Source organism: Streptomyces sp. NPDC090022 (assembly GCF_044748145.1).
GTDB lineage: Bacteria > Actinomycetota > Actinomycetes > Streptomycetales > Streptomycetaceae > Streptomyces.
On the sequence record NZ_JBIVFN010000003.1, the window covers coordinates 1 to 107,525 of the forward strand.

Annotated in this window: 116 protein-coding genes and 5 pseudogenes; 38 read left to right on the top strand and 83 right to left on the bottom strand. The window is 72.0% G+C overall.

What is annotated here, in order from left to right:
• Window positions 1–227: 227 nt before the first annotated feature.
• Window positions 228–1,100 carry a potassium channel family protein gene (locus tag ACIPXB_RS07660; RefSeq protein WP_401445855.1) on the top strand — a complete coding sequence of 291 codons (873 nt, stop codon included), beginning with the start codon at window positions 228–230 and terminating at the stop codon, window positions 1,098–1,100.
• A 14-nt stretch (window positions 1,101–1,114) separates the two neighbouring features.
• Here ACIPXB_RS07660 and ACIPXB_RS07665 read toward each other — a convergent pair whose 3' ends face one another.
• From ACIPXB_RS07665 to ACIPXB_RS07675, 3 genes are read right to left on the bottom strand one after another with little or no spacing between them, the layout of a single operon-like run.
• Window positions 1,115–2,152 carry an iron-containing redox enzyme family protein gene (locus ACIPXB_RS07665; protein WP_401445858.1) on the bottom strand — a complete coding sequence of 346 codons (1,038 nt, stop codon included), beginning with the start codon at window positions 2,150–2,152 and terminating at the stop codon, window positions 1,115–1,117.
• The gene (locus tag ACIPXB_RS07670) at window positions 2,149–2,448 is read right to left on the bottom strand and encodes a CDGSH iron-sulfur domain-containing protein (RefSeq protein ID WP_401445860.1); all 300 of its coding nucleotides are present in this window, start codon (window positions 2,446–2,448) and stop codon (window positions 2,149–2,151) included. The genes ACIPXB_RS07665 and ACIPXB_RS07670 overlap by 4 nt, the downstream gene beginning before the upstream one ends.
• A complete protein-coding gene (locus ACIPXB_RS07675) occupies window positions 2,432–3,085 on the bottom strand; it encodes a HemK2/MTQ2 family protein methyltransferase (protein WP_401447133.1) in 654 nt (217 codons plus the stop codon). The genes ACIPXB_RS07670 and ACIPXB_RS07675 overlap by 17 nt, the downstream gene beginning before the upstream one ends.
• Window positions 3,086–3,774: 689 nt before the next feature.
• Between ACIPXB_RS07675 and ACIPXB_RS07680 the strand changes: the two genes are divergently transcribed.
• Entirely contained in the window at window positions 3,775–4,158 is a 384-nt protein-coding gene (locus ACIPXB_RS07680) for a hypothetical protein (protein ID WP_401447185.1), read from the top strand.
• On the opposite strand, the pseudogene ACIPXB_RS07685 reads toward ACIPXB_RS07680, so the two are convergent.
• The 3 genes and pseudogenes from ACIPXB_RS07685 to ACIPXB_RS07695 form a co-directional block, all read right to left on the bottom strand.
• Window positions 4,092–4,232 (bottom strand): annotated as a pseudogene (locus ACIPXB_RS07685) (hypothetical protein); the annotation flags it as partial. The gene ACIPXB_RS07680 and the pseudogene ACIPXB_RS07685 overlap by 67 nt on opposite strands.
• A gap of 19 nt (window positions 4,233–4,251) precedes the next feature.
• Window positions 4,252–4,569, bottom strand: a pseudogene (locus tag ACIPXB_RS07690) (winged helix-turn-helix domain-containing protein); the annotation flags it as partial.
• Between the two features lie 48 nt (window positions 4,570–4,617).
• Window positions 4,618–5,250 (bottom strand): HD domain-containing protein, encoded by a 633-nt coding sequence (locus ACIPXB_RS07695; RefSeq protein WP_401445862.1) that lies wholly within the window; start codon window positions 5,248–5,250, stop codon window positions 4,618–4,620.
• A gap of 71 nt (window positions 5,251–5,321) precedes the next feature.
• Between ACIPXB_RS07695 and ACIPXB_RS07700 the strand changes: the two genes are divergently transcribed.
• Complete coding sequence (locus ACIPXB_RS07700; protein ID WP_401445865.1) at window positions 5,322–6,299, top strand: GlxA family transcriptional regulator; 978 nt, start codon at window positions 5,322–5,324, stop codon at window positions 6,297–6,299.
• On the opposite strand, the gene ACIPXB_RS07705 is transcribed toward ACIPXB_RS07700, so the two are convergent.
• Window positions 6,300–6,494 (bottom strand): hypothetical protein, encoded by a 195-nt coding sequence (locus tag ACIPXB_RS07705; protein ID WP_401445868.1) that lies wholly within the window; start codon window positions 6,492–6,494, stop codon window positions 6,300–6,302.
• 263 nt (window positions 6,495–6,757) lie between these two features.
• On the opposite strand from ACIPXB_RS07705, the gene ACIPXB_RS07710 reads away from it, so the two are divergent.
• Together ACIPXB_RS07710 and ACIPXB_RS07715 are read left to right on the top strand one after the other, a co-directional pair.
• Window positions 6,758–7,864, top strand: coding sequence for a hypothetical protein (locus tag ACIPXB_RS07710; protein WP_401445870.1), 1,107 nt, complete (start codon window positions 6,758–6,760; stop codon window positions 7,862–7,864).
• A 471-nt stretch (window positions 7,865–8,335) separates the two neighbouring features.
• On the top strand, window positions 8,336–9,697 hold the full coding sequence (locus ACIPXB_RS07715) for a hypothetical protein (protein WP_401445873.1): 1,362 nt from the start codon (window positions 8,336–8,338) through the stop codon (window positions 9,695–9,697).
• 143 nt (window positions 9,698–9,840) lie between these two features.
• Here ACIPXB_RS07715 and ACIPXB_RS07720 read toward each other — a convergent pair whose 3' ends face one another.
• The 5 genes and pseudogenes from ACIPXB_RS07720 to ACIPXB_RS07740 all read right to left on the bottom strand — a co-directional run bounded on the left by ACIPXB_RS07720 (window position 9,841) and on the right by ACIPXB_RS07740 (window position 11,725).
• A complete protein-coding gene (locus ACIPXB_RS07720) occupies window positions 9,841–10,059 on the bottom strand; it encodes a hypothetical protein (RefSeq protein WP_401447188.1) in 219 nt (72 codons plus the stop codon).
• 115 nt (window positions 10,060–10,174) lie between these two features.
• Window positions 10,175–10,564: pseudogene (locus tag ACIPXB_RS07725) on the bottom strand (dipeptidase); the annotation flags it as partial.
• Window positions 10,561–11,064: an NUDIX domain-containing protein gene (locus ACIPXB_RS07730; RefSeq protein WP_401445876.1), complete on the bottom strand. Its 504-nt coding sequence runs from the start codon at window positions 11,062–11,064 to the stop codon at window positions 10,561–10,563. The pseudogene ACIPXB_RS07725 and the gene ACIPXB_RS07730, both read right to left, overlap by 4 nt.
• Window positions 11,061–11,534 carry a GNAT family N-acetyltransferase gene (locus ACIPXB_RS07735; RefSeq protein WP_401445878.1) on the bottom strand — a complete coding sequence of 158 codons (474 nt, stop codon included), beginning with the start codon at window positions 11,532–11,534 and terminating at the stop codon, window positions 11,061–11,063. Before ACIPXB_RS07735 ends, ACIPXB_RS07730 begins: the two co-directional genes overlap by 4 nt.
• Before the next feature lie 23 nt (window positions 11,535–11,557).
• On the bottom strand, window positions 11,558–11,725 hold the full coding sequence (locus ACIPXB_RS07740) for a hypothetical protein (RefSeq protein ID WP_401445880.1): 168 nt from the start codon (window positions 11,723–11,725) through the stop codon (window positions 11,558–11,560).
• Window positions 11,726–12,371: 646 nt separating this feature from the next.
• On the opposite strand from ACIPXB_RS07740, the gene ACIPXB_RS07745 reads away from it, so the two are divergent.
• The 4 genes from ACIPXB_RS07745 (at window position 12,372) to ACIPXB_RS07760 (ending at window position 14,796) form a co-directional block, all read left to right on the top strand.
• Window positions 12,372–12,797 (top strand): nuclear transport factor 2 family protein, encoded by a 426-nt coding sequence (locus tag ACIPXB_RS07745; RefSeq protein ID WP_401445882.1) that lies wholly within the window; start codon window positions 12,372–12,374, stop codon window positions 12,795–12,797.
• Window positions 12,794–13,633, top strand: coding sequence for an NAD(P)H-binding protein (locus tag ACIPXB_RS07750; RefSeq protein ID WP_401445884.1), 840 nt, complete (start codon window positions 12,794–12,796; stop codon window positions 13,631–13,633). The genes ACIPXB_RS07745 and ACIPXB_RS07750 overlap by 4 nt, the downstream gene beginning before the upstream one ends.
• 256 nt (window positions 13,634–13,889) lie before the next feature.
• Window positions 13,890–14,132 carry a hypothetical protein gene (locus ACIPXB_RS07755; RefSeq protein WP_401445886.1) on the top strand — a complete coding sequence of 81 codons (243 nt, stop codon included), beginning with the start codon at window positions 13,890–13,892 and terminating at the stop codon, window positions 14,130–14,132.
• A gap of 46 nt (window positions 14,133–14,178) precedes the next feature.
• On the top strand, window positions 14,179–14,796 hold the full coding sequence (locus tag ACIPXB_RS07760; protein WP_401445888.1) for a TetR/AcrR family transcriptional regulator: 618 nt from the start codon (window positions 14,179–14,181) through the stop codon (window positions 14,794–14,796).
• Between the two features lie 3 nt (window positions 14,797–14,799).
• On the opposite strand, the gene ACIPXB_RS07765 is transcribed toward ACIPXB_RS07760, so the two are convergent.
• Both ACIPXB_RS07765 and ACIPXB_RS07770 read right to left on the bottom strand, forming a co-directional pair.
• Window positions 14,800–15,042, bottom strand: coding sequence for a helix-turn-helix domain-containing protein (locus ACIPXB_RS07765; protein ID WP_401445890.1), 243 nt, complete (start codon window positions 15,040–15,042; stop codon window positions 14,800–14,802).
• Between the two features lie 157 nt (window positions 15,043–15,199).
• The gene (locus ACIPXB_RS07770; RefSeq protein ID WP_401445892.1) at window positions 15,200–17,569 is read right to left on the bottom strand and encodes a phosphoketolase; all 2,370 of its coding nucleotides are present in this window, start codon (window positions 17,567–17,569) and stop codon (window positions 15,200–15,202) included.
• Between the two features lie 246 nt (window positions 17,570–17,815).
• Here ACIPXB_RS07770 and ACIPXB_RS07775 point away from each other — a divergent pair, with 246 nt between their 5' ends.
• On the top strand, window positions 17,816–18,691 hold the full coding sequence (locus tag ACIPXB_RS07775) for a universal stress protein (RefSeq protein WP_401445894.1): 876 nt from the start codon (window positions 17,816–17,818) through the stop codon (window positions 18,689–18,691).
• A 96-nt stretch (window positions 18,692–18,787) separates the two neighbouring features.
• On the opposite strand, the gene ACIPXB_RS07780 is transcribed toward ACIPXB_RS07775, so the two are convergent.
• A complete protein-coding gene (locus tag ACIPXB_RS07780) occupies window positions 18,788–19,474 on the bottom strand; it encodes a response regulator (protein ID WP_401445896.1) in 687 nt (228 codons plus the stop codon).
• A 264-nt stretch (window positions 19,475–19,738) separates the two neighbouring features.
• Here ACIPXB_RS07780 and ACIPXB_RS07785 point away from each other — a divergent pair, with 264 nt between their 5' ends.
• A complete protein-coding gene (locus ACIPXB_RS07785; protein ID WP_401445898.1) occupies window positions 19,739–20,065 on the top strand; it encodes an STAS domain-containing protein in 327 nt (108 codons plus the stop codon).
• A gap of 164 nt (window positions 20,066–20,229) precedes the next feature.
• Here the strand turns inward: ACIPXB_RS07785 and ACIPXB_RS07790 are convergent, their stop codons facing one another.
• Window positions 20,230–21,936 carry a GAF domain-containing protein gene (locus ACIPXB_RS07790; protein ID WP_401445900.1) on the bottom strand — a complete coding sequence of 569 codons (1,707 nt, stop codon included), beginning with the start codon at window positions 21,934–21,936 and terminating at the stop codon, window positions 20,230–20,232.
• Between the two features lie 179 nt (window positions 21,937–22,115).
• Here ACIPXB_RS07790 and ppk2 point away from each other — a divergent pair, with 179 nt between their 5' ends.
• Complete coding sequence (ppk2, locus tag ACIPXB_RS07795; RefSeq protein WP_401447136.1) at window positions 22,116–22,910, top strand: polyphosphate kinase 2; 795 nt, start codon at window positions 22,116–22,118, stop codon at window positions 22,908–22,910.
• Between the two features lie 39 nt (window positions 22,911–22,949).
• Here ppk2 and ACIPXB_RS07800 read toward each other — a convergent pair whose 3' ends face one another.
• Window positions 22,950–23,381 (bottom strand): hypothetical protein, encoded by a 432-nt coding sequence (locus tag ACIPXB_RS07800; protein ID WP_401447138.1) that lies wholly within the window; start codon window positions 23,379–23,381, stop codon window positions 22,950–22,952.
• Between ACIPXB_RS07800 and ACIPXB_RS07805 the strand changes: the two are divergent.
• Window positions 23,305–23,529 (top strand): annotated as a pseudogene (locus ACIPXB_RS07805) (SulP family inorganic anion transporter); the annotation flags it as partial. The gene ACIPXB_RS07800 and the pseudogene ACIPXB_RS07805 overlap by 77 nt on opposite strands.
• Window positions 23,530–23,658: 129 nt before the next feature.
• Here the strand turns inward: ACIPXB_RS07805 and ACIPXB_RS07810 are convergent.
• Both ACIPXB_RS07810 and ACIPXB_RS07815 read right to left on the bottom strand, forming a co-directional pair.
• Window positions 23,659–25,182: an aldehyde dehydrogenase family protein gene (locus ACIPXB_RS07810; protein WP_401445902.1), complete on the bottom strand. Its 1,524-nt coding sequence runs from the start codon at window positions 25,180–25,182 to the stop codon at window positions 23,659–23,661.
• A 249-nt stretch (window positions 25,183–25,431) separates the two neighbouring features.
• Window positions 25,432–26,712, bottom strand: a complete 1,281-nt coding sequence (locus tag ACIPXB_RS07815; RefSeq protein WP_401445905.1) for a GAF domain-containing protein — start codon at window positions 26,710–26,712, stop codon at window positions 25,432–25,434.
• 237 nt (window positions 26,713–26,949) lie between these two features.
• Here ACIPXB_RS07815 and ACIPXB_RS07820 point away from each other — a divergent pair, with 237 nt between their 5' ends.
• Together ACIPXB_RS07820 and ACIPXB_RS07825 are read left to right on the top strand one after the other, a co-directional pair.
• The gene (locus ACIPXB_RS07820) at window positions 26,950–27,132 is read left to right on the top strand and encodes a hypothetical protein (protein ID WP_382638313.1); all 183 of its coding nucleotides are present in this window, start codon (window positions 26,950–26,952) and stop codon (window positions 27,130–27,132) included.
• 20 nt (window positions 27,133–27,152) lie between these two features.
• Window positions 27,153–27,710, top strand: a complete 558-nt coding sequence (locus ACIPXB_RS07825) for an MOSC domain-containing protein (RefSeq protein WP_401445907.1) — start codon at window positions 27,153–27,155, stop codon at window positions 27,708–27,710.
• 150 nt (window positions 27,711–27,860) lie between these two features.
• Here ACIPXB_RS07825 and ACIPXB_RS07830 read toward each other — a convergent pair whose 3' ends face one another.
• The gene (locus tag ACIPXB_RS07830; RefSeq protein ID WP_401445909.1) at window positions 27,861–28,637 is read right to left on the bottom strand and encodes a hypothetical protein; all 777 of its coding nucleotides are present in this window, start codon (window positions 28,635–28,637) and stop codon (window positions 27,861–27,863) included.
• A gap of 136 nt (window positions 28,638–28,773) precedes the next feature.
• Here ACIPXB_RS07830 and ACIPXB_RS07835 point away from each other — a divergent pair, with 136 nt between their 5' ends.
• The gene (locus ACIPXB_RS07835; RefSeq protein WP_401445912.1) at window positions 28,774–29,682 is read left to right on the top strand and encodes an oxygenase MpaB family protein; all 909 of its coding nucleotides are present in this window, start codon (window positions 28,774–28,776) and stop codon (window positions 29,680–29,682) included.
• Window positions 29,683–29,739: 57 nt separating this feature from the next.
• On the opposite strand, the gene ACIPXB_RS07840 is transcribed toward ACIPXB_RS07835, so the two are convergent.
• Window positions 29,740–30,339, bottom strand: a complete 600-nt coding sequence (locus ACIPXB_RS07840) for a class I SAM-dependent methyltransferase (protein ID WP_401445914.1) — start codon at window positions 30,337–30,339, stop codon at window positions 29,740–29,742.
• 160 nt (window positions 30,340–30,499) lie between these two features.
• On the opposite strand from ACIPXB_RS07840, the gene ACIPXB_RS07845 reads away from it, so the two are divergent.
• The 5 genes from ACIPXB_RS07845 (at window position 30,500) to ACIPXB_RS07865 (ending at window position 35,822) form a co-directional block, all read left to right on the top strand.
• Window positions 30,500–31,276 carry an MHYT domain-containing protein gene (locus ACIPXB_RS07845; RefSeq protein WP_401445917.1) on the top strand — a complete coding sequence of 259 codons (777 nt, stop codon included), beginning with the start codon at window positions 30,500–30,502 and terminating at the stop codon, window positions 31,274–31,276.
• 205 nt (window positions 31,277–31,481) lie between these two features.
• Window positions 31,482–34,301, top strand: a complete 2,820-nt coding sequence (locus ACIPXB_RS07850; RefSeq protein ID WP_401445919.1) for a nitrate- and nitrite sensing domain-containing protein — start codon at window positions 31,482–31,484, stop codon at window positions 34,299–34,301.
• The gene (locus ACIPXB_RS07855; protein ID WP_401445922.1) at window positions 34,298–34,741 is read left to right on the top strand and encodes a roadblock/LC7 domain-containing protein; all 444 of its coding nucleotides are present in this window, start codon (window positions 34,298–34,300) and stop codon (window positions 34,739–34,741) included. Before ACIPXB_RS07850 ends, ACIPXB_RS07855 begins: the two co-directional genes overlap by 4 nt.
• A 14-nt stretch (window positions 34,742–34,755) precedes the next feature.
• Window positions 34,756–35,139 (top strand): DUF742 domain-containing protein, encoded by a 384-nt coding sequence (locus tag ACIPXB_RS07860; protein WP_401445924.1) that lies wholly within the window; start codon window positions 34,756–34,758, stop codon window positions 35,137–35,139.
• Complete coding sequence (locus ACIPXB_RS07865; protein WP_401445927.1) at window positions 35,139–35,822, top strand: GTP-binding protein; 684 nt, start codon at window positions 35,139–35,141, stop codon at window positions 35,820–35,822. The genes ACIPXB_RS07860 and ACIPXB_RS07865 overlap by 1 nt, the downstream gene beginning before the upstream one ends.
• A gap of 92 nt (window positions 35,823–35,914) precedes the next feature.
• Here the strand turns inward: ACIPXB_RS07865 and ACIPXB_RS07870 are convergent, their stop codons facing one another.
• On the bottom strand, window positions 35,915–36,343 hold the full coding sequence (locus ACIPXB_RS07870) for a PPOX class F420-dependent oxidoreductase (RefSeq protein WP_401445930.1): 429 nt from the start codon (window positions 36,341–36,343) through the stop codon (window positions 35,915–35,917).
• 83 nt (window positions 36,344–36,426) lie between these two features.
• Between ACIPXB_RS07870 and ACIPXB_RS07875 the strand changes: the two genes are divergently transcribed.
• Together ACIPXB_RS07875 and ACIPXB_RS07880 are read left to right on the top strand one after the other, a co-directional pair.
• Window positions 36,427–36,825: a roadblock/LC7 domain-containing protein gene (locus ACIPXB_RS07875; RefSeq protein WP_401445932.1), complete on the top strand. Its 399-nt coding sequence runs from the start codon at window positions 36,427–36,429 to the stop codon at window positions 36,823–36,825.
• A gap of 100 nt (window positions 36,826–36,925) precedes the next feature.
• Window positions 36,926–37,708, top strand: a complete 783-nt coding sequence (locus ACIPXB_RS07880) for a DUF6397 family protein (RefSeq protein WP_401445934.1) — start codon at window positions 36,926–36,928, stop codon at window positions 37,706–37,708.
• Here the strand turns inward: ACIPXB_RS07880 and ACIPXB_RS07885 are convergent.
• The 3 genes from ACIPXB_RS07885 to ACIPXB_RS07895 form a co-directional block, all read right to left on the bottom strand.
• Complete coding sequence (locus ACIPXB_RS07885; RefSeq protein ID WP_401445937.1) at window positions 37,672–38,073, bottom strand: YchJ family protein; 402 nt, start codon at window positions 38,071–38,073, stop codon at window positions 37,672–37,674. The genes ACIPXB_RS07880 and ACIPXB_RS07885 overlap by 37 nt on opposite strands.
• Window positions 38,074–38,081: 8 nt before the next feature.
• Window positions 38,082–38,993 carry an acyl-CoA thioesterase gene (locus ACIPXB_RS07890; RefSeq protein ID WP_401445939.1) on the bottom strand — a complete coding sequence of 304 codons (912 nt, stop codon included), beginning with the start codon at window positions 38,991–38,993 and terminating at the stop codon, window positions 38,082–38,084.
• A 67-nt stretch (window positions 38,994–39,060) separates the two neighbouring features.
• The gene (locus ACIPXB_RS07895; RefSeq protein WP_401445941.1) at window positions 39,061–41,574 is read right to left on the bottom strand and encodes a DEAD/DEAH box helicase; all 2,514 of its coding nucleotides are present in this window, start codon (window positions 41,572–41,574) and stop codon (window positions 39,061–39,063) included.
• Between the two features lie 112 nt (window positions 41,575–41,686).
• Between ACIPXB_RS07895 and ACIPXB_RS07900 the strand changes: the two genes are divergently transcribed.
• Window positions 41,687–42,478, top strand: coding sequence for a metal-dependent hydrolase (locus tag ACIPXB_RS07900; RefSeq protein WP_401445944.1), 792 nt, complete (start codon window positions 41,687–41,689; stop codon window positions 42,476–42,478).
• 103 nt (window positions 42,479–42,581) lie between these two features.
• On the opposite strand, the gene ACIPXB_RS07905 is transcribed toward ACIPXB_RS07900, so the two are convergent.
• From ACIPXB_RS07905 to ACIPXB_RS07920, 4 genes are all read right to left on the bottom strand, one after another.
• The gene (locus ACIPXB_RS07905; RefSeq protein WP_401445946.1) at window positions 42,582–44,363 is read right to left on the bottom strand and encodes an ABC transporter ATP-binding protein; all 1,782 of its coding nucleotides are present in this window, start codon (window positions 44,361–44,363) and stop codon (window positions 42,582–42,584) included.
• Window positions 44,360–46,255: an ABC transporter transmembrane domain-containing protein gene (locus ACIPXB_RS07910; RefSeq protein ID WP_401445948.1), complete on the bottom strand. Its 1,896-nt coding sequence runs from the start codon at window positions 46,253–46,255 to the stop codon at window positions 44,360–44,362. Before ACIPXB_RS07910 ends, ACIPXB_RS07905 begins: the two co-directional genes overlap by 4 nt.
• Before the next feature lie 114 nt (window positions 46,256–46,369).
• Entirely contained in the window at window positions 46,370–49,312 is a 2,943-nt protein-coding gene (locus ACIPXB_RS07915; RefSeq protein ID WP_401445949.1) for an FAD-binding and (Fe-S)-binding domain-containing protein, read from the bottom strand.
• A gap of 22 nt (window positions 49,313–49,334) precedes the next feature.
• Window positions 49,335–49,895 carry a MarR family winged helix-turn-helix transcriptional regulator gene (locus ACIPXB_RS07920; RefSeq protein WP_401445952.1) on the bottom strand — a complete coding sequence of 187 codons (561 nt, stop codon included), beginning with the start codon at window positions 49,893–49,895 and terminating at the stop codon, window positions 49,335–49,337.
• A gap of 94 nt (window positions 49,896–49,989) precedes the next feature.
• Here ACIPXB_RS07920 and ACIPXB_RS07925 point away from each other — a divergent pair, with 94 nt between their 5' ends.
• Both ACIPXB_RS07925 and mltG read left to right on the top strand, forming a co-directional pair.
• Window positions 49,990–51,816 (top strand): ABC transporter ATP-binding protein, encoded by a 1,827-nt coding sequence (locus ACIPXB_RS07925; RefSeq protein ID WP_401445955.1) that lies wholly within the window; start codon window positions 49,990–49,992, stop codon window positions 51,814–51,816.
• Between the two features lie 63 nt (window positions 51,817–51,879).
• Complete coding sequence (gene mltG, locus ACIPXB_RS07930; protein WP_401445957.1) at window positions 51,880–52,719, top strand: endolytic transglycosylase MltG; 840 nt, start codon at window positions 51,880–51,882, stop codon at window positions 52,717–52,719.
• On the opposite strand, the gene ACIPXB_RS07935 is transcribed toward mltG, so the two are convergent.
• From ACIPXB_RS07935 to ACIPXB_RS07955, 5 genes are all read right to left on the bottom strand, one after another.
• Window positions 52,716–53,810 carry an NAD(P)-binding domain-containing protein gene (locus ACIPXB_RS07935; RefSeq protein ID WP_401445960.1) on the bottom strand — a complete coding sequence of 365 codons (1,095 nt, stop codon included), beginning with the start codon at window positions 53,808–53,810 and terminating at the stop codon, window positions 52,716–52,718. The two genes, mltG and ACIPXB_RS07935, sit on opposite strands and share 4 nt — an antisense overlap.
• 100 nt (window positions 53,811–53,910) lie before the next feature.
• Entirely contained in the window at window positions 53,911–54,588 is a 678-nt protein-coding gene (locus ACIPXB_RS07940; RefSeq protein ID WP_401445962.1) for an HAD family hydrolase, read from the bottom strand.
• Between the two features lie 47 nt (window positions 54,589–54,635).
• A complete protein-coding gene (locus ACIPXB_RS07945; RefSeq protein ID WP_401447141.1) occupies window positions 54,636–55,115 on the bottom strand; it encodes an Lrp/AsnC family transcriptional regulator in 480 nt (159 codons plus the stop codon).
• A gap of 39 nt (window positions 55,116–55,154) precedes the next feature.
• Window positions 55,155–56,168 carry a PHP domain-containing protein gene (locus ACIPXB_RS07950; protein ID WP_401445964.1) on the bottom strand — a complete coding sequence of 338 codons (1,014 nt, stop codon included), beginning with the start codon at window positions 56,166–56,168 and terminating at the stop codon, window positions 55,155–55,157.
• A gap of 12 nt (window positions 56,169–56,180) precedes the next feature.
• On the bottom strand, window positions 56,181–56,840 hold the full coding sequence (locus ACIPXB_RS07955; RefSeq protein WP_401445966.1) for an SH3 domain-containing protein: 660 nt from the start codon (window positions 56,838–56,840) through the stop codon (window positions 56,181–56,183).
• A gap of 461 nt (window positions 56,841–57,301) precedes the next feature.
• On the opposite strand from ACIPXB_RS07955, the gene ACIPXB_RS07960 reads away from it, so the two are divergent.
• The 3 genes from ACIPXB_RS07960 to ACIPXB_RS07970 all read left to right on the top strand — a co-directional run bounded on the left by ACIPXB_RS07960 (window position 57,302) and on the right by ACIPXB_RS07970 (window position 61,406).
• Entirely contained in the window at window positions 57,302–58,795 is a 1,494-nt protein-coding gene (locus ACIPXB_RS07960) for an FUSC family protein (RefSeq protein ID WP_401445969.1), read from the top strand.
• Window positions 58,796–59,139: 344 nt separating this feature from the next.
• Entirely contained in the window at window positions 59,140–60,276 is a 1,137-nt protein-coding gene (locus tag ACIPXB_RS07965) for a nitric oxide synthase oxygenase (protein WP_401445971.1), read from the top strand.
• A gap of 62 nt (window positions 60,277–60,338) precedes the next feature.
• Window positions 60,339–61,406 carry a lactonase family protein gene (locus ACIPXB_RS07970; RefSeq protein ID WP_401445973.1) on the top strand — a complete coding sequence of 356 codons (1,068 nt, stop codon included), beginning with the start codon at window positions 60,339–60,341 and terminating at the stop codon, window positions 61,404–61,406.
• An 85-nt stretch (window positions 61,407–61,491) separates the two neighbouring features.
• Here the strand turns inward: ACIPXB_RS07970 and ACIPXB_RS07975 are convergent, their stop codons facing one another.
• The 3 genes from ACIPXB_RS07975 to ACIPXB_RS07985 all read right to left on the bottom strand — a co-directional run bounded on the left by ACIPXB_RS07975 (window position 61,492) and on the right by ACIPXB_RS07985 (window position 64,307).
• Complete coding sequence (locus ACIPXB_RS07975; protein WP_401445976.1) at window positions 61,492–62,421, bottom strand: sirohydrochlorin chelatase; 930 nt, start codon at window positions 62,419–62,421, stop codon at window positions 61,492–61,494.
• A gap of 96 nt (window positions 62,422–62,517) precedes the next feature.
• Entirely contained in the window at window positions 62,518–63,204 is a 687-nt protein-coding gene (locus ACIPXB_RS07980) for a uracil-DNA glycosylase (protein WP_401445978.1), read from the bottom strand.
• Between the two features lie 11 nt (window positions 63,205–63,215).
• Complete coding sequence (locus ACIPXB_RS07985; RefSeq protein WP_401445981.1) at window positions 63,216–64,307, bottom strand: WD40/YVTN/BNR-like repeat-containing protein; 1,092 nt, start codon at window positions 64,305–64,307, stop codon at window positions 63,216–63,218.
• Window positions 64,308–64,501: 194 nt separating this feature from the next.
• Here ACIPXB_RS07985 and ACIPXB_RS07990 point away from each other — a divergent pair, with 194 nt between their 5' ends.
• The gene (locus tag ACIPXB_RS07990) at window positions 64,502–65,581 is read left to right on the top strand and encodes an NADH:flavin oxidoreductase/NADH oxidase (protein WP_401445984.1); all 1,080 of its coding nucleotides are present in this window, start codon (window positions 64,502–64,504) and stop codon (window positions 65,579–65,581) included.
• A 79-nt stretch (window positions 65,582–65,660) separates the two neighbouring features.
• Complete coding sequence (locus ACIPXB_RS07995) at window positions 65,661–66,026, top strand: ArsR/SmtB family transcription factor (protein ID WP_401445987.1); 366 nt, start codon at window positions 65,661–65,663, stop codon at window positions 66,024–66,026.
• Window positions 66,027–66,105: 79 nt separating this feature from the next.
• Here the strand turns inward: ACIPXB_RS07995 and ACIPXB_RS08000 are convergent, their stop codons facing one another.
• Window positions 66,106–67,479, bottom strand: coding sequence for an FAD-dependent oxidoreductase (locus tag ACIPXB_RS08000; protein WP_401445989.1), 1,374 nt, complete (start codon window positions 67,477–67,479; stop codon window positions 66,106–66,108).
• A gap of 54 nt (window positions 67,480–67,533) precedes the next feature.
• On the bottom strand, window positions 67,534–68,190 hold the full coding sequence (locus tag ACIPXB_RS08005) for a DUF305 domain-containing protein (protein WP_401445991.1): 657 nt from the start codon (window positions 68,188–68,190) through the stop codon (window positions 67,534–67,536).
• A 59-nt stretch (window positions 68,191–68,249) separates the two neighbouring features.
• Here ACIPXB_RS08005 and ACIPXB_RS08010 point away from each other — a divergent pair, with 59 nt between their 5' ends.
• Entirely contained in the window at window positions 68,250–69,701 is a 1,452-nt protein-coding gene (locus ACIPXB_RS08010; RefSeq protein WP_401445992.1) for an LVIVD repeat-containing protein, read from the top strand.
• 39 nt (window positions 69,702–69,740) lie between these two features.
• On the opposite strand, the gene ACIPXB_RS08015 is transcribed toward ACIPXB_RS08010, so the two are convergent.
• From ACIPXB_RS08015 to ACIPXB_RS08035, 5 genes are all read right to left on the bottom strand, one after another.
• Entirely contained in the window at window positions 69,741–70,367 is a 627-nt protein-coding gene (locus tag ACIPXB_RS08015; protein ID WP_401445995.1) for a TetR/AcrR family transcriptional regulator, read from the bottom strand.
• 120 nt (window positions 70,368–70,487) lie between these two features.
• Complete coding sequence (locus ACIPXB_RS08020; protein ID WP_401445997.1) at window positions 70,488–71,354, bottom strand: nuclease; 867 nt, start codon at window positions 71,352–71,354, stop codon at window positions 70,488–70,490.
• A gap of 58 nt (window positions 71,355–71,412) precedes the next feature.
• Entirely contained in the window at window positions 71,413–72,174 is a 762-nt protein-coding gene (locus tag ACIPXB_RS08025) for a phosphatase PAP2 family protein (protein WP_401445999.1), read from the bottom strand.
• An 85-nt stretch (window positions 72,175–72,259) separates the two neighbouring features.
• A complete protein-coding gene (locus ACIPXB_RS08030) occupies window positions 72,260–73,192 on the bottom strand; it encodes a M56 family metallopeptidase (RefSeq protein ID WP_401446001.1) in 933 nt (310 codons plus the stop codon).
• Window positions 73,193–73,305: 113 nt separating this feature from the next.
• The gene (locus tag ACIPXB_RS08035) at window positions 73,306–73,848 is read right to left on the bottom strand and encodes a DUF5134 domain-containing protein (protein WP_401446003.1); all 543 of its coding nucleotides are present in this window, start codon (window positions 73,846–73,848) and stop codon (window positions 73,306–73,308) included.
• Between the two features lie 90 nt (window positions 73,849–73,938).
• Between ACIPXB_RS08035 and ACIPXB_RS08040 the strand changes: the two genes are divergently transcribed.
• A complete protein-coding gene (locus tag ACIPXB_RS08040) occupies window positions 73,939–74,484 on the top strand; it encodes a GNAT family N-acetyltransferase (RefSeq protein WP_401446005.1) in 546 nt (181 codons plus the stop codon).
• Between the two features lie 29 nt (window positions 74,485–74,513).
• On the opposite strand, the gene ACIPXB_RS08045 is transcribed toward ACIPXB_RS08040, so the two are convergent.
• The gene (locus tag ACIPXB_RS08045) at window positions 74,514–75,197 is read right to left on the bottom strand and encodes a glycerophosphodiester phosphodiesterase (protein WP_401446008.1); all 684 of its coding nucleotides are present in this window, start codon (window positions 75,195–75,197) and stop codon (window positions 74,514–74,516) included.
• 181 nt (window positions 75,198–75,378) lie between these two features.
• Window positions 75,379–76,023, bottom strand: coding sequence for a PadR family transcriptional regulator (locus ACIPXB_RS08050; protein WP_401446011.1), 645 nt, complete (start codon window positions 76,021–76,023; stop codon window positions 75,379–75,381).
• Window positions 76,024–76,073: 50 nt separating this feature from the next.
• Here ACIPXB_RS08050 and ACIPXB_RS08055 point away from each other — a divergent pair.
• Window positions 76,074–76,298, top strand: a pseudogene (locus tag ACIPXB_RS08055) (LLM class flavin-dependent oxidoreductase); the annotation flags it as partial.
• 262 nt (window positions 76,299–76,560) lie between these two features.
• Here the strand turns inward: ACIPXB_RS08055 and ACIPXB_RS08060 are convergent.
• A complete protein-coding gene (locus ACIPXB_RS08060; protein WP_401446013.1) occupies window positions 76,561–76,767 on the bottom strand; it encodes a hypothetical protein in 207 nt (68 codons plus the stop codon).
• A gap of 163 nt (window positions 76,768–76,930) precedes the next feature.
• On the opposite strand from ACIPXB_RS08060, the gene ACIPXB_RS08065 reads away from it, so the two are divergent.
• A complete protein-coding gene (locus ACIPXB_RS08065; RefSeq protein ID WP_401446016.1) occupies window positions 76,931–77,167 on the top strand; it encodes a helix-turn-helix transcriptional regulator in 237 nt (78 codons plus the stop codon).
• A 49-nt stretch (window positions 77,168–77,216) separates the two neighbouring features.
• Here ACIPXB_RS08065 and ACIPXB_RS08070 read toward each other — a convergent pair whose 3' ends face one another.
• The 3 genes from ACIPXB_RS08070 to ACIPXB_RS08080 all read right to left on the bottom strand — a co-directional run bounded on the left by ACIPXB_RS08070 (window position 77,217) and on the right by ACIPXB_RS08080 (window position 78,034).
• Window positions 77,217–77,531: a hypothetical protein gene (locus tag ACIPXB_RS08070; protein WP_401447143.1), complete on the bottom strand. Its 315-nt coding sequence runs from the start codon at window positions 77,529–77,531 to the stop codon at window positions 77,217–77,219.
• Window positions 77,532–77,666: 135 nt separating this feature from the next.
• On the bottom strand, window positions 77,667–77,834 hold the full coding sequence (locus ACIPXB_RS08075; protein WP_401446018.1) for a hypothetical protein: 168 nt from the start codon (window positions 77,832–77,834) through the stop codon (window positions 77,667–77,669).
• Window positions 77,831–78,034 carry a hypothetical protein gene (locus ACIPXB_RS08080; RefSeq protein WP_401446021.1) on the bottom strand — a complete coding sequence of 68 codons (204 nt, stop codon included), beginning with the start codon at window positions 78,032–78,034 and terminating at the stop codon, window positions 77,831–77,833. The genes ACIPXB_RS08075 and ACIPXB_RS08080 overlap by 4 nt, the downstream gene beginning before the upstream one ends.
• 102 nt (window positions 78,035–78,136) lie before the next feature.
• On the opposite strand from ACIPXB_RS08080, the gene ACIPXB_RS08085 reads away from it, so the two are divergent.
• Window positions 78,137–79,186, top strand: a complete 1,050-nt coding sequence (locus ACIPXB_RS08085; RefSeq protein WP_401446022.1) for a helix-turn-helix domain-containing protein — start codon at window positions 78,137–78,139, stop codon at window positions 79,184–79,186.
• On the opposite strand, the gene ACIPXB_RS08090 is transcribed toward ACIPXB_RS08085, so the two are convergent.
• The 28 genes from ACIPXB_RS08090 to ACIPXB_RS08225 form a co-directional block, all read right to left on the bottom strand.
• The gene (locus ACIPXB_RS08090) at window positions 79,183–79,377 is read right to left on the bottom strand and encodes a hypothetical protein (RefSeq protein WP_401446025.1); all 195 of its coding nucleotides are present in this window, start codon (window positions 79,375–79,377) and stop codon (window positions 79,183–79,185) included. The genes ACIPXB_RS08085 and ACIPXB_RS08090 overlap by 4 nt on opposite strands.
• A 132-nt stretch (window positions 79,378–79,509) precedes the next feature.
• Complete coding sequence (locus ACIPXB_RS08095; protein ID WP_401446027.1) at window positions 79,510–79,869, bottom strand: hypothetical protein; 360 nt, start codon at window positions 79,867–79,869, stop codon at window positions 79,510–79,512.
• A complete protein-coding gene (locus ACIPXB_RS08100; protein WP_401446030.1) occupies window positions 79,866–80,306 on the bottom strand; it encodes a hypothetical protein in 441 nt (146 codons plus the stop codon). Before ACIPXB_RS08100 ends, ACIPXB_RS08095 begins: the two co-directional genes overlap by 4 nt.
• Window positions 80,307–80,627 carry a hypothetical protein gene (locus tag ACIPXB_RS08105; RefSeq protein ID WP_401446032.1) on the bottom strand — a complete coding sequence of 107 codons (321 nt, stop codon included), beginning with the start codon at window positions 80,625–80,627 and terminating at the stop codon, window positions 80,307–80,309. It lies immediately after the preceding gene.
• A gap of 11 nt (window positions 80,628–80,638) precedes the next feature.
• The gene (locus ACIPXB_RS08110) at window positions 80,639–81,484 is read right to left on the bottom strand and encodes an N-acetylmuramoyl-L-alanine amidase (protein ID WP_401446034.1); all 846 of its coding nucleotides are present in this window, start codon (window positions 81,482–81,484) and stop codon (window positions 80,639–80,641) included.
• 48 nt (window positions 81,485–81,532) lie between these two features.
• On the bottom strand, window positions 81,533–81,973 hold the full coding sequence (locus ACIPXB_RS08115) for a hypothetical protein (protein ID WP_401446037.1): 441 nt from the start codon (window positions 81,971–81,973) through the stop codon (window positions 81,533–81,535).
• Window positions 81,974–81,982: 9 nt separating this feature from the next.
• Window positions 81,983–85,384, bottom strand: coding sequence for a hypothetical protein (locus ACIPXB_RS08120; protein WP_401446039.1), 3,402 nt, complete (start codon window positions 85,382–85,384; stop codon window positions 81,983–81,985).
• Window positions 85,384–88,734 carry a hypothetical protein gene (locus tag ACIPXB_RS08125; RefSeq protein WP_401446041.1) on the bottom strand — a complete coding sequence of 1,117 codons (3,351 nt, stop codon included), beginning with the start codon at window positions 88,732–88,734 and terminating at the stop codon, window positions 85,384–85,386. Before ACIPXB_RS08125 ends, ACIPXB_RS08120 begins: the two co-directional genes overlap by 1 nt.
• 129 nt (window positions 88,735–88,863) lie before the next feature.
• Window positions 88,864–89,265, bottom strand: coding sequence for a hypothetical protein (locus ACIPXB_RS08130; protein WP_401446043.1), 402 nt, complete (start codon window positions 89,263–89,265; stop codon window positions 88,864–88,866).
• A gap of 24 nt (window positions 89,266–89,289) precedes the next feature.
• Window positions 89,290–89,697 (bottom strand): hypothetical protein, encoded by a 408-nt coding sequence (locus tag ACIPXB_RS08135; protein ID WP_401446045.1) that lies wholly within the window; start codon window positions 89,695–89,697, stop codon window positions 89,290–89,292.
• Between the two features lie 3 nt (window positions 89,698–89,700).
• A complete protein-coding gene (locus tag ACIPXB_RS08140; RefSeq protein ID WP_401446048.1) occupies window positions 89,701–90,138 on the bottom strand; it encodes a hypothetical protein in 438 nt (145 codons plus the stop codon).
• A gap of 11 nt (window positions 90,139–90,149) precedes the next feature.
• Window positions 90,150–90,896, bottom strand: coding sequence for a hypothetical protein (locus tag ACIPXB_RS08145; protein WP_401446050.1), 747 nt, complete (start codon window positions 90,894–90,896; stop codon window positions 90,150–90,152).
• Window positions 90,893–91,348 (bottom strand): hypothetical protein, encoded by a 456-nt coding sequence (locus ACIPXB_RS08150; protein WP_401446053.1) that lies wholly within the window; start codon window positions 91,346–91,348, stop codon window positions 90,893–90,895. Before ACIPXB_RS08150 ends, ACIPXB_RS08145 begins: the two co-directional genes overlap by 4 nt.
• A 3-nt stretch (window positions 91,349–91,351) precedes the next feature.
• Window positions 91,352–91,735, bottom strand: coding sequence for a hypothetical protein (locus ACIPXB_RS08155; protein ID WP_401446055.1), 384 nt, complete (start codon window positions 91,733–91,735; stop codon window positions 91,352–91,354).
• A complete protein-coding gene (locus ACIPXB_RS08160; RefSeq protein ID WP_401446056.1) occupies window positions 91,735–92,793 on the bottom strand; it encodes a hypothetical protein in 1,059 nt (352 codons plus the stop codon). Before ACIPXB_RS08160 ends, ACIPXB_RS08155 begins: the two co-directional genes overlap by 1 nt.
• Window positions 92,793–93,395: a hypothetical protein gene (locus tag ACIPXB_RS08165; protein ID WP_401446059.1), complete on the bottom strand. Its 603-nt coding sequence runs from the start codon at window positions 93,393–93,395 to the stop codon at window positions 92,793–92,795. Before ACIPXB_RS08165 ends, ACIPXB_RS08160 begins: the two co-directional genes overlap by 1 nt.
• Window positions 93,392–95,110, bottom strand: coding sequence for a hypothetical protein (locus ACIPXB_RS08170; protein ID WP_401446061.1), 1,719 nt, complete (start codon window positions 95,108–95,110; stop codon window positions 93,392–93,394). The genes ACIPXB_RS08165 and ACIPXB_RS08170 overlap by 4 nt, the downstream gene beginning before the upstream one ends.
• 474 nt (window positions 95,111–95,584) lie before the next feature.
• Window positions 95,585–96,049 (bottom strand): hypothetical protein, encoded by a 465-nt coding sequence (locus tag ACIPXB_RS08175; protein WP_401446063.1) that lies wholly within the window; start codon window positions 96,047–96,049, stop codon window positions 95,585–95,587.
• Window positions 96,046–96,456, bottom strand: coding sequence for a hypothetical protein (locus ACIPXB_RS08180; protein WP_401446065.1), 411 nt, complete (start codon window positions 96,454–96,456; stop codon window positions 96,046–96,048). Before ACIPXB_RS08180 ends, ACIPXB_RS08175 begins: the two co-directional genes overlap by 4 nt.
• A gap of 85 nt (window positions 96,457–96,541) precedes the next feature.
• Entirely contained in the window at window positions 96,542–97,882 is a 1,341-nt protein-coding gene (locus tag ACIPXB_RS08185) for a phage major capsid protein (protein ID WP_401446067.1), read from the bottom strand.
• An 11-nt stretch (window positions 97,883–97,893) separates the two neighbouring features.
• Entirely contained in the window at window positions 97,894–98,850 is a 957-nt protein-coding gene (locus ACIPXB_RS08190) for a head maturation protease, ClpP-related (protein WP_401446069.1), read from the bottom strand.
• 190 nt (window positions 98,851–99,040) lie between these two features.
• Window positions 99,041–100,741, bottom strand: coding sequence for a phage portal protein (locus ACIPXB_RS08195; RefSeq protein ID WP_401446071.1), 1,701 nt, complete (start codon window positions 100,739–100,741; stop codon window positions 99,041–99,043).
• Window positions 100,742–100,751: 10 nt separating this feature from the next.
• Window positions 100,752–100,880, bottom strand: a complete 129-nt coding sequence (locus ACIPXB_RS08200; protein WP_401446073.1) for a hypothetical protein — start codon at window positions 100,878–100,880, stop codon at window positions 100,752–100,754.
• A 104-nt stretch (window positions 100,881–100,984) separates the two neighbouring features.
• Window positions 100,985–102,310 (bottom strand): phage terminase large subunit, encoded by a 1,326-nt coding sequence (locus ACIPXB_RS08205; RefSeq protein ID WP_401446074.1) that lies wholly within the window; start codon window positions 102,308–102,310, stop codon window positions 100,985–100,987.
• Complete coding sequence (locus ACIPXB_RS08210; RefSeq protein WP_401446077.1) at window positions 102,310–102,801, bottom strand: hypothetical protein; 492 nt, start codon at window positions 102,799–102,801, stop codon at window positions 102,310–102,312. Before ACIPXB_RS08210 ends, ACIPXB_RS08205 begins: the two co-directional genes overlap by 1 nt.
• A 366-nt stretch (window positions 102,802–103,167) precedes the next feature.
• Window positions 103,168–103,296: a hypothetical protein gene (locus ACIPXB_RS08215; protein ID WP_401446079.1), complete on the bottom strand. Its 129-nt coding sequence runs from the start codon at window positions 103,294–103,296 to the stop codon at window positions 103,168–103,170.
• 13 nt (window positions 103,297–103,309) lie between these two features.
• Window positions 103,310–103,639 (bottom strand): hypothetical protein, encoded by a 330-nt coding sequence (locus ACIPXB_RS08220; protein ID WP_401446081.1) that lies wholly within the window; start codon window positions 103,637–103,639, stop codon window positions 103,310–103,312.
• A 26-nt stretch (window positions 103,640–103,665) separates the two neighbouring features.
• A complete protein-coding gene (locus ACIPXB_RS08225; protein ID WP_401446083.1) occupies window positions 103,666–104,052 on the bottom strand; it encodes a WYL domain-containing protein in 387 nt (128 codons plus the stop codon).
• Window positions 104,053–104,389: 337 nt separating this feature from the next.
• Between ACIPXB_RS08225 and ACIPXB_RS08230 the strand changes: the two genes are divergently transcribed.
• Window positions 104,390–104,656, top strand: coding sequence for a hypothetical protein (locus ACIPXB_RS08230; RefSeq protein WP_401446086.1), 267 nt, complete (start codon window positions 104,390–104,392; stop codon window positions 104,654–104,656).
• A complete protein-coding gene (locus ACIPXB_RS08235; protein WP_401446088.1) occupies window positions 104,653–105,090 on the top strand; it encodes a DUF6221 family protein in 438 nt (145 codons plus the stop codon). Before ACIPXB_RS08230 ends, ACIPXB_RS08235 begins: the two co-directional genes overlap by 4 nt.
• A 55-nt stretch (window positions 105,091–105,145) precedes the next feature.
• Here ACIPXB_RS08235 and ACIPXB_RS08240 read toward each other — a convergent pair whose 3' ends face one another.
• The 5 genes from ACIPXB_RS08240 to ACIPXB_RS08260 form a co-directional block, all read right to left on the bottom strand.
• On the bottom strand, window positions 105,146–105,280 hold the full coding sequence (locus tag ACIPXB_RS08240; RefSeq protein WP_401446090.1) for a hypothetical protein: 135 nt from the start codon (window positions 105,278–105,280) through the stop codon (window positions 105,146–105,148).
• A gap of 83 nt (window positions 105,281–105,363) precedes the next feature.
• The gene (locus tag ACIPXB_RS08245) at window positions 105,364–106,026 is read right to left on the bottom strand and encodes a hypothetical protein (RefSeq protein ID WP_401446092.1); all 663 of its coding nucleotides are present in this window, start codon (window positions 106,024–106,026) and stop codon (window positions 105,364–105,366) included.
• On the bottom strand, window positions 106,023–106,295 hold the full coding sequence (locus ACIPXB_RS08250) for a hypothetical protein (protein WP_401446095.1): 273 nt from the start codon (window positions 106,293–106,295) through the stop codon (window positions 106,023–106,025). The genes ACIPXB_RS08245 and ACIPXB_RS08250 overlap by 4 nt, the downstream gene beginning before the upstream one ends.
• An 8-nt stretch (window positions 106,296–106,303) precedes the next feature.
• A complete protein-coding gene (locus tag ACIPXB_RS08255) occupies window positions 106,304–106,462 on the bottom strand; it encodes a hypothetical protein (protein ID WP_401446097.1) in 159 nt (52 codons plus the stop codon).
• Window positions 106,462–107,442: a hypothetical protein gene (locus ACIPXB_RS08260; protein WP_401446099.1), complete on the bottom strand. Its 981-nt coding sequence runs from the start codon at window positions 107,440–107,442 to the stop codon at window positions 106,462–106,464. Before ACIPXB_RS08260 ends, ACIPXB_RS08255 begins: the two co-directional genes overlap by 1 nt.
• Window positions 107,443–107,525 lie beyond the last annotated feature (83 nt).

Genomic DNA, 107,525 nt, shown 5'->3' on the forward strand with positions numbered 1-107,525 from the left:
GGCCTGGTGACGGCCGCCGTTCCGTGCCTCCGGCGAGGGGTGGGCCGGAGCGGAGTTGCGTATTCCTAGCACGTTCTTTACGCAGCCTTTAGTGATGCACGTCACTCGGACTGATCGATTGTCTTGTTTGCCCAGGTTCGGTGATGGGATCGTTATCCGGATCTGAGGTTCTTCTGAGCGAACGCGAGAGGCGCCTCACCGGTCGTCCCTGCCGAGAGGGGAAGCGGATGGTCTGGCCGGCGACCGCGACGGGCGCCGCCCTGGTGCTGATCGTGCTGCGGGACGTGTTCCACACCTTGTGGCACCCGACGCGCCACGGTGGTCTGAGCCGGTTCGTGATGACCGCCGTATGGCGTGGTTCGAAGCTGCTCGGACGCCAACGGGGTGCCGGCCTCGCCGGCCCTCTCGCGATGGCGGTGGTGGTCGCCATGTGGTCGCTGACGGCGGTCGTGGGCTGGGCCCTCGTCTACTGGCCGCACATGCCGCAGGCCTTTACCTACACGGCCGGTCTGCTGCCCGCCGAACACGCCACCTTCCCCGACGCGCTCTACGTGTCCATGGTCCACATCTCCACCCTGGGCCTCGGCGACATCGCGCCCGGCGCAGCGTGGTTGCGGATCGTCGCCCCGCTGGAGTCCCTCGTCGGCTTCGTGCTGCTGACCGCGACCGTGGCGTGGACCCTCGGGATCTTTCCCGCCCTGGCGCGGCGGCGCTCACTCGCCCTGCGGATCTCGCACCTGAGCCGCACCCATCCCACGACGGAGCAGGTCGACACCGACGCGGGCGCCGCGATGCTCGACGGCCTCGCCACCGCCGTGTCCGTGATCTCCGTGGACTACCTGCAGTACGCCGAGTCGTACTACTTCCATGACGGAGACGATCACATCTCGCTCGCCTGCCAGATCGCGGGCGCCATCGATCTGGCGGACCGGGCCTCGGTCGCACGCCACCCCGACGTGCGCTTGTCGGCGGGCGTGCTGCGGGTTGCCCTGGACGACCTGGCCGGCATCCTCGACAACCGCTTCCTGCACACCGGGGCAGGAGCGCGCCAGGTCTTCCACGCCTTCTCACGTGACCACGGCCCCGCGGGGCCCGCCTGACCCCCGGTCGCCCGCTAGGGCCGGCCCAGCGGCGTGCGCAGGACCGATCGCCCCCGGCTCCACCCACGCCGGAGGTGGGCGGCCAGGCGGTCCTCCAGGAGCACGGTCGCGGCGCAGCCGAACGCGACGTCCGCCTCCAGGTCCGGCTCGTCGGCCAGGAGGCCGCCGATGACGTCGTGACGTACGACCTGCTCGTGGACGGCGTCGGCCTCCACGTGCTCGGCGTAGAAGTGCTCCGCCGCCGGGCCCGCGCCGCATCTGCGCATGGCCCTGGCGAGCCTCCGCGAGCCGGGCGACGACGTCACCTCGACGCACGCGAAGTGTCCGACGAGCGCCCCGCGCAGGGCCCGGTGGAGACCCAGGAAGGACATCAGGTTGACGGTGGCGAGCAGGGGAGCCGGGGCCTGTTCCAGGTAGTGGCCGTACGCGGTGTCGAGGCCGAGGTCGCCCATCAGGTCGGCGAAGAGGCGGGCGTGGATCCGCTCGGCGTGTCCGCCGCCGAACTCGTCGTACTCGATGGCGACCATGGCCGCTTTGGCCCGGCCGTGGAGTCTCGGGATCACCCAGGCGTGGGGGTCGGCCTCCTTCAGGTGATAGAGGGAGCGCAGGGCCGCGTACTCGCGCAGCTGCCACAGTTCGCCCTCGGTCTCCAGGAAGTGGCTGAGGCTGCCGCTCAGGTCCACGGGTTCGACGAGGAGGGGACCGAACGCCTCCGCCACGGTCTCGGGGGAACCCGCGGTGGCCGTCCGGAGCGCGTGGCCGAAACGGTCCTCCAGGGCGCGGCGCAGCCGCAGCAGGTCCGGATCCCATTCCAGGGCCTCGTCCACGCCCCTGAAGCCGCGGTAGTGCAGTTCGTAGAGCAGGTAGAGGGCGAGCTGGAGGTCCTCGCCCCACGGATCGGCCCTCAGGACCGCCGCGGTGCTGTGGGCGGGAGGCCGGCCGCCGCGCAGGGCGTCCACGACGGCGCGGGACAGTGGCCCGCGCCCCTCGACCAGCACAGGAGCGGCCGCCGGCGCGGGGGGCGGGTCGGCGGTGTGGTCGGGTGCGGTCATGGTTCGTTCCCGTCCTCGGCTGCCGGGGTCGCGCGCTCGCGGGGTCGGTGGCTGGTGTCGCACCAGGGGTACGTCCGGCTCCGGCGGCAGGTGCACACGGCGACCATGAACCGGTCCGACCGGACGGTCGTCCCGTCGTCCAGGACCATCTCGACCGGGCCCTCGACCAGGACCGGCCCACAGGGGCCCGGGGGCCCGGAGCGGTCCACTGCCACCCGCCGGGCGCGAGGGGCCGGCGCGCCGGGCCCCTGCGGGATCCGGCCGGGTCGAGGGGTGCCTTCAGAGGTGCTGGGCACGGACGATCACCAGCTCCTCACGGTCGTCGCCGTCCTCGGCCAGGCCCTGCTCCTGGAGCCAGTGCCTGCGTGAGCGCAGCACGGGCCCCCAGGGCACCGAGGCCCGTTCGGCGACCTGCGCGGACATTCCGTGCCGGGACAGGAGCCGAAGTGTCTCCTGCGCCCCGCACATCCCCGAGTGGACCATCAGGAGCACACCCCGGGGCCGCAGCAGGGCGGGGGCGGCCGCGCAGATCCGGTCGATGACGGCCCGGCCGTCCCTGCCCGCGTCCCAGGCGCGCCGGTTCCCCCGGGTCGGCAGCCGGGGGTCGGGGCACGGGACGTACGGCGGGTTGGCCAGGACGAGATCGAAGCGCCGCCCCTGGGTCCGGGTGGCGAAGTCGCCGTGGAGGATGCGCAGCCTCAGGCGCTGGCGCCGGCCGTTCAGCCGGGCGGCCAGGACGGCGGGCCACGCGATGTCGACGGCCGTGACCTCGGCGCCCCTGGCCGCCGCGCGCAGGGCGAGCGCGCCGGTGCCCGTACCGATCTCGATGACTTCGGCACCGGGGCGCAGGGGTTCACGGGCGAGCGCGCCGGCGAGCAGCAGGGTGTCGGCCTGGGGCCGGTACACGCCCGGAAGGGCGATGAGGCGCGGCATCGGATCGGTGTACGTCAGGGCTGTACTGGGCACGGGCTGCTCCTGGTCGCTCGAGAAGGATCACGGGCGCTGCCGGGGGTCGGTCCCGGTGGCGGCGTCGTCGGGCGTCCGCCAGGACGCGCGCCGGGCCCGGGCGGCGGGGCCCTGCTCGGACGGAGGGGCTCCGTGGCGGGCATGCGCTGCGCCTACCCGCGATCCCGCGCTTCGCACGTCCCCTCCGGGCCCGGCGGTGAGGGGGCCGCCGCCGCGCCGTTCGAGGAGGAGGACGATCCACCACAGGGCGTGCCCTTCCGCTGTGAGGCGTGAAGCGTGGCGGGCCGGGCAGGCGCCGCTCAGTGGAGGGAGGGGCACACGAGCGAGCTACGGAAGGACGCGCAGTCATGCCGGTACGCATCGGGTACACGATGATGACCGAGCAGTTCCTCGACCTCGTGGCGCGGTTCCTGGCCGAACTGGCCGGGCCGGCAGCACAGCAGCCGTCGGGAAGCTGAGGGGTCCCGTTACGCGGTGTCGGGCGCCGGCCCCAGCCCCGCCAGGGCGGTCCGCGCGGGGCCCGCCCAGTGCGCGGCGTCCCACGCGGCCGCCACCTGCTCGGCCTGGAGGTAGTGGCGCCGGGCCGGTGCGGGGCGGCCCGGGACCGGGCCAGGTCACCGAGGGGCTGCGCGACGGGCCGGAGGACGAGGCTGAGCGTGCTCGCGCCGCCCGCCAACTCCTCCAGGGGCAGCAGCTCCTCGTACACCTCGGCGGCCGCCGCCGTGTCGCGCAGGGCGACGGTGGCCATACCGCGCAGCCCGGCCAGGACGGGGTACGCGACGTCGCGCCGGAGCGGCACGCGCCGGCCGGAACATCTCGCGGGCCTCGTCGGGGCGGCCGGCGGCGAGCAGCGCGAGCGCGACGAGGGCCTCGTCGTACGGCTCGTGCTGCTCCCGCACCGCGAGCAGCACCGCGCGGTGCGGCGCACCTCCTCCAGGCGGGCACGTTCACCGGCGGTCCACGGCTCGTCCGAGAACTCCGCGTACGGCTGTCCGCCCCAGTCGGCGAGCGCCTCGGCCAGGCGCTCGGCGACGGCTTGAGCGGGCAGCTCCGCCACCGAGCAGGCCGCCACCCGCTCCTCGAACACCCAGGCGTCCACGGCGTCCTGCTCCACGGCGAGCGAGTGCGTAGCCGTAGGGTGCGCTGACCAGCAGCCGCGCCGGCGTACGGGGCGGCCGGCCCGGTTCGAGGACGCGTCGCAGACGGGCGACGTACGCGTGGAGCGAAGCCTGTGCGCTCGACGGGGCGCGCGCCGGCCACAACCGCTCGACGATCCGCTCGGTGTGCACCACCGCCCCACGGGCGAGCAGCAGTTGGACCAGAACCATCCGGGCGAGCCGGCCACCGGCATCCACCGCGCGACCGTCGACCTCGACCCGGCCGACTGCGCGATCGCGCCGGGAGCGGACCCGGTGGTCGACCCCACGCGGCCTCCACTCGCGATCCTCCATCAAGGTCACCACCACGGCACACTCCCCGCCATCCGGCGAACAGGTGCGCTACTCGCCCCAGGGGGAGGCGGTGGCGGCGCGTTCCAGGCTGGTCACGCCGTCGGTCCGGCGCTCACGCAGCAGTTCGCCGCCGAGGGAGTAGCGGGGGGCCGCGGCGTCCGAACGGGCGGCTCGCTCCACGATCGCGTCGACGAGCGAGCGGGCCATGGCCAGACGGGGATAGGCCGCGTGGATCTCCTTCTCCCACCCGGCGACGATCTCCGCGCGGCGCCCGAAGTCGATGCCGATTCCCTCACGGGTGAGGTAGCTCAGCAGGCCGCGGCGCTCGGCGATACCGGGGGAGGTGTGCAGGGCGATCGCCTCCCAGACCCGGTCGATGTCCGGCTCGGGTACCTGATGCCGCCGCAGCAGGTCCGCGGCCAGGTCCGCACCCTCCACCTCGAAGCGGGCCTCACCCGGGGCGAGGCTGCCGACGCCCAGGTCGTGGAGCACGGTCGCGGCGAAGAGCAGGTCACGGTCATAGGCGGCATCCTCCAGGCACCCTTCGTGGGCGGCGAGGAGCTCGGCGAAGAGGAAGCTGCGCACGCTGTGATGGGCCAGGGACGGCACCTCGGAGGCGCGTACGGTGGCGAGGACGGCATCGGCCAGAGGGCCGGAAGGCAGTTCGAGGGAGAAGTCCATGGCCGCAGGCTACGAACGGGCCTCCCCACCTCGACAGTGGCACGCGGGCCATGTACCGCTAGGATAGTGCCATGTGGCTCTCCGACTCGGGAAGGCACCGGATCGCGGCGCTGGCGCTCCCGGGGGTCCTCCCGCTCGACTTCGGTATTCCGGTGCAGGCCTTCGGGTCGGACCCGCATTACGAGGTCGTCGTCTGCGCCGATCCGTCAGCCGGCCCGGTCCGCAGCGACGGGTTCACCGTCACCGCGTCCGCCGGGTTGGAAGCGCTGCGGGACGCCGACACCATCGTCGTCCCCGGCTACCGGGCCCCGGACGCGCCACTGCCCGGCGCTGTACTGTCGGCGCTCCGCTCCGCGCACGCCCGCGGAGCACGGCTCATGTCGATCTGTACGGGGGCCTTCGCCCTGGCGGCCGCCGGGCTGCTGGACGGCCGCCCCGCAACGACCCACTGGCAGCGGACCGCTGCCCTCCAGCGCATGTACCCGAAGATCGACGTCCGGCCGAACGAGCTCTACGTCGACGACGGCGACGTCCTCACCTCCGCGGGCGTGACCGCCGGCGTCGACCTGTGCCTGCACGTCGTCCGGCGCGACTACGGGGCCGCGGCGGCCAACGCCCGCGCCCGGGAACTCGTCGCCCCGCCGCAACGCGCGGGCGGCCAGGCCCAGTTCATCGAACGGTTCCGGCCGGCCAGTCACGGTGAGGATCTCGCGGCGATCCGCACCTGGATGCTCGACCACCTCGCCCAGCCGCAGACCCTCGACGAGCTGGCGGACCGCGCACACCTGTCCCGGCGTACCTTCATCCGACGCTTCCGGCAGGAGACGCACACCACGCCGATGGCCTGGCTGGCCGCGGCCCGCATCGACTGGGCCCGCGAACTCCTCGAAACGACCACCAGCCCCGTCGAACAGGTCGCCCGCCTCAGCGGCCTCGGCAGCCCAGCCGCCTTCCGCGCCGCCTTCCACCGCCACGTCGGCACGTCCCCCGCCGACTACCGGTCAACATTCCAGGCCCCCGGACACGGCGAACCGACGCCTGGCCGTTGATCACAGCGGCAAGGACACGACCACCGTCACCCGAACGAGAATGGCCGCGCCGAGAGTGGCGAGAGCGGCGAGAGCGGCGAGGAGCTGCCGGTCGTCGTTGCGGGTGAAGGCTCCCTTGCCGCCGATCTCGGCGAGCGGCCCGCGGTGCCGGTCGCCCGGGTGCGCTTCCCGCTGCCGAAGAGGCCGTTGAGCCACAGGATCACCGCTCGTCGGACCTCCCTTGTGCCGTGCCACCTCCAACGGCGCTGCCGTCGGTGCCGTCACAGCCGGGCCTGCTGACGACCATGCGGCAGTCGCCCTTCTCGACGGCGTTTCCGTCGGGGAGGCAGGAGGCCGGGCGGCCGTGCCGCCGGTCGGGGTTCCGGTGGCCGGAACGCTCCCCGGCGCAGAACCACTCCGTTTACCCGCCCCCAGGTTCTGAGAAGGAGTCGGACGGCCCAAGACCATGAGGAGCATGTGTGAGCGACCTGATCGAAGGCAGTCAGTACCTGATCAAGAACGCGGCGAGCGGTTTGTATCTGACCGGTAAGCCGACCCCGGACCGCGCGGATCACGGAACCGTCGAGATGCAGCCCCTGCGGCAGGGGGAGGAGCGCACATCACAGCTGTGGGAGCTGCGGCAGGGCAACGCCCAGGGCCGCTTCATGCTGCGCAACATGCAGCGGAAGCAGGCGTACTTGCACACCTGGGGGCACCGAGGCAACGCCAGCACCGGGGTGGAAGAGTTCATCTACGAGCACGAACACGCCGCGAGCTACATGTGGGAGCTGGTCAAGGAGACCACCGCGGACGGTGACGCCTGGAAGCTGAAGTGCGCGGAAGGAGGTCGCTGGCTCAACATCGTGGGCCACAGCGACTCACCGGGTGCCGGGGCGGAGATCTTCGACGACCATGACGACACCCACGCATACCGGTTGTGGAAGCTGGAACGGGTGCCCTCGGCGGAGGCCGGGGGCAGGGTCGAGCTGCCGCTGAAGTTCTCCGTCCCCCAGGAGTTCCAGTCCCTCGACCTGGCCGCCTCCGCGGAGGAGAACACCAACCTGCTGCTCGCACGGCTCGGCATGCTCGAGCCCCCGCCGCCGCAGGATCAGATCGCCCACGCCGTCCTGGCGCAGCAGACGATGTACGAGATGCTGACCGCGGCCGGCGCCGTCTATGCAGGCGTCCTGCTGGCGAAGACACCGGAGAACGCCCCTCCGGACAAGCAGCACCTGAGCTCGGTGATCCTCACGGTCGTCGCCCGCCCCAGTGAGCTGTCCAACGAGCACACGGTCGAGCGCCTGGCGCGCACCCTGGGTGCGATCAACCCCGAGGCCGAGGTCGGCGTCTCCAGGCTGCCCTTCGGGCCCGTGGTGCTGTTGACACAGGACAGCAAGGTCGAGAAACCGGCCAATCTCCTCGTGAACGACGACCAGCCCACCCTGGTACGCCAGTTGCACGTCTTCGTGCCGATCCCGGGACGGCTGGCGATGGCGGACTTCTCCATCGCCACCGAGAACCTGGCCGACTGGGACCACTGCGTCGAGATCCTGGCCGGTGTCTGCAGCACCATCGCCTTCACCTGATGTCGCCCGCCGCCACGGACCAAAGGATCTCCTCATGACGGACCCGCTGTACACACCCGAGAGCGAAGCCGACACCCAGCTGGCGCACCTCGGCTACAACGCCTCCGTGCACGACCTGGTCGTGCAGGCCGCGCACAAGGAACTCAACCGGTTCCTCGTGAACGAGGGCGACGCCTTGCAGATGTGGGGCTGGGACCCCAACTCCCTGCACGCCGCGGATCGGTACCGCATCGCCCAGCTCCTGCGCTCCTTCATCTACCAGGAGAAGCGCATCGTCGCCGCTCTGAAGTGGCTGGACGAACAGTACCGCGCCTACGTGGGCTCCTCCCCCAAGAACCGTGAGCGGGCGGAGGCCTTCATCGACTCCCTGAACCGGGCCGCCGCTCTTCGGGCGGTCGATTCCATGGTGGGGTCGGCCGCCTGGCTCACGAAGGACGTCCGTGACCGTTTGGCCAAGGCGGTGGTGGCCAAGTGGAAGCAGAAGGCCCCGAAGCCGACGCCCACGCCCACGCCTCCGGCGCAGGACCCGACGGATACCCGACGGACCCCTTCGGCCGCACGGGCAAGTCGGAGGTGCTGGAGCAGGGCGAACTGCTGGTGGCCGGTGCGATCGCCGACTGCCTGAAGGCCATGCCCCTCATGGCGACGGTGGCCGAGAAGTTCACCAACATACACAAATGGACCGACGGGGCCGGCAACGAGGTGTACGTCGATCCCGAGGCCGACCCCACCGTAGGCACCTATCTGGCGCCTCCCTTCCGGCGCATCCACACCGTGCGCAGCATCGTGGACTTCCACGACCCCGAAATCGCCCGCGAGCTCGGCCGGCGCAGCCATTCGTTCACCTCCAGCCCCTGGGACGAACAAGGCAACAGGAGGCCCGAGGACGCGTCCTTCAAGGGGTCGGGCTTCGACATGGATCTGTGGCGCCTGAAGGACCAGGGCTATCCCAAGGAGCGCATCCCCGACGGCCGGCTCTACGACCTGGTGGACATGGTCCTGGCCGTGCAGGCGGAGTACCAGCTGCAATGCTTCTTCGTGGACCGGGAGTTGGCGAGGATCATCGACACCCGGGGCAAGGAAGAGCAGTGGCTGTATCAGAAGACCGCGGAATGGGCCGCCGAGCGCGCCAGGGCCGAGGCCGAGGCGAAGGCGAAGGCCGCGGGTTTCTGGGGCTTCGTGGGGGACATCCTCGGGCTGGTCAGCGCCGCCGCCGGTGTCCTGGCCCTCATCCCGGTGCTCACCCCGATCATGGCTCCCATCGCCATCGTCAGCGCTGTCGGTTCGCTGGGAGCGCACGCGGCGGCCGCCTCCATCGTGGGTGACTGGGACGCCGCCACGATCGTCGGTCTGGGAGCGGACGCGCTGGCTGCCATCCCGGCCATCGGTGCCGTGGCCAAGGGCGCCAAGGGCGCGTGGGCCGCCGCGCGCATGAACAAGGTCGCCAACGTGATCGTCAGCGACGGCGGGCGGGCGTTCCTCGGGGCCATCGGCATCGGCAGCGCCGGCAAGGGTTCGTCCGATGCCGCGGGCGTCTTCGACTACCTCGGCAGGAAGGGCGCCGAGGCAGTCACGGGCACCGCTGTTCAGAGCAAGATCCCCGGGAAGGTGCTGCAGGGGGCGGTCACCCTGTCGACCCAGGTGCCCACCGTCGTGGACTGGGCCACCGGCGCCGTGGGCCAGTCCGCGAAGGACGCGGCCGCCGGCACGGCGCTCACCGCCAATTTCGGTCAGACCGTCGGTTCGTGGGACGTGGTCGGCAACGCGGCGAAGAGCGCGGGCAAGATCAGCATCGAACGGTTCAGCAACTTCTTCAAGAGCGTCAAGGTGTAGTTGGCGATCTCCCGTTCAGGGTCGCCCCCGAACGGGAGAAGCACACCGGCCGCCGATCCCGAAGAGGGCCGGCGGCCGTACTCCTCCCGCCAAGTCCGGAGCCGGATCAGAAAACCACCGGCGTCCGTGAGGTCCCGGACCACCTACCCGCGGAGCCGGACGGCCGCGGCCGCCTTCGGAGCCTGCTTTTCGCTGTAGGTGACCGGGGTGGTCCTGGGCCCGCACAGCAGCAGGACGGTGGAGTCGCCGGCCTCGATGCGCCCGGCGTGCTGCCAGCCGTCGGCGAGGAGGTCGATCTCGGCGTCGTCCAGACAGATCCCGCGCAGCTCCCGCGGGTGCCGGTCGGCGTGCGGGGTGATCACACACAGCGTGCCGTCCTCGTCGAGCAGGGCAGCGGGTCCGGAGACCGTGCGGGTGCGGTCGGGCAGGCGGGCCAGGGCCCTGCGCAGGGTGATGACCCGGTATCCGGTGCCGGCGGGTCAGGTCGACGGCGGCACCGGCGCTGTGCGGGGCGATCTCCGGCGGGGACACGTACCGGCTCGCCTGAGCCCCCAGCTCCTCCGCGGACCAGCCCGGATGGGCGGCGCGCAGCTGGGCCGCGTACTCCTGGAAGTGCCGCTGCTGCGGCGCGGGCGGCCGGAACCCCTCGACGACCAGCAGGCGCAGGCCCTCGGGCAGCGGCGACTGCGCGTCCAGCAGCCGGTCGAGGACACCGGAGCGGAGGTGGGCGAAGGCGTGCGCGGGATCGGAGCGGCGGTCGTCGAGGCGGAGTCGGCCGCCGGCGCGGATGTCGGCGAGGGGCTGGGCGTTGTCGGCGACGGGGATCGCGGCGACCCGAGGGACGGACATCAGGACGACGCGCATCAGGCCTCCCAGTCCCAGGTGTCGAAGTACGCCGGGATCCCGGTGTGGCGGGCGGCCATCACCGCCTCGAGCCGTGCGTGGTCCCGTCCCGGCATCAGCTCCTGCCACTCGGGCACGGTCAGGGCGCGGACCTGGTCGTGCTCGTCCGGGTCCAGCACGATCCCCGCGAGCTGCCCGGCGGAGAGCCGGCCGCCGTCGAAGACGCACCCGACGGAGGCGAGCGGCCAGTCCTTGCCCGGCAGCCCGAACACCGTGGCCAGGAGCCTCGGCGGCCCCGCCACGTGGAGTCCGGTCTCCTCCCGGCACTCGCGTACGGCGGTCTCCCAGGGCCGCTCGCCCGCCTCGGCGGTGCCGCCGGGCCACTGCCAGGGGTGGGTGCTGGAGTACGTGGCGCGCAGCTGGACGGGCCGGTCGTCCTCGTCGGTGAAGAACACCGCTCCGAACACCGCTGCCTTCGGCAGCAGTGCGGCGAACTCCTCGGGCGGAAGCCACTTCCTGCTCACGAGGTGCCCCCTTCGGCGGGGAAGCGGGTCATGCGCATGAGCGCGGGGTCGGCCGCGAAGCCGAGCCCCTCGTACAGCGGCGCGGACCCGGCGCTGGCGTACAGCTCGTAGAGGGTGACTCCGTCGCGCTCCAGGTGGTCGAGGAGGGCCGCGAGCGCGGCCCGGGCGTGGCCGCGCCGCCGGTGGGCGGGGTCGGTGGCCACCGCGTGGATCCGCACGGCCGGCCCCTTGGGGTATCGCGGGGCCGGCAGGACGGCGTGGACCAGTCCGAGGGCACAGGTCGCGAGCCCGCCGTCGGGCGCGTCGACGACGTACGCGCGGGCGTCGCCGCCGTCCTGGAGACGTAAGGCGAGCTGGTCGGCGCAGGTGGCCAGCCAGGCTGCGTCGAGGGGTTCACCGAGGATGTTCTCCGACCGCAGGCGGGCGATCTCCGCGGCATCCGCGGGGGTGGCCGGGCGGGGTTCGGGCACGGAACTTCCTTTCGTTTCAGCGGTCAGCGGTCGGGGTGGCTGCAGGTGTCGGGGACCTGGGGCAGCCAGGGCACTGCGGCGCCCTCGTGCCGCTCCCAGCCGATGGCGTAGGCGAGCTCGCCGCCGAAGAGGAGCCGCTCGGAATCCGACACCCCCGCGGTGCCGGATCCCGCCGTCGAATCCTTGCTCACGCGGCCCTCCCGGTATCCGGTCGCGCGCCGCGGCCACACGAGGGACGGCCGTCAACACGGCGCCCGGCGGCCAGGCAGCGGCGGGGGCCGGACTGGGAACGTTCGAATGCGGCGAGGGGTGCGGTCTGGTTCGGCGGCGGATTCACGCGGTCCTCCGGATGGGCGCACGGCTGGTACTGGTGCTCTAGGAACGGCTCCCGATCGGGCCGGTCACGGTCGAATCGGGGGCGGATGGTGAACGAATGTTCCAATCCGCCGTGTCGGGCTTGGCGTGCCTGGCGTGGCCGTGTTGAAACTCGCTCGAACAGGGTCCTGTCTCCCTGGCGGGGGATTGCGGGCGTCAGCTCTGTCGCGGGGCATGGGCGTCGGCGGGCGTATCGGGGAGGGTGTTGGCGGGATACGCGGCCCGGGCGATGTCGCGCATGCCGGCGCCCCGATGCCGTACGGGCCCTGGCCGATGCCGCCCACCCTTGCGAAGCGGACTAGCAGTCCGTATGCTCAATGCAAGCGGACCGGTAGTCCGCTTTTGCTCCGGGCCCGTCACGCGCGATCGCCACCACTGGACGCGGCGAGCTTCTCGTGACGGCAGGCCGTCATCCGACGGGCCGGGGTCGCCGTGCCTTCGAGCAGATCGGAAACCTTGATCATGAGCATCCCCACGTCACCCGCAGAGCTGTACCGCCACGGCCTGCGGCTGCTGGTCGAGAAGGACATCCCCGGCTGGGTGGACCTGTGGGACGAGGACGGTGTCCTGGAGTTCCCGTTCGCGCCCGAGGGCTGGCCCGCCCGGCTGGAGGGCAAGGCCGCGGTCGGCGCGTACATGAGCCACTACCCCGACCACGTCGACGTCCACGACTTCCCCGACGTGACGATCCACCAGACCACCGCCCCCGAGACGATCGTGGTGGAGATGCGCGGCGTAGGCCGTCTGGTGGAAACCGACACGCCGTACGACATGACGTACATCGCCGTCGTCACGGTCGAGGACGGGCTCATCACCTCCTACCGCGACTATTGGAACCCCCTCGCCGTCCAGCAGCCCGGCGCCGACTTCGCGGGGGCGAACCGATGACCGACCTCGACACCACCCTCGTCATCGGGGCCACCGGGACCACCGGCCGCCGCGTCACCGCAGGACTCGTCGCCGAGGGCCGCCACGTCAAGGCCGCCGGCCGCAACGCCACCCCGGTGGACGGCGCCCAGGCCGTCCGATTCGACTGGAACGAGCCCGCGACCTGGGACGAGGCCCTGGCGGGCGTCGGCCGCGCCTACCTCGTCCCGCCCATCGGCTCCTCCGACCCGGCCGCCGTCATGCTGCCCTTCCTGCGCAAGGCCCGCGCGGCGGGTATGCGCCGGGCGGTGCTGCTCAGCTCCTCCGCCATCCCCGCCGGCGGCCCGGCGGTGGGACAGGTCCACGAGGAGCTGCCCGGCATGTTCGAGGAGTGGGCGGTGCTGCGGCCCTCCTGGTTCATGCAGAACTTCGCCGGCCAGACGCCCCACGCCCGCAGCATCCGCGAGGACGGCGCGATCCGCACGGCCACGGGCCAGGGCCGCGTCGGGTTCATCGACGCCGAGGACATCGCCGCCGTCGCCGTGCGCGCCCTGACCGACGAGCAGGCCCCCGACACCGATCTGATCCTGACCGGGCCGCAGGCGCTGAGCTACGGCGACGTCGCCGCGGTCATCAGCGAGGTCACCGGCCGGCCCGTGGAGCACCAGCACCTGACCTTCGAGCAGCTCCGCGACCGCTGGGCGGCCGAGATCCCCCTCGAATTCGCCACCATGCTGGCCGGCATGGACCGTACGATCGCGGACGGCGCCGAGGACCGGACCACGGACACCGTCGAACGCCTCACCGGCCGCCCCCCGGGCACGCTCCGCGCCTTCGTCGAACGCGAAATCCCGTGAAGGCGTTGATGTTCCAGGAGGATCCGGCGTTCTGGTTCGAGACCCTGCGCAACCTCGGCCTCGCCGCCTACGGCGGCTCGGATGTCGGCGAGGTCGTCGCGACCGCCTCCCGGTCGCCCCTCGCGCGGCCGCCCACGAGCGTCGCCTGGCGGCCGTCGTCGCCACCTCCACCTCCACCTCCACTGACCGGGAATTCCTTGCGGAGCACGCCCGGTACAGCTTCAGGGACGGCAGCGCCGGGCACATCACCTGCCCCGTGCTGGTGTGCGAGGCGGCCGACGGCCTGTACTACTCCGCCACCAAGGAGGAGGAACCCGATCCAGGCAAGCTCTACCGCCACCTGCCCGCGCCCAGAACGCTCCTGACCTTCACCGAGGAAGCAGGCGCCGACGCCCACTGCCACCCGGGCGCCGTCCGGCTCGCGGCAGCGCGTATCTTCGACTGGCTCGACGACACGATGAGCCCCCGCCCACGCCAGGTCGACCGTCGGGCAGCATGAACCCGGTCAGGGGGCCAGGACAGGCCGAAGACCAAGAGGAGGACCCGTGACCCAGCGCCCGGAGCGCGCCGACGCCGTGCGCAACCGCGAGGCCGTCCTGGCTGCCGCCGACGCACTGTTCGCCGCCAGCACCAGCCCCCAGAACGTGTCCATGGACGACGTCGCCGCAGCCGCGGGCCTGGGCAAGGGCACGCTCTTCCGCCGCTTCGGTGATCGGGCCGGCCTGATCGGCGCTGTGATCGCCTCCCGTATGGAACCCCTCCAGCACGAGGTGCGGGAAGCGATGGCGGCCGCCGGATCCTCGCCGCGGCAGCGGGTGCGGGATCTCCTCGGCGCCGCACTCAGCTTCAAGATCGAGAATCGGAACCTGATGGCGGCGGCCGAGGACGCCGGACTCGGCAGCCTCTACCAGGCCGGGCACTACGGCTGGTGGCACGACATCCTGCGTACGGAACTGGAATCGGTGCCCGGCGTCCAGGCCCCCGACTTCACCGCCCACGCCCTGTTGGCCGCCGTCCGCGCCGACCTCGTCGCCCACCTGATCGACGATCAGAAGATGACGCCGGAAGGCCTGCGCTCCGCGCTCGCGGCCCATCTCGACAACGTCCTCGGCAACAGCCCCGAACAACCCGAACAGCCCGGACGACCCGGACGGGTTGCCTGACGACTACAAGCCGAATGAGGGCGGCCTCCTGGGCGTCGGAGACGGCCTGGAGGAGTACGTCGAAGGAGTCGTGGCCGACCGGTGCGGCGCCGGGCTGCCTGCCAGCAGCTCGTCCCTGCCGCTGAAGTGGCGGTAGGGCGCGGCGGTGCTCACGCCGGCCCGGCGGGCGACCTCGTTGAGGCTGAACTGCTCGTGCCCCCGTTCGGCGAGGATCTGGCGGGCTCCGTCGATCAGCGTCTGCCGCAAGGCGCCGTGATGGTAGGTCGCGCGTGTCACCTGTTTCCTCGGCTCATCGGCCGCAGGTACGTCGGGAGTGTCGGATTTGACTCCTCCCCTCCCTTCAGGGAGGGGAGGAGTCAACGAGTGGCCCATGTTCCCGGGCCCTGCCCGCAGGCGGGCGGGATCAGCAGGGCCAGGACCAGTCCGCGACCTCCGGCAGGTCGACGCCGTGTTCGCGGATCCAGTCGTGGTGGCGGAGGCGCTGGTCCGCCATGGTCCGGCGCAGGCCCTCGGCCCGTCCGGCGAGTCCGGGGACGCGGTCGATGACGTCCATGACCAGCCGGTAGCGGTCGATGTCGTTGCGGACCACCATGTCGAACGGGGTGGTCGTCGTCCCGGACTCCTTGTAGCCGCGGACGTGCAACTCGGCGTGGCCGGCCCGGCGGTAGGCGAGGCGGTGGACGAGCCACGGATAGCCGTGATAGGCGAAGATCACCGGCCGGTCCGTGGTGAAGAGGGCGTCGTACTCGGCGTCCGTCATGCCGTGCGGGTGCTCCTCGTGGGGCATCAGCCGGGCGATGTCGACGACGTTGACGACGCGGACGGCCAGCGACGGGAGGTGCTCGCGGAGCAGGGCCGCGGCGGCCAGCACCTCCATGGTGGGTACGTCCCCGGCGCAGGCCAGTACGACGTCCGGCCCGCCGGAGCCGGCTTCGGTCCCCGCCCACTCCCAGACGCCGGCGCCGCGCGTCACGTGCGCCCGGGCCTCGTCGATCGGCAGCCAGTCGAAGCAGGGCTGCTTCCCGGCGACGATCACGTTGACCTGGTCGCGGCTGCGCAGGGCGTGGTCGGCCACGGCGAGCAGGGTGTTGGCGTCCGGCGGCAGGTAGACCCGTACGACCTCGGGGCTCTTGTTGAGGACGTGGTCGACGAAGCCGGGGTCCTGGTGGGAGAAGCCGTTGTTGTCCTGCCGCCAGACGTGCGAGGTGAGGACGTAGTTGAGGGAGGCGACGGGCTCGCGCCAGGCCAGTTCGCGCGAGGTCTTCAGCCATTTGATGTGCTGGCCGACCATGGAGTCGACGATGTGGGCGAAGGCCTCGTAGGTGGAGAACAGCCCATGGCGGCCGGTGAGGAGGTAGCCCTCCAACCAGCCCTGGCAGAGGTGTTCGGACAGGATCTCCATGACCCGGCCGTCGCGTGACAGGTTCCGGTCGGTGGCCTCCGTGATGCCCTGCCATGCCTTGCCGGTGGCGGAGTACAGGTCGTCCAGGCGGTTGGACGCGGTCTCGTCCGGCCCGACCACCCGGAAGTCCCGCCGCTCGGACGTGTCGCGCATGACCTGGGCGAGGAAGCGCCCCAGGACGCGGGTCGGTTCGTGGAGGGTACGCCCCGGTTTGTCGACGTGGACGGCGTGCGCGTCCAGCGCGGGCAGCGGGAGCGGTCGCAGCAGCCTGCCCCCGTTGGCGTACGGGACGGCGCCCAGCCGGCGCTCACCCCGCGGGAGGCAGGCCAGGACCTGCGCGGTCGGGGCGCCGTCGGCGTCGAACAGCTCCTCCGGCCGGTACGAGCGCAGCCACTCCTCCAGCTGCCGCAGGTGCGCCGGGTTCTCCCGTACCCCGGCGAGGGGTACCTGGTGGGCGCGCCAGGTGCCCTCGACCGGCTCGCCGTCGACGGTCGCCGGCCCGGTCCACCCCTTGGGCGTACGCAGCACGATCATCGGCCAGCGTGGGTACTCCCGACCCGGATCGCCGCCCGCCGTCCTCGCTTCCCGCTGGATGAGGACGATGCGGTCGAGGGCGTGGTCCATCGCGCGGGCCATGGCCTGGTGGACCTGGGCGGGTTCGCTGCCGGTGACGTACAGCGGGTCGTGGCCGTAGCCGCGCAGCAGGGCGTCGAGCTCGGCCTCGGGAAGCCGGGACAGCACGGTCGGGTTGGCGATCTTGTAGCCGTTGAGGTGCAGGATCGGCAGGACCGCGCCGTCGTGGACCGGGTCGAGGAACTTGTTCGAGTGCCAGGACGCGGCCAGCGGGCCCGTCTCGGCCTCGCCGTCGCCGATGACGCAGGCGACCAGCAGGCCGGGGTGGTCGAAGGCGGCCCCGTAGGCATGGGCGAGGGCGTACCCGAGCTCGCCCCCCTCGTGGATGGAGCCGGGTGTCTCGGGCGCCACGTGACTCGGCACTCCCCCGGGGAAGGAGAACTGCCGGAACAGCCTGGCCATGCCCTCGGCGTCGCGCGTCACGTCCGGATAGGTCTCGGTGTACGTCCCTTCCAGCCAGGAGTTGGCCAGGACGGCGGGTCCACCGTGTCCGGGACCCCACACGCACAGGGCCTCCCAGGAGCGCTCCTTGATGACGCGGTTGAGGTGGGTGTGCACCAGATTGAGGCCGGGCGAGGTGCCCCAGTGACCCAGCAGCCGGGGCTTGATGTGCTCCGGCCGCAGCGGTTCGGCCAGCAGGGGATTGTCCATGAGGTAGATCTGGCCGACCGCCAGGTAGTTGGCGGCGCGCCAGTGGGCGTCCAGCTCCGAGATCGCGTACGCGGTCAACGCGGTCATGTCCGCTCCTGCGGGTGAGGGTCCGGGAGGTTCGTCGAATGGGCCGATGCCGACACCCTGCACGAAGCCGGCACCGGGCCGGCAGGGGCACACCGGCCCTCGACGAGGGACTGTCGGCCCTTCTGCGCCCTTGCCCGGCCCGGCGAAGGTGAATCCCGGTGGCGCCCGTTCCTCCCCCGTCGGGCGCCGCCGCCCACCGTTGCCGGCCGACCCGATGCCTCGTGCATCAGTACGGAGGACAGACCTGTGAAGCGCACCCTCGTCGTCGGAGTGGACGGTTCCCCCGAGAGCAGGGCGGCGGCCGACTGGGCTGCCCGGGAAGCCGTGCGCCGCGACATGCACGTCCATGTGGCCCACGCGTGGTTGTGGCAGCCGCTCGCCGTCCCCGTGGTCCAGGACCCGGATGGCGAGGCCCGCCGGGCCCGGCAGATCCTGGAGGAGACGGAGACCGAGCTGGTCCGCCGGCACCCGAAGCTCTCGCTCACCACCGAGCTGGTCCCGGACGTCCCCGTGCCGGCCCTGCTGCGCGCCGCCAAGGGCGCGGAGATGCTGGTCCTCGGCAGCCGCGGGCACGGCGCCCTCGCCGGCTTCCTGCTCGGCTCCTACGGACAGCAGCTGATCGCATCCGCCGACTGCCCCGTCGTCTCCGTCCGCGCCCGGCACGGCAAGCCGGTGACCGGGCCCGATGAGGGGGAGGTGGTCGTGGGCCAGCAGGGCGGCGTGGACGACTCCGCCGACGTCCTGCGCTTTGCCTTCGAGGCGGCCGCCGTACGCCGGGTCCCGCTCCGGGCGGTCCGGGCCTGGGACCTTCCGCTGGTCTATGGCTACAGTCTCGGCTCGGCGTGGATCGCCGATCAGTTCGGTGGGTTCGAGCCGTTCGAGAAGGAGGCTCTGGAGCAGGCGCTGGAGCCGTGGCGACTGCGGCACCCCGAGGTGGAGGTCATCGCTCACGTCGAGCAGGGGAGCGCGGGCCACGTGCTGCTGTCCGCCGCGTCGGACGCCCAGTTGCTCGTCGTCGGTCGGCGGGTCCGTGAATCGGCGCTGGGCACGCGCATCGGATCGGTCGCCCATGCCGCCCTTCACCACGCAGCCTGTCCGGTCGCCGTCGTGCCGCACCACTGAGCCGCCGCCCGGCAGGTGAAACGGCCGGGCAGGCGCGACGTGCGGCCTGCCCGGACCGAACCCGCGGGGGCGGCCGCCGGAAGGCAGCCGCCGGGCCTACCGGCCGGGCGGCGTCAGGGCGTGACTCGCGATCACCGCGGCCTGAACGCGCCGCTCCACCCCGAGTTTGACGAAGAGCCGCGAGATGATGTTCTTGACGGTCTTCTCCGCGAGGTACAGCCGCTTGCCGATCTCCCGGTTGGTGAGCCCCTCGCTGACCAGCAGAAGGACCTCCTTCTCCCGGTCGGAGAAACCGGGAAGCCCCGGTGCCTGGTCCTGCCCGGGCACGTCGCCGCGCATCCGGGCCATCAGCCGCGTGGTGGCGCCCGGGTCGAGCATCGACTGTCCCGAAGCCACCGTCCGTACGGCGCTCACCAGGTCGGTGCCCGTGATCTGCTTCAGGACGTAGCCCGACGCCCCCGCCATCACGGCGTCCAGCAACGCCTCCTCGTCGTCGAACGACGTGAGCATCAGGCAGGCCAGCTCCGTCATCCGCGAGCGCAGCTCCCGGCACACGCTCACCCCGTCGCCGTCCTGGAGCCGTACGTCCAGGATCGCGACCCGGGGGCGCAGCGCCGGGATGCGGACCAGCGACTGTTCCACCGTGCCGGCCTCACCGACGACGGTCAGGTCGGGCTCGGCATCCAGCAGGTCGTGCACTCCTCGGCGTACGACTTCGTGATCGTCGAGCAGGAAGACGCTGATGGGCTCCGCCGCGGGGGAGGGGACACCACTGCCGGTCATGACGCAGCTTCTTCGGCTGGGTCCGCCCTGGACGCACGGACACCGGCATCGTGCCCGTAGGACAGGGCGGAGGGACAGGGCCGATCGCGGCCCTCATCCGCCTGGTGCTCCGGGGTCCGGGTCCGGGCCGCGCGCCCGCAGAGGGACCTTCGGCCCTGTCGGAGGGACCTGCCGGGCCTTCTGGTGCGTGCGCGGGAGGGATGGACTTGTGGTGCACGGGGAACGGCGCGGCCCGACGGAGCCGCAGGCAGCGCGGAGGACGCCATGACGACAACCCCGATCGACCTGAGGACCCTGGCGGGCGACGACCGCGACCTGATGATCGCGCTGGCCGGGGAGCTCGACTTCCACACGGCTGGGCAGGTGGAGCCGCGCCTGCAGGAACTCGCGGAATCCGACTGCCGCACCCTGGTCCTGGACCTGCGTGGCCTCTCGTTCTGCGACAGCGCGGGCATCGACCTCCTCATCCGTCTGAGCCGTCGCTGCAGGCTCGCGGGGACCCGGCTGCTCCTCTGCGACGTGCCTCCCCTGGTGGCGAAGTCCATGCGGGTGCTCGGCGCCGACCGTGACCTGGTGCTCGTCGCCTCGTGATCGCGGTGCCGCCGCGCCGCGAGAGCCGGATGAGCGGGCAGTGCGGCCGGCCCTGCTCCCATGGTGGGCCGAGGGGGAGGGAGACCACGTCACGGGCTTCCGGCCGACTGCCGCACCGTCGCCGGCCGGCCCCGCGACCCCCCGCCGAGTCCCGGCCTTCCTCCTCAGCGGTCGCCGGCGAGCGGCGCCCGCCATACGAGCCTGCTGCCGCCCCCTTCGGGGGTTTCGACGGTGAAGGTTCCACCCACGTCCTGTGCGCGCTCCTCCAGGTTGCGCAGACCGCTCCTGCGTCCCTGCGCCGGAATGCCCGTGCCGTTGTCCGTCACGGTCAGTACGATCTCGCCCTGCCCGACCCTCAGGCTCACGTCGACCCGGGACGCCCGGGCGTGGCGGGCCGCGTTGCTGAGGAGCTCACCCAGCGCGGCGACCGCGTGGTCGGCGGTCCGCGGAGGTACGTCGGTGTCGAGGAGCCCCTCCATGCTCAGGCGGGGCGGATGGCCGAGAGAGGCGGCCGCATCGCCGACGGCACGGGCGGCGCGGGCACGCAGGCCGGGCCCGCTCTCGCGGTCCTTGTTCCGGAGTCCGAAGATGGTCGACCGGATGATCTTGATGGTCTCGTCCAGGTCGTCGACCGCCCGCCCGACCCGCTCGGCAGCGCCCTCGTGCGCCACGAGCCGGGCGGCACTCTGGAGGGTCATGCCGGTGGCGAAGAGCCGCTGGATGGCCAGATCGTGCAGGTCACGGGCGATCCGGTCGCGTTCCTCGAGCAGTGCTATCTGTTCCGCGTCCCGACGTCGCTCCGCCAGCTCCATAGCGATCGCCGCCTGACCCGCGAAGGCGACGAGCGGCTCCAGCTCACCTTCGCCGAAGGCCGGATCGCCGGCCGAACGCGAGAGCAGCAGAACGCCTCGGCCCTGCCCGCCCCCCGTACCCAGCGGGACCGCCACGGCAGGTCCGAGCTCGTCCCGCCCCCGAACCGGAGCCTCGGCCGGGTAGCACCCGTCGTCCCAGGCCCGCAACGCCGTCACGGGCTCGCCCGCCCGGTGCGCGGCTCCCACGAGCGTGCCGTCGCAAGGGACGACCAAGCCCTGCCAGCCGACTGCCTCCGTACCGGCCTCGCCGGCCCCATCGGCCGCGAACTCCACGACCAGGCCGTCGCCACCGTCCACCGGCACGGCGATGTGCGCGAACCGTGCTGCCGTGATCTCCTGGGCGCGGCGGGCGATGAGTTCCAGCACCGCCGGACGCGGACTGCCGGAGAGCAGACTCTCGGTGATCTCCGCAGTGGCCCGGAGCCACAGCTGCTGGCGCTGCGCCCCCTCGTAGAGCCGTGCGTTGTCGATCGCCACACCCGCCGCCACGGAGAGGGTGGAGATCACGGTCTCGTCCTCGGTGTCGAAGTCGACCCCGCCCCGCTTGTCCGTCAGGTAGAGGTTCCCGAACACCTCGTCACGGACCCGGATCGGCACGCCCAGGAAGGTACGCATGGGCGGGTGGTGAGCCGGAAAGCCGTGGGAGGAGGAGTGCGCCCCGAGATCGGTCAGGCGCAGCGGCTCCGGGTGGTGGATGACCTCACCGAGCAGCCCGTGGCCGGCCGGCAGCGGACCGATCGCCGCGATCTCCTCATCGGTGAGCCCCACGGTCAGGAACTGCGCGAGCCTGCGCCCGTCGGGACCGATCACCCCCAGCGCCCCGTACTCGGCGTCCACGAGCAGCGCGGCCGCCTCCACGATCCGCCGGAGCACCTGGGCGAGATCCAGCTCCCGCCCCACCGACACGACGGCCTCCAGCAGGCTGTGCACTCTGTCGCGGGTGCCCCGCACCTCGTCGATGCGCACTTGGAGCTCATCCAGCAGCTCGTCGAGTCGCATGCGCGGCACCCGCGTCACGGGATCCCCCACAACCACGCGTTTCCCCTCCGATCGCCCGGCCCGCCCGTCCGGCCTGCGGCCAGCGTATCGACACGCCGACGCCCGAAGGGCATCGTTGCGTGCGGATGCCCGCCGTGACTGACTTGATCGAAGCGCCCGACGACGGGGAGGAGACGGCCATGGCACTCGGCAAGGCGCTGTACGAGGCGGAGCTGCTGCGGCTCCAGACGGAGCTGATCAAGCTCCAGGAATGGGTGCGCGCGGAAGACGCCCGACTGGTGGTCGTCTTCGAGGGCCGCGACGCGGCGGGCAAAGGAGGGACGATCCAACGGATCGCGGAACACCTCAACCCCCGAGTGGCGCGTATCGCGGCCCTTCCGAAGCCGACGGAACGGGAGCGCACGCAGTGGTACTTCCAGCGCTACGTGGCGCACCTGCCCGCCGCCGGCGAGATCGTCCTGTTCGACCGCAGCTGGTACAACCGGGCAGGAGTCGAGCACGTCATGGGCTTCTGCACGCCCGCGGAGCACCAGCTCTTCCTGCGGCAGTGTCCGGTGTTCGAGCGGATGCTGGTCGAGGACGGGATCCTGCTCCGCAAGTACTGGTTCTCCGTCAGCGACGCGGTCCAGGAGGAGCGCTTCCGCCGCCGCGCGAAGGACCCGCTGCGCCGCTGGAAGCTCTCCCCGATGGACCTGGAGTCCCTGACCCGCTGGGAGGCGTACTCACGGGCCAAGGACGAGATGCTCGTCCACACGGACACGGCGGACGCACCCTGGTACGTGGTCGAGAGCGACGACAAGCGCAGCGCGCGGATCAACATGATCGCCCACCTGCTGTCCTCGCTCCCGTACGAGGACCTCACCCTGCCGCAGCTGGTCCTGCCGGCCCGGCCCCCGTCCACCGGGTACCAGCGGCCGCCCAGGGAGCTCCAGACCGTCGTACCCGATCACGCGGCCACGCTCGGGAAGGGGTGAAGCGACCGCGTCGTGCGTCTCCTTGGTCGTGGGGTGGGATCAGAGGCAGCTGCCGCTGCCGTAGGGCGCGTACAGGTCGAGCAGCCGGATGCGGGCGGCCTGGAGGCGGTGGGCGAGGACCTGACCGACCCAGTGGCCGAGGGCCGGGCCGAAGTCCGGATCGGCGTCCATCAGCCTCCGCACCCGCCACGCCGCGTCGAACTCGTACGCGCGTACGGGCGTCATGGCCTCGGCGCCCAGGCGCCAGGTGTACGGCTTGAACAGCCACGAGCAGCCGACCAGCTCGCCGGAGCCGAGGTTCTCGATGACGGCCGCGCGGCGGCCGGGCACCTGGACGTCCAGGGCCAGGGCCACGGCGGGCGACCCCGCGCGGTACGCGGCGCTCGCCGCGGCCCTGGCCCTTCTCGTCGGAGTGCTCTGCCTGGTCGCGTGGGCGGTCCGGCTGGGCTTCCTCGCCGACCTGCTCTCCAGGCCCGTCCTCGTCGGCTACCTGGCCGGAGTCGCGTTCATCATGATCGTGGACCAGTTGCCCCGACTCACCGGGACCGAGGGCAGCGGTTCCGGGTTCTTCCCGCAGTTGCTCTCCTTCCTCCGCAACCTCGGCGAGGCACAGTGGCCCACGACGGTGTTGTCCGCCGGATGCCTGGTCCTGCTGTTCACCCTGCCCCTTCTGTCGCGCACGTCGAGCGGGGCGCGCCAACGGCGCCTGACGGGCAAAAGTCCAGGCCAGGCGCCGTTCTTCGTGCTCCTAGAAGAAGCCGAGCTTCTTCGGCGAGTACGAGACGAGGAGATTCTTGGTCTGCTGGTAGTGGTCCAGCATCATCTTGTGGGTTTCGCGGCCCACGCCCGACTGCTTGTAGCCACCGAACGCCGCGTGCGCCGGGTAGGCGTGGTAGCAGTTCGTCCAGACCCGGCCGGCCTGGATCGCGCGGCCCGCCCGGTAGGCCGTGTTCATGTCGCGGGTCCATACGCCCGCGCCCAGGCCGTACGCCGTGTCGTTGGCGATCCGTACCGCGTCGTCGAAGTCCTGGAAGGACGTCACCGAGACCACCGGCCCGAAGATCTCCTCCTGGAAGACCCGCATCCGGTTGGTGCCCTCGAAGATGGTCGGCTGGACGTAGTACCCGCCCGCCAGCTCGCCCTCCAGTTCCTGGCGCCCGCCGCCCGTCAGGATCTTCGCGCCCTCCTGCTGGCCGATCTCCAGGTAGGAGAGGATCTTCTCGAGCTGCTCCGACGAGGCCTGCGCGCCGATCATCGTCTCCGTGTCCAGCGGGTGGCCGGGCACGATCAGCTCGGTGCGCGCGATCGCGGCGTCGAGGAAGTCGCCGTACCGGCCCCGCTCGATCAGCGCGCGCGACGGGCAGGTGCACACTTCGCCCTGGTTGAGCGCGAACATCGCGAAGCCTTCCAGAGCCTTGTCGCGCAGGTCGTCGTCGACCGACCAGATGTCGTCGAAGAAGAGGTTCGGGCTCTTGCCACCGAGTTCGAGCGAGACCGGCTTCAGGTTCTGCGCGGCGTACTGCATGATCAGTCGCCCCGTGGACGTCTCCCCGGTGAAGGCGATCTTCGCGACCCGCGGGCTCGACGCCAGCGGCTTGCCGGCCTCCTCGCCGAAGCCGTTGACGATGTTGATCACACCGGGCGGCAGCAGGTCCGCGACCAGGCTCAGCCAGTAGTGCACCGACGCCGGGGTCTGCTCTGCGGGCTTGAGCACCACGGTGTTGCCGGCCGCCAGCGCGGGCGCGAGCTTCCACGTCGCCATCAGGATCGGGAAGTTCCACGGGATGATCTGCGCGACCACACCCAGCGGCTCGTGGAAGTGGTACGCCACGGTGTCGTCGTCGAGCTCGCTCAGTGTGCCCTCCTGGGCCCGCAGCGCCCCCGCGAAGTAGCGGAAGTGGTCGATGGCCAGGGGCAGGTCGGCGGCCAGGGTCTCGCGCACCGGCTTGCCGTTCTCCCAGGTCTCGGCGACCGCGAGGGCCTCCAGATGCTGCTCCATGCGGTCGGCGATGCGCAGCAGGATCGTCGAGCGCTCGGCGGCGGACGTACGGCCCCACGCGGGCGCGGCGGCGTGCGCCGCGTCCAGGGCGCGCTCCACGTCCTCGGCCGTACCACGGGCGAGCTCGGTGAACACCTCGCCGGTGACGGGGGAGGGGTTGGCGAAGTACTGGCCGCGGGCGGGTTCGACGTACTCGCCGCCGATGAAGTGTCCGTAGCGGGACGCGTACGACATCAGCGCACCGTCGGTGCCGGGTGCCGCGTATCGGGTCATGCTGTCCTCCCCATGCCGGTCGGCGCCGTCCACCGTCGGACAGCGCGCGGGGCGAGGCTAGGAGGGGGCGGGTTGCGGGGACGTTGCACGGCTGGGTGCCGGTGCGGCCCGCGGCGCCCCGAGCCGGCTGGCGGGTGCGCCGGGCGTCCGCGCGTACGTCGTCCGGGGCCCGCCCGGGTGCGTCGTCCCGGACCCTGCCGCGTGCGTCTTGGTCCGGGCCGCCGCGTGCGGTGTCGCCGGGTGCTGCGGCTACGTGGTCGGCCCGCCGGGTACGCCGCCCAGTTCGGCGTCCAGCGCGCGCACCCGGCTCAGTGCCGCCGGCCGGGCGCCCGGCGGCAGGGCGGCCGCCAGGGCCCGCCAGGCCGCCGGGTCGTCCTCGCCCCACGGGCTGCACACCCAGTCGGCGAGCAGCCCCGGATCCGCGCGGGCGATCAGGGCGGCACGCGCACCGTCCTCGAGACGGCGCCGCAGCCGTACGATCCCGGGCGCCGTCGAGGCGGGCAGCAGCGGGCCCGCGTACCCGGTCAGCGCGGCCGAGACCGCACCCACCGCGAGGTGGCGGGCGACGGCCGTGAAATCCGCCTCCAGCGGCACGGCCGTGCGGTACGGGCGGGAGAGCAGGACCCGCGGGCCCAGCAGGGCGCGTAGCCGTGACATTTCGGCGCGCAGGGTCACCGGTGACATCGCTTCGTCCTCGTACAGCGTCATGAGGAGTTCCTCGCCGTGCATGCCCTCCGGCCGGTGCGCGAGCAGCACCATGATCTCGCTGTGGCGGCGCCCGAGCCGGACCTGTCGCCCGTCGCCCGGCACCAGCAGCGCCGTGTCCCGGCCGAGCGCGGTCAGCGTGGGCGCGGCGGTGGTCGGCGGGCCGGGATCCAGCAGCGCGAGCTGGGCCTGCGCCGCCCGCGCCACCGCCTGCACGAACGCCAGCGAATGCGGGTGCGCGAGCCCGTCCCCGCCGGTGATGTCGATGGCGCCCAGCAGCCGGCCGGTCCGCGGATCCCGCACCGGCGCCGCCGCGCACGTCCAGGGGTGCGCGCGACGGCTGAAGTGCTCCGCCCCGAACACCTGCACCGGTTCCCCGACCGCCACCGCCGTTCCCGGCGCGTTGGTCCCCATCGCGGACTCCGCCCAGCGCGTCCCCGGTACGAATCCCAGGTCCTGCGCCCGCTCCAGGGTCGCGGTGTCGCCCTCCACCCACAGCAGGCTGCCGCGGGCGTCGCAGACCGCGAGCAGATGCGCCTCGTGGGCGGCGAACGCCCCCACCAGCTCCCGGAACACCGGCATCACCCGGGCCAGCGGATGCTGCGCGCGGTACGCCAGCAGCTCGGCGTCCGCCAGCTCCGGGGCGCTGTGGCACTCGGGGCTGAGCCGGGCCCGCGCGCACCGCCGCCACGACTGGGCGATCACCGGACGCATCCGGCCCAGGAGCCGCCCGTCCGCCGTGAACGCGTCGTGGGCGCGCCGCAGTTCACGGGCCCGCAGGACCGGGTCGGTCCCGCCCGGCAGTGCCACCGACGGTTCGCCCATGCCAGCCTCCCGAAGGCAACGGTTCCCGGAGCGCCCCATCGTCGGCCCGGCGCCTGGGCCCGGCAAGGCCCGCGTCGGCCAGGTCGCGCACGGTTCAGGTCCCGGGTGGAGGGGGGCTTCCGGGATCGCGGATCCCGGAAGCCGGATCCGGCCGGAAGCCGTGGGAACGCTCCGCCGCGGCCCGGCGTTGTAGGAAGTAGTGCCCCCAAGCAGGAGGCAGGAGGAGGTGTCCGTCAGATGTCGACCAGCGGAAAGGTCGCGGTGGCCGGAGTCGTGGCCGCCATCGTGCTGTTCTGGACCGTCGGATTCTGGGCAGGGCTGTTGGTCCTGATCGGAGTGCCGACGGCTGCCTACCTGCTGCTGGACTCGTCCCAGCGGCGCCGCCTGCGGGGCATATCGAGGAAGCAGATCGGCCGCTGAGCGCGGCAGGGGGGACCGGCATGAGCGCGGGGACGGCCGCGGGCCGGGTCACGGCGGTCAGCAGGAACGAGGAGTATGCGTTCACCAAGCCCAATCGCGACAGCATCACGCTGCTCGAGGGGCTCGGTGTCGAGGGCGACGTGCACGCCGGGGTCACGGTCAAGCACCGTTCCCGCGTCGCGCAGGACCCGACCCAGCCGAATCTCCGCCAGGTGCACCTCATCCACGGGGAGCTCTTCGAGGAGGTGGCGGAGGCCGGCTTCACGGTCGAGCCGGGACAGCTGGGTGAGAACGTGACCACGGCCGGCCTGGACCTGCTGGCCCTGCCCGTCGGCACGCTGCTGCGCCTGGGCGAGGAGGCGGTCGTCGAGGTGACGGGTCTGCGCAACCCGTGCCTGCAGATCGACGCCTTCCAGGACGGCCTTCTCAAGCAGGTGGTCGGCCGGGACGACGAGGGCCGGATCGTCCGCAAGGCCGGGATCATGGGTGTCGTGCACGAGGGCGGCACGATCCGCCCGGGCGACCCCATATCCGTGACCCTGCCCCCGCCGCCGCACATCCCGCTCGACCGGGTCTGACGGCCTGACCTGGCCGACCGGGCCGGCCGGCTGCCCGCTTGGGCAGGCGGGTCGGCGGGTGTGGGCTGGGCGCTGGTCGGTGGTAGGCGCGCGGGTGCCGGGCAGGGGCAGTCGTCCCGCGCGTTCAGGCCGGGCGTTCAGATCGTGCGCTCAGGCCGGGCGTACCGCGACGCGGTTCAGGGCCTCCAGCAGCCCCGGCAGGTCCGCCTCGCCGTCCCGGGGGACCGGGATGACCTCGCTGGGCTCCTCGTCCAGCAGGACGAAGGCGATGTCGTCGGTGCGGGCCACCAGTGACCAGCCGGGCCCGTCCACCCGCAGCGTCCGCGCGCCCTCGCCCGCGAACGCGGACCGCACCCGGCCCGGCGGCGGAGGAGTCTGTTCGTACGCCCGGGCTTCCGTCAGCGCACGGGTCAGCCCCGGGTGCGAGACCGTGCGCCCGCCGTCCGACTCGTAGCGCTCCCGCCACTCCGCCCACTGCTGCGCCACCTGGTCCGCGCCCAGCCGGCGCTGCACCGGGCCCCACACATCTGCCGTCGGCGGGCTCAGCGGCACCCGCCCGGTGCCGTCCGCGCCCTGCTCGGGATCGTGCGGCTCCGGGATGCCCGGCGCGGCCACCGACAGGGCCAGGGGCCAGCCCGCCAGCGACACCACGATGCTCCGTTCGTCGGGCGACAGGTCGTAGTCCATCCCGCAGTCCCAGGAGGAGATCGCCAGTGCGACCAGCGACACGTCGTCCACGACGACCGTCCAGCGCGCGCCGTCCTCGTCCTGCCCCAGCACCAGCCCGTAGCCGTCCGCGGCCGGCGGGACGCCGAGCAGCGCGCAGGCTTCCGGGTAGTCGTCGCCGAGCATGCTCGGGAACTGCGCGGGGGTCAGCAGCACGGCGGACAGCACGTACAGCGACCCGCCACCCTCGTCGTCGGACACTGATCCTCCCGGTCGCTCTCTCGTCGGCGCACCCTAACCAGCGAGTAACCCGCGCGTCGAGAGGCCGCGGCGGGCGATTTCCAAGGTCACCACCTGCACGTAGAGTTGGGGACCCGCCACAGAAAGGGACGCCCCGGTGCAGCGTTACGACCGGCTGAAGCAGATCCTCCGGCTCGATCCCGACAAGGATTTCCTGGCCATCTACCGGCTCACCGCCACCTACGAGTTCCCCTGGGACCTCGCCCGTGCGCTGGAACTCGCCCTCTACCGGACCTACGCCGTCCCCAGCATCGGCCGGCTGCTCGGCGACACCGCCGAATTCACCGACCGCACCCAGAAGCGCTACGACGACACCGCGCTGCTGCTGGACGCGGTGGTGGAGCACGGTTTCGACAGCGACACCGGGCGCACCGCCATCCGCCGCATCAACCAGATGCACCGCAGCTACGACATCAGCAACGAGGACATGCGGTACGTCCTGTGCACCTTCGTGGTGATTCCGAAGCGCTGGCTGGATGCCTACGGCTGGCGTCCGCTGAGCCGCCACGAGCAGCATGCCTGCGCCCGCTACTACGAGACCCTCGGCACCTACCTGGGCATCCAGGACGTCCCCGGCTCCTATGAGGAGTTCGAATCCGTCCTCAACGCCTACGAACAGGAGCATTTCGGATGGGACGAGGGGGGCCGCAAGGTCGCCGACGCGACCCTCGATCTGGCGGTCTCCTGGTACCCGGCCCCGCTCGCGCCCCTGGTACGCGGCGGCATCCTCGCCCTGATGGACGCGCCGCTGCTGGCGGCCCTGCGCTACGGGCGGCCGAGCCCGGCGGCGGTGCGGATGGCCCGCGGCGCCCTGCGGCTGCGCGGGCGCGCGGTCCGGCTCCTGCCGCCCCGCGCCACCGCGCACCACGGGCGCCAGAACCGGGAGATCAAGGGCTACCCGGACGGCTACGACGTGGGCGAGCTGGGAACCTTCCCGGTCCCCGGCCGGGGTGGCTGCCCCGTTCCGCACCCCCGCCGCGCCGCGGGCGCCGACGCCCAGCAGTAGCCACGCCGCACGTCCTCAGGCGCACGCCGTACGGCGTCAGCCGCGCGCCGTACGGCGTCAGGCGCGTCGTACGGCCAGCGCCAGGAAGCGGGCTTCCTCGTCGGCGTACGAGGTGAGGTCCCAGCCCGAACCGGCCAGCAGCGGGCCGAGGTTGTGCTCGGCCCGCATGTCCTGCGGAGTCAACTCCCGGCCCTGGCGCGCCGCCAGCGCCGCCCGCCCGATCGGGTGAAACAACGCCATCCGGCCACCGGGGCGTACGACCCGCGCCAGCTCCCGCAGATTCGCGGCCGGTTCGGGCAGGTGGGCGATCAGCCCGGCGGCGAACACTGCGTCCAGACAGCCGTCACGCAGCGGCAGCCGCGCGACATCGGCCTGCAGCAGCGCGCCGTCCCGCGCCCGCCCCGCCCGTACGGCGGTGGCGAGCATCGCCGGGGTCAGGTCGACGCCGAGCACCGTGCCCGCCGGCCCGACCGCCGCCCGCAGCGGCGTCAGCGCGCGCCCGGTGCCGCAGCCCGCGTCGAGCACCCGGTCGCCCGGCCGTAGCCCGAACTCGGCCACGGCGGCCTCGAAGGCGGGCGCGTCGTCGGGGAACTTGCGGTCCCAGGCGGCGGCGCGCGCCCCGAAGAACTCCTGCACGTGTGTGTGGTCCTCGCTCATGCGCCCATGATCCCCCACCGGTCACCGCCTGCGGACCGTGCGCAGGATGACACTCGGCGTGATCGAACCTGAACGTAGCTCTGTCATATTCCAGCAGTTCCAGCGGCTTTCGAAATGCGCCCCTTGTTCGCGCCCTCACTCGCACTAGCGTCCGTTGGCCATGGGACACCTGGACCACGCAGCCTATGGCTGGCTGACACCCGTGCTGTCGTATGTGATGGCATGCATAGGCGCGGCCCTCGGGCTGCGCTGCACCGTCCGCGCGCTCGCCGCCACCGGACACTCCCGCCGCAACTGGCTCATCACCGCGGCCTCCGCCATCGGCACGGGCATCTGGACGATGCACTTCGTCGCGATGCTCGGCTTCCACGTCACCGGCACCGAGATCCACTACAACGTGCCGCTGACCATCCTCAGTCTGATCGTGGCGATGCTGGTCGTCGGCGCCGGGGTGTTCGCCGTCGGCTACGGCAAGAACCGCGGCCGGGCGCTCGTACTCGGCGGGCTCACCACCGGACTCGGCGTGGCCAGCATGCACTACCTCGGCATGGCGGCCCTGCGGTTGCACGGTGTCGTCACGTACGACCCGCTCGCCGTCGGGCTCTCGGTGGCCATCGCCGTGGTCGCCGCCACCGCCGCCCTCTGGGCCGCGCTCAACATCAAGTCACCGCTCGCCGTCGCCGTCGCCTCGCTCGTCATGGGTGCCGCCGTCAGCAGCATGCACTACACGGGCATGATGGCCGTCGCCGTGCGCGTCACCCCCTCCGCCGCGGCCCTGCCGGGTGCCACCGCCATGCAGTTCATCTTCCCCCTCGCGGTCGGCCTCGGCTCGTACCTGTTCATCACCTCCGCGTTCGTCGCCCTCTCCCCGACCGCCGACGAACGTGCCGCCTCCGCCTCGGCCCGCACCCTGGGCGCCACGGCCCCCGCGCCCTGATCCCGACCCTGCCCCGATCATGTCCCGGGGTTTCGGCCCGCCCCCGCCCCTGTACGCCGCCGGGCCCGGTCCGCAAGCCCGTACGCGGCCGTGACCGTACGCCGTTTCCGGGCTCCTCCGTTCCCCAGTCCCCCGTCCCCCCGTCCCCCCGACCCGCCGACCCGCCGACCCCCGACCCGTCCCCCCTCCCCGGAACGAGGAGCTCATGCGCATCCCCCGCAGCACACCGGACGCCACGGCGGCCCGGCTGCCCGCGCCGCCGGCGCGCGGCCGCCGGGCGCACGCCGGGCCACCGGCAGAGGAGGACCCGGCGGACGCCCCGGCACCCGCCGCGGCGCCCGTCCCCGCCACGGGCGGCGGCCCCCGGCTGCGGCTGCGCCCCGCCACCGTCCGGGCGAAGATCGTCTCGCTGCTGATGGTCCCCGTGGTCTCGTTGCTCGCCCTCTGGGCCTTCGCCACCGTCAGCACGGCCCAGGACATCGCCCGCCTCAGCCGGGTGCAGCGGATCGACACGGAGGTGCGCGCCCCGCTCACCCGCACGATCGCCGAGCTCCAGGCCGAACGCCGCGCGGCCGTCCGCTTCCTGGCCGACCCCGGCGCCGAACGGGCCGCCGGGCTGCAGGCCCAGGCCCGCCGCACCGACAGCGCCGTGCGGGAACTGCGCCTGGGCGACCGGCACACCGTCGCCGACGCCGGCGACTACCCCGGTGACGTCGCCGTCCGGCTGGGCGCGTTCGTCAGCGCCACCGAGGCGCTCGGTCCGGCCCGCACCGAGATCACCGACCGTCGCGCGACACCGGACGCGGCCTACGAGACGTACACCAAGATCGTCGACGCCGCCCTCGCGGTCGGTGGTGCGCTCGCCGCAGGGCAGGACACCGGCGCGGCGGACGACCCCCGGGTGCTGCTGGAGTTCGCCCGGGCCGGGGAGCTCCTGGCCCGCGAGGACGCGCTGCTCGCCGTTCCGGGACAGCGCAGCACCGAAACGCTCCGGCGGTTCACCGGCGCCGCCGAGACCCGCCGTACCCTCGTCGAGGCCACCACCCGTGATCTGCCCGGCGCGCAGGAGGCCGCCTGGCGGGCCATCGCCAAGAGCGCCGCGTACGCCGAACTCGTCGCCGCCGAGGACCGTGTGCTCGGCCTCGGCACCGGAAAGGACGCCCGCGGTGCGCCCACCGGCTGGGACGCGGCGTACACCACCGTGGGCGGGGCGATGCGCGACATCGAGAACGCCGGGTACAGCGGGTACACCGGGACCGCGCGCCCCGCCGACCCGCTGGCCGAGGGCCTGCTCGGACCCGCCGGAGCCGCCGTCCTGCTCGGCCTCGCCGCCGTCGCCGCCTCCCTCGTGATCTCCGTCCGCATCGGCCGGGGGCTCGTCGTCGAACTGGTCTCGCTGCGCAACAGCGCGCTCGAGATCGCCCACCGCAAACTCCCGCACGCCATGGACCGGCTGCGGGCAGGCCAGGACATCGACATCGCGGCCGAGGCCCCGCCCGGCCGGGCCGCCGAGGACGAGATCGCACAGGTCGGTGAGGCCCTCTCCACCGTCCACCGGGCTGCCCTCGGCGCCGCCGCGGAGCGCGCCGAACTGGCCAGCGGCATCTCCGGGGTGTTCGTCAACCTCGCCCGCCGCAGTCAGGTCCTGGTCCACCGGCAGCTCACCCTGCTCGATGCCATGGAACGGCGTGCCGACGACCCGGGTGAGCTCGGCGACCTCTTCCGCCTCGACCACCTCACCACCCGCATGCGCCGGCACGCCGAGAGCCTGATCATCCTGTCCGGCGCGGCACCGGGCCGGGCCTGGCGCATGCCGGTGCCGCTGACCAACGTCGTGCGGGCCGCCGTCTCCGAGATCGAGGACTACCCGCGGGTCGAGGTCGGCCGGCTCGCCGAGGCCGCGGTGGTCGGCGCCGCCGTCGCGGACCTCACCCACCTGCTGGCCGAACTCATCGAGAACGCGACCCAGTTCTCCCCGCCGCACACCAAGGTCCGGGTCAGCGGCGAGCCGGTCGGTACGGGGTACGTCCTGGAGGTCGAGGACCGGGGACTGGGCATGGGGAGCGGCACCCTGGCCGACGCCAACCGGCGCATCGAGCAGTCCGAGGCCCTCGACCTCTTCGACAGCGACCGGCTCGGGCTGTTCGTCGTCAGCCGGCTCGCGGCGCGGCACGGTGTGAAGGTGCACCTGCGCACGTCACCGTACGGTGGCACGACGGCCGTGGTGCTGATGCCCAACTCCCTGCTCCAGGGCGCGATCACGGCGGGCACATCGGCCAAGGGCGCACCGGCCGAGGGCGCACCGGCCGAGGGAGGGTCGGCCAAGGATGGATCGGCCAAGGATGGATCGGCCGAGGACGGATCGGTCCATGGCGCGCCGGTCCGGGACGCGCTCGTCCGCGACGGATCGGTCCTGGGCGGGGTGGCTCAGGGCGGGGCGGTCCGGGGGCGCCGGGAAGCGCCGGAGCCGGCCCTGTACCCCCGGGCCGACCGGGCTCCGTACCTGAAGGAGCCCGCCGGCGCCGCGCCGTCCTCCGAGCCGGCACCGGCATGGTCCGGTGAGCCGGGTACGCCCGCCGTGCCGGTCGTACGGCGCGAGCCGCGCCCGGCGCCGGTGGCGACCCTCCGTCCCCGCAGGCCGATCGCCGTACCGGCCCCCGCCCCCGCACCCCCCGCCCCCGCACCCCCCGCCCCCGCATCGCCCGCCCCTGGACCCGCGTCCGCGCCCGGACTCGCCTCGGTCCCCGGTCCCGCCGCGCCTTCCGGGCCGCCCCGGCCCTCCCGACCCGAGCCCGTTCCGGCCGATGTCGCCGAACTGCCGCGCCGGGTCCGCCAGGCCAGCCTCGTCCCGCAGCTGCGCGAGGTTCCCGCGCCCCGGCCGGCGGCCGCGGCAGCGGCCCCGGCGGGGCCGCCGGGGCGCAGTCCGGAGGAGGCCCGGGCCCGGATGGCGGCCTACCGGGCGGGCTGGGTCCGCGGCACGGAAGACGACTCCACCCCCGCAGGCAGCGAAGGAGAACAGAGATGATCGAACACCAGGGATTCGACCTCGACGGAGCACGCCGCTCCGGCGAACTGGACTGGCTGCTCGACGACCTGGTGGTCCGGGTCCGCGAGGTCCGGCACGCGGTCGTGCTCTCCAACGACGGCCTGGCGGTGGGCGCCTCCAGCGCGCTCAGCCGCGAGGACGCCGAGCATCTGGCCGCCGTGGCCTCCGGGTTCCACAGCCTCGCCAAGGGCGCGGGACGGCACTTCCACGCCGGGGGCGTGCGCCAGACCATGGTGGAGATGGACGAGGGCTTCCTCTTCGTCGCCGCCGCCGGCGACGGGTCGGCTCTGGCCGTCCTCAGCTCCGCATCCTGCGACATCGGCCTGATCGCCTACGAGATGGCCCGGCTGGTCAAACGGGTCGGTGAACACCTCCACACCCCGCCCCGGTACGCGGCGCGTCCGCCGGCCGCCGGCTGAGGGTGGTCCGGCACATGGACGGCGGCCAGTGGTACGACGCCGACGCGGGCCCGCTCGTGCGTCCGTACGCCATGACCGGCGGGCGGACCAAGCCGGGTCCCCACGGGGTCCGGTTCGACCTGATAGCGCTGGTCGTGGTGGATCCGGACGGTGCCGAGGCGGCGGCCGAGTCGCTGCTCGGGCCGGAACACCGGTCGCTGCTGGGGCTGTGCAGGGCGGAGACCCAGTCGGTGGCCGAACTCGCCGCCGACGCGGACCTGCCGGTCGGCGTGGTGCGCGTACTGCTGGGAGATCTGCTGGAGGCGGGCCATGTCCGGGTCAGTCGGCCCGTACCCCCCGCCCAGCTGCCGGACGAGCGGATTCTGCGGGAAGTCATCGAGGGATTGCGAGCGCTGTGATGGGACTGAACTCCGAGGGGCCCGGCGGGGCCGTCGGACCGGACGCGGACGCGTGCGCGGACGCGGACGCCGTGGAGCCGGACGACGAGGGCGAGCTGGCCGCGCTCGCGCTGAAGATCCTCGTGGCGGGCGGCTTCGGGGTCGGCAAGACCACGCTGGTCGGCGCGGTGAGCGAGATCCGTCCCCTGCGGACGGAGGAACTCCTCAGCGAGGCGGGCGAACTGGTCGACGACACCGGCGGCGTGGACCAGAAGACGACCACGACCGTGGCCATGGACTTCGGGCGGATCACCATCCGCTCCGGGCTGTCGCTGTACCTCTTCGGGACCCCGGGGCAGGACCGCTTCTGGTTCCTGTGGGACGAGCTGTCGCAAGGCGCGCTGGGCGCGGTCGTCCTTGCCGACACCCGGCGGCTGGAGGACTGCTTCCCGGCGGTGGACTACTTCGAGCACCGGCGGATCCCGTTCGTGGTGGCCGTCAACTGCTTCAGCGGGGCGCGGCGGTACGGGGCGACGGACGTCGCACGGGCGCTGGACCTGGAATCGGGGACGCCGGTGGTGCTGTGCGACGCGCGGGACCGGGATTCGGGGAAGGAAGTACTGATCAGGCTGGTCGAGTATGCCGGGCGGGTGCACACCGCCCGGCTGCTGGACTCGGTGGAACCCCAGGCGGGTTCCGTATGAGGGGCCGGTCCGGGGCGCCCGTACGGCCGGAGCCGGAGCCGGAGCCGGAGCCGGAGCCGGAGTCGGGGGCAGGGGCAGGGGCTACGGCGCGGTCAGTCCGCTACGCCGCTCTCCGAGACGACCTTGTCGATACGGACCCGGACGAGGAGTTCACCGGGGACGGCGTTGCGCAGGCCCATGGCCTCGGCGTGCTCCTCGCCCATGTACCGCCGGCCGAGCCGGGTCGCCCATTCCCGCATCTCCGCAAGGTCCTCGCTGATCTCGGCGCTGCCCTGGAGGATCACATAGGAGAAGGGCGGCCGGTCGTCGTCCACGCACAGCGCGACCCGCCCGTCACGGGCCAGATTGCGCCCCTTCACGGTCCCCTTGCCGGTGGTGAACACGAGGTCGTCACCGTCGAGGAGGAACCAGATGGGCGCGATGTGCGGGCTGCCGTCGTCGCGTACGGTCGCCAGCTTGCCGGTGCGGGTCCCTTCGGAAACGAAGGCCCGCCATTCCTCTGGGGTCATCCTCTGTGCCATGGGGACATCGTGCTTGCCGGAAAGCCGCTGGTGGGGAAGGCTGGCGGAACGATGACCACGGGGGACAACGGGGAGGGGCGGAAATGGCACTGGACAAGCAGCTCGACTGGCTGCTGGACGACCTGACGCGCAGGGTCCAGCAGGTCAGGCACGCGGTGGTGCTTTCCAATGACGGCCTGGTCACGGGGGCGAGCGCCGGGCTGGCGAGAGAGGACGCGGAGCACCTGGCCGCCGTCTCGGCCGGTCTGCAGAGCCTGGCGAAGGGGTCCGGCCGGCACTTCCGGGCGGGCGAGGTCCGCCAGACCATGGTCGAGTACGACGAGGGCGTGCTGTTCGTCATGGGGGCGGGCGCGGGCAGTTGCCTGTGCGTGCTGAGCGGGGCGGAGGCGGACATCGGGCAGGTCGCCTACGAGATGACGCTGCTGGTGAACAGGGTGGGCGAGCACCTGGGCGTCGCGGAGCGCAGGATCACCGGAGGGTAGTCCCACGGGTTCGCCGGTTGTCCACAGGCCCGGCGGGATGCCGTGACGGTCGGTTACGGTTTTCACACAGAGTAATCACTCGGTGTGGAGGGGGACCGTGATGAAGGTCGACGAGACACGCACGCTGCTGGGCGGAGCGCGGGCCGCTGAGGAACTGGGACTCGGGCGCGGGGAGTTCGCCAGGGCGGTGCAGCTGGGAATCGTCCGGGCCGGCCCGCGGGCGCCTGGGGGAGGGGCGCGCTTCACGCGCGCCGAGCTCGACCGGGTGCGGGCCGCCACGGGATGCCCGCAGGCGTTACGCGATCGGGTAGAGACCGTGGGGGCGACGGCCGCGGCCGCGGTTCTGGCGATCAGCCCGAGCCGGTTCACCCGGCTCGCCCGGTGCGGCCACGTCGTCCCGGTCGGTTACCGGATCAACCGGTACCGGGCCGTCGTGTGGCTGTACCTCACGGCGGAGCTGCGGGAGTTCGCCCGGAGCCGGCCGGGGCTGCTGCGGGGCAGCGCGCCCCCGGCGGACCGGGAGCTGATGGCCGCCCGAGGGGATCTGCGCCCGCGGACGTGGCGAGGGCGGCATGTCGAGCTGCTCCTGAGACGGACCGCCGACCCCTGGGAGCGGGCGGCCGTGCTCGCCTCGGTGCTGCCCGAGGACGAGGTGGAGCGGGCCGTGCCGGATCCGGCGGAGCGGGTCGTGCTGGCCGGTCTCGCCCCACCCCCGCCGTACGGGCATCCGCAGGCCCCGGCCGCGGCGGCCGTGGCCCTGGGCCTGCTGCGGGCCGGGCTGCCAGAGGAGATCCTCGGGTACCGGACCGGCCTCGCCTTCGCCCTGACCGGTGCCCGTGCCCCGGCTCAGTCGAAGGTGACGGGGGAGAGGGGGCCGACGTAGACCCAGGCGCCACCCTCGCGGGAGAAGCTGCTGTGCTCGTGCAGCGAGCCGGTGTGCCGGCCCTCGCGGTAGTGCGCCCGGAACTCCACCGACCCCTCCGTCTCGAACATCCCGCCGCGCTCGGTGGCGAGGATCTCCAGCCGCTCCCAGCGCTGTCCGGGATCCAGGTCGAGCCGCGCGGGGCGCGTCGAGGGATGCCACGAGCGCAGCAGGTACGCCGTGTCGCCGACGGCGAACGCGCTGAACCGGGAGCGCATCAGCAGCTCGGCGGTGGGCGCCGCCTGCGCGCCGGAATGGAAACGCCCGCAGCACTCGGCGTAGGGGGCGGGCAGGCCGCAGGGACAGTCGGTGGCCGGGGTCGGCATGGAGGGGCTCAGCTCTTCGGGGTCGGTGTATCGGGCGTGGCCGTCGCGGCGGCGGAGTACGGACGGAACAGGCCCTCCTGGACCACCGAGACCAGCAACCGGCCTTCCACATCGTAGATCCGGCCACGGGCCAGGCCCCGGCCGCCATGGGCGATGGGGGACTCCTGGTCGTAGAGGAACCACTCGTCGGCCCGGAAGGGACGGTGGAACCACATGGCGTGGTCCAGGCTCGCCATGTCGAAACCGCGCATGCCCCACAGGGGTTCCACGGGGATGCGCACAGCATCGAGGAGGGTCATGTCACTGGCGTAGGTGAGGGCACAGGTGTGCACCAGCGGGTCGTCGCCCAGCGGGCCGACGGCGCGCATCCACACCGCGCTGCGCGGATCGGCGTCCTTGAACTGCTCGGGCGTCCAGCGCAGCCGGTCCACGTAGCGGATGTCGAACGGCTGGCGCCGGGCCATCCGCTCCAGAGCCTCCGGCAGCGCGCCCAGGTGCTCGCGGATCTCGTCCGCGACCTTCGGAAGCGTGTCGGGGTGGGGGAAGTCCAACCGGGGAGGCAGCTGGTGCTCGATGCTGCCCTCCTCCGGCCGATGGAAGGAGGCGGTGAGATTGAAGATCGTACGGCCCTGCTGGACCGCGGTGACCCGGCGCGTGGTGAAGGAGCGCCCGTCGCGCACCCGCTCCACCTGGTACACGATCGGCACCCCGGGGATCCCGGGGCGCAGGAAGTACGCGTGCAGCGAGTGGACCGGCCGGTCGCCCTCGGTGGTGCGGCCGGCGGCCACGAGCGCCTGGCCGGCCACCTGGCCGCCGAAGACGCGCTGGAGGGACTCCTGCGGGCTGAGCCCGCGGAAGATGTTGACCTCGATCTGCTCCAGGTCGAGCAGATCCACGAGTCTCTCGGCGGGGTTCGTCATCAGGGGTTCTCCACTGCTGTCGGTTCCGGCGGTTCGGCGGTGGGCGGCCGGGGTGTCAGAGCCGGTGTCAGAGCTGACCCACCGAGGTGACCCGGACCACGGCCCGGCCCTCCTCGTCGGAGGCCGCGAGATCGACCTCGGCGCTGATGCCCCAGTCATGGTCGCCGTTGGGATCGGCGAAGGTCTGCCGGACGCGCCACAGCCCGTGCGCCGGGTCCTCCTCGATCATCAGCAGCTTCGGGCCGCGCGCGTCGGGGCCGGTGCCCAGGTCCTCGTACTCGTCCCAGTACGCGTCCATGGCCTCGCCCCAGGCATCGGCGTCCCAGCCGGACTCGCCGTCCAGCTCGCCCAGCTCCTCGACGTTGTCCAGGGCCGCCAGCTCCACCCGGCGGAACATGGCGTTGCGGACCAGGACGCGGAAGGCCCGGGCGTTCGCCGTCACCGGCTTGACCTGGTCGGCCTTCTCCTGGGCCTGCTCCGCCGTCTCCACCTCCGGGTTCGCCAGCTGCTCCCACTCGTCGAGCAGGCTGGAGTCGACCTGGCGGACCATCTCGCCGAGCCAGGCGATGAGGTCCTCGAGGTCCTCGGACTTCAGGTCGTCGGGGATGGTGTGGTCCAGCGCCTTGTACGCGCTCGCCAGGTAGCGCAGCACGATGCCCTCGGTGCGGGCCAGCTCGTAGAAGGAGGTGAACTCGGTGAAGGACAGCGCCCGCTCGTACATGTCGCGGATGATCGACTTCGGCGAGACGGGGTGGTCGCCGACCCACGGGTGGCTCTTGCGGTACACGCCGTAGGCGTGCAGCAGGAGTTCCTCCAGCGGCTTGGGATAGGTGACGTCCTGGAGGCGCTCCATCCGCTCCTCGTACTCGACGCCGTCCGCCTTCATGGCGTTCACGGCCTCGCCGCGCGCCTTGTTCTGCTGGGCGGCCAGGATCTGCCGCGGGTCGTCCAGGGTGGACTCGACCACCGAGACCATGTCCAGGGCGTAGGACGGGGACTCGGGGTCCAGCAGGTCGAAGGAGGCCAGCGCGAAGGTGGACAGCGGCTGGTTCAGCGCGAAGTCCTGCTGGAGGTCGACGGTGAGCCGGATGGTGCGGCCCTCCGCGTCGGGGGTGTCCAGCTGCTCGACGACGCCGCCGTCCAGCAGCGACCGGTAGATCGCGATGGCCCGGCGGATGTGCCGCAGCTGGTTCTTGCGCGGCTCGTGGTTGTCCTCCAGGAGCCGTCGCATCGCCTCGAACGCGTTGCCCGGCCGCGCGATCACCGACAACAACATGATGTTGGTGACCTTGAAGCGGGAGGTCAGCGGCTCCGGCTCGGAGGCGATGAGCTTCTCGAAGGTGGTGCCGCTCCAGGCGACGAAGCCCTCGGGGGCCTTCTTGCGGACGACCTTGCGGCGTTTCTTGGGATCGTCTCCGGCCTTGGCCAGCGCCTTCTCGTTCTCGATGACGTGCTCGGGCGCCTGGGCGACCACGAAGCCCGCCGTGTCGAAACCGGCCCGGCCGGCGCGGCCGGCGATCTGGTGGAACTCCCGCGCGCGCAGGGTCCGCACCCGGTTGCCGTCGTACTTGGTGAGCGCGGTGAACAGGACCGTGCGGATGGGCACGTTCACCCCGACGCCGAGGGTGTCGGTGCCGCAGATGACCTTCAGCAGGCCGGCCTGGGCCAGCTTCTCCACCAGGCGGCGGTACTTGGGCAGCATGCCCGCGTGGTGCACGCCGATGCCGTGGCGTACGTAACGGGAGAGGTTCTTGCCGAACTTCGTGGTGAAGCGGAAGTTGCCGATCAGCTCGGCGATCTTGTCCTTCTCCTCGCGCGAGCACATGTTGATGCTCATCAGCGACTGCGCCCGCTCCACGGCCTGGGCCTGGGTGAAGTGGACGATGTAGACCGGAGCCTGCTTGGTCTGCAGCAGTTCGGTGATGGTGTCGGTGATCGGCGTGGTGACGTATTCGTAGGACAGCGGGACGGGCCGGGTCGCGGAGCGGACCACCGAGGTCGGCAGACCGGTGCGGCGGGTCAGGTCCCCCTCGAAGCGCGAGACGTCGCCGAGCGTCGCCGACATCAGGATGAACTGCGCCTGCGGCAGCTCCAGCAGCGGGATCTGCCAGGCCCAGCCGCGGTCCGGTTCGGCATAGAAGTGGAACTCGTCCATCACGACCTGGCCGATGTCGGCGTCCTTGCCGTCGCGCAGGGCGATGGAGGCGAGCACCTCGGCGGTGCAGCAGATCACGGGGGCGTCCGCGTTCACGGAGGCGTCGCCGGTGAGCATGCCGACGTTCTCGGTGCCGAACAGCTTGCACAGGTCGAAGAACTTCTCCGACACCAGTGCCTTGATGGGCGCGGTGTAGAAGGTGACCTTGTCCTGGGCCAGGGCGGTGAAGTGGGCGCCGGCCGCGACCAGGCTCTTGCCGGAGCCGGTCGGGGTGGAAAGGATCACGTTGGCGCCGGAGACCACCTCGATCAGCGCCTCCTCCTGAGCCGGGTACAGGGTGATGCCCTGGTCCTCCGCCCACGAGGAGAAGGCCTCGAAGAGGGCGTCGGGGTCGGCGTTCGGCGGCAGCTGATCAATGAGTGTCACGACCCCATCTTGCCTGGCTTCCCGCCCGATCCGGGAACCGGAATCGAAATGAAGATCGTGAAAGGTACGCTGGGCCGTCGACGATCACCACACGACAGGAGCGGGAACGAGCATGATGGGTCCGGCGCACTCACTGTCCGGCGCGGCGGCCTGGCTGGGGGTGGGTGCGGCGGCCGCGGCCGTGGGCCATCCGATGCCCTGGCCGGTCCTCGTCGTCGGCGCGCTGATCTGCGCGGGCGCGGCACTGGCCCCCGATCTCGACCACAAGTCGGCGACGATCTCGCGCGCCTTCGGGCCGCTCTCGCGCGGTCTGTGCGAGGTGGTCGACAAGATCTCGTACGCCGTCTACAAGGCGACCCGTTCCCCGCGCGACGCCCGCCGCTCCGGCGGTCACCGGACCCTGACCCACACCTGGCTGTGGGCGGTCCTGATCGGGGCCGGCGCCTCGGTGCTCGCGGTCACCGCCGACCGCTGGGGGGTGCTCGCGCTGCTCTTCGTCCACCTGGTGCTGGCGGTGGAGGGCCTGCTGTGGCGGGCCGCCCGGATGTCCAGCGACGTGCTCGTCTGGCTGCTCGGGGCGACCAGCGCCTGGATCCTCGCGGGCGTCCTGGACCAGCCCGGCAACGGGGCTGGCTGGCTGTTCGACGGCCCGGGCCAGGAATACCTCTGGCTCGGCCTGCCCATCGTGCTCGGCGCCCTGGTCCACGACATCGGCGACGCCCTGACCGTCTCGGGCTGCCCGATCCTGTGGCCCATCCCGATAGCGGGCAAGCGCTGGTACCCACTCGGGCCGCCGAAGGTGATGCGCTTCCGCGCGGGCAGCTGGGTCGAGCTCAAGGTCCTGATGCCGGTGTTCATGCTCCTGGGCGGCTTCGGCGGCGCGGCCGCCCTCAACCTGATCTAGGCCCCGATCCGCCGGACAGCCCCGAGAAGTGTTGTCCGGGCAGGTCCTCCCGCCCCGGTACCCGTGCCCCCGGGCAGGGGCGCGGGTACCGGGGCCGGGTGGGTCAGCCGTGCCAGGAGCGCCACAGGGCGGCGTACGCGCCGTCCGCCGCGACCAGCTGGTCGTGGGAGCCCAGTTCGCTGATCCGGCCCGCCTCGACCACCGCGATGACGTCCGCGTCGTGCGCCGTGTGCAGGCGGTGGGCGATCGCCACGACCGTGCGGCCGTCCAGTACCCGGGCCAGTGAGCGCTCCAGATGCCGGGCCGCGCGCGGGTCCAGCAGCGAGGTCGCCTCGTCCAGGACGAGCGTGTGCGGATCGGCCAGCACCAGCCGGGCCAGCGCGATCTGCTGGGCCTGGGCCGGCGTCAGCGCCGTACCGCCCGAACCGACCTCGGTGTCCAGGCCGTCCTTCAGGGCCCGCGCCCAGCCGTCCGCGTCCACCGCGCCCAGCGCCGCCCACAGTTCGGCGTCCTCGGCGCCCGTACGGGCCAGCCGCAGGTTGTCCCGCAGGGATCCCACGAACACGTGGTGTTCCTGGTTGACCAGCGCCACGTGCGTGCGTACCCGCTCGGCCGGCATCCGTGACAGCCGTGCCCCGCCGAGCGTGACCTCGCCCGCCCGCGGTGCGTAGATGCCCGCCAGCAGCCGGCCCAGCGTGGACTTGCCGGCGCCCGACGGCCCGACCAGGGCCATCCGGGTGCCCGGCGGCACCGACAGCGACACCTGGTGCAGTACGTCCACGCCCTCGCGGTAGCCGAAGCGGACCTCGTCCGCCCGGACGTCGCGCCCGTCCGGGGCGACGGTGGCGTCCCCCGCGTCGGGCTCGATGTCGCGCACGCCCACCAGGCGGGCGAGTGACACCTGGGCGATCTGCAGCTCGTCGTACCAGCGCAGGATCAGCCCGATCGGGTCCACCATCATCTGCGCGAGCAGCGCCCCCGTGGTCAGCTGCCCCACCGACAGCCAACCCCGCAGCACGCAGTATCCGCCGATCATCAGAACCGCGCCGAGGATGGTCACGTACGTGACGTTGACGACGGGGAACAGCACGCACCGCAGGAACAACGTGTACCGCTCCCACGCAGTCCACTCCTTGATGCGCCGCTCCGACAGCGCGATCCGGCGCTGCCCGAGGCGGTGCGCCTCGACCGTGCGGCCCGCGTCCACCGTCTCCGTCAGCGCCGACGCGACCGCCGCGTACCCGGCCGCCTCCGAGCGGTAGGCCGAGGGCGCCCGCCGGAAGTACCAGCGGCAGCCGATGATCAGGACCGGCAGTGCCACCAGCGCGGCCAGGGCCAGCGGCGGCGCGGTCACGGCCAGCGCGGTGAACAGCAGGCTCACCCACACCACGCCGATCGCCAGCTGCGGCACGGCCTCGCGCATCGCGTTGGCCAGCCGGTCGATGTCGGTGGTGATCCGGGAGAGCAGGTCACCGGTACCGGCCCGCTCCAGCACGCCCGGCGGCAGTCCCACCGACCGCACCAGGAAGTCCTCGCGCAGATCGGCCAGCATCCGCTCGCCGAGCATCGCCCCGCGCAGCCGGACCAGCCGGACGAACGCCGTCTGGACGGCGAGGGCCACCGCGAACGCCAGTGCCACCCGGCCCAGGTGCAGCTCGCGGGCGCCCGCCGCGAGGTCGTCCACGACCCCGCCCAGCAGGTACGGGCCGACCATGGACGCGGTCACCGCGACCGCGTTGACCGTCACCAGCAGCACGAACGCCCGCCGGTGCCGCCGCAGCAGCCCGCGCACATAGCCCCGTACGGTCGCCGTCGTGCCCACGGGCAGGGTGGCGGCCGTCTCGGGTGCCGCCGGATCGTGTTCCGGTGGCGCCACGCCGATCATGCGGACTCCTCGATCTCCGTCAGTTCTTCTTCGAGCAGTTCTTCCTCGAGCGCGGCCAGCGGCGCCCCTTCCCGGCGCGCCCGCTCCTGCTCCTCGTCCGTCTCCCGGGTCACCACGGCCCGGTAGCGCGGCTCGGCGTGCAGCAGTTCGCGGTGCGTACCGACCGCCGCGACCCGGCCCTCGTGGATCAGGACGACCCGGTCGGCACGGTCCAGCAGCAGCGGCGACGAGGCCAGCACCACGGTGGTGCGCCCCTCGCGCAGCGCCGCCACGCCCTCGGCGATCCGCGCCTCGGTGTGCGAGTCGACCGCCGAGGTCGGCTCGTCCAGCACCAGCACCTCCGGGTCGGTCACCAGCGACCGCGCGAGCGCGAGCCGCTGGCGCTGGCCACCGGACAGCGACCGGCCGCGCTCGGTGATCCGCGCGTCCATGGCGTCCTCCGTCCCGTCGGGAGCGGACTGCAGCAGCGCGTCCAGCACGTCCCCGCACCGGGCCGCGGCCAGCGCCGCGCCGGGCTCCACCTGCCCGGAGGCCGGTACGTCGAGCAGCTCGCGCAGGGCGCCGGAGAGCAGCACCGGGTCCTTGTCCTGGACGAGGACCAGCGTGCGCGCCTCGTCCAGCGTCAGCTCGTCCAGCGCGACCCCGCCCAGCAGTGCCGACGGGCTGTCGGCGGCGTCCGCCGGGTGCCCGCCGAGGCGTTCGGCCAGCCGTCCCGCCAGGTCCGGGTCGCCGCACACCACGGCGGTGAGCACACCGGCCGGTGCCAGCAGCCCGGTCTCCGGGTCGTACAGGTCACCGCCCGCCTCCGGAGCCTGGGCCTGGGCTTGGGTCGGGGGCCGGGCCGTGACGCGAGCCGTTCCGTCGGTCCCGCCCGCCCCGTCCGTGCCCGCCGGGTTCGAACGCGTCAGCGACAGCACCCGCGCCGCCCGTTTGGCCGACGGCCGCGAGAAGGAGTACGCCATGGCGATCTCCTCGAAGTGCCGCAGCGGGTAGAGCATCGTGGCCACCGCGCTGAACACCGCGACCAGTTCACCGACCGTGATCCGCCCGTCCTGGACGAGCACGGACCCGTACCAGACCACCGTGATCATGAGCGCGCCCGGCAGCACCACCTGGACCGCCGCGATCAGCGCCCACATCCGCGCGCTGCGCACGGCGGCCGCGCGGACCTCCTGCGAGGCCTCGCGGTAGCGGCCCAGGAACAGTTCCTCGCCGCCGATGCCGCGCAGCACCCGAAGCCCCGCCACCGTGTCGGCGGCCAGTTCGGTGGCCCGGCCCGCCTTCTCCCGCTGGACGTCGGCGCGCCGGGTGGCACGGGGCAGCAGCGGCAGCACGGCCAGGGCCAGCACCGGCACGCCGATCGCGACGACCACGCCGAGCGCGGGCGCGTAGAACAGCAGGCCCACACAGATCAGCACCACGGAGAGGGCGGCCGCGAGGAACCGGGACACGGCCTCGACGAACCAGCCGATCTTCTCCACATCACCGGTGGAGACCGCGACCACCTCACCGGCCGCGACCCGCCGGGTCAGGGCGGACCCCAGCTCGGCGGTCTTGCGGGCCAGCAGCTGCTGCACGCGCGCGGCGGCGGTGATCCAGTTCGTGACGGCCGTGCGGTGCAGCATCGAGTCGCCGAGCGCGATGGCCGCGCCGGTCAGCACCAGCAGCGCGCCCACCAGCAGCAGCCGGTTCCCGTCACGGTCGACGACCGCCTCCACGCCCAGACCCACCGCGTACGGCAGTCCGGCCACCCCGCAGAAGTGCAGCAGCCCCCAGCCCAGGCTCCTGAGCTGTCCGCCGAGCTGGCCCAGCCCGAGCCAGAGCAGGAACCGGGGCCCGGAACGGACATCGGGCACCCCCGGATCCGGATACGGAAGATCGCTGATCTGCATGACGCCCCAGGGCTCGGTGAATGGTCCCGACCGTGCAAGGTTCGCCGTCCCGGACCGGCGCGGGCAATCGATTTTCCATCGGTCAAGAGGGGGACCGGACAGATCTCCGGCCCCTCACGGCCGGGTGGCCCACTCCAGTTCCACGAGGGCCGAGTGGTAGCGGCGGCCGGTGGCCGCCTCCATGCCCACCTCGCACATCCGGTTGGCCGACAGATGCACGTCATGGGCCCGCGCCGTCACTTCCGCCGCTTCCCGCCCGGTCGCCGACGCGGTCAGTTCCGGATGCAGCAGGCCCCGGTCGCCCGCGAAGGCGCAGCATCCCGCATCGTCCGGAACCACCACCTCCGCGGCGCAGGCCCCGGCCACCGCGCGCAGCTGCGCCTCCGCACCCAGATGGCGCATGGAACAGGTCGGATGGAGCACCGCCGAGCCGGTCGTGCGCCGCACCTCCAGGTGCGGCAGCAGCTCCTCGGCGGCCCAGACCACGCTGTCCACGACCGTCAGTTCCGCGTGCAGCGCCCGGTTGTCGTCGGTCAGGTACGGCACCACCTCGCGGGCGACCCCCAGCGTGCAGGAGGAGGCGTCGACGACCAGCGGCAGCCGCCCGCCGGCCGTCCAGCCCCAGGCGGCCTCCACGATCCGGTTGGCCATCACGCGGTTCCCGGCGGCATACCCCTTGGACTGCCAGATCGTCGCGCAGCACGTGCCCCGCACGTCCCGGGGGATCCACACCGGGCGGCCCGCCCGCGCCGACACCGCGACCACCGCCTCGGGCAGCGGCAGCACGCCCTCGGGCGATGGGGACGGACCGCCGAAGACCCGGTTGACGCACGCCGGGTAGTACACGGCCGCCGCCCCCGTCCGCCGGGTGGCGGGCAGCGTACGGGCCGCCGCGCCCGGCAGCGACGGCAGCCACCGGGGGAGCAGGCCGGGAGCCACGGCCCGGCGCGCGGCGGCGGTCGCGGCGGTCAGCGGTGCGTCCCCGACCAGGTCGGTGATCTTCCCGGCGGCGGCCACGGCCAGCCGCGCCGCGCCCTCCACGGCCCCGAAGTGCCGCGCCGCCAGCTCAGCGGCCCGCTCCTCGCGAGGCCCGTGCCGAAGGCCTCGGAACTCCTTCATCAGCGCGCCGGTGTCGATGCCGACCGGGCAGGCGAGCTTGCACGTGGAGTCGGCCGCGCAGGTGTCCACCGCGTCGTAGCCGTACGCCTCCAGCAGTCCGTCGAGGACGGGGGAGCCGGGCGGCTGGCGCAGCATCTCGCGGCGCAGCACGATCCGCTGGCGCGGCGTGGTCGTCAGGTCCTTGCTCGGGCAGGTGGGTTCGCAGAAGCCGCACTCGATGCACGGGTCGCCGATCGCCTCGACCCGGGGAATGGTCTTCAGCCCGCGCAGGTGTGCCCGCGGGTCGCGGTCGAGCAGGATCCGCGGCGCGAGCACCCCGTCGGGGTCGACGACGCGTTTGGTGCGCCACATCAGTTCGGTGGCCCGGGGTCCCCACTCCAGCTCCAGGAACGGGGCGATGTTGCGTCCGGTGGAGTGCTCGGCCTTCAGCGAGCCGTCGAAGCGCTCCACGGTCAGCCGGCAGAAGGCGTCCATGAAGGCCGCGTACCGCTCGACGTCGGCCGGCTCGGCGGCGTCGAAGGCGAGCAGGAAGTGCAGGTTGCCATGCGCGGCGTGGCCGGCGACGGCCGCGTCGAAACCGTGCGCGGCCTGGAGGGCCAGCAGCGCCTCGCAGGCCTCGGCCAGCCGGGCCGGCGGCACCGCGAAGTCCTCGGTGATCAGCGTCGTCCCGGGGGCGCGGGCCCCGCCCACGGCGGTGACGAAGGCCTTGCGGGCCTTCCAGTAGCCGGCGATGGTGCGCGCGTCGCCGGTGAAGGTGTTGGTGACGGAGGCGACCGGGGCGACCAGCTCCAGTCCGGCCAGCGCCGCGGCCGCGCGCCGCTCGTCGGCGGCCCGGCCCGCCGCGTCCGGCGCCCGGAACTCCACCAGCAGCGCCGTGGTGTCCTTGGGCAGACGGGCCCAGTCGGCCGGTACGCCCTCGACGCCGACCGCCGCGCGCAGGGTGTTGCCGTCCATCAGCTCCACGGCGATGGCGCCCGCGTCGTTGAAACGCGGTACGGCGGCGGCCGCCGCGGGCAGGGAGGGGAAGAAGAGCAGGGCGCTGGTGCGTTCGCGATCCAGCGGCAGGGTGTCGAAGACCACCTCGGAGATGAAGCCGAGGGTGCCCTCGGATCCGACCATCAGCCCGCGCAGGATCTCCACCGGGGTGGTGCCGTCGAGGTAGGCGTCGAGCCGGTAGCCGGTCGTGTTCTTGATCGTGTACTTGGCACGGATCCGGGCCACCAGCTCCGGATCGGCCTCGATCTCCCGCTTGATGTCCAGCAGCCCGCGGCACAGCGCCGGTTCGGCGCGCGCCAGTTCCTCGTCGGCCAGCGGGTCGGCGGTGTCCACGACCGTGCCGCCGGGCAGCACGAAGGTCAGGGAGGACAGCGTGCGGTAGGCGTTCCTGGTGGTTCCCGCGGTCATGCCCGAGGCGTTGTTGGCGACCACCCCGCCCAGGGTGCAGGCGATGGCGCTGGCCGGGTCGGGGCCCAGCACCCGGCCGTACCGGGCGAGCGCGGCGTTGGCGCGCTGCACGGTCGTACCGGGGCGGATCCGGGCCCGGCGGCCCTCCTCCAGCACCTCGATCCCGGCCCAGTGCCGGCGTACGTCGACCAGCACGTCCTCGCCCTGCGCCTGGCCGTTGAGGGAGGTGCCCGCCGCGCGGAAGACCACCTCGCGCCCCCGGCCGTGGGCGTAGGACAGGACGGCGGACACGTCGTCGATGTCCTCGGCGACCACCACGACCTGGGGCACGAACCGGTAGGGGGAGGCGTCGGAGGCGTAGCGGACCAGGTCGGAGACGTCGCCCAGGACCTTCTCGGCGCCCAGCAGCTCGCCGAGCTCGGCGCGCAGCGCCGCGGGGGTGCCGCCGGCCAGGCGTTCGGGCACCCGGTCGGGGGCGGGGCCGCGCACCGATCGTGGCCGCAGGGCTCCCGGCTCCGGTTCCAGCAGCGGCATGCGCGCCCCCTGGGCTAGATCGTCAGCAGCGGCGCCCCGGTCCCGGGGACAGGGCGCCCAGCAGTCCGCCGAGCACCTCGCGCTGATCGGCGGTCAGTGGGGCCAGGATCTCCTCCGCGGCCCGCTTGCGCGCGTTGCGCAGCCGGCCCAGCGTGGCGCGGCCGGTGTCGGTGAGCTCGATCCGGGTGACGCGGCGGTTGGCCGGGTCGGGCACGCGGCGTACGCAGCCGGCCGCCTCCAGGCCGTCCACCAGCGTGGTCACGGCGCGGGGCACGACCTCGAGGCGGGCCGCGAGATCGGCCATCCGGGGAGGCTCCCCGGGGCCGTGGCCCGCGACCGCGCGCAGCAGCCGGGACTGGGCGGGGGTGATGCCCAGGGGTTCCAGATGGCGCTTCTGGACCCGGTGGAGCCGGCGCGTGAGCCGCAGGAGCTGCTCGGCGGCGTCGGTGGTCCCGCCGCTGTCACTGCTCTCGCCGCTGTCGGTGCTCTCGCCGGATTCGGCACTCTCGCCGGACCCGGGACCCGCGCCGGATTCGGCACTCCCGGTGATTTCGGTGCCGTCGGTGTCGGAAGCGGTGCTCATGGCGGGAACACTATCAGGACGAAGTTCATTGTGAGTATAGGTAACAATGAGCTACGCTCCCGGAGTCAGCAGTTCCCGGCCCGAGAAGGAGCCCATGCGCCCCGATCAACCCGACTGGACCCCCTCGCAGCGTCCCCTCGACCCCAGCCGCCCGGCCCCCGCCGACCAGCCGCGCGAGCTGCGGCGCATCATGCGCCTCTTCCGCCCCTACCGGGGCCGGCTCGCCGTGGTCGGCGTCCTGGTCGGCGCCTCCTCGCTGGTCGGCGTCGCCTCGCCGTTCCTGCTCAAGGAGATCCTCGACACCGCCATCCCCGAGGGCCGCACCGGGCTGCTCAGCCTGCTCGCGCTCGGCATGATCGCGACCGCCGTCGTCACCAGCGTCTTCGGCGTGCTCCAGACCCTGATCTCCACCACCGTCGGCCAGCGCGTGATGCACGACCTGCGGACCGGCGTCTACGCCCAGCTCCAGCGGATGCCGCTGGCCTTCTTCACGCGCACCCGCACCGGTGAGGTCCAGTCCCGCATCGCCAACGACATCGGCGGCATGCAGGCCACCGTCACCTCGACCGCGACCTCGCTGGTCTCCAACGTCACCGCGGTGCTCGCCTCCATCGTCGCGATGCTCGCCCTCGACTGGCGCCTGACCCTCGTCTCGCTGCTCCTGCTCCCGGTCTTCGTGTGGATCAGCCGGCGCGTGGGCAACGAGCGCAAGCGGATCACCACGCAGCGGCAGAAGCAGATGGCCGCGATGGCGGCGACGGTCACCGAGTCGCTGTCGGTCAGCGGCATCCTGCTGGGCCGCACCATGGGCCGCGCCGACTCGCTGACGCGGTCCTTCGCCGAGGAGTCGGAGAAGCTCGTCGGCCTCGAGGTGCGCTCCAGCATGGCCGGGCGCTGGAAGATGTCGACGATAGGCATCGTCATGGCCGCCATGCCGGCCCTGATCTACTGGGCCGCGGGCCTCGCCCTCCAGGCGGGCGCCCCCTCGCTGTCCGTCGGCACGCTCGTCGCCTTCGTCACCCTCCAGCAGGGCCTGCTGCGGCCCGCGGTGAGCCTGCTGTCGACCGGGGTGGAGATCCAGACCTCGCTCGCGCTGTTCGCCCGCATCTTCGAGTACCTCGACCTGCCGGTGGAGATCGCCGAGCCCGCGGACCCGGTGAGCCTGGAGCGGGCCAGGGGCGAGGTCCGGCTGGAGGACGTGGACTTCGCGTACGACACCGCGGGCGGCCAGGCCCTCGCGGGGATCGACATCACCGTGCCGGCCGGCGGCTCGCTCGCCGTGGTCGGCCCGACCGGCTCCGGCAAGAGCACCCTCAGCTACCTGGTGCCGCGGCTGTACGACGTCACCGGCGGCCGTGTCACCCTCGACGGGGTGGACGTGCGCGACCTCGACTTCGACACCCTCGCGCGCTCCATCGGCGTGGTCTCCCAGGAGACCTACCTCTTCCACGCCTCCGTCGCCGACAACCTCCGCTTCGCCAAGCCGGACGCCACCGACGAGGAGATCGCCGAGGCGGCCCGCGCGGCCCAGATCCACGACCACATCGCCTCGCTGCCCGACGGGTACGACACGCTGGTCGGCGAGCGCGGCTACCGTTTCTCCGGCGGCGAGAAACAGCGGCTGGCCATCGCCCGCACCATCCTGCGCGACCCGCCGGTGCTGATCCTGGACGAGGCGACCAGCGCCCTGGACACCCGCACCGAGCACGCCGTGCAGCAGGCCATCGACGCCCTCTCCGAGGGCCGCACCACCATCACCATCGCGCACCGGCTGTCCACCGTCCGCGACGCCGACCAGATCGTGGTCCTCGACTCCGGCCGGATCGCCGAGCGCGGCACCCACGAGGAGCTGCTGGCGGCCGACGGCCGGTACGCCGCCCTGGTGCGCCGGGACGCCGAACTCGCGCCGGTGAAAGTGTGACCGTATGACGGTCGTACGGGTGTGATGCCCGGGATGCGGCGTTTGCCGGGTTAGTGTGCCGGCATGCGTCATGAGAACCGGCCGCCACGGCGCCGGACCCGGCTCACCCGCCGCGGCCGGCTGGCGATCCTCCTCGGCACGCTGCTCGCGATCGGGGCGGCGGCCCTGGTCCCGCTGCTGCGCGGTGCCGCGCCCGGACCCGAGAAGCCGCGCCTGCTGCTGATCCCCGAGGGCTGGCGCGCCTCCCAGGTCTACGCCGCCGTGGACCGCGAGCTCAAGGTGCCGCCCGGCACCACGAAGGCGGCGGCCGCCGCGGCCGGGCCCGCGCTGCCCGCGGAGGCGAAGGGCAACCCGGAGGGCTTCCTGTTCCCGGCGGCGTACCCGGTGACCTCGACGACCACCCCGGACCAGCTGCTGGCGCACATGGTGCGCACCGCCCACCAGAAGCTCGCCACCAAGCCGGTCGCCGGCGGCGGCCGCACGCACGGTATGACGCCCTACCAGACGGCCACGCTGGCCAGCATCATCCAGGCGGAGGCCGAGACCCCCGCCGACATGGGCAAGGTCGCGCGGGTGGTGCACAACCGGCTGGCGCGGTCGATGCCGCTGCAGATGGACTCCACGATCAACTACGCCCTGAACCGTCACACCGTGGACACCACCCTGAGCGACACCCGCATCGACAGCCCCTTCAACACCTACGCCCGCCAGGGCCTGCCGCCGACCCCGATCGCCAACCCGGGCCTCGCGGCCCTGGCGGCGGCGGTCGCGCCCACCCCGGGGGACTGGCTGTTCTTCGTCACCGTCAAACCCGGGGACACCCGTTTCTCGGCCACGTACGAGGAGCACCGGCGCCACGTGGCCGAGTTCAACGCCCTGCGCGCCGCCTCCCGCCGGACCTAGCGGGCCGGAGTCGGCGACGGTGCGCGGGAGAGCAGACGGCGGATCTCGCGGACGGCCGCGCCGCCCGCGCGGTTGGCCCCGATCGTGCTCGCCGACGGCCCGTACCCCACCAGGTGCACCCGCTCGTCGCGCACCGCCCGGGTGCCCTCGACCCGGATACCGCCGCCCGGCTCGCGCAGCCGCAGCGGGGCCAGGTGGTCGACGGCGGCCCGGAAGCCGGTGGCCCACAGGATGACGTCCGCGGCCACGGCCGACCCGTCGGCCCACACCGCGCCGTCCGGCGTGATCCGCTCGAACGCCGGCCGGGGCGCCAGCACCCCCGACTCCCGGCCGGCCCGGACCGCATCGGTCAGCGCCAGCCCGGTCACACTCACCACGCTCCGCGGCGGCAGTCCCCGGCGCACCCGTTCGTCGACCAGCGCCACCGCGGCCCGTCCTTCGGCCTCGCCGAACGGGCCCTCCCGGAACACCGGGGGCCGCCGCGTCACCCAGGTGGTCCGCTCCGCCACTTCGGCGATCTCCAGCAGGTGCTGCACCCCCGAGGTGCCGCCGCCCACCACGATCACCCGGGCGCCCGCGAACTCCGCGGGGCCCCGGTAGGTCGCCGTGTGCAGCTGACGGCCGCGGAAGGTCTCCTGCCCCGGGTAGCGCGGCCAGAACGGCCGGTCCCAGGTGCCGGTGGCATTGATCAGCGCCCGCGCGCCGAAGGCCCCGGCGGAGGACTCGACCAGCAGCCGGCCCCCCTCGCCCTCGCGGACCGCGCTCACGTCCACCGGCCGCAGCACCCCGAGGCCGAAGGCCTCCTCGTACGCCGTGAAGTACGCGCCGATCACCTCGGCGGACGGCAGCGCGGGGTCGGCCCCGGCCGGCTCCATGCCCGGCAGCGCGTGCATCCCGTGCACCGCGCCGTACGTGAGCGTCGGCCAGCGGAACTGCCAGGCCCCGCCCGGCGCCGGCGCGTGGTCGACCACCACGAAGTCCCGGCCGGGCGACAGCCCCGTCCGCCGCAGGTGGTAGGCGGCGGACAGGCCGGCCTGCCCCGCGCCGACGACGACCACGTCCACGTCCACGTTCCGCACGAAATCGTTCACGATTCTACCAACTCGTGCGGCGGGCGGGATCTTCCCCGGTGCAGCCGCCCGCCGCCCGCGGCCGCGAGGCCGCCGGCGCCCGCCCGCCGCCCGCCCGCCGTCAGGCCGCCCGGTGCTCGCTCAGCCACTCGTAGGCGGTCTCCGCGCTGAATTCCCGAGGTCCGCCGCGGAAGAGCAGTCCGGCCGTCGAGAACGCCGGGTCGTCGGAGGCCGCCGCCGCGTACGGGACCGCCAGGCACTCCATCCCGGCCGCGTGCGCCGCCCGGACACCCGGCGCCGCGTCCTCGACGACCACGCAGTCCGCCGGGTCCGCGCCCAGCCTGCGCGCCGCCTCCAGGAAGACGTCCGGGGCGGGCTTGCCCCGGGCCACCTCCTCCGCGGAGACCGCCGTGGTCAGCAGAGTGTCCAGGCCCGTTCCGGCCAGCACCGCGTCGATGGCCTCGCGCGAGGACCCGGAGGCCACCGCCATCGGAACGCCCTCGCCGTGCAGTCGTTCCGCGAACGTGCGCATCTGCGGGTAGGCCTCGGTCCCGGTGCGCGCCAGCTCCAGGTACGCCGCGTTCTGCTCGGCGAGCAGCTGCGCCAACGGTGCCGGGATGCCGTACCGCTCCCGCAGGATCCCCAGCGTCTCCCGGGTGCCGATGCCGATGAACGCGCTGTGCTGCTCCCAGGTGAAGTCGGGAACGCCATGGCGCTCAAGGGTGCGGCGCCCCGACTCGTAGTAGTTCGGTTCGCTGTCCACGAGGGTGCCGTCGAGATCGAATATGACGGAGATCATCCGTTTATGCCCGTTCTGCCGCTTGTGTGCGTTCCCTCACTATCTTGTCAGGGTTTGCGGGCGGCCTTGCCCACCGCTTCCACCAGCGGCAGCAACCGGTGCGGCACGCGCTCGCGCAGCGCCACCTCGGTCCGGGTGCGCACCACGCCGGGCAGCCTGATCAGCCGCTGGATGACGTCCTCCAGGTGCGCGTTGTCCCGGGCCGCCACCCGGGTCAGCAGATCTCCGCCACCGGTGATCGAGAAGGCTTCGATGATCTCCGGTACGGCGGCCAGCGCGTCGCCGACCTCGTCGAGGTGCCCCTGGGTGACCTCGATGTGCACGAAGGCCAGCACCGGGTGCCCGAGGGCCGCCGGGGACAGCACCGGACCGGTGCCGGTGATCACCCCGGTGCGCTCCAGCCGGTCGAGGCGGGCCTGCAGCGTGCCACGCGCGATGCCCAGCAGCCGGGCGTACTCGCGCACGCTGGTGCGCGGCTGCTCGATCAGCAGGCGCAGGATCCGGGTGTCGAGCTCGTCCACCGCCATGTCCGCGACTGTACCCATGGCCCAGTCATCCCCGCCCGCTCAGCCGTGCGTCCAGGCCAGCAGGCGGTCCACCGGCCAGGTGGTGACCACGCGGTCGGCCGGAACCCCGCATTCCTCGGCCCGGGCGCACCCGAAGATCTGCCAGGACAGCTGCCCGGGCGCGTGCGCGTCGGTGTCGATGGCGAAGAGCACGCCCGCCTCGACGGCCTGGCGCAGCAGCCGGCGCGGCGGATCCAGCCGCTCCGGCCGGCTGTTGATCTCCACCGCCGTGCCGGACTCGGCGCACGCGGCGAAGACCTCGGCCGCGTCGAATTCCGACTCCGGGCGCTCCCTGCCGGTGACCAGCCGGCCCGTGCAGTGCCCGAGGACGTCCGCGTGCGGGTTGCGCACCGCCGCGACCATGCGGCGCGTCATCGCGCGCCGGTCCATGCGCAGCTTGGAGTGCACCGAGACGACCACCACGTCGAGCCGCTCCAGCAGCGCGGGCTCCTGGTCGAGCGAGCCGTCCTCGAGGATGTCGCACTCGATGCCGGTCAGCAGCCGGAACGGCGCCCAGGCCGCGTTGAGCTCCTCGACCACGGCCAGCTGCTCGCGCAGCCGGTCCGGGGAGAGACCGCGGGCCACCGTCAGCCGTGGCGAGTGGTCGGTCAGCGCCGCCCACTCGTGGCCGAGCTCCGCGGCGGCGCGGGCCATGTCCTCGATGGTGGCGCCGCCGTCCGACCAGTCGGAGTGCAGATGGCAGTCACCGCGCAGGGTGGCCTGCAGCGTCTCGCCCCGGCCGTCCGCGGAGAGCGGGACGGAGGCCTCTTCCTCCAGCCGCTCCAGGTAGGCGGGGGTCCGGCCGGCCAGCGCCTCCGTGATCACCGCCGCGGTCTTCGGGCCGATGCCCCTGACCGCCTCCAGAGTCCCGGCCGCGGCCCGCCGCGCGGCTTCGCCGTCCGCCATCGCGGCCACCTGCTCGGCGGCGGTGCGGAAGGCCCGTACGCGGTACGCGGGTTCCTGCGCGCGTTCCAGGAGGAACGCGATCCGCCGCAGGGCGGCGACCGGGTCCATGGGTGGTTCGCGTCAGTAGCACCACTTCACGGGCGTCAGGTTCCTGACGTAGCGGGCGGCGACCCAGCCGTCCTCGCCGTGCAGGCGGTACCACAGCTTGTTGCCGTCGACCGGCTCGCTGTGCTTCTTGCACTTCAGCTCGAGCTTCTCGTGCGGGTAGACCTGGCCGATCGGGCGCGACTCGGTGGTCGGCTTGCTGCGGATCTTCAGCGGGGTGGTGGAGACCACCTTGCCGTACGCGGGACGGTGCTTGGGGTGGTCGGTGGGCTCCTCGTCGTCCCCGTAGCCCTCGTCCTTGCTGCCGTGGTCGCCCTTGTCGCCCTTGTTCCCCTTTTCCTCCTTGTCGCCCTTGTCGCCCTTGTCGCCGTGGTGGCCCTCCGACTCGTCCGAGCCGTCCATCCCGTCCTCGAGACCGTCCTCGAGGCCGTCCTCCTCCTCTTCCTTCTCCTCCTCCTTCTCCCCCTTGTTCCCCTTGTCCCCCTTCTCCTCCTCCCCGTACTCCTCCTCGCCGTACTCCTCGTCCTCGTACTCGTCCCCGTCGTCGAGGACCTTCGCCTGGCCCGGCGCGGTGGCGGGCGGCTCGTCGTCCGCGACCGCGACGCCGGCGCCGACGAGGCCGAGCACCAGGCTTCCGGCGGCGAGAGCGAGGCTAGTCCTGGTGGCTGTCAGCATGAGCCGGCTCCTCTTGAAAGGCATCGTGGCGACCGGTCGGTCGCCACGACGACTATGACGACGGCGTCCCTCCCGGCCCCGGTGGCGCACCGCCGAATAGCCCGAATTGAGCAATTTGTTCTGATTCTTAAGCGTGTGGGCGGGCGGAGCCGCGCCCGACCCTCCGCCGCCGGTCCGCCCGCCCTCCGCGGCGCGTGGTCCGTTGGCCTCCCGACGGCCGACGCGAAGGCGCTCCGGCTGTACCAATGGCCCACTCTCGAGGCGAAGGCTTGAGCCAGTGGGCCCTCGGATGCTTATCTGTGTCGTATCCATGTACTTGCGGCGCCGCGCAGCGCCGGACGGCAACGAGGCCGCTCCGGACCGCGGTGCCTTCGCCGTGTCTGCACGCCGCCCACCACCCCCGGGCCGCCGGCAGCCGGCGCGCACCACTGCGAGGGGGGCGGCACACCGCCGTGAAGAGGATGTTCGTGGCTCCTGACCCGGGGCGGCTCAGACTCAGGAATTCCGCCCGCGCCGTCGTCGGCGTCGGGCTCGCCGTCGCCGTCGCCGAGCTCTGCGGGCTCTCGCTGACCGCCTCGATCACCGGGGGACTGGCGGCCCTGCTCGCCCTCTTCACCGTCACGGACGCCTCCGTACGTGCCCAGCGCGTCACCACCGCCCTGCTGCCCGCCGCCGGGTTCCCCGTCCTGGCGCTGGCGACCACCCTGCACGGGGTCCCGCTCGCCCGGGACGCCGGCTTCCTCGCCGTCGTCTTCTGCGGGGTCTACGCCCGCCGCTGGGGGCCGCGCGGACACGCGCTCGGGATCTTCGCGTTCATGATGTTCTTCGTCACGCAGTTCCTGCACGCCCTGCCGTCCCAGCTGCCCGAGCTGTACACCGCCGTCGGCCTGGCCCTGCTCGCCGCGGGCGCGGTCCGCTTCCTGCTGTGGCCCATCGAACGGCGTACGCCGCCCGCCCCCGCGCCCCCGCCGCTGCCCGGGACCGGGCTGGCCCGGCCCACCACCCGGCAGGCCTTCCAGGCCACCGCCGCCTGCGCCTTCGCGCTCGCCATCGGCCAGGCCCTCTCCGAGGACCGCTGGTACTGGGCCGTCGGCACCGCCTGGTGGATCTTCGTCAACACCGCCTCCCGCGGCGAGACCCTCGTCCGCGGCTTCCGCCGCGTCCTCGGCACGGTCGTCGGCATCGCCGCCGGGCTGCTCATCGCAGTCCCGCTGCACGGCGCGCCCGGGCCCACCGCGGCCCTGGTCGCCGTCTGCGTCTTCGGCATCTTCTACACGGCCGCGCCCTCGTACTCCTGGATGATGTTCTTCGTCACCGTCATGGCGGGCCTGCTGTACGGGCTCCTCGGCGTCCTGCACCCCGGACTGCTGCTCCTGCGCTTCGAGGAGACCGCGGTCGGCGCGCTGGGCGCGGCCCTCGCCGTGGCCCTGATCCTGCCCGTCACCACCCACGCCGCCAACGACGCGTGGATCCAGCGCGCGCTGCACTGCGTACGGGCCTCCACCGCCGCCACCCACCGCCGGCTCGCGGGCGACCCCGGGGCCGACCCGGCGCCGCACGCGGCCGAGCTGGAGCTGCTGCTGGCCCGGGTCCGGATGGCGCTGGCGCCGCTGGTCCACCCGCTGAGCCCGCTGCGCGCCCGCAAGGCGCGGGCCCGGCAGGTGCTCGCCCTGCTGGACACCTGCGCGCGCGAGGTACGCGGCCTGGTGGCCGTCGCCGCCGACCCGCAGGCCTCCCACGACGCCCGGCTGGCCGCCGCCTGCTGGCGCGTGGAGGCCGCCGTCGAGGCGCTGACCGCGCCCGCCGGCACCCCGGCCGCCCTGACCGCACCGGCCGCGCACCCGGCCCCGGCCGAACCCGCGCTCGCCCACCTGCACGGCCTGGAACACGCCCTCACCGCACTGGCCGCTCCGCTGCGCACCGACCCCCGCGCCCCGCTCACGGTCGGCGCCTGACCGCCCGCCGGGCGCCGGCCGAGATCGCCGGGAAGGTCACGCGGTGCCCGCTCCCCGCTGCCCGCTCCCCGCTGCCCGCCGTCCGCCGGCGCGACGCGGGAGCGGGTGGTCGTGATCCGGCCGATCCGCGAGGGGCCCGGGTGACGCCCCGTCCGGTGGTCCGCCCCGGACGAAGGCGCTGCCCGCCGGCGCAAGCCCCTCGGCGCAGCATCACCCGACAGAGTGTTCCGGCCGGATGCGGGCCCGGTTCCTGACCTGCGGCATGTACAAACGGTGAGTGTTCGACGCACATTCATCCGGCATGTACAGGGTGGATCTGGCAGGACAGGGGGTAACCGCCCGGAATGGAAATACTGCACGAGCGCTCGACGATCGCTCAGACGGTAGCAGCGGCGGAGGAGTTCATCGGACTCTTCCACAGGGAGAACCCGGACGCCGGTGATCCGCGCGCCCGGCTCGCCGCGGTACGGGCCGAGCTCGCGGAGACCGGAACCTACCGGCACACCCCCGAGGAGCTCGCCCACGGCGCCCGCGTGGCATGGCGCAACAGCAACCGGTGCATAGGCCGCCTGTACTGGAACTCCCTGCGGGTGCGCGACCGCAGGGAGCTCACCGGCGCCGACGAGATAGCCGCCGAATGCGTCGGCCACCTCAGGGAGGCGACCAACGGCGGCCGGATCCGGCCCACCATCACGGTCTTCGCCCCCGACACCCCGGAACGCCCCGGCCCGCTCATCTGGAGCGAGCAGCTCATCCGGTACGCCGGCTACGGCGACCACCCCTCGGTCACGGTCGGGGACCCGCGCAACCGGGAACTGACCGAGGCGTTACGTGCCCTCGGGTGGCCCGGCGGCCCCGGCACCCCCTTCGACCTCCTCCCGCTCGTCGTCCAGGGATGCGACGACAAGCCCCGCTGGTTCGACCTCCCCGCCGACGCCGTCCTGGAAGTGCCCATCGAGCACCCGGAGGACGACCACTGGACGGACTGGGGCCTGCGCTGGCACGCCGTCCCGGCGATCTCCAACATGTGCCTGGAGATCGGCGGCATCCACTACCCCGCCGCTCCCTTCAACGGCTGGTACATGGGTACCGAGATCGGCGCCCGCAACCTCGGCGACACCGACCGCTACAACCTCCTGCCCGTGGTGGGCCGCCGGCTGGGCCTGGACGTCACCAACGACCGCACGCTGTGGAAGGACCGGGCGCTGGTCGAGCTCAACCGGGCGGTGCTGCACTCCTTCGACCGCGCCGGGGTCACCATCGCCGACCACCACACCGAGTCGCGCCGCTTCCTCACCCACATCGACCGCGAGGAGCGCAAAGGCCGCGAGGTGGGCGCCGACTGGTCCTGGATCGTGCCGCCGATCTCCGGATCCGCGTGCCCGGTCTTCCACCGTACCTACGAGGACCGCCCGCTCACCCCGGCCTTCGCGCACCACGAGGGAGCGAGGCAACGGGCCGAAGGACGGGATCTGGTCTAGACCTTCTGTTACGGTCGCTTCCGGACCGGTGCGGCCGGCGGCGACGGAAGAGGAGCAGCAGGGTGGACGAGCGGGAAATCCGGGCCTACGTCGGCTCGTTCACATCGGCGGGCGGCCGCGGGGTCACCACCGCGGCCGTGGACCCGGCGACCGGGGCGCTGCGCGTCCTCGGCGCCAGCGACGCGGTGGCCGATCCGTCGTACCTGGCGGTCGGCGAGCGGTGCGTGTACGCCGTCAGCGAGGGCGAGGCGGGCGTGGTGGCCGCGTTCGCCCCCGGCGCGGACGGGGTGCTGCGCCCGGCCGCGGCGCCCGCGTCCACCCACGGCCGCGGGCCCACCCACCTCGCCACGGTCGGGACGTCCTGGCTGGTGGCCGCCCACTACACGTCGGGCAGCGTCGTCGCGCTCCCGCTCGGCCCCGACGGCGGCCCGGGCCAGGCCGCCTCGGTGCTGCGGCACACGGGCTCCGGGCCGGACTCCGACCGGCAGCGGGAACCGCACGCCCACCAGGTGCTGCCCGACCCCACCGGCCGCTGGGTGCTCAGCGTGGACCTCGGCACGGACTCCGTGCGGGTCTGCGCGCTGGACGGCGCCGACGGCGTCCTGCGCCCGCGCGGGGAGGCGAAGCTGCCGCCCGGGAACGGGCCCCGGCACCTCGCCTTCCACCCCGGCGGCGAACTGCTGTACGTCCTCAACGAGCTGCGGCCGCTGCTGACCGTCTGCCGCTGGGACGCGGCCTCGGGTGAGGTGGAACCGGTCCACGAGGTTCCGGTGGCCCCAGAAGGCGCTCCAGGTGGTGCGCGGCCCTACCCCTCGGCCGTGGTCGTCGCACCCGACGGACGCTTCGTCTGGGCGGCGGTGCGCGGCAGCGACACCATCGCCGTGCTCTCGCTCGCCGGCGACCCGGCGCGGCCGCGGCTCACCGCCACGGTGGCGAGCGGCGGGCACTGGCCGCGCGACCTGGCCCTGGAGCCGGCCGGGGGCCGGCTGTACCTGGCCAACGAGCGCTCCGGGGACGTCACCTGGTTCGACGTGGACGCGGAGACCGGGGTGCCGCGGCGGGCGGGCTCGGTCGCGATACCCGCCGCCACCTGCGTGGTCTTCGGCCCGGCCGACCGCGTACGGTGCTGAGCCGGCCGCGTACGCCGTGAGGGCCCGCCCCCGTCAACTCCGGGGGCGGGCCCTCACGCCGTACGGGTGCCCGCGGGGCGGCGGGTCAGCGGGCCTGTGCGGTCTGCGGGATCCCGAGCGCCGCGCCGTACTGCGCGACCGCGAGCTTGCCGATGGCCGGGTAGGCGCCGAGCACCTCGGCGGTGGCGCAGTCCGCCTCCTTGCAGGCCGTGTCCAGCAGGCCCTCGGCGGCCTCCGGGCCGATCAGGTACGGGGCCAGCGCCAGCTGGACCGACCCGGCCTCCCGCAGCTGCTGGGCGACCGAGGCCACCGAGCCCTCCTGGTCCAGCGCGGCCGCCATCACGGGCACCGCGAGCCGGGCGGCCAGCAGCATGCCGGTGATCCCGGCGGCCTGGACGGCGTCCTCGCCGCCGGTGGTGGCCAGGATGATGCCGTCGGCCGCGGTCGCCACGGTGAACAGCCGGGCGCGGTCCGCGCGGGCCAGGCCCGCCTCGGAGAGCCGCACGTGCAGGCCCTCGGCCAGCAGCGGGTGCGGGCCGAGCACCTCGGCCAGCTCGACGGCGGCCGAGGAGTCCATCAGCGCCTGGCGGATCCGGCGCAGCAGATCCGCGTCGGGGCCGGCCAGCAGCGGCACCACCACGGCGTCCGGGCCGGTCGCCGGGGGCACCTCGTGCCCGGCGGCGCGCGCGAACTCCGCGCGTGCGGCGCGCTCGGTGGCGACCGAGGTCAGGACGGAGGACAGGGCCGGGAACTCTGCGACCAGGGTGTCCTGCGTGACCTCGCCCTCCAGGAAACCGATCCGGGCGTCGAGGCCCGGCAGCTCCGAGCGGCCGATGCTGAGGATCTCCTCCGCGAGGCTCCGCGCGGCGGCGGAAGGGGCACCCGGCACGGCGAGCACCAGCGCGGGCGCGCCCTCGGGCGCCACCGCGGGCTCGGGCCGGCGGTGCCGTCCGGTCTGGCGGGGTCGCGGCATTCGTACGGGCAGGCCGTTCTCGGGCCCAGTGGGGGTGCTCATGGCGCCGCATGCTACTGGCTTATCGGAGCCCGGTGTTCGGGGAGGGGGCGTCTGTGCGCCTTCTGTCCGCATTTATCCGTCGAATATTGGATACCGTCAACTCACGGACGGCAAGCGCCAGTCGACAGGCTGTGCACCCTGGCGCACCAGCAGGTCGTTCGCCCGGCTGAACGGCCGGGAGCCGAAGAACCCGTAATCGGCCGACTTGGGGGAGGGGTGCGAGGACTCCACCACGGGCAGTTCGCCGAGCAGCGGCCGCAGGTTGCGCGCGGCCCGGCCCCACAGGATGGAGACCAGCGGCTTGCCCCGGGCGGCGAGCGCCCGGATCGCCTGGTCGGTGACGGCCTCCCAGCCCTTGCCCGCGTGCGCGTTCGACCGGCGCGGGGCGGTCGTCAGCGCGCGGTTGAGCAGCAGCACGCCCTGTCCGGTCCAGGGGGTCAGGTCCCCGTTCGCGGGCCGCCCGGTGCCCAGGTCCCGGTGCAGCTCCAGGAAGATGTTGTCCAGGCTGGCCGGAACCGGCTGGACGTGCGGGGCCACCGAGAAGGACAGCCCCACCGCGTGCCCGGGCGTCGGGTACGGGTCCTGCCCCACGATGAGGACCTTCACCTCGTCGAAGGGCTGCTGGAAGGCGCGCAGGACGTTCGCGCCGGCGGGTACGTAGGTGCGTCCGGCGGCGATCTCCGCGCGCAGGAAGTCCCCCATGGCGGCGATCTGGCCCGCCACGGGCTCCAGCGCGCGGGCCCAGCCCGCTTCGACGATCTCGTTCAAGGGTCGTGCTGCCACGACCGGTCACTCTACTGGCCGATCACGGCCGCCCGCACGCAGAGCACATCGGGAAGGTGCGAGATCAGCAACTCCCAGCTGTCACCGTCGTCGGCGCTCGCGTACAGCTCGCCGTTGCGGTTGCCGAAGTAGATGCCCGCCGGGTTCGCGTCGTCCGTGCACAGCGCGTCGCGCAGCACCGTCCCGTAGTGGTCCACGTCCGGCAGGCCGGCGGTGAGCGGCTCCCAGCTGGCGCCCGCGTCGCTCGTGCGGAAGACCCGGCAGCGGTGGCCGGCCGGGACCCGGTCGGAGTCGGCGTTGATCGGGAAGACGTACGCCGTGTCCGGCCGGTGGGGGTGGGCGGCGACCGCGAAGCCGAAGTCCGAGGGCAGGCCGGCGCCGATGTCGGTCCAGCTCCCGCCCGCGTCGTCGCTGCGGTAGACGCCCCAGTGGTTCTGGAGGTAGAGCCGGCCGGTGTCCCCGGCGTCCTGGGCGATCTTGTGCACGCACTGGCCGAACTCGGGATGCGGATCGGGGAGGAACACCGCCGAGACCCCGTCGTTGGACGGCGCCCAGCTCGTCCCGCCGTCCCGGGTGCGGAACACCCCGGCCGCCGAGACCGCGACGGTCACCGCGGCCGCGTCGGCCGGATCCGTGATCACGGTGTGGACCGCCTCGCCGCCCCCGCCCGGCTCCCAGCTCTTGCGGGTCGGGTGCTCCCACAGCGGCCGCACCAGCTCGAAGGACTCGCCGCGGTCGGTGGAGCGGAACAGCGCGGCCGGCTCCGTCCCCGCGTAGACCACGTCCGGGGCCTCGGGGCCGGCCGGATGGAGCTGCCAGACCCGCTCCAGGGAGGCGCCGGTGTCCTGCGGGAACTTCACGGCGGGCGCGGCCGGTTCGCGCCAGGTCCGGCCGAGGTCGTCGGAGCTGAAGACGGAGGGTCCCCAGTGCGAGCTGTCGCCGCCGACCAGGATCCGGGGCACGGGCCCGCGCCGGTCGACGGCGGCCGCGTACACGGCCTGGGCGTTGAAATGGGGTCCGTCGAACTCCCACGGGCCGCCGCCTCGTCGGCGGCCGATGAACAGGCCCTTGCGGGTGCCCGCGAGCAGCAGCACGTCGGTCACGGCCGACACCTCCGGACGTCGTTGTCCTGAAATCGTCTCTGTCCGCCAGTCTGCACCCACGCGCCGGCAGCGGCCCGCGTCACACGCCGTCGCACACCTGTCTTGTATGAAGACTCTCGTACTACGAGAGATTTCGTAGTACGGTGATTCTCGAACTTAGCCGGACGTCCCGCCCGACGATGGAGAGACCCGCCATGAGCGTCGCCCTGTTCGAGCCCTTCACCCTCCGCTCGGTCACCGTGCCGAACCGCGTATGGATGGCCCCGATGTGCCAGTACAGTGCCGAGCCGGCCGGGCCCCGGGCGGGTGTGGCCACCGACTGGCACTTCGCCCACTACGCCGCCCGCGCCGCCGGCGGCACGGGCCTCATCGTCCAGGAAGCCACCGCGGTCTCCCCGGAAGGCCGGATCTCGCCGTTCGACCTCGGCATCTGGAACGACACCCAGGTCGGGGAACTGCGCCGGATCACCCGGTTCCTCAAGGACCAGGGCACCGTGCCCGGCATCCAGCTCGGCCACGCCGGACGCAAGGCCTCCACCGACCGCATCTGGCTCGGCGCCGGCCCGGTCGGCCCCGAGGGCCACGGCTGGCTGCCGAGCGCACCCAGCCCCCTCGCCTTCGACGAGGGCTACCCCGTGCCGCACGAGCTGACGGCCGAGGAGATCCGCGCGGTCGTGGGCCAGTTCGCGGACGCCGCCCGGCGCGCGCTCGCCGCCGGCTACGAGGCCATCGAGATCCACGGCGCCCACGGCTACCTGATCGGGGAGTTCCTCTCCCCGTACAGCAACCGGCGCACCGACGCCTACGGCGGCTCCTTCGAGAACCGCACCCGCCTCGCGCTCGACATCGTCGACGCCGTGCGGGGCGTGTGGCCCGAGGAGCTCCCGCTGCTCTTCCGCATCTCCGCCACCGACTGGCTGGACGCCGACAGCTGGACCGCCGACGACACCGTCCGCCTGGCCGCCCTCCTCAAGGAGCACGGCGTGGACGTCCTCGACGTCTCCAGCGGCGGCAACGCCCCCCGCGCGCGCATCCCCGTCGGCCCCGGCTACCAGGTCCCCTTCGCGGCCCGGGTCAAGGCGGAGAGCACGCTCCAGGTGGCGGCCGTCGGCCTGATCACCGAGCCGGAGCAGGCCGAGAAGATCCTGGCCAACGGGGAGGCGGACGCCGTCCTGCTGGGCCGCGAGCTGCTGCGCGACCCGCACTGGGCCCGGCGCGCGGCCCGCGAGCTGGGCGCGGAGATCCGTACGCCCGTGCAGTACCAGCGGGCCTGATCCGGCCCGATTCCGCCGGGTCCTACGAGAACCTTCGTACCATGGGGGGAGCAGACATCGACCGAGTGGAGCAATGGACATGACGGAACGTGAACCGAGCCGTGCCCTCGCCCACCCCGCGACCGGCGCCATCCGGCTGGAGGCGGTGCTCCACGCCCTCTCCGACCCGATCCGGCTGGCGATCGTGCGGGACCTGGCCGGGACGGAGACCGAGCTGTCCTGCTCCCACTTCGAGCTGCCCGTCACCAAGTCGACCACCACGCACCACTTCCGGGTCCTGCGCGAGAGCGGGGTCGTGCGCCAGACGTACCGGGGCACGGCCAAGATGAACGGGCTGCGCCGCACCGATCTGGACGCCCTCTTCCCGGGCCTGCTCGACCGGGTCCTGGCCGCCGCCGACGCGGAGTCGGCCCGGCTCGCGGAGGCGGCCGGGCTCAGGGCATAACCCGTCCGTGCCCGGCTCGTGGCGGCGGGCCGGGCTCAGGGCGTGACCGTCCGTGCCCGGCTCGTGGCGGCGGCCGGGCTCAGGGCGCGGCCGCCCGCGCCGCGTCGAGGAGTCCGGGCCAGTCCGGGATCTTCACCGAGCGGCGGCCGAGCGAGCGGCCCAGATCCGCCTCCGCCGCCTCGATCGCCAGCCAGCCCGGCCACGGCACGGGCCGCAGCCCGGCCGCCCGCAGCGCGTCCAGCGGGTCGCCGGGCAGCTCCCGCCGGGCCAGCGCCGGCGCGTCCTGGAGCAGCGAGGACGCCGTCTCCTTGGCACAGGGCCGGTTGGTGCCGATCACCCCGGTCGGGCCGCGCTTGATCCAGCCCGCCACGTACTCGCCGACCGAGGCCCGGCCGTCGCGGACCACCCGGCCCGCCGCGTGCGGCACCGTCCCGGTGGCGGTGTCGAACGGCAGCCCCGGCAGGGCCACGCCCAGGTACCCCACCGACCGCAGCACCAGCTGCGCCTCGAGGTCCTGGTACGTCCCGGTGCCGGTGACCCCGCCCCGGCCGTCCGGCACGGTCCGCTCGAACCGTACGGCGGCCACCCGCCCCGCGTCGTCGCCCAGCAGCTCCACCGGCCGCAGGTAGAACCGCAGCGCGATGCTCCGCCCCCCGGCCGTGCCGTCCCGTTCCGGCGGCGGCGCGGCGGCCCAGCCGCGCAGCACCTCGACGTTGCGCCGGTTCACCGCCGGCAGGGCGGCGCCCGGATCGGCGTACGCCGGGTCCAGCGCCAGCTCGGCCGGGTCCACCACCGTCGCCACCCCCGGCAGGGTGCCCAGCTCCCGCAGCTCCTTGGTGGTGAACTTGCCCTGCGAGGGCCCCCGCCGGGCCACCATGTGCACCCGCCGCACCGCGCTGTCCGCCAGCGCCCCGAGCGCGGCGTGCGGCATGTCGGTCGGCGCGAGCTCCGCAGCGCCCCGGGCCAGGATCCGGGTCACGTCCACCGCGACGTTGCCCGCGCCGATCACCACCGCCGACCGCACCGACGCCAGGCCGAACCCGTCCGTCCCCGCGTCCGGGTGCGCGCTGTACCAGGAGACGAAGTCGGTCGCCGAGTGCACCCCGGCCAGATCCTCGCCGGGGACACCCAGGTGCCGGTCCCGCGCCGCGCCCACGCAGTAGACGACCGCGTGGTAGAGCTCCAGCAGCCGCGCGGTGGTCAGCCGCTCCCCGCCGACCTCGACGTTCCCCAGGAAACGGATCCGCTCGTCCTCCAGGACGGTGCGCAGATTGCCCTGGAGGGATTTGATCTTCTCGTGGTCGGGGGCCACCCCGTACCGCACCAGCCCGTACGGGCACGGCAGCCGGTCCAGGACGTCGACCCGCACGCCCGGCACCTCGCGCTGCTGGACGAGCGTCTGCGCGGCGTAGACCCCGCTCGGGCCCGAGCCGACGACGGCCACACGAAGCATCGCGGAGCTCCTTCCGCAGGGTGCCTTCCAGCATGGCACCCGGTGCCGGGTGCGTCAGCCCATCGCCCGCATCCGGTGGATCTCGGCGCTCTGCTGGGCCACGACGTCGGTGGCCATCTCCTCCACCGCCACGTTGTTGCCGTCGGTCAGGGCCTCGCCGGCCATCTTCAGGGCGCCTTCGTGGTGGGTGATCATCAGGCGGAGGAAGAGCCGGTCGAAGTCAGCGCCCCGGGCCGCGCCGAGCTCCTTCAGCTGCTGCTCGCTCGCCATGCCCGGCATCGCGTGGTGGGCATGGGCCCCTCCGCCGCCCGCCCCGGCCGGCTCCGGGTGCTTGGTGCGCCAGCCCTCCATCGCGCCGATCTCGGGGGCCTGCGCGGCCGCGATCCGCTGGGCCAGCCGCTTGACGGGCTCGCCGCCGGCCCGCTCGGGGGCCAGGGCGCTCATGGTCAGGGCCTGCCGGTGGTGCTCGATCATGTTCCGTACGTAGGAATGGTCGGCCGCGTTCGGGGTGTCGTCCGGGCGGGCCTTGGCCGCCTGCTCGGGGGAGAGGGTGCGTGCCTTGTCGCCCGGCTTGCCGGGGGCGATCACCACCGGCCGGTCCGCCCCGGCGGCGTCCGCGCCGCCGTCCTGGCAGCCGGTGAGCCCGCAGGCGAGGGCGAGAACGACGGCGGGAACGGCGGTGCTCCGGATTAACCCTTTTGCCATGTCCATGGAAAGGACGATACTGCCCGGGTCTGTACGTACTCCAGAGGCATTCCAGGGAGGGCACAGTGACCTCGTTACACCCCCACCGGGTGCGGCGCAGGCGTCTGGGGGTGGCCGCCGCGGCGGCCGGACTCCTCGCCACGCTCCTGACCGCCGGACCGGCGGCCGCCACACCCGACCCGGGCGATCTCCAGGTCTCCCCGAACGCCCGCCTCGCGGGCGGCATCCCGGGCCAGGACCAGATCGTCCACAGCCCCAACGTCAAGCACCTGGCGAACATCCCCAGCGCCAACCCCAACGCCGTCAACTCCGACCTGGCCTTCCAGGGCCGGTACGCCTACGCCGGCAACTACGACGGCTTCACCATCTACGACATCGCCAACCCCAGGACCCCCAAGGTCGTCAGCACGGTGCTCTGCCCCGGCGGCCAGAACGACATCTCGGTCTCCGGCGACCTGCTCTTCCTCTCCACGGACTCCTCGCGCAGCGACGACTCCTGCAACAGCGTCTCGCAGCCCGCGACGGAGAAGTCCTCGTGGGAGGGCATCAAGATCTTCGACATCCGCGACAAGAAGAACCCCAAATACATCAAGTCGGTCGAGACCGCCTGCGGCTCCCACACCCACACCCTGGTGCCGGGCGGGCGCGACCTCTACCTCTACGTCTCCTCCTACTCGCCCAACGAGACGTTCCCCGACTGCCGGCCCCCGCACGACGGCATCTCCGTGATCAAGGTCCCGAAGAAGGCGCCGAAGCAGGCCGCCGTCGTCGCCTTCCCCATCCTCTTCCCGGACGGCGGCAACCCGGGCGGGCCCACCAACCCGGGCGTCTCCAAGACCACCGGCTGCCACGACATCACCGTGCTGCCCTCGAAGAACCTGGCCGCCGGCGCCTGCATGGGTGACGGCATCCTGTTCGACATCAGCAGGCCCGAGCAGCCACGGGTCATCGACCGGGTGCAGGACAACGTGAACTTCGCCTTCTGGCACTCGGCGACCTTCAACGAGCGCGCCGACAAGGTGGTCTTCACCGACGAGCTCGGCGGCGGTGGCGGCGCCACCTGCAACGAGGCCACCGGCCCCGACCGGGGCGCCGACGGCATCTACGACATCACCGGCCGCGGCGACCAGCGCAAGCTCGAATTCCGCAGCTACTTCAAGATCCCGCGCCACCAGGCCGACACCGAGAACTGCGTGGCCCACAACGGCTCGCTGATCCCGGTCGGCGGCGGCCGCGACATCATGGTCCAGGCCTGGTACCAGGGCGGCGTCTCGATCTGGGACTTCACCGACTCGGCCCGGCCCAAGGAGATCGGCTACTTCGAACGCGGTCCGCTGCGCACCGACGCCCTGAGCCTGGGCGGCTCCTGGTCGGCGTACTACTACAACGGGCACATCTACTCGAACGACATCGCCAAGGGATTCGACGTGCTCCGGATCGACGACTGGCGCACCGCGCCCGCCTCGTGGGTGTGGATGGACCGGCTCAACGTCCAGACGCAGCCCGAGTACCACTGACGCGGCCGGTGGGGCCGGCGCCCCGTCGGCCCCACCGCGTCACGGCGTGAGCACGGTTCCGCCGGACGGTCCCCCGTCCGGCGGAACCCCCAGCTCCCAGTCCAGCCCGTAGCGCTGGAACAGCTCGGCTCGCAGCCGCGCCGCCGGCATCGCGGCCCCCGGCAGCAGCACCGCGAACACGGCGCCCATCAGCAGCGCCCGCAGCATCGGGTAGTCCTTGTCGACGTCGAGCGTCCCGTACCGGGTGACGGTGTCCCGCAGCAGCTCCGCGAGCCGCTGCTGTTCCGGGCACTGCACGAACCCCTCGGCCTGCAGGATGCCCGCCATATGGGTGCGCATCAGCAGCGGCTGGTCGCGGGCCAGGCCCAGGATCGCGTCGATGGCCCGGGCCAGCCGCTCCCGGCCGTCGTCCGAGACGGGCTCGCGCTCCAGCGCCGCGTGGAGGGTCTGGTGCATCAGACGGTGCACGGCCGATTGCAGCAGCTGGCGCTTGCCGGGGAAGTAGTACGAGATCAGACCGCGTGCGGCGCCCGCCCGGTCGGCGATGTCGCCGAGGGTCGTGGCCTCGTAGCCGTTTTCCGCCACCAGTTCGACCGTCGCCTGCAGCAGTCGCTCGCGGGAGCGTCTCCGCAATTCTTCATTGACCGATGCGCTGCGCGGGGACATGCTTACTCCTGCGTTGACTGGCTCCCAGCCAATATACTCAGCGCAGGAGCGGTGCTGGGGCGACGCGGGGGATCGCCCCAGCACCGTCCGCAGGCGTGCGCGGCGCGGCCGGCCCTTCCTTCAGCGCTCCTCGAAGACCAGATCCTCCGGCGCCGCCGTCATCCGTACGCCCTGCCCGTCGGTCTCCACCAGCGACGACAGCCCGGTGAACCGCCCGCGCGGGAGCTCCAGCACCCGGTCGCCGCGCCGGTCGAGGAACTCCCCGAAGCCCGCGAGCGAGGGATCGCCCGCGCCCAGGGTCAGATAGTCGGCCAGCCGCCGGAACAGCTTGGGCAGCAGCACCGCGCCCTCGCTCAGCGCCGCCAGCCCGTCCACCTTCGCCCCGGTGAGCGTCTGGTCCGCCGGCCACAGCCCGCGGCCCTCGGTCCGGGCCTCCACGACCGCCGCCGTCATCGCCTCGCGCAGGTCGACGTACAGCTTGGTGTAGTACGTCGGGTACGCCAGCCCGCGCCGCAGCTGGTGCACGTTGGCGCTCTGCCGCAGGAGCGTGACGTCCACATGGATCCGGCTGCCGCTGTGCGCCGGGGCCGGCCCGCGCCCCGCGAACGCCACGCAGCGGCCGTGGATGTCGGCGCCCCGCGTCAGGACGTACCCGGTGACCGCCGCCGGCTCCGCGGAGCTGATCGTGCCGTGCCCGTCGCGCAGTACGGAGGTGAACCCCAGCCAGCGGATCAGCTCGTCCGCCGCGTGCTGGGCGAACGGGGCCGGCTGGTGCAGCTCGCTGCCGTGCGCCGGTATGCAGTGCGTCTCCAGGGAATCGATGCCGTCCAGCCGTAACTGCGCCGACCCGGCCCTGTTGGCGCGCACCCGGTGCGGACCGGGCACCAGGTCCCAGTGCGCGGGATCGGCCGGTACGAAGCGCACCGAGTCCCCGTCCGGCCGGGCGCCCAGCACCCGGAAGCTTCCCTCGATCACGAGCATGGGCATGATGGCCTCCCCAAGGGCGGTACCGCCCCGTCGGCGGTACCCGACTCACGAATCCGTGTCAGGATCGCGGTTGCCCGCCGCCGCGAGAAGAGGGCCCCCGGACCGGCTGCGGGCGGCGCGCCCCGGCGAGCGCCCAGCACACCACCGCCACCCCCAGCAGCCAGCCGGCCACCACGTCGGACGGCCAGTGAACCCCCAGGTACACCCGGGTGAACCCGACCCCGACCACCGAGACCGCAGCCGCCGCCCACACTGCCCGCGCGACCCACCCGCGGCGCGTACGTGCCGCCTCTGCCGTGTGTGACGTTCCTGCGGTACGCGCGGTGCCCGCCGTACGCGTCGGCGCCGGCCCCGCCGGTTCCGCGGCCGGCCGGACGGCGAGCCACAGCAGCAGCCCGCACACCACCGTCGCCGTCAGCGCGTGCCCCGAGGGGTAGGCGGCGTAGTCCGCGTAGTCCACCGGGTCCGGCCACAGCGGCCGCTCCCGCTCGACCAGGGCCTTCAGCCCCTGCGACAGCAGCGTCGCCACCGCCACGGCCGCCACGCACCGCACCGCGAGCCTCCGTTCCCCGCGCCACCACAGCCAGCCGGCGGCCACGACCGCCAGCGCCCGCATGGTCCACGGATCCCACACCCAGTCGCTGAACGCCTGGTTCACCGCGACCGCCCCCGGATGGCCGACCGCGTGCGCGTGCAGGGCGACGGCGATCCGGAGGTCGCAGCCGAGCAGCGGCCGCCACCCCGTGACCACGAGCACCGTCAGGGCGGCGGCGAGCAGCACGCAGACGGTTCCGGTCGGACGCAGGGGGTGGTGGCGCATACCCGCGATCCTCGCATCCGGCGGCCGCCGCCCGGCCCTGGCCGGAGCAGGGGGCGCCGCGCCGCGGGCGGGCACCGGGCGTGTCCTACAGCGCCCGCAGGCCCGGCATGAACGCCACCATCAACGGAACCGCCGGAACCAGCGTGGCCAGCGCCGTCAGCCGCAGCCGGCGCCCGGCGGGCAGCCGCGGCGCGGCCGACAGCAGCCGCCGCACCCGCTGCGGCACATGGGCCTCGTGGGCCGGGCAGGGGCCGAACACCCCACGGTCCTCGTTGAGTCCGACGAGCGCCAGCGCGATCGTCAGCCGCCCGAACCGGCGGGAGGCCACGTCGTCTGCCGCCAGTTCCACCAGCCGGTGCATCTCCGCCTCGAACGCCGCGAACACCGGCACCTGCGGGAAGCCGCCCGCCAGCGCCCGCGAGCAGTGCAGCAGCCAGTCGTGCCGCGCCGCGGCGTGCCCCTGCTCGTGCGCCAGGACGGCATCCAGCTGGCGCCCCTTGAGCCGCGCCAGCGCGCCCGTCGTCACCACCAGCTGCGGCGCCGCACCCGGCAGCCACCACGCGTCGGGGCGCTGCCCCTCCAGCAGCACCAGCCGCTGGGCACCGGGCTCCTCGCCGGGCAGCAGCGGTGCCCGCTCCAGCAGCTCGGCCCGGCGCGCCCGCCGCCGGGACCGCGCCCGCAGCACCTCGCGCGTCAGCATCGCCCCGCTCCACACCGCGCCCCCGGCCAGCAGCAGCGCCGTTCCGGCGGCCCACGGGCCGCCCGCGCCCAGCGCGTACGCCTCGACCACCCCGTGCGGGGCGGAGGCGAAGAGCCGGCCCCGGACCACCTGCCAGGCGGCGGCCGCGCTCAGCACCATCGACAGCGCGAAGCACAGCAGCACCGCGGCCACCACGCACTGCCACACCCACAGCGCCACCACGGGCTCGCGTTCGGGCCAGTCGGCACGGGCCAGCAGCCGGGGCGTGACCATCGCGGTCAGGGCGCCGAGCATCAGGAGAACGGCGGGGACCATCATGGGAACCAGCCTATGAGCGCGGCACTACCTGCGGGTACGGTCCGGTGTCTTTGGTGACGCAGGACACGTTTGGCACCCCGCGTCCGCCGGTCCCGCCGGGCCCACGGGTGCATCTACATCGCGAGCAGCATCGCCAGCATGCCGATCCCCATCGCCAGCCGGCACGCCCGCGTCAGCTCCCCGGCGCCCGCGGGGACCGGGTCCGCGGCGACCGGCGGCGCCGCCCGGCCCGCCGGGCCGCCGGCCGTGATCAGCCGGGCGCCGCCCAGCAGCACGTACCCGGCGTAGTACAGCAGCAGTGCCCCGGTCACCAGGGGCAGCCCCTGCGCGTGCCCGTGCCCCTGCCCGGACAGCGCGGTCGCCGCCATGTAGAGCATCGCCAGCGACCCCACCAGGTGGTGGGCGTGGTGCGGACCCCGGCGCAGCAGCCACACCGCGTGCAGCGCGGCCGCGCCGAACACCCCCGCCAGCACCAGCGACAGCGGACGCCCGGCTCCCACCGGCACCGCCATGGCCGCCATGCCGAGCCCCATCACGGCCTCCGCGGCGGCCACGCCCCCGTCCGCCGCGCGCACCCGCCGCAGGCAGTACGCGCCGCTCACCGCGCACAGCAGCACCAGCAGCCAGGAGGAGAGGGACGACGTGGGACCGTGCACGGGACGACCTCCCGGATCGACCGAACGGTGTCACCGAAGAGATGCCCGCCCACCGCGGGCCGCACGCGGCCGCGGGGTTACCCTCTGCCCATGGAGATCGCCGACACCCACCCCGCCGCCCTGACCTTCCGCCCCGCCGGACCGGCCGACATCCCGGCCCTGGTGGAGCTCGTGGAGTCCGCGTACCGCGGCGAGGCCAGCAGGGCGGGCTGGACCACCGAGGCGGACTACCTCGACGGACAGCGCACCGACGAGGCCGCGGTGCGGGCGATCATCGACTCTCCCGACAGCGTCCTGCTGGTCGTCGAGCGCGGCGGCGAGCAGGTGGCCTGCTGCCAGCTCGAACACCGCGGCGACCACGCGTACTTCGGCATGTTCGCCGTCCGCCCGCAGCTCCAGGGCGCCGGCCTCGGCAAGGAGATCCTGGCCGAGGCCGAACGCCGCGCCCGCGCGCTGTGGAACGCGACGGAGATGCGCATGACCGTGGTCAACGTCCGCGAGGAGCTCATCGCCTACTACGTGCGCCGCGGCTACCGGCGCACCGGCGAACTGAGCCCCTTCCCGTACGGCGACGAGCGCTTCGGCGTCCCGCGCCGCACCGACCTGGCCTTCGAGCTGCTGACCAAGCCGCTCTGACCGCGCCGCGGCGCGCGGGCCCGGGCGCGTCAGGCCGTGAAGCGGCCGGTCAGCCGGATCTCCGGGAAGCCGGTCGACGCCCCGTCCAGCTCCAGGGCCCGTACGAGCCGGAGCTGCTCCTGGGTGTCCACCGTCCAGGCCGTCACCCGCAGCCCGGCGGCGTGCGCCGACTCCACGGTCTCCAGCGTGAGCCGCCGCAGGTTCAGGGCGACCGTTTCCGCACCCGCCGCCAGCGCCCGGTCCACGATGTCCTCGCCGTAGTGCCCCGCGGTCAGCACGGTCCGTACGCCGGGCACCAGCCGGGCCATCTCGGCGAGCAGCGCGTCGTGGTAGGACGACACCTCCACCCGCGTGGTCAGGTCCTGGCGCAGCAGTACACCGGCCAGGGCCCGCGCGGTCGCCGGGTCCTCCACCGAGGCCAGCAGCGGCGTGCCCACCGCGTCCAGCGCCTCCTCCAGGACCGGCACCTGTTCACCGAGCCCGGCGTCGAGTTCGCGCAGCTCGGCCAGGGTGAGGTCGGCGACGGCACCGGACCCGTCGGTGGTGCGGTCCACCTCGGCGTCGTGCAGGACGACGAGCGCGCCGTCCTTGCTGACCTGTAGATCGAGCGCGATGACGTCCATCCCGGAACGTTCCGCGCGTACGAACGAGCGCAGGGTGTTCTCCGGTTCGACACCCATGACCCCGCGGTGACCGATGGTGAGGAAAGTCAAGGTTCTCTCGCTTCCGTCGACGGCGGCTCGCCAGCGACGGCCCGGTGTCCCGACCGGAGCCGTGCGGTGAGGAGGCAGCGTAGTCGGCGGCGGCCACGATGAGACCGGCCTTGCACGCCCGGACAGGGCCGTACGGCCGGTTCCCGCCAGGGCTGAGGGGGCTCGCGGGCCCCGCCGCGTGTCACCCGCCGGTGGGCGCGTCCGCGGGGCCTTGACCGGACGTCTCACCCTCGCTCCCCGGGACGCCGCGGGAGGCCTCCAGCACCGCCAGGTCCGCCAGCAGCGCCTCGGCCAGCTCCAGCTCCGCCAGGTGCTGGCGCTCGCTCCAGCGCAGAGCCAGTTCCGGGAAGGCCCAGTCCGCCGTGTCACCGGCGTGCTCCAGGGCCTCCCGTACGGCCGCCAGCTCGCCCCGGGTGCGCTCCTGGTGCCCGGCCGCCATCGCGCGCAGCCGCTCCGGCTCGGCCAGGTGCCCGAGCCACACCCGCAGCAGCAGTCCGTGCTTGAGCACCACCGGTCCGGCGTCGGTGGTGCCGGCGGCCCAGCCGGCCAGCGCCGCCCGTCCGGCGTCCGTGATGGCGTACCGGCGCTTGGCGCGGATCTCCTCGGGCCCCGAGCGGGTGGAGGCGGCGTACCCGAGCTGTTCCAGGCGGCGCAGCTCGGCGTAGATCTGGCTGATCGCCGGCGACCAGTAGAAGAAGCGCAACGAGGAGTCGGCCCACTTCTTCAGTTCGTACCCGGTCCGCTCGCCGGGGAACGAGAGCAGGCCGAGCACCGCCCACGCGGTCGGCGGCAGGTCTTGCTTCTTCGATTTCTGACGACTAGTCATATGACGAATTGAAGTGAGAACCGGACACGGGACGCAACCCTGGAGGCGCCGTGAAATTCTCCGTGATCTTCGAGGCCCAGCTGGCCGACCCCACCGTCGCACGTGAGCACCAGGTCATCCGCGACTGCGTCGAACAGGCCGTGCTCGCCGAACGGATGGGCTTCGACCGGATCTGGGCCGTCGAGCACCACTCCCTCAAGTGGTACGCACACATGTCCGCCCCCGCAAAATTTTCATTGCGCATGTGTGCGAAGCGGTCCAGGCCGACGCGGTTGATGGAGCGGGGCCGACGGTGACCCGGGCCGAGCGGCGCGCACTCCTTGGTGACGAGGCGGTCGCCCGCGTTCGGGGCGAGGCCGCGGCCGCCCCACCCATGGACGCTGCACTGCGGGATGCGCTGCGGCGGATCCTGACCCGGCCCGCGCGCCGGCCGTCTCCCGCTAGCCCTTCAGGGCTCGGCGGCATCGGGCTGGCCGCCTGACCCGGGCATGGCGACGGCCCCGAGGGCACCACCCTCGGGGCCGTGCGTGCGTGTGGTCAGGAGGGGGCGATGAGTTCTTCGATCAGCTGGAGGGCGTCGTGCAGGGAGCTGCGAAGGCTCTCGATCATGAGGATGGATGAGGCGGGGCCGAGGGCGGCGAGGTCGGCGATTCTGGACTGGGCGAGCGCGCGGGCGTCGGCGTTGTAGCGGATCCGCTGTGTGGGGCTGAGGTGCAGGCGGCTGGAGTCCGGCAATTCGTGCACTTGGTATCACCCTGGGTCGTCGTCTGGTCGCACTGTCAGCACCTTGGCGGGTTCAAGCCACTGATGCAATGGTTTTCGGTCGAACGATTGGCTCGTACACCAATTTGTTAGGTGTACCCAGCCAGGTACAGACAAATGCGCAAGATCGTTACAGCGTTGGCCTGTGCAATCCGATCCACCGCCCGACTGGGTACGCGCCCGCCGCCGGGCAATCGGAGCACGCCTACGCGACGCCCGCGCCGTCGCCCGCCTCTCGCAAGAACAGCTCGCCGAACGCGCCGGCGTCGACCGCAAGACCGTCAACCGCCTCGAGGCCGGGCACAGCGACGCCCGGCTCACGATCTGGTTACGCCTCGCCCGCGCCGTCGGCGTCCCGCTGGCGGACCTAGTACGCGAGTAGCCCCGGCCGGAAGGGGGCACCGGCCGGGGCTGGTCTCGCAGAACAGCAACTACACAGGCGGCCGACCCGGCGTGGGCGACGGCGGGGGGCTCGGCAGCGGCGGCCCCGGGTTAGGCGGCGGCTCCGGATACCCGGGGTTCCGGTGCTTCTCCATGGTCACCTTCGGCCACGTCAGCCTGTACACGCCCAGGGGCGGGAACAGCTCGACGCGGACGGCGTAGTCCTGGGCCGCGCAGGACGTGCACAGCAGGTCGCGCTTGCTCCCGTCGCGTGTGAAGCGGCAGGCCTGGACCGGCTCTTTCCAGCAGGCTTCGCAGGTGGTGACGTCGGTGTCGCTGATCTCGAACTCGGCGGTGATGGGCATGTTCACCTCGCTTTCGTCTCGATTGGTCAGGAACCTAACGGCGCGGGCATGGCGCCCGCTACGGGGTGGTGCAGACCCGGCTCAGCCGGTCGCCGCCGTGGTCACGGCTGAGCCGGGGGTCTGGGGGCGGCGCGGTTACTTCCGGCTAGGCCGCTTGCCCGTCTTGGTCGCGCTGCACGCCGGGTCGCCCTGGTGGTGCGCGTAGACGTTGGGCCGGGCGCCGGAAGCCGAGTCCACGGTGATCGTCTCGTACGAGCTGCCGAGCGCCCGCTGGCAGCGGGCGCAGATCCGTACAGCGGTCACGACGCGCGCCGGACGCACTCGAGGGGGGTCTCGAACTCGCGGGCGTCAGCGCCGCGGATGTACGCCGTGAGGTCGCCGTTCTTCTCGATGACGACCGCCCGCAGCTCACCCTCCCGCAGCGACCGGGTGTCCACGACCTGATGGCCGATGAGGAGATGGTCCGTGTGCTCAAACGAGGTGCTCTCTACGCGGGCGTCCATGCCGGTGCTCCCTGCCATCGTCAGCGGGTGATGCCCCCACCCTCCCCAACCCAGCACGCCAACCCGATACACAGCCTGTATCAGCGGGCGTATCGTGCGGGCATGAGTGGTCGGGAACCCTGGGCACAGCCACGCCTACGCGCGGCGTGGGCACGACAGGACTGGGCAGCCATCCTCCGTGAGTACCGGCACGCCGCCGGGCTTTCCCAACGCGGCCTGGAGGAGGTCATAGGGCTGGCACAGCCCCACATCTGCGCCATCGAATCCGGGCGCCGGCGCGTCACCTCCGCCGACCTGATCTCACGCCTCACAGAAGGGCTCGCAGTGCCGCCTGAACTTCGCGGTCTCACTCCCAACCCTGGGCCGGACGACTGGGGCCCGCCGCCCGAGCTCAGGGAACGCATCGCGCACGGCCACACCACCGGCCGAACAGACCTCCGCACCGCCGAATGGATCGGCCGCGTCCTCGCCGAACACCGGCGCGCAGAGGACGAGGTCGGCGGCCGCGACCTATGGGCAGCCGTCCGCTCCCAACTCAATGCCGTCACCCGCCTCATCCCCGGCAGCAGCGGCGATGCCGCGGACCGGCTCATGCTGCTGGCTGCCGAACACGCCCACTGGCTGTCCTGGGTCGCGCACAGCGAAGGCAGAACCGGGTCGGCGCTGGCATGGCTCGATGTGGCCCTGGGCTGGGCCATGGACGGAGGGCACCAGGACATGACGTCCTGGATCCACCGCGTCCGCTCCTACTACGCGCTGCAGCACGGCGACCCCCGCCGCGCCGAGCGCACCGCGGCCGCCGGCCGGGCCGGGCGTGGCCTGTCTCCTGCGGCAGCGTCTGCTGCCGTCCACCAGGAAGCGATGGCCGCCGCGGCACTCGGCGAGCGGGACCGGGCGCGGCGTCTGTCGGATGAGGCTGTCCGCCTCGCGGCCCGGGTGCCGGATGAGGCGGACCGTCCGGGCTGGCTGTACTGGCTGGACCCGGTCCGCGCGCAGCTGGAGGACGCGACCACGGCCGCCGCGTGCCAGCACTGGCAGGACGCTGCGGCCGGGTACCGGGCTGGGCTTCCCCAGCTCGCCGGGTACCCGCGGGACTACGCCTACTACCGGTCCCGGCTCGATGATGCGGAGCGGCGCCTCAGCCGCGCTTAGCTGATCTTTTCGGCGCCGGTCATCACGCCATCGCCTTCCGTCAGTTCCAGGATGACGTGGTGCAGGCGGTCGACGATCTCCGGTTCCTCAAGTCCGGCCGTGTCGACGTCGGCTTCGTGGGTGCGGTAGTGGGCGGGTACCTCGCCCAGCATCGCGTCCCGGTTGACGTAGGTCAGGCGCCAGCGTTCCATGGGTCCTCCGCTTCTGACGGTCATGCGCTCCGGGGTGCAGGTCCCGGGGCGGCCTCAGCGTAGCCCCAGGCACAGGAGCGCCCACATACCACCCCGGGCAGGGGTGGGGGCGGGGGCGTCTGCTGGCGGCGGTCAGACTCCAGTTCGGTTGTACTCCTCCACCGCGTCCGGGGGCGCCGGCGGCTCAATCCCATGCGCCCGCATCTGCCCCGTCAACTGCCCCACGTACGAGGAGAACGACCTGACCAGGATCTCCAGCCTGTGCAGTCGCCCCCGCAGCGACCCGTTCTCCTCATCCACCCGGGACACCGTCGCCTGCAGAATCTTCAGATCCTCAGCCCGCTGCGCCGGCGCAGCAGTCGCCAGCGCCGCAGCCCGGGTCGCCTCAGCCGTGGCCGCCGCTGCTGCCCTCGTCGCCCTCGCGGTGAAAAGCCCGGCGATGATCACGCCTAGCGCGCCGACCGCGGCGACGACTCCCGACCAGATGCTCATCCGCCCTCAGCTTTCCGGGCCGCTCGGGGATCGGGTACTGCGTACTCCGGCACCGTCGAGGCCCACAGGATCACCCCCACGTGGGAGGTGAGGTACCAGACCGCGACGTAGCCGCCGCGGGAGTAGTCGCCGGTGATGACAGCGGCGAGGTAGGACATGGCCCAGACGGACGGGGGAACGAGGGCGGCGGCGAACCCTGCCCAGTCACGGCCGATCTTCAGAAACGCGCATGCGGTGGTGATCAACCCGGCGAGGATCCACAGCCAGGCCCAGGCTTCGATGGGGCACCACTGGGTGAGGAGCCCCAGGCCTTGGGCGCTGGGTGGGTCGACGATGAAGCTGGTGCCGAGGTTCGTCTTTCCGATGCCGAGTAGGACGAGGAAGGGGCCGCGGCGGCCCAGGAGGCGCTGGGCCCGCCGGGCCGCACGGCACCACATCTACACGCTCCGGGGCTGGCTCGCCGTGACGAGCGTGTCCTGTGCCTTGCCGGCCACGCCGGTGGGCTTGTACAGGCCGAAGTGGGCGAGGACGCCGGTCGCAAAGGAAACCACGGCGAGGATCGCGGCGGTGCCGAGGTCGAAGCCGGGTCCGGGGTTGGCGACCTCGACGAGGAGGCCGTTCAGCGTCGACAGGGCCAGCAGCAGCACCGCCTTGACGCCGGCGGAGGTGACGCGGGTGGTGACGAGGCCGACGAGGACGGGCAGCACCACGGAGATGAGGAGGCCGAGCCAGTAGGCGCGGTCGAGAGCGACGTTCACGGGTGGTCCTTTCAGTTGGCCGGTGCGGGCGTGCCGGTGACGTCGACGTCGACGTGGATGACCGCGTCGGCGATGGCCTGCTGGACGGCTGCGACCACGGCCTCGGTGTTCACGCCGTGGGACTGGCCGAGCTGGGTGACGAGGGCGGTGAGCGCGGCCTGGGTGGCGGCGAGCTGCATGAGGACGCGGCTGGTCTGGTCGAGGTGGACCTTGTCCATCCAGGCCAGGACCGCGCCCATGTGGACGGGGTTGCCGGTGTTGGCGTTGGTCTCGGTGTGGTTCCAGACAGCCTGGGCGACGGCGTTCAGGTCGGCCTGTGTCAGGGGCATGTCACTCTCCTCGGGGTTGGGGGCCTGGCCCGTGGCGCGGGCGACAATGGCCGGGAAGATCACGTTCTTGAACTGGGCCACCCGCGCGTCGCCAGGGCAGTCGGTGCCGCTGACGGCCCAGTCGGAATGCAGCCGGTGGTAGCCGAATCCGGGGTCGGACGCGGTGCGGCAGATCCGCAGCGGGATGCCGTGCTGGTGGTGGAGCCAGACGCCGAGCTTGATGAGCTCTTCGACCTGGGAGTCGCTCCACGGGTCATCGTGGTCGTCGTTGGATGCGGTCTCGATGGACACCGCACCGGTGCCGTCCGGCCGGAGGTTGGCCTTGTAGTTGGCGTCCGCGCGGGTTTCGGTTCCGATGTACTGGCCGGGCTTGCCGGTGTAGTCCAGCCCGAAGTGCGACTCCAGGTTGGTCGAGTCCCTCCAGTACTCGTAGGTCCGCCGCACCGTCCACGGCGCGGCGATCGAATGCATGATGAACTGCGTCGGCCGGATCGCGGGTTGATCGTCCGACTCGGGCTGGAGCTCCATCCGGACAGCTCCGGGGTACCAGGCCATAAGGGCCTCCAATCAGGTGGGTTACAGGCAGCCGGTGAGGAGAATGAGCCGGTAGTCGATCGTTCCCGTGCCGCCCGACACCCGGTGCTGCATCGTCACGGTCAGGAGCTCGCCGGCGGTCAGGCCGGTCAGCAGGTAGCTGAGGTCGAGTGAGGAGTTGTCGGTGCCCGCCACGATCAGGGCGGCGGTGTCGCTGGTCGAGTAGACGCTGCCCGACGTGCTGCCCGACGCGATCCACGATGTGATCGTGTTCGTCGCCCCAGAGTTGCGCTCCGTGACGCGCATCTCGACGTTCACCTTTCCCGACAGCGGGACCGTGATCGCAGCGGAGAACGCACCGCCCGTCGCCGCGTTCGCATACGTACCCGATGTCGTCGTGCGCGTGGTGGCGTCCTCAACTTGCACGGCGTCGACGGTCAGCATGCTCGCCTTAAGCCGCATTCCTGCCCGTATGTGGGTCATCGGTTCTCCTCAGAGCGCCAGGATCGGCGGGGTAGCGAGTCGGATGTCCGTGCCGGCGCTGTGTGCCTTGACGACGCCGTTGACACTGCGGGTCACGGTCACCCGCTGCGGTGTCTCCACTGTCCAGTCGTCGAAGCGGATCTCCGGGTTGGTGTTGGTGTTGCCGGTGAGGGCGACGGCGGTCAGCGCGACCTGGCCGCTGCTGATCGTGCTCGACGAGATCGTCTCGTCGATGTGCCACAACGCCGGCTCCTGCGTGCCGGTCGCCCACACCCGGCCCAGCACGCGATGCCCGATCACCCGGGCCCGCGCCTGAATCACCGTGCCCGCGCTGTACGCCAGCGTCGTCGTCACGCTCGACCCGACTGCGGTTCCGCCGCGCGTGACCGTCAACCGGATCACGCTGGACGTCGTGAACTCGATCCTCAACCGGTAATTGTCGGAAGATCCGGTGTACCGCGTCGTGATCGCCGCCGACAGCGGGCCCCCGGTGGCCGTCGCTGACACCGACACCGCAACCCGGACGTCGCAGTCGCCGCAGGTCTCGCTGACGACCTGGTGCCGCAGTGTCGTCGTCGGCGCCGCCAGCGTGACCACACCGCGGTTCGACGCCACAGACCGGTCAGACGCGTTACCGCCGGTCAGCGTGTACGTGTGCCCATCGGACGCGGTGCCCCAGCCGCCCGCGCCCACCGTCCGGTTGAAGTCGTCCGCGGCGAGCGGGGCGGCGGCCGTGGCGGTGACGACCTCGCCGCCGAGCCGCAGGTCTATCGGGAAGTCCGTCGGGTCCGTCGTCCAGACCGGCTTGAGGCCCGTGCTGGCCTGGGTGGTGTGCACGACGAAGCTGGTGGCCGAACTGGTGACCGCGTCGTACAGCGTCGAGCCGTCGGTGTCGAGGTGCGCGTCACCACCGTCCAGGGTGGCCACCATGTACGCAGACGCTGGCGACGTGTTGAACGTCAGCCGACGCTCAAAGTTCCCCAAGACCTCCGTGCTGCCCTGCGTGATCTGGTCGGCCTGGCCAGGAGCCACCCACGCCGGCAGATTCGATACCGTCAGCCGGTCACCGATGTTCACCGCCGACACCGCGGCCACCAGCGCGGCGTCAGCGGCCACCCGCGGGTTCGCGAGGTCGACCGTGACAGTCGGGTAGCGGTCCTCGTCGACGGTCCCCAGATGCACCTGCCAGCCCGCGATGTCCGGCAGGTACAGGTCGGCGGCCGGGTTCACGGACAGAGTGTCCGGATAGGAGCCGACCGCGGCCACGGACAAGTTGCCCTCGTCCTGCGTCGCCCGCGCGGACGACCCGCCGCGGCGGCTGGCGGTGACGTCGTTGGTCAGGTACCGGTCGTCGTCCGTCGGCGTCAGCTCACCGGCCAGCTCCCCGCCCGCATAGTCGAGGTCGCACGTCACCTCCTGCGCGTACAGCGACGTGCGGGGCCGGTAGGCCAGCCCGAATGCCTGCCGCGGCTCGTAGAGGATGCCGGCGTCGGTGAGCGCGCACTCGTTCAGCAGGTTGACCAGAGTTGTGACGATTTGCGGTCCCATGGGGATGGTGTCGTCGAGGTCTCCCGCATGCCGGAAGCCGATGCTCTCCTCGGCGCACAGCCGCTCGATGCGCCGGCCAGCAGTCTCACCGGCGTAGGCGCGCACCGCATCGAAGCCGGTCGCTGCCGCCGTGACGTCGTCGTGGACGGAGATGTGCCCAATAACAGCTTCGTCAACGTCGCCGTAGGGGCAGACCACCACGTGGGTGATCTTGTTGACGGTGGAGCTGGACACGAGGTTGGAGACGCTGCTGGTGACGTTGGTGTCGATGTCGGACACGTCCACGCCGTATTCCACGTCCACACTGACGAAGTGCGTCCAGAACTTGACGCGGACCCTGTGCCCGTTGAGGCCCGCCGCGAGAGTGGTGCCGGTCCCGAGGAGGACCCAGTCCACGTTGTGCACCACCACCGTCAAGCTGCCGTTGTTGGCCGTGCCGTACACCAGGTCGTAGTAGTTCGTCCGGCCCGAGGTGACCATCCGGCACAGCACGGTGCCGTCCGTCAGCCCCGCCGCGGGCACGCTGAGCAGCAGACGAGTCTCAAGGATCCCGAACCCGTCGTAGTACGGGACGGCCCCCACCCAGGTGGAGTTGTGGACGCTGGGCAGCGGCGCCGAGCAGTCGAACGCGGTCGAGGTCGCGAGCTGCGGATCACCGGTGATCGTCATCGGCAGGCCGCCCGGCAGTCCCGACGCCAGGACAGTGGCCGAGGAGCCGTCCTCGCACGGCCAGTACGCCAGCGGCTGCGTTGCCGCGAGCGTCGTCAGAGACCTACGCAAGGCTGACGGCAGGGAGGTACTGCCCTGGCCAAGGCGGCGCAGAATCCCCGCCGCCTCAATCGGCACCCACACGTCGGACCCCGACCGGTCCCACCGCGACGGCCACGCCGGTACCTGGCCGTGGAAGCGGTAGTCGCGGTCATCGATCGCCGCCTCACCGTCCGTGTTCCAGTCGTTCGCGGGTACGGCGGTGTCTGAAAAGTAGGTGTCGCCAGCGGTCTGAACGGTGAAGTCGGGGTTCGCGACGACCGTCCCGCCGATTCCGGACCGCAGCTCGAAGGCGTAGACCGCGCCGACCGTCGGCGCGACGGTGGCGCTGACTGCATCCGGGTCGGGGCCCGTGGTCTGCTCGATGACCGAGCCGACCTCCAGCGACGCAATGGCAGCATCGTCGACCGCCGTCGTACCTGCGGTGACCACCGGGTCCCCGAGCTGCACCCAGGACCCGGCCAGCGTGCCCGCCGTGTAGAAGGTGACCGTGTGGCCCGAGGCGCCGTTGTTGACGTCGAGAGTGGCCCTGACCGCCTGCCGCTTACCACCCGGCACCGGCACAGGGACCGTCGACACCGACGTCAGGGCCGCCCCGGACGTGCCATCCGGTGACCATCGCAGGTACAGGCAGCCGTCCCTCTGGATCCCCAGGATCCATGACCGGTTGGACGACGGGAACCAGCGGCCGGCGAGCTGCTGCAGGCGGCGCCAGCTGTCGAGCTCGAGGTCGATCCGGATGTCGATGTCGCCGGTGATGGCATGACCCGGGAGCGCCAGGGCCACCACCCGGTCGGCGGTGGAATCGCCGGGCAGGTTCAGGTAGCTGCCGACGTGGTGCGGGATGCTGATCCGGAGTTGGGTGTTGCGGTTCAGGAGCCCGTAGTACGGGCCCGTGGGGTTGCGGGGCGTGAATCTGCCGTCGCGGTTGTTGATGTCCATCCGTGCCGTCGACCGTTCGACCGTCGAGGCCTCGTCCATGCGGCCGCGGCGGATGGTGATCAGGTCGCTGCGCTGCACGTAGGACGTGATGTCGGTCCACGTGCCGAGGAGGGCCTCGACGCGGATGTCCTGCACGTCGTAGGGGAATGCCATCAGGCTGCCCCCCTCTGGCCGAGGACTGCCTGCACGTTGCCTCCAAGGGAGCGGATGGTGTTGCGAAGCGGGTCGACGAGGACCTCAGCGACGCGGCTGCCGTCGAGCATGAGCTGGATGACGATCGGGCCGGCGTCACCACTGCCACCGCCCAGGCTGGCCGCGATGCGGCGGGAGTCGGGGTTGGAGCGGACTCGGGAGCCGGGCGCCAGGTCGACCAGCTCGGGGCCCTGCTCGCCTACCAGGGTCATCCGGGACCGGACGCCGCCGGTTGCAGCGAATCCGATGACGCCGCCGTGTGCGTCGGCCTGGCCGCCGTGGTGCTGCTCACGGAAAGTCTGGTAGATCGTCCGGATATACACGGTTTGGTCATGCAGGCCATTCAGCTCCCGCTGCGCGACCCGGATCTTCGCCTGCAAGTCGGCGATGTTCGCGAGCACCTCGGCCCGGCGCGAGTTCGGCACGTTTGCCAGCTGCTGCTTCGCCGAGTTCAGCTTGGCCTGGAGATCCTCCATGTTGCCCTTGAGCTGGGCCGTCTTGTCCGGGGTGCGGAGGATCTGCGCGGCGAGCTGCGCGGCCTGGTCGCGAGTGAGACCCATCTGGTCGGCCGCGGCGATCAACTTCTCCCGGCCGCGGTCGTAGATACCGTTCACCGTCGACCAGGAGGACCCGTTCTCGCGGGCCGCGGACGCAGCCTCGTCCGTCCGCGCGGCAAGGTCGGACAGCGCCGATGCCGCGGTCCGCGCCTTTTCGCTGTTGAGGTTGAGGGTGTCGCCGGTCATGGTGAGGGCGCCGGCATTCTCCTTGGCGGCTTTCGCAGCGGCGTCAATGGCCGCCTCGAAGCCGATCATCCCGCCGAGCGCCTGCCGGTTCGTGTCGTTCAGCGCCTGAATCGACTGCCGCAGCCCGTCCGCAGACTGCTTCTGCGCGTCGAGCTTCGTCTTGACCGCGACAGCCTGTTCACCGAACAGGCCCATGCTGCGCGCGGCCAGCTCCTGCTCCGCGCGCACCGATGACACCGCAGCCTGGTACTGCGGGAACAGCTCCGCAATCTCCTTGGCGGACAGGCCCGCACCCCGCAGCGCGTCCTGGAACTTCTGGAACTGGGTGGCCGCCTCATCGGCGTGCCCGCTCTTCGCCAGGTTCGCGAAGCTCTCGTCGAACGCCTTCAGGTCGTCCTTCATTGCGGACAGGCTCTTGGTGCCCTTGGTCAGCTCGTTGAACTTCGGCGCGATCTTCTCGAATACCGGGGCGATACCTGCGAGGCTCGCGAAATGATTGGCCTTGTCGAAATCAGCGGACGCCGCTCTCATGTCACGCACGCGCTGAACGAACCCGTCCATGCTGCCGAACGTCGCCTTGAGCTCGCCCGTGAACTTTCCGGACTCGCCCAGCCGCTTGAGGGAGTCTGTCAGCTTGTCCACGCTCGGCGGCGCGCCCTTGGCTTTCTCCGACAGCTCATTCACCGCGATGACCGCTGCCGCGATGACAGCCAGCACGATCGTCGTCTTCTGCATCGCGGACAGGCTCGCCGTGACACCCTGAATCGCCGACGCCACCCCGCCGAACTGCGCGGCCCGGGTGAACGCGGCCGCTGCCGTGCCGGCCGCCGCCAGGCGCGGGGCGACCATCGCGATTCCCGCCGAGGCCAGCGTCACCAGCTTGAACGCCACCGCCAGCTGAACGATCCGGGCCAGGATTTCAGGTGGGATCGCATTGATCAATTGGGTGAAAGCGTTGACGACACCCAGAATTCCGACACCCGCGTCAGCCGATGCAGCCAAGATTCGAACAATTGCCGAGCCGAGGTTTCTGAGCGTTTCGCCCACCGCAGGCCCAACGGACCGAGCGAATTCCATGAACTCTGTGATGCCGTTACGAGCCGATCCGCCGGCCTGCAATGCTTGTCCGAACCGGACCAGTCCGGAGATGCCTTTCGCAAGGCTGTCCGTGGCGAACACCGCGAATCGCTGCATCATCTGGTCAAAGCCCGGCGTCCGCACCCCGCCAGCAAGTATCGTCATGAACCGGTCAAGTTGGTGTGATGCGCCCTTCACCAGGGGTGTCAGCGTCGGGAACAGGCCGGTCAGGACCGCGAAGCCCTTCATCGCCACAGGCAGTGTGTCTGTCGCTAGGCTGTCCGACCATGCCCGGTAGGACGACGTCAAGTGGTCGAGCGCGCCGCCTGCCTCCTGCGTGATCTGCGGCATGGCACCGACCGCCGCCAGGTACTTGCTCTCGGCCTTAGCCGCCTGGGCAGACGCTGCACCGTGCGTACCCAGGGCCTTGGTGTACTTCTCCTCAGCCTTGTTCGCATCCCCGATCGCTTTGAACTGGGGGATCAGCGCCGCCGTGAACACGGCCGCCGCAGCCCCGGCAGCCCCCATGCTGGCGGCCGCTGGGGCCGCTGCCGCAGCCAGCGGAACAAGGGCTGGCGCGAGCAGCAAGGCCACGGAGAGGAGGCTGTGGGAGCTGCTGGTCGCCCGGTTCATCGACGAGCTCATCGACCCGAAGCTGCCGCGCAGGCCGCCCATATTGCCGCCGACCCGGCCCAGGCTCGATCCAAGCTCGTTCATCCGCTCCCGGAGCGTCTCGGAGCGCGTGATGAGCGCGTCCATGCGGCCGGACGCGCTCTCCGTACTACGGGAGACGCTGCGCATGGTTGTGGACACACTGGTCCCGCTGGCCCGAAGCTCGCCGAGCGCCGCGCCCGCGGCGGCCGCCCGCGCCCGAAGCTCCCTCAGCTCGTCCGAAGCCTCAGACGCGGCGTGCTGTACAAGCTCAAGGGCCGCTGCGGCCGCGACAGCGCGGGGCGCAAGCGCTGCCAGTGCCGTGCCGGCGCGGTCGGCATCGGTACGCAGCTGCCCCACGGCTCGGGCGGTAGCGGTGATCTGCGTCGCGTCGCCGCTAAACCGCGCCTCAAGCCGGACGGGACTCATGGCCTTGAGCTCACGCAGACCTGCCTTGACGGCAGCCAGCCCGGCCGCGGTGTCGTTGGTCAGGCTGGTACGCAGCCGGATCGTGCCAGAACCCTTGAGCTCGGCGATCGTCGCCTTCAGAGACGTGAAAGCAGCCGCGGTGTTGTTGTCGAGGCGAGCCCTTATGGTGATCGGGCCGCTCGACCTCATCTCCTGCACGGTGGACCGCAGCTGCGTGAACGCGGCCTCGGTCTGGTTGTCGAGGCGGGCGCGCAGAGTCAGGTCCCGGGACATCTGCTCGCGTAGCTTGGCCACCTGCCCCGACGCGTCGCGGGCCGCGGCCTTGACCCGGTTCAGGGACTGCGTCGTCGCGGCCAGCCCGGCGGTGCTGTGGTTGGCGACACGGACGTTGATCTCAATGTCGTTGGCCATCCGTGCCTCCTTCCGGCGCGCCTTGCTTCTCGATCATCAGGAGTTGCAGGAGCTCGACAGGCTCCTCGTACAGGGCGCTCGGCAAGCACCCAAAACGCTCACACAGGCCGAGGACGACCTCCGCGCGGACTAGCTCACGAGGTCTGACGACAGGACTTCCATCGGCAGCGATGCCTCCAGGGACGGCCCGCCACCGCTGGAGTTCTGCTCCAAAGGGGCAGACACCCCAGCCATGGCGGTGGTCCACGCGTTGACGATCGCGAGGTTGAGTTCGAGGTCCTGCCCCTTGATGCCGTCGAGGGTCGGCTCGACCGGCTGCCCGTGATCGTCCTCGACGTTCCAGCTGACGAGCTGGCCGGCCAGCAGGTACAGGACGCGGCCGGTCTCTCCGCCGGCCTCGGCTTCCGTCTTGGCCTCCCACAGGTCCAGGTACTGGCCGGTGTTGAGGCCGCGGACGGATACGGTCAGGCCCTCGAAGTCAGTGCCGGAGAAGTCGAGGTTGTAGATCTTGCGCTTCGGCTTGTAGCCCATGGTGAGCCCCCAGGTTGTAGGTGATCAGGACCAGGTCGGGACGGTGCCGTCGGAGAGGACGCCCGGCACGGCGAAGGTGAGTTCGCCCGAGTCGGCGCGGGTGAGCGGGTAATCCGTGAACAGGCACTCGTTGGCGAGGGTCTGCCCGGATACGGTGAGGGTGACGGTGCGCGGCACCGACGTGCTCGGAATCGTCTTGAAGACGGCGTGGCTCATGTTGGCGGCGTCGTTGAAGACTCCGTTGAGGGTGATCGAGAAGTCAGCGAGCAGGAGCAGACGCTCCATCGCGGACTTGTCGATGCCGGTGACGTCCTGCACCGCGCGCGGCGTCGCGAACTGCAGGTTGGTGAAGTCGTTCTTGATCGGCTGCGGGGTGCCCGACGCGTCATCGACGCTGCACGTGGTCCACCCGAGGCCGCTCTCCTTGGCCATGGCTTATCCCTTCTTCTGCTGGTCGGCGATCCGGAGCTGGTGCTCGCCGAAGTCCTCGACCCAGTCGGCGGGCCGCTGGTGCTGCCGGACTCGGCCCGTCGGGTTCCCCCGCCAGTCGCCGTCCCGGACCGCGTACGTCTCGGGGTTCGTCTTGTGCTCGGCGAAGCACCGCTGCCCCGCCTCGAACCGGAACACCGTCAGCCCGGCTGCGGTCCGCAGCTCGCGGAAGGTGCGCCCGGACTGGGTGCGGATGTAGGCGGCCTGCACCTGGCCCTGCTGGGTGGACTCATCGACGGTCGTGTCCCAGCCCCGCAGCCACGCCCCGCAGCCGACTTGCTGGCAGGCGGCGCGGACGAGGACGTCGGGTCGCTGGCTGATGCTGAACGTCTGGTACGCCTGAACAGCGTGGGCTGGGGGAATGCGGTTGATGGGTCGCTCCATGACGTCTCCTCCTAGAAGCTGGTCGCGACGTCGTTGCGGTTGACGGACACCGCGAACACGGCGTTGGAGAAAGTCCCGGTCGTGACGACCCGCAGGTACCGCTCGACCGTCAGGTTCCGGGCGGTCTCGATGCGCTGGCTGGTGATGCCGGTTGCCGCGGTGAAACCACCGCCCGTCACGTCGGCCCAGGCGTCGCCGGCGCCGTTGTCGCTGGACTCCTGGAGCTTGACGGTGACGCTGGTTCCGGTGAACGCGAACACGTGCAGGTAGGCCTGGAGGCCGAAGGATGTGGACCCGGTGCCGAAGTCGACGCTGGTGCCGTTGGTGGCGGTGCTGTCGGTCCGCTTGCCGGCCGTCATGGACGTGCCCCATTCGAGGCCGAAGCCGTTGCCCGGGTTCGAGCCGACGAACGTGAACGCGCCGTCGTCCGCGCGGGTGCCGTCGTGGTTGAGCTGTTTCGCCACCAGGTTGGCGCTGGCTCCTCCGAGGGTGGTGCCCCGGAAGTAGCTGATGATCACGTCGCTTGTCGGCAGCAGGGACAGCCGGTCATGCGCGCGGTCAGTCGCCGGGTTGAAGAACGCGGTGTAGTCGATGCGCCCGTCGCGCAGACCACCGATCCGTTCGAACGCGGCCTTGTCGATGCCCGTCAGTTCCAGCGCGGCGGGCCCGCCGCCGATGGCGTTGACTGCGCCGATGTCGCCTGAGAGGTCATAGCCCGCGATGTACAGCGCATCGCCCAGGCCGCTCTGCTTGCTCATGCCACCTGCTCCCAGAGGTCGTTGACGATGACAGGAAGGGTGATCGTCATCACCCGGAACACGGCGCCGGACTGCTGGATGTAGCCGGCGCGGACCTGAAGGGCGGGCCCATGCGCACCGAGGACATCGACCTGCCGGACCAGGCCGTCCAGGGTGAAGTCCGAGACGTAGGCGGCACACAGCACATCGACCGCCTCGATCAGAGCCGGGTCGATCGCGTCGGCCGGCTCGGATTGCGTCGAGGCGTACAGCCGCACGTTGAGGACCACGTCGACGGTGGTCGAGCCCAGGCCCGACGCACGCACAGGCAGCACCTGGTCCGCCCACACAGCGGCGCTCACGCCCAGGCTGGGCGGGTTCTCCGGCTCGTGGCCGTTGACGGCCTCGAAGCGGCCACTGGCCAGCGCGTGAGAGACGACCGCGTCAAGGATCCCGGCGATGTCGAGTGCCATCGGTCACCCCATCCGTCGCAGGTAGGGCTGCAGAATCCGCTCGGCCATTGCGGGTGCGCGCAGCGCCAGCAGGTCCTTGGTGCGCCGCCAGTGTTGGTAGCCGGGAAAGCCCGGCCGGGCCCGGTTGCGCGTTCCGACACCCTCTAGCCACGGCCCGTACACGACACCCTGGTCGTGGACACGGGACACGTCTGAGGACGCGCGCTCGGTCATGACGTGCGACTCGTAGTAGCCGGTCGGGTGGCGGAACGAGGTGCCCATGAGGAGCAGGACGTGTTCCTCACCGAACTCGGCTATCTGCTCGCGCGCGTCGTCGCAGTACTCGCCGATCGCTCGGGCGGCGCGCCCATCGAACAGGGGTCCGCTGATTCGGATGTCGATGCTCATCAGACCCCCCTGATCCGGGCCATGCGGCCGTGCGCCGCGTACGCCTGCTCGCGGAGTCCGGCGAGGCCCCGCTGGTCACGGGTGCGGTCGGACTGGCTGTCCCCGGAGCGCTGGGTGCGGGCGTACCCGGAGTGCTCCAGCCCGAGCGTCGTCAGAGCCTCGCCGATCGTGAGAGCATGCACGGGGCCCGGCGGGTCCCACCGCAGGACGGGCGCGGCCGTTGTGTGGGTAGCGGCGGTGGTGCCGAGCGCGCCGCGGGTGACCGTGAGGCTGCGGGGCGCGTACAGGGTGGCGCCGGTGGTGTGCGCGGCCAGCGTGCTGCCGTCCCAGGCCCGCTTGACGATCAGGCTGTTGCCGGCGATGTCCACGATCAGCATGCGCTCGGCGTCGATGAGGATGACCTCGTCGACCGCGAACCCTGCCGTGCTGGCCACAGCGACGGTGACAGCGTTGGCCTTGGCGTCCATGTCGGCGGTGAGGGTCTGCCCGGTGGCGAGCATGCTTCGACCGGTGACGATCAGCCGCTCGGAGTTGACGCGAAGCAGGCTGCCGACCCCGACCACGGCTGACGTGGGCCCATCTACGTCCAGACCCGTCTCTGAACCATCGATGGCCTCAGCGGTCGCGCCGACCGCGGTCTCGGCCACCGGGCAGCCAGCCCACAGGCCGGTGATGGTGATGTCCCGCTGGTGGGTGTTCCCGCCGCCGAATGCCGCGCTGCTGCTCAGGTTCAGCTCGATCCGGCTGTACGGCGGCCCATAGGCGGCGGGCTCCAGGAGGACGTCCGCGGTGGAGATGGCGACGCCGCCCGACGAGATCGCGGTCACCTCGACCAGTTCGTTGGCGTCCAGCCACAGCCGCCACGGCGCCGCACGCTGGCCGTTGGGCCAGTCGAAGTACCGGGTCGCAACGGTCGGGGCGAAAACGCGGTGGCACAGAGCCTCGACGCTCCTGGAGCCAGATTCGAGGGCGCGGTCGATCTGCCGTGCCGAGCGCGAGGTCTCCTTGAAATCCGGGGCCCGCATGACGTCCTCGCGGGTGGCGTACCAGACTCCCATCAGCTCACCCCGTACCACTGCGAGGCCCAGCCGGTGGTGATGATGCTGGTGGCCTGGTTGGCGAGGGTGAGCGACGAAGGCAGGCTGGTCTGGCTGGTGAGCAGGTTGGAGTACCGGAGGTTGGGCGCGGACAGCCCGGCGTTGACCGACACGCCGGCGCCGGACGCCTTGAAGTGCAACGAGTTAGTGGTCCACGTCCCGTTGAGGAGCATGGCGATGAAGTAGGCGCCGGGCGTCGCCGTGAACGGCGTGGCGAGCGGCAAGGCTTTCGCGGTGGCGCCGGTCATGAGGCTGGCCGAGATGTCCGCCGTCGTGCCGCGCAGGGTGCCGGTGGTGTCGTAGACGCCGAGGTAGCAGTTCGACAGCGACGCGCCCGCGTCGACGCCGGACAGCCCGATCCAGACGTTCGACCAGAGGATGGTCCGCCGGATGAGGATCCGCACCAGGGTGATACGTCCGGCCACGCCGGCGTTGGACTGCGCGGTAACGTGCCCGGCCATGTTCGGGTCGTACGTCCATGCCAGGAGGCCCTGCTCGGCGGGCAGGTCGGCGTCGAGGGCGAGGTTTGCGCGGGCGTCGGCCGCGGTGCTGAGGCTGCTCATGAGACCACGTACCAGTTGCCGCCGGACGGGATGACCGTGACGGACTCCCACTGGGAGGTCAGGACGACAGTGGCCTCGCCGTCGATGGTCTCCGAACCTGCCGCATCGACGGTGACCGTGTTCGCCGTGTCGTCGATTTTCTTGATCACGTACCGGTTCGGTGTGGCCACGGCGGAAATCAGAGTGATGGTCCGGTTTGCCGCGGTGGCATCGACGAGCAGCACCTCGTCGATAACGCGAACCGTCGCATCCGCCGCCACGGAGCGCACCGGGTACGGCACTTGCCCGTTGATCAGCTTGATGCCGCATGCGCTGCCGACGGTCACACCCGACTCGGTGAAGAGGCCCGTGAGGCGGACGATTCCCCGTGCCGACTCCAGCGCTGCGGCGCTGCTGCCAGCGATGTTCGGCGTGCCGGACTCGGTGCTGAGCTGGTCGATGTCGATGATCGGGCCAATGCCCGCGCTGCCGACGCCCATGATGAACAGCTCGTTCGTGCAGGCCTCAATGCTGGCCGACAGAACCTTCATCGCGTGGACCGAGCCGACCGAACCGGCGTAGGAGCCGACCGCCACAAGACCGGCCCAGCAGTAGAGGGCCATGTACCGGTCTACGACCGCGTGTTCGGTGATGAACATTGCGTAGGTGTAGCCGCCGCCGATGCCGACGTTCTTGGCGACGACGTTGTCGTTGTTGCCGGGCGCGGGCAGCAGGAGCCCCACGCTGAGGCCGGTCCCGAACGTGCCGGGGGAGGAGTAGTCGGTGCTCGGGCTCGCGACGGTGCCGAGCGTCCCGCAGCCGAGGTTCTCGACGTGCGCGTTCGCACAGCCGTACAGGTTCGCGGCGCCGTAGGTCAGGCCGAACGACGAGTGCGTAGTCAGGATCGCCATGTTCCGGATCACCGGCATGACGTTGCTGAACAGGGCGGACGCCCCGTACCCGAAGCCCTCGTTCGGGCCGGACAGCACGGCAGGGTTGCCGTCGGCGTTGATGCTGTTCGTCTGCGCGACCGCGGACGCGAACACGCCAGCCGACACCCAGCAACTCCCAGCGAGCTGGGGCACGGTCTGCTGCCAGTGCCGGACGGCCGCAGCCCCGTCAGTCTCACCGCGGAACTCCAGGACCGGCTTGTTGCCGGTCGCGGGGTAGACGCCGAAGACGATCTGCCCGTTGCCGCTCTTGCTGTTGTTCAGGGGGCCCGCGATCAGGAAGCGTTGCGGCGGCGTGTACACCTGCGCGTACGTGGCGCCCGCGGCCAGATACGCCTCCGCGTCGTCAACCGCGTCCTGAATGGCGCCGGTGTTGTCGGTGCCCCACACGACGAGCGCCGCAGACACGGTCGTGGCTGCGGCCGCGGCGAGGGTGACCTGGGTGTCGCTCTGCCGGCTGATGATGGTGGTGACGAGGCTGGTGATGCCGGTCGCGGCCGCGCCCTTGACGATCACGTGCTTGCCGACCGGGCTGGACGCGGCGGTGAAGGGGCCGGATGCGCAGGTGAGTGTCGCGGCGCCGGAGGTCATGGCCCCGTCGGTTGCGGTGCGGACGTCTCCGGTGGCGCCGTAGGCGGTGATGTCGAAAACCCACGGCTCGGCCGCAGAGAAGCGCGGGTCGTCGCCGGCCGCGACCGTGCCGGCCGTTGTGCCGACGTCGAGAGTCGCGGCGTTCCCGAGCTCCAGGTTCAGGCGGCCGGGTGCGGCCGTGTTCTTCGTGCTCATCAGTCACCTCCCTCCAGGTCGGCTTGCTGCTACTTACTGGCCGACATGCCGGCCGTCGGGTCGCCATCCGTCCCAGGGGCAGAAGCGCTGCCCGTCGGGGCCTTCTTCGAGCGGCTCGCCGTCTTGGGGGCAGGCGACCGGGGTTCGCTCTCGCTCGGCTCGGTGCTCTGCTGCTGCGGCTCGGACGATGTCTCGGAGCTGCTCCCAGGAGATGACGCACCTCCCTCGTCGTCGGGGGCCGGTGCCGTACTCGCGGGGGGCTCTGTGACGGCACCGGCTGTCTCGGGCTGGGGCTCGTCGCCCCAAGCGGCGGTCACGGCGACGCCGCCGACGGCGATCGTCGGCCCGCCGTGAACGGTGATCTTCGGCATGGGTTCTCCCTGCTCTGCAAAGGCAGTGGACCGGCAGTGCGGGCAGCGCGGAGCACCAACCGAGAAGGTGGTGGTGCAGTCCGCGCACACCCAGGCCGTCATGTCAGGCCGCCGTCACGGTGGCGCCGTCGTCCAGCGGTACATAGGTCAGGGACCACTCCACCGACCCGGTGTTCGTGGCCGCCGTGTTCAGGCCGATCGCACCCGCAGCGACGATGACCGGGTTGCGGAGCGTCGAGACGCCGCCGCCCGTGGACTTGACCATGGCGTCGCCGGCGAGGCCGGTGATGGACAGGAGGCCGCCTGCAGCGAGCCCGTTGGACTCCACTGTGCCGGACAGATCGTTAACAGCACCCGAACCGCTGGGCGTGGCCACCAGCTTGATCGCGTTGGCCTGCGCCTGGATGCTGGTGGTGACCCGGCCGACGATCGACGTGACCAGGACCCGGCCGCCGGTGACGGTGAACAGTGAGCCCGTCGTCGAAGCCGGCAGGGCGGCCGTTGCCTTGTCGACCTTCGTGCCGTAGAGCAGGGTGCGCAGCTGGGAGCCGGCGATGAGGACGCTCACTGGGTCACCGCCCGCAGGTTCTCGGGCTTGCGCTTGGTGCTGAGGTCCCGCGGCAGGATCACGAAGGACCCGGAGGCGTGGGAGCAGGTGATGTGCGTGAAGCCGTCCGACAGCTGCGAGGCCTCCACCTCGGCGACGAGAAGACCGCCGGTGCCAGCGGTGACCGTGGCGGCAGCGGCCTGCGTGACCTTGGTCCACACGCCGCTGTTCTGCCGGTAGTACTTCGTGAAAACGGCCAGGTTCTGCGCGCCGGTTCCGGCGGAGTCCTGGGCCTCCTGGATGGTGGCGTTCCCGGAGGTCGCGCCGATCAGGATAATCGTGGCACCGCCCGCGTCCTTGAGCCCGAACGCGGTGGCTGCAGTGGTAGCGGAGGTGGCTGCGTTGAACAGCCGGCCGAGGGCGTCCATGATGTTCTGCCTTCCTGGTGGGGGTTGATTGCCACTTCGGAGCGAGCCGGGGCGGGGGCGTTACTGCCCGCCCCGACCGGCTACGTCATGCGCGGGTCGCGACCTTGACGAACGGGGACAGGGTGTTGGAGCCCTTCCGCGGGGTGATCGCGGACTTGATCCACGGGGTGCCGTCGACGCGCTCGATGACGCGCATGGCGGTCTTGTCGTTGCCGAACTTGTAGTCGGAGCTGGTGCTCATCTGCATGGCCTGCCGGTCACCGATGAGGTAGTAGCCGAAGTCGACGAAGTTGATGTCGCCGACGGTGCCGACGGTGGGCACCTTCTCCGTGAAGATCACGGGGCGTCCGAGGATCCGGACCGGCGGCGCACCCTCGCCGCCACCGTCACCGATCCACACCGCAGATCCTCCGGTACCGACCGACAGGGCCATCGTCATCAGCTCGGGCAGGGTGTCGATGTTGGCGACCCAGACCGCACTGGACAGGGACGACGGGAGCATCCGGGAGTAGGCCTTGACGATGTTCTCCCAAAGGATCGTTGCAGCGAGCTGCCCGGACTCCTTCGCCACGGACACAGCGGCCGGCGCGTTGAGGAACCCGGTCGGCTGGCCGACACCGTTGCCCTCAATGAAGGCGACGTCCTCGAACCACGAGAGGGCCTCGGGGTAGGACTGGTTCATGAACTGCTGCAGGGTAGCGAGGGAGTCCTGGAACAGCTCGTTGGGGATTTCCGAGTACAGGGTGAGCTTCTTCGCCTGCAGCTCGATCCGGCCGAAGGACGGGCTGGAGTCGGTGAGAGTGCCGCCCTCCTCGGTCCAGTAGCCGAGGATGCCGCCGTGGACGCTGGTGGCGTTGGAGGTGGAGTCGACGGTCGGATACGGCACCATCAGCGTCTCCATAGGGACGACGCGGGCGCGGGACCGGACGAGGGACTTCTCCATGGGGACGCTCAGCAGCTCGGAGCGAAGCGTCTCCGGGATGAGGTACCCGCCGTCGGACGGCACGTTGGAGCTGAAGGCGTTCTGGATCTTCTTGATCTCTGCGCGGGCGGCGAACGCTTCCTGCGTGTTGGCGCCGTCCCAGACTGCGGTCATGAACTCGGTCCAGTCGGCGAAGCGCTTGTCGAGACCGGCGCCGGGGGCCTTGGCGTTGTAGTACTGGTTGTTGGGCTTGGTGGCCTCGGGGGCGAGGTTGAGGCGGTTGATGCCCTCGATCTGGTCGCCGCGGAGGCAGTTGGCGAACGCCCTCTGCGTCTCCTCGCGGACCTGCTGGGCGATCGTCTCGTCCGACCGTGCCTGGCCCTTGGCGTACTCGGTGATGAACTCTTGCAGGGAGTCCTTCGACGCCACGATCTTCGTGAGGGTCGCGGTGTCACCGAGGGCTTCCGCCAGCTCATCGGCGGTGCGCGGGACGACGGTGGTCATGGGTGCCTCCTTCAGGCGTGGGTGCTCGTCGCCGCGCTGGACGACGTCAGGTGAGCGACGAGGCCGGCCCACGGGTCGGGGGCAGGCTGGGTGAGGTGTGCGGTGAGTGCGGCCCAGGGGTCGGCCTCGGGTTCAGCGGTGGGTGCTGGCTGCAGCTCGTCGCCGGGTGGCAGGTCGACGAGTTCGGGGCCGTGCTCCTCGATCAGCTTTGTCCCGGAGGATGCCGTGAAGATTCGGCAGTCCGTCCCGCCCTCACCGACAGCGGGGAGGCCCTCGACGATGCCGCCGGTCGGGGCCGGGGCGTCGACCGCGTTGATGACCGGGGCGGGTGCCTGTTCGCGGCCCGCGTGCTTGAACACGCTGAGGTCCCAGCGTGCGGTCACCTGCTCCTCGACGGGCGCGCCATTGCGGGGCTCGGTCTCCACCTCATCGGCCAGGCCCGCGGCGACGGCTTCCTCGGCGTTGAACCAGGTTTCCGCCTTCATCCGCTCGCGCCACTCGGCGGCGCTGCCGCCCGCGCGCTCGGCGTAGATCGAGGCGATGTTGTCGGACTGCCGGTCGAGGAGCTGCGCCATCTCCAGCATGTCCTCGCTGTTGCCCATGCACAGGCCGGACCCCTCGTGGATCATCATCTGGGATCCGGACAGCATCACGATCCGGTCGCCGGCCTGGGCGATCACCGAGGCGATCGACGCGGCGAGCGCGGAGACGCGGATGGTGACGTTGGCGGGGTGGGTGCGAAGGGCGTTGTAGATGGCGATGCCCTCGAAGATCTCCCCGCCCGGCGACGACAGGTTCACCGTGATCTCCGAGGCCGTCACCTGGGCGAGCTCCCGCTGGAAGCTGGCGGCGTTGACGCCCCAGAAGCCGATCTCGTCGAAGATGTCGACGACGACCGGCCCGCTGGCGGTGTTGGTGATGCGGTACCAGTCCCGGCGTTCCGTGACCGCGGCGCCCTGGAGGTTCACGCCAGGCCTGACAACGTTGTCAGAGTCCGTCGAGGTGCGCATGCCAGCACCGAGGATCTCCCGGACCGCGCCCTGCGACAGGCGCGCCGAGTTGAACAGCCGACGGGGGAGAGGCCCCAGCCTGCGCATGACAGACTCCGCAACTCCCCGCGAGCTGGTACTCATGATGCACCATCGATCGGCATATGCGTCACTCCTCATCGCCGCCCTTGCCGCGCTTGACGACCCGGCACCGGCAGTCGTTGCCGTACTGCGCGCCCTCACAGCGGACGTAGCCCGACCCGCCCGGGTAGTCCTCGTAGGCCTGGGCCCGGTTCTTGTACGTCCGACCGTTGTTCTCGGCGCACGGGCCGCAGGTGTCGTCGTCATCGACAGCGACCACAACCCACCGCTGCGCTGCCTCGACGTCGGGGATGCCCAGGTGGGCGGCCAGCTCAGGGCCGAGCGGGAGGGAGCTGACCGCCGGCTCTTCCGGGTGCTCCTCTGGGGCAGAGGGGGCCGACGCGGGGGTGGAGCCGGGCCGGGCGAAGCGGCGGATCGTCGCCGGCGGCTGCACCGACAAGTCGAGGTTGGCGCCGGCGCGGTTGCAGATGGCGCGCGCCTCGTCCCACGTGACGACGGTGTCGACGCCTAGGTAGATCGACTGGATCATGTCGGCGATCTCCCGCGGTGTCGCCTGCCCCTCGCCGCCCGCTGCCGGCGCGGCCTCGATCTCGGGCAGGCCGACCGCAGCCAGGACAGCGGCGGGGGAGAAGCCTGCCTCAACGAGGGTGCGCGCCGCGCCGGCCTTCGCGGTCAACTCCCGCGCGGCAAGCTCCCGGTCCTCGGCGACGGGGTTCTCGTAGTCCCACTCCAGGTCTGCCGTAGTGGCGCCGAACAGGGGCAGCACGTCGAAGTTCAGCGCGGCCTTGAACCGTTCCAGGCGCGGCACGGTCAGCATGGAGTCGAACCAGGCTCCTGCGGCGTCTGCGGTGGCCCGGTTGACGTCCTCGACGTCACCGACGGCGAACTTGGGTATGCCGTACGCGCCGCGGATGACGTCGCTCGAAGCGGCCCGCAGCTCGGCAAACTGCATGTCGCGCTGGGTGAACTTCCGGTCAATCCACTTGCCGTGCTCCAGGATCGCTACGCGGTGGGCGTTGGCGACGCCGCGGTGCTGCTCGTTCCAGCGCATCCGCAGCTCGTTGAACTGCGGGTCGCTGAGGGGGCTCGGGACCTCGATGATTCCGCCGGGCTCGGCCGAGTTGAGGAAGAAGTTGCGGTTCCACTCGGCGCTGTACCTGGTCGCGTCGAGGTCGGCGAGGATCGACTGCACCGGGCCCATCCCGCGGTACGGGTCGAGGGGGTTGGGCATCCGCAGGGATATGACCTGATCGAGTTCGAGAGCGATCTGCTGCCCGTCGGGCGCCTGGTACATGTAGCCGGCCAGGAACCGCTCCGGGTCAGGTACGGGGGTGATCCGGTCGGGTCGGACGGGCCAGAGTTCCAGCGGGATCGGGGAGGCTTTGTGTCGGCTGACGACCCACCAGCCTTCGCCGGTGAGGTCGATGTGCTGCTGGGTGACCTCGACGAACTCCTGCCGGGGCATGAAGGGGTTCGGCTTGCGCCAGAGGTCGAGGGCGGCGTGGGAGGTGACCTCGGCCCGGTCTTCTTTGCGGCCGGATGCGGCCTTGCGCCACAGCTTCCACTCCACCTGTGAGGTGGCGTTGGAGAGCCGGTTGACGATGGCGAACAGGGTGCCGACGGAGCCCATGGCGTCCATCTGGGCGACGGCGTCGCGGCGCCCGCCGAGGCCCCAGGCGCGGGACTGGGCGCGGCTGGAGAAGGGGACGGGTGGGGCGGCGGGGCTGGTGACGCGGTTGAGGATGGCGCCGAGCACGGTCCTGCCCACCGGTCACCTCCTAGCGGCGACTCCTGCTGGTGTCCTCGTGGCCGCCGTAGAGGCGCCATTCGAGGAGCCAGGCTCCTAGTCCGGCGGCGATCCAGCCCGCCGGTTCATAGGTCATGCCTATGCCAATTGCCACAAGCATAGTTCCAGTCAATGCCAAAACGGTAGGCATGATTCTATTCAGGGCGCCCAGAATCGTCCGGTGTGTCACCCCGGGCCCTCCCCGCGCTGCACGAACCTCGTCCATCACAACCACCTCAGCCTCGTCTGACCTGCAAGGTCCCGGCTCGCAACCATGTACCGCATCGCGTCCATCCCGTGATCGTCCTGCTTGACCGGCTCCTCCTTCGCCACCCCGCCAGGCTTCACCGCCCACACGTAGGCGGTGATCTCCTCCGCCGTGCACGTCGGCTTCTTCGCCGCCTCCAGGTCCGGATCCCGCTCCACCAGCGCGCCCTCCACCAGGAGCAGGCGCGGCCGGCCGTCCCCTTGGACCTTGAGCCGGGACTGGACAGCCTGGATGCCGTCGGAGACCGTCTTCTTCGCCGGGGTCGTCCCCAACTCGAGGTGCCGCTCCAGCGTGGCGCGGTCCTCGGCGTCGTGGTCGCAGATGACCGCGCGCGGCCGCGGCTCGGTCCAGGCGCCGTCGTCGTCGGTGACGAGCTTGAGGATGTGCCGGGCGTGGTCCTCAACGAGGCGCTTCGTGCGGTAGATCTCCCGGTACAGGTACAGGCGACCGTCGGGGTCCTCGGCCCACCACTGGGCGCAGAAGGGGTTGGTGAACCCGAAGTCGACCGTCAGCCACCGCGTCCACGCCGCAGGTATGTCGAACGCGGGGACAGAGTGGACGGCGTCGTCCCAGCCTTCGTAGATCAGCCCTTCGGCTGCGGCCCAGATCCCGTCGCGGAACCGGGCGCGCCGGATCCCGGTGAGCGCGTCGAGCTTGGCCATGTAGTCCGCGCCGGCGGGCGTCAGGGTTCCGTCGGGCCGCATGTAGGCGGGGTTGTCGATGTGCCGCGAGTGGAGCATCAGCATGCTCCCGCGGTCGGATCTGGTCTTGATCCAGTGGGTGGGCTGGGAGGGGTTGCAGGCGGCGATCTGCTGCTGCCAGGACAGGCGGCCGTTGCGGAGGCGGGTGCCGAGGGTTTCCCAGTCGGTCTCGGTCAGCTCGGTAGCCTCGTCGGCGAACACCAGGTCGTACTCGGAGGACAGGACCTTCTCCGGCTTGTCCATCCCCCCGACGACGACCTTGGACCCGTTGCTGTACCGGTAGCACGGCGCCTCGCGGGGCGAGCCACCGAACCAGCGGACGACGCCGGTGGCGAGGGCCTGCTTGGCGACCTTCTCCTCGAACGTCACGAGGGTGGTCGCGCCGAGGCTGACGGCGGTCTTGCGGACGATGAGGCAGCGGATCCCGGGATTGTTCAGCGCCGACAGGTGGACGCGGAAGAGACATGCGAGGCTCTTGCCGGTGCCGGCGGGCCCGGCCATGGCGACCTCGGAAGTTCGGGTACGGAACAGGGCGTTCGCGGCGCCGCGCGGTTCGTATCTGACAACGATGTCATCATCCATCACGTCAGGTCTTCAGGGTCAACGCCGACGATCTCGTACCGGACGCCGCCTGAGATGTTGACCTTCTTCTCGGCGTCCAGGCCGTACAGCTTCCGGTACGACTCACGGAGCATGCGCATCTCACGGATCGCGGCGAGGCGGGGGCCGTCGTCCAGGATGGGCCGGCCCTCGGCGTCCACCATGACCTTGCCCTGGGAGATGGCCAGGTGCGAGCGTTCGAGGATCTCCAGGGCCGCGACGTACAGCTGGTCGAGCTGTTCCATCTCGACGGCGACCATCTCCTCGACGGCTGGCTTGAGGACGCGCTTGCGCACGGCTTGGAGCTGGCGCCAGGCGTGGCTCTTGTCGTAGTAGCCGAGCGCGTCGGCGATCTCCTGGTAGGTGGCGCCGCGTGCTCGCATCTGGGCGGCTTTGGCGTCGCGTTCGGCGGCTTCGGGGGTGTACTCGAAGCGGTTGAGCTGCTTGTTGCGTGGCTGGCCCTCGGTTCCCATGATTGGCCTCCCTCCTGGCCCCAGGATGGCATGGAGGGCATGAAATTGGCCCGCCTCCCGAGGTAGGAAAGCGGGCCAATCGCTGGCGTCTGTCTCGTAGCGGGTAGACCATTGGGCAGCCGCGACAGGAGGAGGAGCCATGTTGGAGACGGACGCCGAGGGCTGGGAGTTGGAGCACAGGCTCCACAGCCTCAACCAGTTCAGGAGCAGGCCGGGGCCGGTGAACGCCGAGGGTCTCCGGCCGCTACTGCGCGAGTTGACGGGGCTGGTCAGCTATCAGTGCAACTGCGGCTGGAGTACGGGTTGGGTGCCGCATGACTCAGTCCCGCTGCCGGATGAGGCGCGCCGGCTGCACCCGATGCCGGGCTATTCGTCTCCGTCGTCGTAGTCCTGCTCCCACCTGTCCCAGCGGCGGTCTTCCTGGGCGAGCTGCCAGCCGGTCAGCTCCCAGGCGGGGAGCGGCGCGGAGTCGGTGCCGGGCGCGAGGTTGTTCACGGCGCTCGCCTCGTCACTCGACGATGGCGCGGGCGAACGCGACGGCCTTGGCGAGCATGCCGGGCACCTCGTCGGCGCCGGCGCCGCCGTACTGGTCGACGAGGGTGAAGTCGTGCGGCCGGTGCGGGGCCCAGTCCTCCGGGTCCTTCTCCGCGGGGGTGAGGAGGCGGAACGAGTCGACGCAGTAGGGGAGGCGGTCGCCGTCCTGGTGGGTGGCGACGGTGATGACCGGGCCGGTGCGGACGACGTCCAGGATCTGGGCGTCGTGGGGCGTGCGGATGGTGGCGAGGGCGCGGCGGGCGATCTGCTGGCGGAGGGTGGTGAGGCGGGTGGTGGTGTTCATTGCGGGTCCGTTCTCGGGTGGGTGGTTCAGGCGGCGAGGTGGTCGGCGAGCAGGGTGATGCGAGCGGCGATGGGGGCGTCGATCGGGTAGACGACGGTGACGGTGGCGATGCCCTGCGGGGCGCGGGTGGTGGGGGCGTCAGTGGTGCGGGGGACGGTGTAGTGGGTGCGGTGGATGGTGTAGGCGTGGATGCGGTCGAGGCGGAAGTCGCGGCGCTCGCCGGTCTCGCGGTCCATGGCGGTGATGAGGATGTCGCCGGCGTTGCTGACCTTGAAGTCGTAGATCTCGATGGTGCGGATGGTCTGGGTGCCGTCGGCCTTGGTGTAGGTGATGGTGACGGGGTGCTGGTTGTCGAGGGCGGTGATGAGGCGGGTGAGGGTCTGGTGCTGGGTCTCGTTCTTGGTGTGCTTCATCTGTGCCCCCTCGGAGTGTGTCCGCCCTGTTCACGGGTGGCTTGCCACCTCTAGAGTGACACACTCTTTGACGGGTGGCAAGCCACCTGGGAGACTTGGCCCATGGCAAACGCTCACAAGCACAAGCAGCGCGTCATCCGGGGCGCTGACGATCAGCTCTGGGATGACCTCGACGCCGCGACCAGGGCGGCCGGTACAGATCGGTCAGCCATCACCCGACAGTTCTGGGAGTGGTACGTGCAGCGCCCGGGCGCTCACCTGCCCGAGCGAAGGGAGGAACCTCATGTGTGAAACATGCTGGGATGATCGCGGGCGCCCAGATGTGTGGAACTCGAAGGTGAAGCGGGCACTTGAACTTGTGGAGACTATCTACGAGACAGAGCCGGTAGGCGGGCCGCTGCATGTAGTAATCGACGACTGGAACATCGACGGCACCATCACCGTCGACACTTACGACATCGGTGAGGACATCGACCAATGCTCGCCAGAAGCCGACATGGCCATTCGCGAATTGGTGCCTCTCCTCAATCGGATGACGGTTGCTGAGCGCGCTTCGGCACTTGCCCGCAACGATGGCTACCTACCGAGGGAGCCCAGCCTGTGACCGCCGACCTCGTGCAGTTCCTCCGCGCCCGACTCCACGAGGACGAGCTGATCGCGCGCAGCGTGCAGGACCGCAGTACCCCCTGGGACGGGCAGTGGGTGCCCGACGGGACGAACGTGCTGCGCACCAAGAACGGCCATGTCCTGACCTACGGCCACGCGACCACCGACGGCCGTGATCTGCCGATGCCGCTGAAGCCTGGGCTCGTAGACCACTGGGCGCGTCATGATCCGGCCCGTGTCCTCGCCGAGGTCGACGCCAAGCGGCAGGCCCTCAACCACTACGAGCGCATCCAGCAGCACACCAAGAAGAGCAACGGCGGGGACGACTACATCCTCGCCGAGGGCGCGGTCTGCCGGCAGATCGAGTTCATGGCCCTGCCGTACGCCGACCACCCCGACTACCGCACAGAGTGGGCGCCCCCGCGCCCGTAGCCAGGACACGAAGGAGCCCCACCCGAATCCTGGGTGGGGCTCCTCGTCGGTTCAGTCAGCCCTTCTGCGGCGCACCGGGAACGGGCTTCGGCTCGGTCGGGTAGTGGCCGCCACGCGACGCCGAGTACGTCGTCTCGTGCCCCTTCAGGCGGGGGTCGTCGGCCGGAGGCTGGGGAGGGCGGAGTGCCATGATGCTGGTCCTGTCTCGTGATCGGGGTAGGGAAGCCCCGGGGCCGGCCGGTCAGCTGCCAGGCGGGCGGCCAGCCCCGGGCGTCAGACGGTGTACGCGCGGCGCTCAGTGAGGTCGGTGACGGTGACCCGGACCCCGTTCGCACTGCTCTTCACCGTGATGTTGTTGCTGTTGTTGGCGCCCTGACCTGCACCAACAACACCGTCAACCCCTTCCGGAGAGGGGTGGGAGAGGGGCGGCAGATCGTGCCCCTTCACACCGGTGCTGGTGCCGCGGCCCTGCATCCGCACGTCGGAGATGGGGATCCCGGCTGCGGTGAGGACCCGGCGGACACTGCCGGGCGGGGCGCCGAGGTGGTCCTCGATCGCGGTGAGGTGAACGTGGGGAGTGCCGAGTCGGTGGGCGGCGCCGACGACGGTGTCGATGTCGGGGCCGGGCGGGTGCTCCTTGCTGAGGGACACCGGATCCTCCTCCGGCCCCTCCTCCGACTCAGGGCCGGGCCCCTCGGCCACAGCGTCGGGCGCGGGCCGGGGCCTCCAGTCGGGGTGTCCGACCCACCACGCGGCACCAACCCAGCCCACGAACCCCACAGGGACGACGTACGGGTAGGGCTGAAGCGCGGTGAACAGGTGCGGACTGGCGTAGACCACCACTCCCCCGCGCAGCAGCACGGACTTCCACGTGCCTCCGAGGGCCTGCCGGGTAAGCACGGCGGCGCCAACGGCGATCCGGGCTGCGTGGTTCATCGGCCGGTGGTGGTGCCGGTGATGGTGGCGCCGACGCCGTCTCCGGCCTGCCGGGTGCCCTGGAAGATGCTGCCGACGAGGCCCCCGGCGCCGCCGAGGAGGATCGCGGCGATGGCGACGATGGCGACAGTCTTGCGGGTTTCGGCGGGAATGTTCCTCCACCGGCCGGCGAGAAACGCGACGAGGAGCAGGCCGATGATCACGCTGCCGGAGCTGATACCAGCGGACGAGACTCCGGCCTGGGGTGCGGCGAGCAGGTTGGGGTTCATGACTGCACTCATTTCGATGCTGCGTAGAGGGCGAACCAGATGGCGAGGAACCACAGGAGGATGCGGCGGGCGCGGCGGCTGACGAGAGCCATGGCCGTGAGGGGGAGGAGGACGAGGAACGCCCAGTAGCTGACGACGTACAGCGAGACGATCTGGTCAGCGGGCATCAGTTGTAGCCCCCTCCGCCTTTGCCGATGCCGGGAGCGGGGCGAGGGGCCGGGGTGGGCTTCTTTCGGGACAGGACGGTGCGGACGTAGGATTCGCCGACCTGAAGCCCGGTGGTGCGCCTCACCTGCTCCACGACCGCCGCAGCCTTGGCGTCAGGGCCGAGGACTGATGCGGCGTTGAGGATGGCGTCGCTCTTGCTGGGCAGGACAGCGGGCCTGACCTGCGGCGCATCAGGCGCATCATCGCGTTCCAGGGTGATGCGGGCCGGCGCGTGGCCGAGAACGAGTGCGACTTGGACGGCCGAGACGTGGACGCCGTATGAGGTGAGCTCGGCGGCAAGGTCAGCGGGTGGGGCGCTGGGCTTCGCGGAGTGGGCGAAGCGGATCGCGTCGGCGGGGTCCATGTCGGCGAAGTGGTCGCGGAGGACAGCTGATGCGCTGTGCCGCTTTACGGGATGCGGTTGCGGCGCGGGTGATGCGCTGCTGGTGACGTGGGTGACGGCGCGTCGCTTGGTGGCGGCCCAGGCGTCTTCGGTGGCGAGGAGCCAGCCCCACATGCCGTACCGCGGGAGGGTGACGGGTGTGTCGCCGGTGGTGGCGCGATGGCGGGCGCGGACGGCGGACCATGCGAGTCCGGCGATGAGGAGGAGGGCGACGGTGGGGGTCGCGAAGAGCAGGGTGGCGCCGAGTCCGCCGTTGATGTGGTGGGCGTGCAGCCGGTTGAGGTAGATGGAGACGCCGGCCATGCCGAGGGTGGCGAGGTGGGGGCCGAGGGCGGAGCGGTTTTCCTGGACGGCCTGCCCGGCGAGGTAGAGGGCGGCGATGGCGGTTCCGTCGTATACGGCTGCGGTGAGGACGGCGAGTGCGTGGGGGACGCCGTAGATGTCGTGGGCTACGACGTAGAGGGACCAGGCGGTGAGGGCGGCGGCGGCTCCGCCGATGAGGGTGAGGCTGGCCCACCAGGCGATGCGGGTGTGCACGTGGTGCTCCGGGGCGTTGGTGGGCCGGGCTCGCGCGGGTGGTCAGCGCGGGTCCGGCCCGGTCGGTGGGGTCAGGCGGCGCG

Bases quoted from the DNA above. Each gene is read 5' to 3' on its own strand.
- ACIPXB_RS07660 (WP_401445855.1), top strand. From the start codon at position 228: ATGGTCTGGCCGGCGACCGCGACGGGCGCCGCCCTGGTGCTGATCGTG.
- ACIPXB_RS07665 (WP_401445858.1), bottom strand. From the start codon at position 2,152: ATGACCGCACCCGACCACACCGCCGACCCGCCCCCCGCGCCGGCGGCC.
- ACIPXB_RS07675 (WP_401447133.1), bottom strand. From the start codon at position 3,085: ATGCCGCGCCTCATCGCCCTTCCGGGCGTGTACCGGCCCCAGGCCGAC.
- ACIPXB_RS07695 (WP_401445862.1), bottom strand. From the start codon at position 5,250: ATGGACTTCTCCCTCGAACTGCCTTCCGGCCCTCTGGCCGATGCCGTC.
- ACIPXB_RS07700 (WP_401445865.1), top strand. From the start codon at position 5,322: ATGTGGCTCTCCGACTCGGGAAGGCACCGGATCGCGGCGCTGGCGCTC.
- ACIPXB_RS07745 (WP_401445882.1), top strand. From the start codon at position 12,372: ATGAGCATCCCCACGTCACCCGCAGAGCTGTACCGCCACGGCCTGCGG.
- ACIPXB_RS07750 (WP_401445884.1), top strand. From the start codon at position 12,794: ATGACCGACCTCGACACCACCCTCGTCATCGGGGCCACCGGGACCACC.
- ACIPXB_RS07770 (WP_401445892.1), bottom strand. From the start codon at position 17,569: ATGACCGCGTTGACCGCGTACGCGATCTCGGAGCTGGACGCCCACTGG.
- ACIPXB_RS07780 (WP_401445896.1), bottom strand. From the start codon at position 19,474: ATGACCGGCAGTGGTGTCCCCTCCCCCGCGGCGGAGCCCATCAGCGTC.
- ACIPXB_RS07785 (WP_401445898.1), top strand. From the start codon at position 19,739: ATGACGACAACCCCGATCGACCTGAGGACCCTGGCGGGCGACGACCGC.
- ACIPXB_RS07790 (WP_401445900.1), bottom strand. From the start codon at position 21,936: ATGCGACTCGACGAGCTGCTGGATGAGCTCCAAGTGCGCATCGACGAG.
- ppk2 (WP_401447136.1), top strand. From the start codon at position 22,116: ATGGCACTCGGCAAGGCGCTGTACGAGGCGGAGCTGCTGCGGCTCCAG.
- ACIPXB_RS07810 (WP_401445902.1), bottom strand. From the start codon at position 25,182: ATGACCCGATACGCGGCACCCGGCACCGACGGTGCGCTGATGTCGTAC.
- ACIPXB_RS07815 (WP_401445905.1), bottom strand. From the start codon at position 26,712: ATGGGCGAACCGTCGGTGGCACTGCCGGGCGGGACCGACCCGGTCCTG.
- ACIPXB_RS07820 (WP_382638313.1), top strand. From the start codon at position 26,950: ATGTCGACCAGCGGAAAGGTCGCGGTGGCCGGAGTCGTGGCCGCCATC.
- ACIPXB_RS07825 (WP_401445907.1), top strand. From the start codon at position 27,153: ATGAGCGCGGGGACGGCCGCGGGCCGGGTCACGGCGGTCAGCAGGAAC.
- ACIPXB_RS07840 (WP_401445914.1), bottom strand. From the start codon at position 30,339: ATGAGCGAGGACCACACACACGTGCAGGAGTTCTTCGGGGCGCGCGCC.
- ACIPXB_RS07845 (WP_401445917.1), top strand. From the start codon at position 30,500: ATGGGACACCTGGACCACGCAGCCTATGGCTGGCTGACACCCGTGCTG.
- ACIPXB_RS07850 (WP_401445919.1), top strand. From the start codon at position 31,482: ATGCGCATCCCCCGCAGCACACCGGACGCCACGGCGGCCCGGCTGCCC.
- ACIPXB_RS07855 (WP_401445922.1), top strand. From the start codon at position 34,298: ATGATCGAACACCAGGGATTCGACCTCGACGGAGCACGCCGCTCCGGC.
- ACIPXB_RS07860 (WP_401445924.1), top strand. From the start codon at position 34,756: ATGGACGGCGGCCAGTGGTACGACGCCGACGCGGGCCCGCTCGTGCGT.
- ACIPXB_RS07865 (WP_401445927.1), top strand. From the start codon at position 35,139: ATGGGACTGAACTCCGAGGGGCCCGGCGGGGCCGTCGGACCGGACGCG.
- ACIPXB_RS07870 (WP_401445930.1), bottom strand. From the start codon at position 36,343: ATGGCACAGAGGATGACCCCAGAGGAATGGCGGGCCTTCGTTTCCGAA.
- ACIPXB_RS07875 (WP_401445932.1), top strand. From the start codon at position 36,427: ATGGCACTGGACAAGCAGCTCGACTGGCTGCTGGACGACCTGACGCGC.
- ACIPXB_RS07880 (WP_401445934.1), top strand. From the start codon at position 36,926: ATGAAGGTCGACGAGACACGCACGCTGCTGGGCGGAGCGCGGGCCGCT.
- ACIPXB_RS07885 (WP_401445937.1), bottom strand. From the start codon at position 38,073: ATGCCGACCCCGGCCACCGACTGTCCCTGCGGCCTGCCCGCCCCCTAC.
- ACIPXB_RS07890 (WP_401445939.1), bottom strand. From the start codon at position 38,993: ATGACGAACCCCGCCGAGAGACTCGTGGATCTGCTCGACCTGGAGCAG.
- ACIPXB_RS07900 (WP_401445944.1), top strand. From the start codon at position 41,687: ATGATGGGTCCGGCGCACTCACTGTCCGGCGCGGCGGCCTGGCTGGGG.
- ACIPXB_RS07905 (WP_401445946.1), bottom strand. From the start codon at position 44,363: ATGATCGGCGTGGCGCCACCGGAACACGATCCGGCGGCACCCGAGACG.
- ACIPXB_RS07910 (WP_401445948.1), bottom strand. From the start codon at position 46,255: ATGCAGATCAGCGATCTTCCGTATCCGGATCCGGGGGTGCCCGATGTC.
- ACIPXB_RS07915 (WP_401445949.1), bottom strand. From the start codon at position 49,312: ATGCCGCTGCTGGAACCGGAGCCGGGAGCCCTGCGGCCACGATCGGTG.
- ACIPXB_RS07920 (WP_401445952.1), bottom strand. From the start codon at position 49,895: ATGAGCACCGCTTCCGACACCGACGGCACCGAAATCACCGGGAGTGCC.
- ACIPXB_RS07925 (WP_401445955.1), top strand. From the start codon at position 49,990: ATGCGCCCCGATCAACCCGACTGGACCCCCTCGCAGCGTCCCCTCGAC.
- mltG (WP_401445957.1), top strand. From the start codon at position 51,880: ATGCGTCATGAGAACCGGCCGCCACGGCGCCGGACCCGGCTCACCCGC.
- ACIPXB_RS07940 (WP_401445962.1), bottom strand. From the start codon at position 54,588: ATGATCTCCGTCATATTCGATCTCGACGGCACCCTCGTGGACAGCGAA.
- ACIPXB_RS07945 (WP_401447141.1), bottom strand. From the start codon at position 55,115: ATGGCGGTGGACGAGCTCGACACCCGGATCCTGCGCCTGCTGATCGAG.
- ACIPXB_RS07950 (WP_401445964.1), bottom strand. From the start codon at position 56,168: ATGGACCCGGTCGCCGCCCTGCGGCGGATCGCGTTCCTCCTGGAACGC.
- ACIPXB_RS07955 (WP_401445966.1), bottom strand. From the start codon at position 56,840: ATGCTGACAGCCACCAGGACTAGCCTCGCTCTCGCCGCCGGAAGCCTG.
- ACIPXB_RS07960 (WP_401445969.1), top strand. From the start codon at position 57,302: ATGTTCGTGGCTCCTGACCCGGGGCGGCTCAGACTCAGGAATTCCGCC.
- ACIPXB_RS07965 (WP_401445971.1), top strand. From the start codon at position 59,140: ATGGAAATACTGCACGAGCGCTCGACGATCGCTCAGACGGTAGCAGCG.
- ACIPXB_RS07975 (WP_401445976.1), bottom strand. From the start codon at position 62,421: ATGAGCACCCCCACTGGGCCCGAGAACGGCCTGCCCGTACGAATGCCG.
- ACIPXB_RS07990 (WP_401445984.1), top strand. From the start codon at position 64,502: ATGAGCGTCGCCCTGTTCGAGCCCTTCACCCTCCGCTCGGTCACCGTG.
- ACIPXB_RS07995 (WP_401445987.1), top strand. From the start codon at position 65,661: ATGACGGAACGTGAACCGAGCCGTGCCCTCGCCCACCCCGCGACCGGC.
- ACIPXB_RS08000 (WP_401445989.1), bottom strand. From the start codon at position 67,479: ATGCTTCGTGTGGCCGTCGTCGGCTCGGGCCCGAGCGGGGTCTACGCC.
- ACIPXB_RS08005 (WP_401445991.1), bottom strand. From the start codon at position 68,190: ATGGACATGGCAAAAGGGTTAATCCGGAGCACCGCCGTTCCCGCCGTC.
- ACIPXB_RS08015 (WP_401445995.1), bottom strand. From the start codon at position 70,367: ATGTCCCCGCGCAGCGCATCGGTCAATGAAGAATTGCGGAGACGCTCC.
- ACIPXB_RS08020 (WP_401445997.1), bottom strand. From the start codon at position 71,354: ATGCCCATGCTCGTGATCGAGGGAAGCTTCCGGGTGCTGGGCGCCCGG.
- ACIPXB_RS08025 (WP_401445999.1), bottom strand. From the start codon at position 72,174: ATGCGCCACCACCCCCTGCGTCCGACCGGAACCGTCTGCGTGCTGCTC.
- ACIPXB_RS08030 (WP_401446001.1), bottom strand. From the start codon at position 73,192: ATGATGGTCCCCGCCGTTCTCCTGATGCTCGGCGCCCTGACCGCGATG.
- ACIPXB_RS08040 (WP_401446005.1), top strand. From the start codon at position 73,939: ATGGAGATCGCCGACACCCACCCCGCCGCCCTGACCTTCCGCCCCGCC.
- ACIPXB_RS08050 (WP_401446011.1), bottom strand. From the start codon at position 76,023: ATGACTAGTCGTCAGAAATCGAAGAAGCAAGACCTGCCGCCGACCGCG.
- ACIPXB_RS08070 (WP_401447143.1), bottom strand. From the start codon at position 77,531: ATGCCCATCACCGCCGAGTTCGAGATCAGCGACACCGACGTCACCACC.
- ACIPXB_RS08080 (WP_401446021.1), bottom strand. From the start codon at position 78,034: ATGGACGCCCGCGTAGAGAGCACCTCGTTTGAGCACACGGACCATCTC.
- ACIPXB_RS08085 (WP_401446022.1), top strand. From the start codon at position 78,137: ATGAGTGGTCGGGAACCCTGGGCACAGCCACGCCTACGCGCGGCGTGG.
- ACIPXB_RS08090 (WP_401446025.1), bottom strand. From the start codon at position 79,377: ATGGAACGCTGGCGCCTGACCTACGTCAACCGGGACGCGATGCTGGGC.
- ACIPXB_RS08095 (WP_401446027.1), bottom strand. From the start codon at position 79,869: ATGAGCATCTGGTCGGGAGTCGTCGCCGCGGTCGGCGCGCTAGGCGTG.
- ACIPXB_RS08100 (WP_401446030.1), bottom strand. From the start codon at position 80,306: ATGTGGTGCCGTGCGGCCCGGCGGGCCCAGCGCCTCCTGGGCCGCCGC.
- ACIPXB_RS08110 (WP_401446034.1), bottom strand. From the start codon at position 81,484: ATGGAGCTCCAGCCCGAGTCGGACGATCAACCCGCGATCCGGCCGACG.
- ACIPXB_RS08115 (WP_401446037.1), bottom strand. From the start codon at position 81,973: ATGACCCACATACGGGCAGGAATGCGGCTTAAGGCGAGCATGCTGACC.
- ACIPXB_RS08120 (WP_401446039.1), bottom strand. From the start codon at position 85,384: ATGGCATTCCCCTACGACGTGCAGGACATCCGCGTCGAGGCCCTCCTC.
- ACIPXB_RS08125 (WP_401446041.1), bottom strand. From the start codon at position 88,734: ATGGCCAACGACATTGAGATCAACGTCCGTGTCGCCAACCACAGCACC.
- ACIPXB_RS08130 (WP_401446043.1), bottom strand. From the start codon at position 89,265: ATGGGCTACAAGCCGAAGCGCAAGATCTACAACCTCGACTTCTCCGGC.
- ACIPXB_RS08135 (WP_401446045.1), bottom strand. From the start codon at position 89,697: ATGGCCAAGGAGAGCGGCCTCGGGTGGACCACGTGCAGCGTCGATGAC.
- ACIPXB_RS08140 (WP_401446048.1), bottom strand. From the start codon at position 90,138: ATGGAGCGACCCATCAACCGCATTCCCCCAGCCCACGCTGTTCAGGCG.
- ACIPXB_RS08145 (WP_401446050.1), bottom strand. From the start codon at position 90,896: ATGAGCAAGCAGAGCGGCCTGGGCGATGCGCTGTACATCGCGGGCTAT.
- ACIPXB_RS08150 (WP_401446053.1), bottom strand. From the start codon at position 91,348: ATGGCACTCGACATCGCCGGGATCCTTGACGCGGTCGTCTCTCACGCG.
- ACIPXB_RS08155 (WP_401446055.1), bottom strand. From the start codon at position 91,735: ATGAGCATCGACATCCGAATCAGCGGACCCCTGTTCGATGGGCGCGCC.
- ACIPXB_RS08160 (WP_401446056.1), bottom strand. From the start codon at position 92,793: ATGGGAGTCTGGTACGCCACCCGCGAGGACGTCATGCGGGCCCCGGAT.
- ACIPXB_RS08165 (WP_401446059.1), bottom strand. From the start codon at position 93,395: ATGAGCAGCCTCAGCACCGCGGCCGACGCCCGCGCAAACCTCGCCCTC.
- ACIPXB_RS08170 (WP_401446061.1), bottom strand. From the start codon at position 95,110: ATGAGCACGAAGAACACGGCCGCACCCGGCCGCCTGAACCTGGAGCTC.
- ACIPXB_RS08180 (WP_401446065.1), bottom strand. From the start codon at position 96,456: ATGGACGCCCTCGGCCGGCTGTTCAACGCAGCCACCTCCGCTACCACT.
- ACIPXB_RS08185 (WP_401446067.1), bottom strand. From the start codon at position 97,882: ATGACCACCGTCGTCCCGCGCACCGCCGATGAGCTGGCGGAAGCCCTC.
- ACIPXB_RS08200 (WP_401446073.1), bottom strand. From the start codon at position 100,880: ATGCTTGTGGCAATTGGCATAGGCATGACCTATGAACCGGCGGGCTGG.
- ACIPXB_RS08205 (WP_401446074.1), bottom strand. From the start codon at position 102,310: ATGGATGATGACATCGTTGTCAGATACGAACCGCGCGGCGCCGCGAAC.
- ACIPXB_RS08210 (WP_401446077.1), bottom strand. From the start codon at position 102,801: ATGGGAACCGAGGGCCAGCCACGCAACAAGCAGCTCAACCGCTTCGAG.
- ACIPXB_RS08220 (WP_401446081.1), bottom strand. From the start codon at position 103,639: ATGAACACCACCACCCGCCTCACCACCCTCCGCCAGCAGATCGCCCGC.
- ACIPXB_RS08225 (WP_401446083.1), bottom strand. From the start codon at position 104,052: ATGAAGCACACCAAGAACGAGACCCAGCACCAGACCCTCACCCGCCTC.
- ACIPXB_RS08240 (WP_401446090.1), bottom strand. From the start codon at position 105,280: ATGGCACTCCGCCCTCCCCAGCCTCCGGCCGACGACCCCCGCCTGAAG.
- ACIPXB_RS08245 (WP_401446092.1), bottom strand. From the start codon at position 106,026: ATGAACCACGCAGCCCGGATCGCCGTTGGCGCCGCCGTGCTTACCCGG.
- ACIPXB_RS08250 (WP_401446095.1), bottom strand. From the start codon at position 106,295: ATGAACCCCAACCTGCTCGCCGCACCCCAGGCCGGAGTCTCGTCCGCT.
- ACIPXB_RS08255 (WP_401446097.1), bottom strand. From the start codon at position 106,462: ATGCCCGCTGACCAGATCGTCTCGCTGTACGTCGTCAGCTACTGGGCG.